Annotated in this window: 91 protein-coding genes (2 of these 91 cut by a window edge); 65 read left to right on the plus strand and 26 right to left on the minus strand. The window is 63.7% G+C overall.

What is annotated here, in order from left to right:
• On the minus strand, positions 1-361 hold the 5' portion of the coding sequence (locus CR152_RS16220; protein WP_099876036.1) for a hypothetical protein. 272 nt of this gene lie to the left of the window's left edge; the window shows 361 of its 633 coding nt (coding positions 1-361); the start codon lies at positions 359-361; its stop codon lies off the left edge, out of view.
• Between the two features lie 585 nt (positions 362-946).
• Between CR152_RS16220 and CR152_RS16225 the strand changes: the two genes are divergently transcribed.
• The 13 genes from CR152_RS16225 to CR152_RS16285 all read left to right on the plus strand — a co-directional run bounded on the left by CR152_RS16225 (position 947) and on the right by CR152_RS16285 (position 17,806).
• On the plus strand, positions 947-1,906 hold the full coding sequence (locus CR152_RS16225) for an ABC transporter substrate-binding protein (protein WP_099876038.1): 960 nt from the start codon (positions 947-949) through the stop codon (positions 1,904-1,906).
• A gap of 8 nt (positions 1,907-1,914) precedes the next feature.
• Positions 1,915-3,441: a sugar ABC transporter ATP-binding protein gene (locus CR152_RS16230; RefSeq protein WP_099876040.1), complete on the plus strand. Its 1,527-nt coding sequence runs from the start codon at positions 1,915-1,917 to the stop codon at positions 3,439-3,441.
• A 5-nt stretch (positions 3,442-3,446) separates the two neighbouring features.
• Complete coding sequence (locus tag CR152_RS16235) at positions 3,447-4,481, plus strand: ABC transporter permease (RefSeq protein WP_167399999.1); 1,035 nt, start codon at positions 3,447-3,449, stop codon at positions 4,479-4,481.
• Positions 4,478-5,440 (plus strand): galactofuranose ABC transporter, permease protein YjfF, encoded by a 963-nt coding sequence (gene yjfF, locus CR152_RS16240; RefSeq protein WP_099876044.1) that lies wholly within the window; start codon positions 4,478-4,480, stop codon positions 5,438-5,440. The genes CR152_RS16235 and yjfF overlap by 4 nt, the downstream gene beginning before the upstream one ends.
• 53 nt (positions 5,441-5,493) lie before the next feature.
• Positions 5,494-6,447, plus strand: coding sequence for a glycoside hydrolase family 43 protein (locus CR152_RS16245; protein ID WP_099876045.1), 954 nt, complete (start codon positions 5,494-5,496; stop codon positions 6,445-6,447).
• A 56-nt stretch (positions 6,448-6,503) separates the two neighbouring features.
• Positions 6,504-7,445 (plus strand): LysR family transcriptional regulator, encoded by a 942-nt coding sequence (locus tag CR152_RS16250; protein WP_099876047.1) that lies wholly within the window; start codon positions 6,504-6,506, stop codon positions 7,443-7,445.
• 125 nt (positions 7,446-7,570) lie between these two features.
• Positions 7,571-8,074, plus strand: coding sequence for an acyl-CoA thioesterase (locus CR152_RS16255; protein ID WP_099876049.1), 504 nt, complete (start codon positions 7,571-7,573; stop codon positions 8,072-8,074).
• 249 nt (positions 8,075-8,323) lie between these two features.
• The gene (locus CR152_RS35040; protein WP_370663859.1) at positions 8,324-9,418 is read left to right on the plus strand and encodes an OmpA family protein; all 1,095 of its coding nucleotides are present in this window, start codon (positions 8,324-8,326) and stop codon (positions 9,416-9,418) included.
• Positions 9,419-9,622: 204 nt separating this feature from the next.
• Complete coding sequence (locus CR152_RS16265) at positions 9,623-11,026, plus strand: ice-binding family protein (RefSeq protein WP_099876052.1); 1,404 nt, start codon at positions 9,623-9,625, stop codon at positions 11,024-11,026.
• Positions 11,027-11,076: 50 nt separating this feature from the next.
• On the plus strand, positions 11,077-12,222 hold the full coding sequence (locus tag CR152_RS16270; RefSeq protein WP_099876054.1) for an OmpA family protein: 1,146 nt from the start codon (positions 11,077-11,079) through the stop codon (positions 12,220-12,222).
• A gap of 282 nt (positions 12,223-12,504) precedes the next feature.
• On the plus strand, positions 12,505-13,917 hold the full coding sequence (locus CR152_RS16275; RefSeq protein ID WP_099876056.1) for an ice-binding family protein: 1,413 nt from the start codon (positions 12,505-12,507) through the stop codon (positions 13,915-13,917).
• A gap of 22 nt (positions 13,918-13,939) precedes the next feature.
• Positions 13,940-15,079, plus strand: coding sequence for an OmpA family protein (locus tag CR152_RS16280; RefSeq protein ID WP_099876058.1), 1,140 nt, complete (start codon positions 13,940-13,942; stop codon positions 15,077-15,079).
• Between the two features lie 171 nt (positions 15,080-15,250).
• Positions 15,251-17,806: an ATP-binding cassette domain-containing protein gene (locus CR152_RS16285; RefSeq protein ID WP_099876060.1), complete on the plus strand. Its 2,556-nt coding sequence runs from the start codon at positions 15,251-15,253 to the stop codon at positions 17,804-17,806.
• A gap of 227 nt (positions 17,807-18,033) precedes the next feature.
• On the opposite strand, the gene CR152_RS34680 is transcribed toward CR152_RS16285, so the two are convergent.
• Positions 18,034-18,156 (minus strand): hypothetical protein, encoded by a 123-nt coding sequence (locus CR152_RS34680; protein ID WP_267876243.1) that lies wholly within the window; start codon positions 18,154-18,156, stop codon positions 18,034-18,036.
• Positions 18,157-18,354: 198 nt separating this feature from the next.
• Here CR152_RS34680 and CR152_RS16290 point away from each other — a divergent pair, with 198 nt between their 5' ends.
• From CR152_RS16290 to CR152_RS16315, 6 genes are all read left to right on the plus strand, one after another.
• A complete protein-coding gene (locus CR152_RS16290) occupies positions 18,355-20,055 on the plus strand; it encodes a RecQ family ATP-dependent DNA helicase (protein ID WP_099876062.1) in 1,701 nt (566 codons plus the stop codon).
• Between the two features lie 61 nt (positions 20,056-20,116).
• Positions 20,117-21,184, plus strand: a complete 1,068-nt coding sequence (locus CR152_RS16295; RefSeq protein WP_099876064.1) for a ligase-associated DNA damage response exonuclease — start codon at positions 20,117-20,119, stop codon at positions 21,182-21,184.
• Positions 21,177-22,814: an ATP-dependent DNA ligase gene (locus tag CR152_RS16300; protein WP_099876065.1), complete on the plus strand. Its 1,638-nt coding sequence runs from the start codon at positions 21,177-21,179 to the stop codon at positions 22,812-22,814. The genes CR152_RS16295 and CR152_RS16300 overlap by 8 nt, the downstream gene beginning before the upstream one ends.
• Positions 22,811-25,285 carry a ligase-associated DNA damage response DEXH box helicase gene (locus tag CR152_RS16305; protein WP_099876067.1) on the plus strand — a complete coding sequence of 825 codons (2,475 nt, stop codon included), beginning with the start codon at positions 22,811-22,813 and terminating at the stop codon, positions 25,283-25,285. Before CR152_RS16300 ends, CR152_RS16305 begins: the two co-directional genes overlap by 4 nt.
• Positions 25,282-25,932 carry a ligase-associated DNA damage response endonuclease PdeM gene (gene pdeM, locus CR152_RS16310; protein ID WP_099876069.1) on the plus strand — a complete coding sequence of 217 codons (651 nt, stop codon included), beginning with the start codon at positions 25,282-25,284 and terminating at the stop codon, positions 25,930-25,932. The genes CR152_RS16305 and pdeM overlap by 4 nt, the downstream gene beginning before the upstream one ends.
• 141 nt (positions 25,933-26,073) lie before the next feature.
• Positions 26,074-27,126 carry an outer membrane lipoprotein gene (locus tag CR152_RS16315; RefSeq protein WP_099876071.1) on the plus strand — a complete coding sequence of 351 codons (1,053 nt, stop codon included), beginning with the start codon at positions 26,074-26,076 and terminating at the stop codon, positions 27,124-27,126.
• A gap of 61 nt (positions 27,127-27,187) precedes the next feature.
• Here the strand turns inward: CR152_RS16315 and CR152_RS16320 are convergent, their stop codons facing one another.
• The 3 genes from CR152_RS16320 to CR152_RS16330 form a co-directional block, all read right to left on the minus strand.
• Positions 27,188-27,997, minus strand: coding sequence for a Crp/Fnr family transcriptional regulator (locus CR152_RS16320; protein ID WP_099882400.1), 810 nt, complete (start codon positions 27,995-27,997; stop codon positions 27,188-27,190).
• Between the two features lie 469 nt (positions 27,998-28,466).
• The gene (locus CR152_RS16325) at positions 28,467-29,111 is read right to left on the minus strand and encodes a response regulator (RefSeq protein ID WP_054263975.1); all 645 of its coding nucleotides are present in this window, start codon (positions 29,109-29,111) and stop codon (positions 28,467-28,469) included.
• A 155-nt stretch (positions 29,112-29,266) separates the two neighbouring features.
• Positions 29,267-29,731: a universal stress protein gene (locus CR152_RS16330; RefSeq protein WP_099876073.1), complete on the minus strand. Its 465-nt coding sequence runs from the start codon at positions 29,729-29,731 to the stop codon at positions 29,267-29,269.
• A 419-nt stretch (positions 29,732-30,150) separates the two neighbouring features.
• Here CR152_RS16330 and CR152_RS16335 point away from each other — a divergent pair, with 419 nt between their 5' ends.
• From CR152_RS16335 to CR152_RS16415, 17 genes are all read left to right on the plus strand, one after another.
• Positions 30,151-30,993 carry a protein phosphatase CheZ gene (locus CR152_RS16335; RefSeq protein WP_099876075.1) on the plus strand — a complete coding sequence of 281 codons (843 nt, stop codon included), beginning with the start codon at positions 30,151-30,153 and terminating at the stop codon, positions 30,991-30,993.
• Positions 30,993-32,900: a chemotaxis protein CheA gene (locus tag CR152_RS16340; protein WP_099876077.1), complete on the plus strand. Its 1,908-nt coding sequence runs from the start codon at positions 30,993-30,995 to the stop codon at positions 32,898-32,900. The genes CR152_RS16335 and CR152_RS16340 overlap by 1 nt, the downstream gene beginning before the upstream one ends.
• 229 nt (positions 32,901-33,129) lie before the next feature.
• A complete protein-coding gene (locus CR152_RS16345) occupies positions 33,130-34,665 on the plus strand; it encodes a DUF805 domain-containing protein (RefSeq protein WP_157778538.1) in 1,536 nt (511 codons plus the stop codon).
• Between the two features lie 67 nt (positions 34,666-34,732).
• Positions 34,733-36,310: a DUF805 domain-containing protein gene (locus CR152_RS16350; RefSeq protein WP_099876081.1), complete on the plus strand. Its 1,578-nt coding sequence runs from the start codon at positions 34,733-34,735 to the stop codon at positions 36,308-36,310.
• 164 nt (positions 36,311-36,474) lie between these two features.
• Complete coding sequence (gene leuC, locus CR152_RS16355) at positions 36,475-37,878, plus strand: 3-isopropylmalate dehydratase large subunit (protein ID WP_099876083.1); 1,404 nt, start codon at positions 36,475-36,477, stop codon at positions 37,876-37,878.
• A 23-nt stretch (positions 37,879-37,901) separates the two neighbouring features.
• On the plus strand, positions 37,902-38,024 hold the full coding sequence (locus tag CR152_RS16360; RefSeq protein WP_099876085.1) for an entericidin A/B family lipoprotein: 123 nt from the start codon (positions 37,902-37,904) through the stop codon (positions 38,022-38,024).
• A 67-nt stretch (positions 38,025-38,091) separates the two neighbouring features.
• Positions 38,092-38,739 carry a 3-isopropylmalate dehydratase small subunit gene (leuD, locus tag CR152_RS16365; protein WP_099876087.1) on the plus strand — a complete coding sequence of 216 codons (648 nt, stop codon included), beginning with the start codon at positions 38,092-38,094 and terminating at the stop codon, positions 38,737-38,739.
• A 20-nt stretch (positions 38,740-38,759) separates the two neighbouring features.
• Positions 38,760-39,830: a 3-isopropylmalate dehydrogenase gene (leuB, locus tag CR152_RS16370; protein ID WP_099876089.1), complete on the plus strand. Its 1,071-nt coding sequence runs from the start codon at positions 38,760-38,762 to the stop codon at positions 39,828-39,830.
• Positions 39,831-39,860: 30 nt separating this feature from the next.
• The gene (gene asd / locus CR152_RS16375) at positions 39,861-40,988 is read left to right on the plus strand and encodes an aspartate-semialdehyde dehydrogenase (RefSeq protein WP_099876091.1); all 1,128 of its coding nucleotides are present in this window, start codon (positions 39,861-39,863) and stop codon (positions 40,986-40,988) included.
• Positions 40,989-41,312: 324 nt separating this feature from the next.
• The gene (locus CR152_RS16380) at positions 41,313-44,186 is read left to right on the plus strand and encodes a motility hub landmark protein FimV (RefSeq protein ID WP_099876093.1); all 2,874 of its coding nucleotides are present in this window, start codon (positions 41,313-41,315) and stop codon (positions 44,184-44,186) included.
• Between the two features lie 27 nt (positions 44,187-44,213).
• Positions 44,214-45,011, plus strand: coding sequence for a tRNA pseudouridine(38-40) synthase TruA (truA, locus tag CR152_RS16385; protein WP_099876095.1), 798 nt, complete (start codon positions 44,214-44,216; stop codon positions 45,009-45,011).
• Between the two features lie 10 nt (positions 45,012-45,021).
• Entirely contained in the window at positions 45,022-45,684 is a 663-nt protein-coding gene (locus CR152_RS16390; RefSeq protein ID WP_099876097.1) for a phosphoribosylanthranilate isomerase, read from the plus strand.
• 311 nt (positions 45,685-45,995) lie between these two features.
• Positions 45,996-47,243 (plus strand): tryptophan synthase subunit beta, encoded by a 1,248-nt coding sequence (gene trpB, locus CR152_RS16395; RefSeq protein WP_099876098.1) that lies wholly within the window; start codon positions 45,996-45,998, stop codon positions 47,241-47,243.
• Positions 47,244-47,305: 62 nt separating this feature from the next.
• Positions 47,306-48,103, plus strand: coding sequence for a tryptophan synthase subunit alpha (gene trpA, locus CR152_RS16400; RefSeq protein WP_099876100.1), 798 nt, complete (start codon positions 47,306-47,308; stop codon positions 48,101-48,103).
• Between the two features lie 95 nt (positions 48,104-48,198).
• Positions 48,199-48,585, plus strand: a complete 387-nt coding sequence (locus CR152_RS16405; RefSeq protein WP_157778539.1) for an addiction module antidote protein — start codon at positions 48,199-48,201, stop codon at positions 48,583-48,585.
• Positions 48,586-48,738: 153 nt separating this feature from the next.
• Positions 48,739-49,050, plus strand: coding sequence for an addiction module antidote protein (locus CR152_RS16410; RefSeq protein WP_099876104.1), 312 nt, complete (start codon positions 48,739-48,741; stop codon positions 49,048-49,050).
• Between the two features lie 340 nt (positions 49,051-49,390).
• Positions 49,391-51,928 (plus strand): cellulose-binding domain-containing protein, encoded by a 2,538-nt coding sequence (locus CR152_RS16415; RefSeq protein WP_157778540.1) that lies wholly within the window; start codon positions 49,391-49,393, stop codon positions 51,926-51,928.
• Between the two features lie 84 nt (positions 51,929-52,012).
• Here the strand turns inward: CR152_RS16415 and CR152_RS16420 are convergent, their stop codons facing one another.
• Positions 52,013-52,348, minus strand: coding sequence for a TIGR02450 family Trp-rich protein (locus CR152_RS16420; RefSeq protein ID WP_307718581.1), 336 nt, complete (start codon positions 52,346-52,348; stop codon positions 52,013-52,015).
• A gap of 72 nt (positions 52,349-52,420) precedes the next feature.
• Here CR152_RS16420 and accD point away from each other — a divergent pair, with 72 nt between their 5' ends.
• The 7 genes from accD to CR152_RS16455 all read left to right on the plus strand — a co-directional run bounded on the left by accD (position 52,421) and on the right by CR152_RS16455 (position 59,917).
• Positions 52,421-53,293, plus strand: coding sequence for an acetyl-CoA carboxylase, carboxyltransferase subunit beta (accD, locus tag CR152_RS16425; protein WP_054263957.1), 873 nt, complete (start codon positions 52,421-52,423; stop codon positions 53,291-53,293).
• 121 nt (positions 53,294-53,414) lie between these two features.
• Entirely contained in the window at positions 53,415-54,713 is a 1,299-nt protein-coding gene (gene folC / locus CR152_RS16430) for a bifunctional tetrahydrofolate synthase/dihydrofolate synthase (protein WP_099876108.1), read from the plus strand.
• A 10-nt stretch (positions 54,714-54,723) separates the two neighbouring features.
• Positions 54,724-55,782 (plus strand): SPOR domain-containing protein, encoded by a 1,059-nt coding sequence (locus CR152_RS16435; RefSeq protein WP_099876111.1) that lies wholly within the window; start codon positions 54,724-54,726, stop codon positions 55,780-55,782.
• A gap of 25 nt (positions 55,783-55,807) precedes the next feature.
• Positions 55,808-56,293 (plus strand): CvpA family protein, encoded by a 486-nt coding sequence (locus CR152_RS16440; protein WP_099882402.1) that lies wholly within the window; start codon positions 55,808-55,810, stop codon positions 56,291-56,293.
• 41 nt (positions 56,294-56,334) lie between these two features.
• Positions 56,335-57,855 (plus strand): amidophosphoribosyltransferase, encoded by a 1,521-nt coding sequence (gene purF, locus CR152_RS16445; protein WP_099876113.1) that lies wholly within the window; start codon positions 56,335-56,337, stop codon positions 57,853-57,855.
• Between the two features lie 3 nt (positions 57,856-57,858).
• Positions 57,859-59,097 (plus strand): cystathionine gamma-synthase family protein, encoded by a 1,239-nt coding sequence (locus CR152_RS16450; protein WP_099876115.1) that lies wholly within the window; start codon positions 57,859-57,861, stop codon positions 59,095-59,097.
• A gap of 94 nt (positions 59,098-59,191) precedes the next feature.
• Positions 59,192-59,917: a tetratricopeptide repeat protein gene (locus tag CR152_RS16455; protein WP_099876117.1), complete on the plus strand. Its 726-nt coding sequence runs from the start codon at positions 59,192-59,194 to the stop codon at positions 59,915-59,917.
• Between the two features lie 34 nt (positions 59,918-59,951).
• On the opposite strand, the gene lexA is transcribed toward CR152_RS16455, so the two are convergent.
• Positions 59,952-60,587, minus strand: a complete 636-nt coding sequence (gene lexA, locus CR152_RS16460) for a transcriptional repressor LexA (protein ID WP_054263951.1) — start codon at positions 60,585-60,587, stop codon at positions 59,952-59,954.
• A 132-nt stretch (positions 60,588-60,719) separates the two neighbouring features.
• Between lexA and CR152_RS16465 the strand changes: the two genes are divergently transcribed.
• From CR152_RS16465 to CR152_RS16505, 9 genes are all read left to right on the plus strand, one after another.
• Positions 60,720-61,190: a DUF29 domain-containing protein gene (locus tag CR152_RS16465; protein ID WP_099876119.1), complete on the plus strand. Its 471-nt coding sequence runs from the start codon at positions 60,720-60,722 to the stop codon at positions 61,188-61,190.
• Positions 61,191-61,216: 26 nt separating this feature from the next.
• Entirely contained in the window at positions 61,217-61,663 is a 447-nt protein-coding gene (locus CR152_RS16470; protein ID WP_099876121.1) for a DUF29 domain-containing protein, read from the plus strand.
• A 138-nt stretch (positions 61,664-61,801) separates the two neighbouring features.
• Positions 61,802-62,206: a 30S ribosomal protein S6 gene (gene rpsF / locus CR152_RS16475; RefSeq protein ID WP_054263949.1), complete on the plus strand. Its 405-nt coding sequence runs from the start codon at positions 61,802-61,804 to the stop codon at positions 62,204-62,206.
• A 41-nt stretch (positions 62,207-62,247) separates the two neighbouring features.
• Entirely contained in the window at positions 62,248-62,541 is a 294-nt protein-coding gene (gene priB, locus CR152_RS16480) for a primosomal replication protein N (RefSeq protein ID WP_054263948.1), read from the plus strand.
• A gap of 34 nt (positions 62,542-62,575) precedes the next feature.
• Positions 62,576-62,866 (plus strand): 30S ribosomal protein S18, encoded by a 291-nt coding sequence (gene rpsR, locus CR152_RS16485; protein ID WP_008450941.1) that lies wholly within the window; start codon positions 62,576-62,578, stop codon positions 62,864-62,866.
• 27 nt (positions 62,867-62,893) lie between these two features.
• Positions 62,894-63,346, plus strand: a complete 453-nt coding sequence (gene rplI / locus CR152_RS16490; RefSeq protein WP_099876123.1) for a 50S ribosomal protein L9 — start codon at positions 62,894-62,896, stop codon at positions 63,344-63,346.
• Between the two features lie 142 nt (positions 63,347-63,488).
• Complete coding sequence (locus CR152_RS16495; RefSeq protein WP_099876125.1) at positions 63,489-64,874, plus strand: replicative DNA helicase; 1,386 nt, start codon at positions 63,489-63,491, stop codon at positions 64,872-64,874.
• 73 nt (positions 64,875-64,947) lie between these two features.
• Positions 64,948-65,574: a DUF47 domain-containing protein gene (locus tag CR152_RS16500; protein WP_099876127.1), complete on the plus strand. Its 627-nt coding sequence runs from the start codon at positions 64,948-64,950 to the stop codon at positions 65,572-65,574.
• Positions 65,575-65,585: 11 nt separating this feature from the next.
• Positions 65,586-66,596 (plus strand): inorganic phosphate transporter, encoded by a 1,011-nt coding sequence (locus CR152_RS16505; RefSeq protein ID WP_099876129.1) that lies wholly within the window; start codon positions 65,586-65,588, stop codon positions 66,594-66,596.
• Positions 66,597-66,656: 60 nt separating this feature from the next.
• Here the strand turns inward: CR152_RS16505 and CR152_RS16510 are convergent, their stop codons facing one another.
• The gene (locus CR152_RS16510) at positions 66,657-68,444 is read right to left on the minus strand and encodes a GspE/PulE family protein (RefSeq protein ID WP_229413423.1); all 1,788 of its coding nucleotides are present in this window, start codon (positions 68,442-68,444) and stop codon (positions 66,657-66,659) included.
• A 109-nt stretch (positions 68,445-68,553) separates the two neighbouring features.
• Positions 68,554-68,778, minus strand: a complete 225-nt coding sequence (locus CR152_RS16515) for a hypothetical protein (RefSeq protein ID WP_099876132.1) — start codon at positions 68,776-68,778, stop codon at positions 68,554-68,556.
• Positions 68,779-69,490: 712 nt separating this feature from the next.
• On the opposite strand from CR152_RS16515, the gene CR152_RS16520 reads away from it, so the two are divergent.
• A complete protein-coding gene (locus CR152_RS16520; RefSeq protein WP_157778541.1) occupies positions 69,491-70,411 on the plus strand; it encodes a hypothetical protein in 921 nt (306 codons plus the stop codon).
• 492 nt (positions 70,412-70,903) lie between these two features.
• On the opposite strand, the gene CR152_RS16530 is transcribed toward CR152_RS16520, so the two are convergent.
• From CR152_RS16530 to CR152_RS16545, 4 genes are all read right to left on the minus strand, one after another.
• Entirely contained in the window at positions 70,904-71,311 is a 408-nt protein-coding gene (locus CR152_RS16530; protein WP_099876136.1) for a hypothetical protein, read from the minus strand.
• A gap of 252 nt (positions 71,312-71,563) precedes the next feature.
• The gene (locus tag CR152_RS33035; RefSeq protein ID WP_157778542.1) at positions 71,564-71,887 is read right to left on the minus strand and encodes a hypothetical protein; all 324 of its coding nucleotides are present in this window, start codon (positions 71,885-71,887) and stop codon (positions 71,564-71,566) included.
• 155 nt (positions 71,888-72,042) lie between these two features.
• Positions 72,043-72,612: a hypothetical protein gene (locus CR152_RS16540; RefSeq protein WP_157778543.1), complete on the minus strand. Its 570-nt coding sequence runs from the start codon at positions 72,610-72,612 to the stop codon at positions 72,043-72,045.
• A gap of 98 nt (positions 72,613-72,710) precedes the next feature.
• Positions 72,711-73,043, minus strand: a complete 333-nt coding sequence (locus CR152_RS16545; protein WP_099876141.1) for an antibiotic biosynthesis monooxygenase family protein — start codon at positions 73,041-73,043, stop codon at positions 72,711-72,713.
• A 108-nt stretch (positions 73,044-73,151) separates the two neighbouring features.
• On the opposite strand from CR152_RS16545, the gene lepB reads away from it, so the two are divergent.
• Positions 73,152-74,072: a signal peptidase I gene (gene lepB, locus CR152_RS16550; RefSeq protein ID WP_099876143.1), complete on the plus strand. Its 921-nt coding sequence runs from the start codon at positions 73,152-73,154 to the stop codon at positions 74,070-74,072.
• A 9-nt stretch (positions 74,073-74,081) separates the two neighbouring features.
• Here the strand turns inward: lepB and CR152_RS16555 are convergent, their stop codons facing one another.
• A complete protein-coding gene (locus CR152_RS16555) occupies positions 74,082-76,451 on the minus strand; it encodes a GspE/PulE family protein (RefSeq protein WP_099876145.1) in 2,370 nt (789 codons plus the stop codon).
• A gap of 32 nt (positions 76,452-76,483) precedes the next feature.
• On the minus strand, positions 76,484-77,374 hold the full coding sequence (locus CR152_RS16560) for an MBL fold metallo-hydrolase (RefSeq protein ID WP_099882404.1): 891 nt from the start codon (positions 77,372-77,374) through the stop codon (positions 76,484-76,486).
• Positions 77,375-77,623: 249 nt separating this feature from the next.
• On the opposite strand from CR152_RS16560, the gene CR152_RS16565 reads away from it, so the two are divergent.
• The 4 genes from CR152_RS16565 (at position 77,624) to CR152_RS16580 (ending at position 86,988) form a co-directional block, all read left to right on the plus strand.
• Positions 77,624-79,888: a CHASE2 domain-containing protein gene (locus CR152_RS16565; protein ID WP_099876147.1), complete on the plus strand. Its 2,265-nt coding sequence runs from the start codon at positions 77,624-77,626 to the stop codon at positions 79,886-79,888.
• A 221-nt stretch (positions 79,889-80,109) separates the two neighbouring features.
• Positions 80,110-81,693 (plus strand): ShlB/FhaC/HecB family hemolysin secretion/activation protein, encoded by a 1,584-nt coding sequence (locus tag CR152_RS16570; RefSeq protein WP_099876149.1) that lies wholly within the window; start codon positions 80,110-80,112, stop codon positions 81,691-81,693.
• Positions 81,694-81,704: 11 nt separating this feature from the next.
• Positions 81,705-86,270 (plus strand): two-partner secretion domain-containing protein, encoded by a 4,566-nt coding sequence (locus CR152_RS16575; RefSeq protein WP_099876151.1) that lies wholly within the window; start codon positions 81,705-81,707, stop codon positions 86,268-86,270.
• Entirely contained in the window at positions 86,239-86,988 is a 750-nt protein-coding gene (locus CR152_RS16580) for a FecR family protein (RefSeq protein ID WP_307718582.1), read from the plus strand. The genes CR152_RS16575 and CR152_RS16580 overlap by 32 nt, the downstream gene beginning before the upstream one ends.
• A gap of 11 nt (positions 86,989-86,999) precedes the next feature.
• Here CR152_RS16580 and CR152_RS16585 read toward each other — a convergent pair whose 3' ends face one another.
• The 3 genes from CR152_RS16585 to CR152_RS16595 are packed head-to-tail and all read right to left on the minus strand — an operon-like array spanning position 87,000 to position 89,482.
• Positions 87,000-87,923 carry a lipase secretion chaperone gene (locus CR152_RS16585; RefSeq protein WP_099876153.1) on the minus strand — a complete coding sequence of 308 codons (924 nt, stop codon included), beginning with the start codon at positions 87,921-87,923 and terminating at the stop codon, positions 87,000-87,002.
• Complete coding sequence (locus CR152_RS16590) at positions 87,920-88,810, minus strand: peptidylprolyl isomerase (RefSeq protein ID WP_099876155.1); 891 nt, start codon at positions 88,808-88,810, stop codon at positions 87,920-87,922. The genes CR152_RS16585 and CR152_RS16590 overlap by 4 nt, the downstream gene beginning before the upstream one ends.
• A gap of 27 nt (positions 88,811-88,837) precedes the next feature.
• The gene (locus tag CR152_RS16595; protein WP_157778544.1) at positions 88,838-89,482 is read right to left on the minus strand and encodes an esterase/lipase family protein; all 645 of its coding nucleotides are present in this window, start codon (positions 89,480-89,482) and stop codon (positions 88,838-88,840) included.
• 372 nt (positions 89,483-89,854) lie between these two features.
• Here CR152_RS16595 and CR152_RS16600 point away from each other — a divergent pair, with 372 nt between their 5' ends.
• A complete protein-coding gene (locus CR152_RS16600; protein ID WP_099876159.1) occupies positions 89,855-90,838 on the plus strand; it encodes an AraC family transcriptional regulator in 984 nt (327 codons plus the stop codon).
• Here CR152_RS16600 and CR152_RS16605 read toward each other — a convergent pair.
• The 4 genes from CR152_RS16605 to CR152_RS16620 form a co-directional block, all read right to left on the minus strand.
• Positions 90,835-94,131, minus strand: a complete 3,297-nt coding sequence (locus CR152_RS16605) for an ATP-binding protein (protein WP_099876161.1) — start codon at positions 94,129-94,131, stop codon at positions 90,835-90,837. The two genes, CR152_RS16600 and CR152_RS16605, sit on opposite strands and share 4 nt — an antisense overlap.
• Positions 94,132-94,231: 100 nt before the next feature.
• Positions 94,232-96,037, minus strand: coding sequence for a PhoH family protein (locus CR152_RS16610; RefSeq protein ID WP_099876163.1), 1,806 nt, complete (start codon positions 96,035-96,037; stop codon positions 94,232-94,234).
• 248 nt (positions 96,038-96,285) lie between these two features.
• A complete protein-coding gene (locus tag CR152_RS16615; protein ID WP_099876165.1) occupies positions 96,286-96,756 on the minus strand; it encodes a peroxiredoxin in 471 nt (156 codons plus the stop codon).
• Positions 96,757-96,946: 190 nt separating this feature from the next.
• Positions 96,947-97,327: an Mth938-like domain-containing protein gene (locus tag CR152_RS16620; protein ID WP_099876167.1), complete on the minus strand. Its 381-nt coding sequence runs from the start codon at positions 97,325-97,327 to the stop codon at positions 96,947-96,949.
• Between the two features lie 225 nt (positions 97,328-97,552).
• Here CR152_RS16620 and CR152_RS16625 point away from each other — a divergent pair, with 225 nt between their 5' ends.
• On the plus strand, positions 97,553-98,782 hold the full coding sequence (locus CR152_RS16625) for a pyridoxal phosphate-dependent aminotransferase (RefSeq protein ID WP_099876169.1): 1,230 nt from the start codon (positions 97,553-97,555) through the stop codon (positions 98,780-98,782).
• 22 nt (positions 98,783-98,804) lie between these two features.
• Positions 98,805-100,127 (plus strand): homoserine dehydrogenase, encoded by a 1,323-nt coding sequence (locus CR152_RS16630; RefSeq protein WP_099876171.1) that lies wholly within the window; start codon positions 98,805-98,807, stop codon positions 100,125-100,127.
• Between the two features lie 52 nt (positions 100,128-100,179).
• Here CR152_RS16630 and CR152_RS16635 read toward each other — a convergent pair whose 3' ends face one another.
• Positions 100,180-102,678, minus strand: a complete 2,499-nt coding sequence (locus tag CR152_RS16635; RefSeq protein ID WP_099876173.1) for a glycoside hydrolase family 9 protein — start codon at positions 102,676-102,678, stop codon at positions 100,180-100,182.
• A gap of 63 nt (positions 102,679-102,741) precedes the next feature.
• Positions 102,742-103,332, minus strand: a complete 591-nt coding sequence (locus tag CR152_RS16640) for a response regulator (RefSeq protein ID WP_157778545.1) — start codon at positions 103,330-103,332, stop codon at positions 102,742-102,744.
• Positions 103,333-103,437: 105 nt separating this feature from the next.
• On the opposite strand from CR152_RS16640, the gene CR152_RS16645 reads away from it, so the two are divergent.
• From CR152_RS16645 to CR152_RS16655, 3 genes are all read left to right on the plus strand, one after another.
• A complete protein-coding gene (locus CR152_RS16645) occupies positions 103,438-106,620 on the plus strand; it encodes an AfsR/SARP family transcriptional regulator (protein ID WP_157778546.1) in 3,183 nt (1,060 codons plus the stop codon).
• Positions 106,621-106,824: 204 nt separating this feature from the next.
• Entirely contained in the window at positions 106,825-108,666 is a 1,842-nt protein-coding gene (locus CR152_RS16650) for a DUF1800 domain-containing protein (RefSeq protein WP_167399902.1), read from the plus strand.
• 28 nt (positions 108,667-108,694) lie between these two features.
• On the plus strand, positions 108,695-110,071 hold the full coding sequence (locus CR152_RS16655; RefSeq protein ID WP_099876180.1) for a DUF1501 domain-containing protein: 1,377 nt from the start codon (positions 108,695-108,697) through the stop codon (positions 110,069-110,071).
• Between the two features lie 69 nt (positions 110,072-110,140).
• Here the strand turns inward: CR152_RS16655 and CR152_RS16660 are convergent, their stop codons facing one another.
• Positions 110,141-110,587, minus strand: coding sequence for an acyl-CoA thioesterase (locus tag CR152_RS16660; RefSeq protein ID WP_099876182.1), 447 nt, complete (start codon positions 110,585-110,587; stop codon positions 110,141-110,143).
• A gap of 301 nt (positions 110,588-110,888) precedes the next feature.
• Positions 110,889-112,340 (minus strand): hypothetical protein, encoded by a 1,452-nt coding sequence (locus CR152_RS33850; protein ID WP_208640136.1) that lies wholly within the window; start codon positions 112,338-112,340, stop codon positions 110,889-110,891.
• Between the two features lie 258 nt (positions 112,341-112,598).
• On the opposite strand from CR152_RS33850, the gene CR152_RS16670 reads away from it, so the two are divergent.
• On the plus strand, positions 112,599-115,343 hold the 5' portion of the coding sequence (locus CR152_RS16670) for a sensor histidine kinase (RefSeq protein ID WP_099876186.1). The gene runs 576 nt beyond the window's last position; the window shows 2,745 of its 3,321 coding nt (coding positions 1-2,745); the start codon lies at positions 112,599-112,601; its stop codon lies off the right edge, out of view.

A 115,343-nucleotide genomic window follows, 5' to 3' on the forward strand; every position in this document is an offset into this window, starting at 1 on the left:
TCAAACTTTTCAGCAGCGGAAATTCTTGTTCGCGGGTAATTCGGCCTATGCCCTTGCTAAACCAGGTCGGGTGGTCGGCAAGGCGCATGAAATCAAAATATTTAAATGCGTTTGCCAGGATGCTTTGGATCAGCCGGTTATAGATATAGTCCCCAAGGGGTGTGCCATCGGCCGGAAGCGAGGTATCCTGGGGTATCGGCAGGTTGTTGTGCCAATAGTCGAGCGCCGCGAACGCCATGCCGCCGCAGCGGCCGTAGGTAGTAATGTCGATGCCAAGTGCGGGAACCCTGACAACGTGGTTGACAAATTGATTGGCGAATTTAAAACCGTGGTGTGCCGGATGAAATGAAGTTATGCTCATTTTGTTCACCTTGGATTTCTGGTATTCTTCATAATTGCGTGGAACATGCTATGGGGCGGCGGGCCCGTGTATGTCAATCATCATTTAATCTCCTGTTTCCGCAGTTCGCGATTGCATCAAGTATGTGACAGGCATTATTTCGAATGTCTCTTGACGAGCGAATGAATGCAGTGTAGGCGGGGCGGTGCGCATCAGCTTTGAGTCGCCACAACGAATAAAGCCTGTTCGTTTCAACAATAATTCCACGCCTGCCATTACATTTCATCTCGATAAACATCCGGAATATTCCCGGCGTAATGCCGGGTATTTGAGGACGATTGGTTTTTATTTTCCCGATTAAATTATTCCGCATGAAGATGCCAGACTCGAGATTGCAGCGCGTCAACTGATGCTGGATATTTTTGCCTGCTCAGCCCGGAAGCCGGCCTGGCCAGGCGGCGGGCGTGGGACGTTGAAGGGTCTATCCGATATCGATTTCGATATCGGATACGTCAAAAAATTGATTGGATGACTATGTGACTTTCTCCTAATATAGGGTAATAAAAGGAGTCCCGAATTCCACCCCTACAAAAACAGGAGACACACATGAACACCACCCGCAGGGCCGTTCTGGCCACCGCATTGCTCGGCGCTTTCCCCACTATTCCCGCTCTTGCCGCTAAGCCGCTGACTATCGGCTTTTCCCAGGTCGGCGCCGAAAGCGAATGGCGCACCGCCAATACCCTGTCGATCAAGGATGCCGCCAAGAAGGAAGGCATCAACCTGAAATTTGCCGACGCCCAGCAGCGCCAGGAAAACCAGGTCAAGGCAATCCGCTCCTTCATTGCCCAGCGCGTCGATGTGATTGCGTTCTCCCCGGTCGTGGAATCGGGCTGGGAAACCGTGCTGCGCGAAGCCAAGGCCGCGAAAATCCCTGTTATCCTCACCGATCGTGCCGTCAACGTCACCGATCAATCGCTGTACGCCGCCTTCATCGGTTCCGACTTCGTTGAGGAAGGCCGCCGCGCCGGCCGCTGGCTGATCGAACGCGCCGCCAAAACCCCGGATCGCACCTTCAACATCGTGGAACTCCAGGGGACCGTCGGCTCGGCGCCAGCCATCGACCGCAAGAACGGCTTTGCCGAAGTCATCGCCGCCAATCCCAAGCTGAAGATCACGCGCTCCCAGACCGGCGACTTTACCCGCGCCAAGGGCAAGGAAGTGATGGAAGCTTTCCTCAAGGCGCAGGGCAAGAGCATCAATGTGCTCTACGCGCACAACGACGACATGGCCATCGGCGCCATCCAGGCGATTGAAGAGGCAGGCCTCAAGCCCGGCGTCGATATCCTGGTGATCTCGATCGACGGTGTGAAGGGGGCGTTCCAGGCCATGATCGCCGGCAAGATGAACGTCACGGTCGAGTGCAGCCCGCTGCTCGGGCCCCAGCTGATGTCGATCGCGCGCGATGTCGTGGCAGGCAAGCCCGTGCCGAAGCGCATCACAACGGTCGAGGGCGTGTTCCCGGCTGAAGTGGCTGCCAAGGAACTGCCAAACCGCAAATACTAGGCCGCGCCATGAGTGAGGCAATGCAAGCCGCCGCTCCGGTGCTGGAGCTGCGCGGCATCAGCAAGCAATTTCCCGGCGTGAAGGCTCTGAGCGATGTGGGCCTGAAACTCTACGCGGGCGAAGTCCACACCCTGATGGGCCAGAACGGGGCCGGCAAGTCCACCCTGATCAAGGTGCTGACGGGTGTGTATGCGCCCGACAGCGGCACCATCGTGATGGAAGGGCAGGAGATCCGCCCGGGCTCGACCCAGGATGCGCAGCGCCTCGGCATCAGCACGGTGTATCAGGAAGTGAACCTGTGCCCGAATTTGTCGGTGGCCGAGAACATTTTCATCGGGCGCTATCCGCGCAAGTTCGGCATGGTGGACTGGGCCGGCATGCGCGCGCAGGCCGCGGTCTTGCTGGAACAGCTCGAAGTGCGCATCGACGTGCGCGCCCTGTTGGCCAGCTTTCCGTTGGCGATCCAGCAGATGGTGGCCATTTCCCGCGCGCTTAACATTTCCGCGCGCGTACTCATTCTCGACGAACCGACCTCCAGCCTCGACGAAGCGGAAGTGCAACTGCTGTTCCGTGTGCTGCGCAAACTGCGCGACCAGGGCATGGCGATCCTGTTCGTCACCCACTTCCTCGACCAGACGTATGCGATCTCGGACCGCATCACTGTCATGCGCAACGGCGAACGCGAGGGCGAATACGCCTGCGCCGAACTGTCGCGCCTGGCGCTGGTGAACAAGATGGTCGGCGCGCCCGATGCCAGCGAGCATCCGGCCGAGATGGTCCATGCGAGCGCCGCACAGGCAGCGCCAGCGACCTTGCTGCAAGCCCGCGGCCTGGGACGCAAGGGCGCGCTGGCGCCGCTCGACCTCGACATCCGCGCCGGCGAAATGCTGGGCCTGTGCGGGCTGCTCGGTTCCGGCCGCACCGAGGTGGCGCGCTTGCTGTTCGGGGCCGACAAGGCCGACAGCGGCACGATCCGCATCGGTGAACGCAGCCACCCCTTCGGCTCGCCGCGCGACGCCATCGAAGCCGGTATCGGCTTTTGCTCGGAAGACCGCAAGCACGAGGGCGCGATTCTGGAGCTGTCGGTGCGCGAGAACATGATCCTGGCGCTGCAAGCGCGCGCCGGCATGCTGCGCGCGATTCCCTTGCGCCAGCAGCAGGCGCTGGCGCAAGACTATGTTAGGTGGCTGGGCATCAAGACGGCCGATATCGAAACACCGATTGGTTCGCTGTCCGGCGGGAATCAGCAGAAAGTGCTGCTGGCGCGCTGGCTGGTGACGGCGCCGGCGATGCTGATCCTCGACGAACCCACGCGCGGCATCGACGTGCGCGCCAAACAGGAAATCATGGATTACGTTAGTGGACTTTGTCGCAAAGGGATGGCAATTCTGTTCATCTCCTCCGAACTACCCGAAGTTCTGCGCTGCAGCGACCGCCTGGTCGTACTGCGCGACCGCAAGGCGTGCGGCGAATACCAGCGCGGCGAACTGGACGACACGTCGGTGCTGCAAGTCATTGCCGGAGAAACGGCGTGACGGCCGTGGCGGCACAGGCCGCATCGAAAGACGACGCGTCGGCACCGCCGGCGTCGCTGCTGCGCCACCCGCTGTTTCGTCCGCTGGCGGCGCTGGCGGTCCTGCTGCTGATCGACCTGATCGCCATCCCCGGCTTTTTTCATCTGTCGATCAAGGATGGCCATTTGTACGGCAGCCTGGTCGACATCGTCAACCGCGCCGCGCCGCTGATGCTGGCCGCGCTCGGCATGACCCTGGTGATCGCCACGCGCGGCATCGATATTTCGGTCGGCGCCGTGGTGGCGCTGTCGGGAACGGTGGCGGCGATGCTGATCGGCGGCGGTCCGCAGGCCGAGCTGCCGCTGATATGGGCGATGGCGGCCGCCATGGGCGCGGCCCTGCTGTGCGGACTGTGGAACGGGGTACTGGTCTCTGCGCTGGGTTTACAGCCGATCGTGGCCACCCTGATCCTGATGGTGGCGGGCAGGGGACTGGCGCAGTTGCTGACCGACGGGCAAATCGTCACCGTCTATTACGAACCCTTCTTTTTCCTTGGCGGCGGCTACTTTGCCGGCCTGCCGTTCTCGCTGACGGTGGTGGCGGTGGTGTTCGCGGTCATCGCGCTGATGATGCGCAAAACCGCGCTCGGCCTGTTTATCCAGGCGGTCGGCATCAATCCGGTGGCGGCGCGCCTGGCGGGCCTGAGGACGGCGTCGCTGATCATTTTTGTCTACGTGTTCTGCGCCGCCTGCGCCGGGCTGGCCGGATTGATGATCAGTTCCAACATCAAGAGCGCGGACGCGAACAATGCCGGCCTGCTGCTCGAACTCGACGCCATCCTGGCCGTCACCCTGGGCGGTACCTCGCTCGCGGGCGGCAAGTTCAGCCTGGTCGGCAGCGTGATCGGCGCGCTCATCATCCAGACCCTGACCTACACCATCTACTCGCTGGGCGTGCCGCCGGAAGTGAACATGGTGGTCAAGTCGGTTGTCGTATTTCTCGTGTGCCTGTCGCAATCGGCTGAGTTCAAACAATTGTTTTCGCGTGCGAGGGCTGCATGAAATCGCCTTACTTCACCCCGCTGGTCACGGTCGTCCTGCTGCTGGCCATGCTCGGCATCGGCGGCGCCGTGTATCCGGGCTTGCTGTCGGTCCAGGTCATCCTCAATTTGCTGATCGACAATGCGTTCCTGCTGGTGCTGGCCATCGGCATGAGCTTTGTGATTCTGTCGGGCGGCATCGACCTGTCGGTCGGCTCGGTGCTGGCGCTGGCGACCATGATGTCGGCCTGGCTGCTGCAGGTGGCGCACTGGCCGCCGCAGGCCGTGATCGCGCTCGTGCTGTTGCTGGGCGCGCTGTTCGGCGGCGGCATGGGCGCGATGATTCACTACTTCAAGCTGCAACCGTTCATCGTGACCCTGGCCGGCATGTTCCTGGCGCGCGGCCTGTGTTACCTGATCAGCATTAACTCGATCACCATCGAGGACCCGCTGTACCTGGCCATGTCGCAAACCCAGCTGGGCTTTTTGGGCGGCTTTGTCTCGCCGAGCGCGCTGATCGCGCTGCTGATGCTGGCGCTGGCCATTTTCCTGGCCCACTTTACCGCCTTCGGGCGCGGCGTGTACGCCATCGGCGGCAACGAGCAGTCGGCCCTGATGATGGGCTTGCCGGTGGCGCGCACCAAGGTGCTGGTGTACGCCTTCAGCGGCTTTTGCGCGGCGCTGGCGGGGGTGCTGTTCTCGTTCTACATGCTGTCGGGCTACGGCCTGCATGCCCAGGGCACCGAACTGGACGCCATCGCGGCGGTCGTCATCGGCGGCACCTTGCTCAGCGGCGGATATGGCTATGTGGCGGGCGCGCTGTCCGGCGTGCTGGTGCTGGGCACGATCCAGACCTTGATCGCCTTCGACGGCACGCTCAGCTCGTGGTGGACCAAGATCGTCATCGGCGCCTTGCTGTTCGTGTTCTGCGTGGTCCAGCGCCTGATGGCCATGGGCGCTGCACGGCGCGCGGCGGCTTGACGCGGCCTGGCCGGGCCTGGCCTCATTTTAACTAATTACAACGGGAGACAAGCATGATCAAATACGCACTGGGCGCACTCGCCCTCGGCATTGCCACGGGGCTTGCCTCGGCGGCCAACCCCATCGTCAGCAATATGTTCACGGCCGATCCGGCGGCGCTGGTCGACAAGGGCCGTGTCTACGTGTACGTCGGCCATGACGAAGCGAAAGCGGACGAAAAGAATTTCGTGATGAACGAATGGCGCGTCTATTCTTCGTGCGACATGAAAACCTGGAAAGACCACGGCTCGCCGCTGAAGTATTCGACCTTCAAGTGGGCCGGGCGCGATGCCTGGGCGGGCGACATCACCAAGCGCAACGGCAAATACTATTTCTATTCGACGGTCGACCACAAGACGATTCCCGGCAAGGCCATCGGCGTGGCCGTGTCCGACAGCCCGACCGGACCGTTCGTCGACGCGCGCGGCAACGCGCTGGTGAGCAATGACATGACCAAGCACACCGACATCTTGTGGGATGACATCGATCCGGCCGTGTTCATCGATACCAATGGGCAGGCCTGGCTGTATTGGGGCAACACCGTACTCAAATACGCTAAGCTGAAGAGCAACATGACCGAGCTGGACGGGCCCATCATGACCCATGCGATCGATGGCTTCACCGAGGCGCCTTACGTGCACAAGCGCGGCGCCACGTATTACCTGTCCTATTCGCGCCACTTCCCGGAAGAAATGGTCTACGCCACCAGCGCCAGCCCCGCCGGACCGTGGACCTTCCGAGGCGTGATCATGGAGAAGAACGAGAATGTCAATACCATCCACCAGGCCATCATCAAGTTCAACGGCAAGTCCTACGTGTTCTATCACAACGCCAAATTGCCCGGTGGCGGCGAATTCCGGCGCTCGGTGGCGGTGGAAGAGTTGCATTACAACTCAGGTGGCAGCATCCGGGTCGTGCCGCAGACAGCCTCCGGCCCGGCCGCCAATCCGTCTCCAGGCTGCCAATGATATCTAGATCGGTATGTTGCGCTGCGTACCGATATTATTAGGGGTATGATCCGATGATGGAGACACTCAACCCCAACTGGTTTTTAAAGGCGCGCCTCAAGACGCGGCAACTGCTGCTGCTGATCGCGCTCGACGACCACCGCAACATCCACCGCGCCGCCGAGGCGCTGCACATGACCCAGCCGGCGGCGTCGAAGCAGATCAAGGATCTGGAAGAGATGCTGGACGTCAAGCTGTTCGAGCGCTTGCCGCGTGGCATGGAGCCGACCATGTTCGGCGAAACCATGGTGCGCCACGCCCGCATGGCACTGACCAGCCTGGCGCTGGCGCACGACGACATCCTGGCGCTCAAGGCCGGGCTGGCGGGGCAGGTGGAGGTCGGCGTGATCATGACGCCCGCCATGGCGCTGCTGCCGCGTGCGATTGCGCGCATCAAGCAGCATGCGCCCATGCTGCGGATCGGTGCCCACGTGGAAGCGAGCAATATCCTGCTCGACAAGCTGCAGCACGGCACGCTCGACTTCATGATCGGGCGCATCCTCGAAAAAGAGAATTCCGCCGGCCTGATCTATGAAGAATTGAACGAGGAGCCGGCGTGCGCAGTCGTGCGCGTCGGCCATCCGCTGCTGGAGGTCGACAAGCTGGAACTGAAGCACATCGCCGACCAGCCCTGGATCCTGCCGCCGCACGGCAGCATTTTGCGCCACCGTTTCGACATGATGTTCCGCCGCGCCGGGCTCGATATTCCGGTCAACGTGGTCGACACCACCGCGCTGCTCCTCATTACGGCGCTGCTGCAGCAGACCGATTCGCTGCACGTGATGCCGGTCGACGTGGCGCATTATTACGCCTCGCTCAATGTGCTGAGCATCCTGCCGATCGAGTTGCCGTGCAAGATGGATGCCTTCGGTATCATTCGCCAGAAAGACCATTTGCTCTCGCCGGGCGCGGAACTGCTGCTGCAGGCGGTGCGTGATACAGCGCAGGAAATGGTTTGAACTGGTGGGTCTAGCTTCAGGCTGGCTGCTGCTGGCGTAACGACGAACTTGGGTTCCCGCCTGCGCGGGAAGTCATTTCTGCCAGTGGCAGGAATGACGAAAACACTACTTTTGCGAGTACCTTCATGAGCAACGATATCACCCCCGTGCGACCGCGCGAGATCACCCTGCGTTTCCTCGCTGAACCCACCGACGTCAATTTCGGCGGCAAGGTGCACGGCGGCGCCGTGATGAAATGGATCGACCAGGCCGGCTACGCCTGCGCGGTCGGCTGGAGCGGCTTTTACTGCGTCACCGTGTATATCGGCGGCATCCGCTTCTATAAGCCGATCTTCATCGGCCAGATCGTGGAAGTGAATGCGATGGTTGTCCATACAGGCAACTCCAGCATGCACATCGCCATCGATGTCTCGGCCACCGAACCGAAGACCGGCGCGCGCCAGCGCACCACGCGCTGCCTGATCGTGTTCGTGGCGGTCGACAATGCCGGCGACACCGTCAAGGTGCCGGCCTGGACCCCGGTCGGCGACGACGACAAGCGCTTCGAGCAGTACGCCATCCACATGGCCGCGTTGCGTAAAGAGCAAGAAGACGAGCTGCAGGCGACTGAAACCACCCCGCCTGTGTGACAAGAACGCCACAGTTTGTGGTTTTTCGGTGAAAACTTTTCAATTTCCAAACAGTTATGTTCGCTACCGAACCGAACCACTGTTGTGAATAAGGAATAGTGGATACCGAGCTAAGCACAAAAGCATTAGCGATACACCACATCAGCGATAAACCATCCGGGCAGCCAGTCTGTCCGACACATACATACGAGAGAATACAACATGACCCTGACTAAGAAAATCGGTACTCTGAGCGCAATCGGCTTCGCAATGCTGGCAGGACAAGCATCGGCACAAGACCAGTTCGTGAATCCAGAATGGGCAAACAGCGCCACCTACATCGGTGCCGGTATCGGCCAGTCGCGCAGCTACACCAAGGCGGCTCCAGTGATCAAGAACCTGAACGGTCAGGGCGGCATGGTCAATTCGTGGCGCACCGACGAAAAAGACATGGGTTACAAATTGTTTGTTGGTAAGCAACTGAGCCGCTACTTCGCAGTGGAAGCCGGTTTTTTTGACCTGGGCAACTTCAACGTCAAGACCACCAACAACCTGGGCGGCGTTGTCAACGCTGAGCAGAAGTACAAGGGCGTGAACCTGGACCTGATCGCGCAACTGCCGATGAGCGAGCGTTTCTCGGTGTACGGCCGCGCCGGTATGCATTACACCAAAGCAAAAACCCAATTCTCGGGTAACCGCGCAGTTGGCTTGTTCGCTGGCGAAAAGAGCGAGAAGAAGCTGAACCCGAAAATCGGCGTTGGCCTGGAATACAAGTTCACCGAAGCGCTGGCACTGCGCGCCGAAGCTGAAAACTATCGCATCGACGACGCGCTGCGCAGCAACGGCAACACCAAGCTGTACTCGATGAACCTGGTCTACAAACTGGGCCGTCCAGCAGCATCGAAGCCAATGCCGGCACCAGCACCAGCGCCAATGCCGGAAGCAACGCCAGCACCAGCGCCGGCACCAATGCCAGCACCAGCACCGGCACCAGTGCCAGTGTCGGAAAAAGTCTCGTTCGCTGCTGAAGCCCTGTTCGACTTCGACAAATCGGTTGTCAAGCCAGAAGGCAAAGCCGCTCTGGACGATCTGCTGAACAAGCTGCAAGGCATGAACACCGAAGTCATGGTTACCGTTGGCCACACCGACTCGGTCGGTTCGGACGCTTACAACCAGAAACTGTCGCTGCGCCGCGCTGAAGCCGTGAAAGCCTACATCGTGTCGAAAGGCGTGGAAACGTCGCGCGTCTACACCGAAGGCAAGGGCGAGTCCCAGCCAGTTGCTGACAACAAATCGGCAGAAGGCCGCGCTAAAAACCGTCGCGTGACGGTTGAAGTGGTCGGTACCCGTACCACCGCCAAGTAAGCTTCCGCTGTACTGAAAAGCCGCCGTGCCCGCAAGGGCCGGCGGCTTTTTAACGTTAACGCCTGAGTGTGTTGCTACGGTAATGATTATTTTTACGTTTAAAAGCCTATGTACGGTGGCGAACGGAGCTAGGGGTGACAAAAGGCAATAGTGAATGACGTTGCCGCTGTCCGGCCACAGGCCCCAACCCAAAGGAACTAAAAAATGAAAATCACGAAACACGCGAGGGCGTTGCTCTGCACCGCAGGCTTGCTCGCCGTTTCCCTCCTCGCCGCATGCGGCGGCGGCGGGGACCAGGGCCGCGACCCGATCCTTGGCCAGCCACCCGCCGCCTTGGTCAGCGTCGCCGTCACGCCAGCCAACGCCACGGTACTCACCACTGAAACGCGCCAGTTCACCGCCACCGCCACCTATGCAGATGGCACATCGCGCGACGTGACGTCGACCTCGGCCTGGCTGTCCGCCTCGCCCGGTATTGCCGGCGTGAGCGCCGCCAACGGCCTGGCCACCGGCGTGACTGCCGGCAGCGCCGCCATCACCGCCACCTTTTCCAGCAAGACCGGCGCCGCCACCCTGGTCGTGACGGCACCGGTGCCGCCGCCACCGCCCGTGGTGACCTTGTCGTCCATCGCGGTCACGCCGGCGACTGCGTCCATCATGGTGGGCTCGACCCAGCAATTCATTGCCATCGGCACCTATTCGGACAAGTCGACCGCCATCATCACCAATTCGGTGACGTGGAACTCGGCCACCAACGCCAGCGGCACGATCGCCGCATCCGGCATGGCTTCCGGCGTCGCCGCCGGCACCACCGCGATCAGCGCCAGCAGCAGCGGCCAAACCGCCAGCGCCCTCCTGACGGTCACCGCGGTGCCAGTCGTTCCACCAGTCGTGCCGCCAGTCGTACCACCAGTCGTTCCACCAGTTGTGCCGCCGGTCGTGCCACCAGTGGTGCCGCCAGTTGTTCCACCAGTCGTGCCACCGGTCGTGCCGCCAGTCGTACCGCCAGCCGCCGACATCAGCCTGGGCCGCGCAGCCAGCTTTGCCGTGCTCGCAGGTACGTCGATCACCAATAATTCCGGTGGTACCACCCTGGTCACCGGCGATGTCGGTGCGCCGTCGCAAACCACCGCGCCAACCCAGTCCGCCGGCTACGCCAACTACAGCTCCGGTCCGATCCTGGCGGGCGCACTGGAAGACTTGCAAGTTGCCGTGACCAGCGCCAACAGCCAAACCTGCACCGTCAGCTCCGCGTCGGGCGTCGATCTCGGCGGGCTGGTGCTCACCCCGGGCGTGTACTGCTATGCCGGCGCCATCAGCATCACCGGCACGCTGACCCTCAATGGTCCCGGCGTCTACATCTTCCGCACCGCGTCGACGCTCAACAGCACGGCGAATGCCATCGTGGCGCTGACCGGCGGCGCATCGGACGGCAGCCTGTACTGGATTCCGGCCGGACCGACCACCCTCGGTGCGAACGGTGTCTTCAAGGGATCGATCCTGAGCCAGTCCGCCGCCATTACCGTCGGCGACAACACGAGCCTGTTAAGCGGCCGTGCACTGAGCGGCGCCGCGGTCACCCTGCGCAATAACAAGATCAGCAAATAATTCACAAGCAAGCAGCCAACAAGCCGACTACTTTTTTCCGAAAGCACATCATGACATTAGCAAAACACATCGGCGCCCTGAGCGTCATCGGCTGCGCCCTTCTGGCGAGCCAGGCGGCACGGGCGGACGAGCCTTTCGTCAATCCGGAGTGGGCCAACAGCGCCTGGTACATCGGCGCCGGCATCGGCCAATCGCGCGCCAATATCGACAATGAGCGCCTGACGCGCAGCCTGACGGCCAATGGCGCCACCCTGAACTCGTTCAAGGTCGACGAGCGCGACCTGGCCTACAAGCTGTTCGTCGGCAAGCAGCTGAACCGCTACTTCGCGGTCGAGGCCGGCTTTTTCGATCTGGGCAAGTTCGGCTTCGATGCGAGCACGTCCCAGAATGGCCGCCTGATTGGCGAAGCGGGCTTTCGCGGCGTGAACATGGATCTGGTGGCGCAACTGCCGATGTCCGACCGTTTTTCGGTGCTGGGCCGGATTGGCATGAACTACGCGAAGGCCAGCACGCACTTCCGCGGCAACCGCCTGTTTGCGGTGACCAATCCCAACCCGAGCGAGCGCAAGCTCAATGCCAAGGCCGGACTGGGCCTGGAATTCAAGTTCAGCGAAGCGCTGGCCCTGCGCGGCGAAGTCGAGCGCTACCGCGTCAACGATGCCGTGGGCAACCGCGGCGATGTCGACATGGCGTCGCTCAGCCTGGTGTACAAGCTGGGGCGCCCTGCAGCGAGCCGTCCGGCACCGGTTGAGCCGATGCCGGCACCAGCGCCAGTGACGGCCGCCCCGGCGCCGGCACCGGCTGCGCCAGCGCCTGCCGCGCCGGTTGCCGTATCGGAAAAAGTATCGTTCGCCGCCGAAGCGCTGTTCGACTTCGACAAGTCGGTGGTCAAGCCGGAAGGCAAGGCCGCGCTCGATGACTTGCTGAACAAGCTGCAAGGCATGAACACCGAAGTGATGGTCACCGTCGGCCATACCGATTCGGTCGGCACCGACGCCTACAACCAGAAGCTGTCGATGCGCCGTGCCGAAGCGGTCAAGGCCTACATCGTCTCGAAAGGTGTCGAGGCGGGGCGCGTGTACACCGAAGGCAAGGGCGAAACGCAGCCGGTTGCCGACAACAAGACCGCCGAAGGCCGTGCCAAAAACCGCCGCGTGACGGTGGAAGTGGTCGGCACCCGCAGCGTCAACAAGTAACTGCTTCGCCAGCAACTGTTGCTTAACCGGGGTCAGACCCCTTCTATGTCGGTGGCAATAGTTGCAAGGGCGGCGTGAGCGCGACATGCGCCGCCGCCCCATTTTTTTGCCGGAACAAGGCAATAAAAGAGCCCTGCAGGACTTTCCCGTTGTGTTTTAGTACAATGTTGCCAATCTTTAAGCCGTTATGTTCGCCGGCGCACAGAACACCCTGATGCGCAGGAGAATAGTGTTGAATACACCTCGTAACGGCGAGAAATTATCTTTCCCAAGGACGCTTTAATGAACATTAAAAAATATACAACAACTCTGTTATGCGCGACCGGCCTGCTGGCCGTGTCCGTGCTGGCAGCTTGCGGCGGCAGCAGCGACCGCGGCCGCGATCCGATTCTGGGCCTGCCGGCCGCGGAACTGGTCAGCGTCACGGTCACGCCGCCCACGGCCACCGTGCTGACCGGCGCCAGCCAGCAATTCATCGCCACCGCCAGCTATGCCGACGGTACCTCGCGCAACGTGACCGATGTGTCGGTATGGGCCTCGGCCTCGCCCACCATCGCCCGCGTGACCCCGGCCGGCGGCCTGGCCACCGGCCTGACCCCTGGCAGCGCCGCCATCACCGCCGCCTTCGGCGCCAAAACCGGCGCGGCGACCCTGGTGGTCAACGCACAGGTTCCGGTCAACCCGCCCGCCGTCATCAGCGTGACCGGCCTGTCGGTGACCCCGGCCGCGGCCAGCGTGCGCGTGGGCGCCAGCCAGCAGTTCACCGCGATCGCCACGTATTCCGACAGCTCGACCGCCGTCATCACGAATGACGTGAAATGGACCTCGGGCAGCACCGCCACCGCTACCGTTGCCGCGTCGGGCAGCGCGACTGGCGTTACCGTCGGCAATACCGTGATCACTGCCACCTCGGGCGACAAGAGCGCCACCGGCGCCCTGACCGTCACGCCGGCACTGATCATCGATCCGCCGCCGGTCGTGCCGCCAGTCGTTCCGCCAGTGGTGCCACCAGTCGTTCCGCCAGTCGTGCCACCAGTGGTGCCGCCGGTGACCAACCCGCCAGTGGTGACGCCACCAGTCATTGAAGCACCTTCCGATGGCGGCATTGGCCTGGGCCGCGCACGCGAATTCGCCGTGCTGGCGGTCACCACCATCACCAACAACGCCGGCGGCACCACCCTGGTGACCGGTGACGTCGGTGCGCCGCTACAGAACGTCGAGCCGGAGCAGCCGCTGGGCTTCCGCAACGTCAAGTCCGGTTTCGAGCTGAGCGGTCCATATCAGGATCTGCAGGTTGCCGTGATCAATGCCAACAACCGTCCTTGCGCGATCCTGTCGGACGCCGGCATCGACCTCGGTGGACTGGTGCTCCAGCCTGGCGTGTACTGCTATTCCGGCGCGATCAGCCTGACCGGCAAGCTGACCCTGAGCGGCAACGGCCCGTACATTTTCCGCGCCAAGTCGACCCTGACCACGATGGCCAACTCCACCATTGAACTGATTAACGGTGCCCGCGCCGACAATGTGTTCTGGGTGCCGGTCGAGGCGACCACGCTGGGCGCGAACAGCGCGTTCAAGGGAACCGTTCTGAGCCGTGGCGAAGACATCACGCTGGGCGACGGCGCGACGGTGTTGAACGGTCGTTTGCTGAGCGGCAAAGCTGTAACGCTGCGCAACAACAAGATCACCAAATAAGAAAAATTTTTGAGAGAGAGCAATGACATTTACTAAAAAAGCGGGCCTCATGGGCGCCATCGGCTGCGCCCTGGTTGCAGGGCAGGCAGCGGCAGCGGACGACGTCTTCATCAACCCGGAGTGGGCCAACAGCGCCTGGTACGTGGGCGGCAATATCGGCCAGACGCGCGCCAACGTCGATGACGTGCGCCTGATCCGCAGCCTGACCGCCAATGGCGCCGGCCTGAACTCGTTCACGACCGACGAGAAAGATGTCGGCTACAAGCTGTATGTCGGCAAGCAGCTGAACCAGTACTTCGCGGTTGAAGCAGGCTTCTTCGATCTGGGCAAGTTCGGCTTCAAGTCGACCACTACCCAGAACGGCACGCTCAACGGCGAAGCCGGTTTCCGTGGCGTCAATCTGGACCTGGTGGCGCAAGTGCCGCTCTCGCAGCGCTTCTCGGTATTCGGCCGCGCCGGCATGAACTATGCCAAGGCGACCACGCGCTTCCATGGTAACCGCCTGTTCGCGGTGACCAATCCAAGCCCGAGCGAGCGCAAGCTCAACGCCAAGGCCGGCTTCGGCCTGGAATACAAGTTCAGCGAAGCGCTGGCCTTGCGCGGCGAAGTCGAGCGCTACCGTGTCAACGATGCCGTGGGCAACCGCGGCGATGTCGACCTGTTCTCGGTGGGCCTGGTCTACAAGATCGGACGTCCGGCTGCCAAGCCGGTCGCTCCGGTTGAGCCGGCGCCGGCGCCAGTGGTGCCGGTGGTGGCGCCAGCCGCGGCCCAGCCGCCGGCCGAGCCAGCCAAGCCGATGACTCCGGTCGCGGAAAAATCGACTTTCTCGGCCGAAGCCGTGTTTGCCTTCGACAGCGCCGTGCTGCGCCCGGAGGGCAAGGCATCGCTCGACGAGCTGCTGACCAAGCTGCAAGGCATGGATGCGGACGTCATGATCACGGTCGGCCACACCGACTCGATCGGCCGCGCCGCGTACAACGAGAAGCTGTCGCTGCGCCGCGCCGCGTCGGTCAAGGCGTACCTGGTATCCAAGGGCGTCGACGCCGCGCGCGTCTACACCGAAGGCAAGGGCGAAACCCAGCCGGTAGCCGACAACAAGACGGCGGAAGGCCGCGCCAAGAACCGCCGCGTGACGGTGGAAGTGGTCGGCACGCGCCGCTAAGCCGATCCGGCTTGCCGCACAAAAAAAACCGCAGGGCTGCGTGCCCCGCGGTTTTTTTTCGTCGATCGCCTGCGCTTGCGCGTGCCATCGATCAATTTTTGTGTGGCAGCGTACGGTCGGCGCAGGCGGACGGGCGTGTAATGGCGGCTGATCAATCATCGGCAGCTCCCCATGCGCAAGAAAAACGACGACGCCCCCGCCATCGCACCGCTGGCCCGGCCCGGCTTCGTCCAGGTGCGCGGCGCGCGCGAGCATAATCTGAAAGACGTCGACGTCGACATTCCGCGCGACGCGCTGGTGGTGTTTACCGGCGTGTCCGGCTCGGGCAAGTCCTCGCTTGCTTTCGGTACCCTGTACGCCGAGGCCCAGCGGCGTTACCTCGAATCGGTCTCGCCCTACGCGCGCCGCCTGTTCCACCAGATGCCGGTGCCGGAAGTGGACGATATCGACGGCCTGCCGCCCGCCGTCGCCCTGCAGCAGCAGCGCGGCTCGCCCACCACCCGCTCGTCGGTCGGCAGCGTGAGCACCTTGTCCAATTCCCTGCGCATGCTCTATTCGCGCGCCGGCGACTATCCGGCGCGCCAGCCGCTCCTGTACGCCGAATCGTTTTCGCCGAATACCCCGGAAGGGGCGTGCACCGAGTGCCATGGCCTGGGGCGCGTGTATCAGGTCACGGAACAATCGATGGTCCCCGACGACAGCCTGACCATCCGCCAGCGCGCCGTCGCCGCCTGGCCCACCGCCTGGCACGGCCAGAACCTGCGCGATATTCTCGTCACGCTCGGCTACGACGTGGACACGCCCTGGCGCGACCTGCCCAAGAAAGTGCGCAACTGGATCCTGTTCACCGACGAGCAGCCGACCGCGCCGGTGTACGCGGGCTTCACGCCCGACGCGGTGCGCGCGGCGCTCAAGCGCAAGGAAACGCCGAGCTACCAGGGTACTTTTACCGGCGCGCGCCGCTACGTGCTGCACACCTTCGCCACCACCGAAAGCGCTTCGATGAAAAAGCGCGTGGCGCGCTACATGGTCAGTGCCGAATGTCCGCTGTGCGGCGGCAAGCGCTTGCGCCAGGACTCGCTCTCGGTGACGTTTGGGGGCATGGACATCGCCGACTTATCGCGCCTGCCGCTCGAGCGCCTGTCAACGCTGCTGCGGCCCTTCGCCGACGGCAGCGCGCCGCGCAATGCCAGGGCGGCCGCGCTGCATCCCGAAAAAACCATCGTCACGCGCCGCATCGCCGAAGATCTGGTTGCACGCCTCGACGTGCTGCTGGCGCTCGGCCTGGGCTACCTGTCGCTCGAACGCAGCACGCCGACCCTGTCGCCGGGCGAGCTGCAGCGCCTGCGGCTGGCGACCCAGGTGCGCTCGAACCTGTTCGGCGTGGTGTATGTGCTCGACGAGCCGTCCGCAGGCCTGCATCCGGCCGATACCGAAGCCTTGCTCACCGCGCTGGCCCAGCTCAAGGCGGCCGGTAATTCGCTGTTCGTGGTCGAGCATGCCCTCGACGTGATCCGTCACGCGGACTGGATTGTCGACGTCGGCCCCGAGGCGGGCGAGCAGGGCGGCCATATCCTGTACAGCGGTCCTCCGGACGGCCTGCGCCACATCGAGGCGTCGCACACGCGCCGCTATCTGTTCGCGGCCGATCCGCCGGCGCCGCGCACTCCGCGCACGCCAAGCGCCTGGCTGCGTCTCGAAGGCGTCACCCGCAATAACCTCGACCGCCTCGATATCGAGCTGCCGCTCGGCGTGCTGGCCAGCGTGACCGGCGTGTCCGGCTCGGGCAAATCGACCCTGGTCAGCCAGGTGCTGGTGGAGCTGGTTGGCGCCGCGCTCGGCCAGCCGCAGGTGGCGCAGGCCGACGAAGGCGACGAGCCGGAACACGAAGAAGTCATTCCTACCGAAGGCCGCATCGTCGCGGGCATGGAGCACATCAAGCGCCTGGTGCGGGTCGACCAGAAGCCGATCGGGCGCACACCGCGTTCCAACCTGGCCACCTACACCGGCCTGTTCGACCATGTGCGCAAGCTCTTCGCCGCCACCAAGACCGCGCGCGCCCGGCGCTACGACGCGGGCCGCTTTTCGTTCAACGTGGCCAAGGGGCGCTGCGAGCATTGCGAGGGCGAGGGCCAGGTCATGGTCGAACTTCTGTTCCTGCCCAGCGTGTACGCGCCATGCCCGACCTGCAACGGCGCGCGCTACAACACCAAGACGCTGGAAGTGACGTACAACGACAAGAATATCGCCGAGGTGCTGGGCATGACGGTCGATTCCGCCGCCGCGTTCTTCGCCGATGAAGCGCCGGTGGCGCGTTCGCTCGAGGTGCTGCGCGATGTCGGCCTGGGCTACCTGCGCCTCGGCCAGCCGGCCACCGAGCTATCGGGCGGCGAGGCGCAGCGCATCAAGCTGGCCACGGAGCTGCAGCGCGCCGCGCGCGGGAGCATGCTGTACATACTCGATGAACCCAGCACCGGCTTGCATCCGTCGGACGTCGACAAGCTGCTGGTGCAGCTGGAACGGCTGGTCGAAGCGGGGAACAGCGTCATCGCGGTCGAACACAATATGCGGGTCGTCGCCGCCAGCGACTGGGTGACCGATATCGGACCGGGCGCCGGCGAAGCGGGCGGCAAGGTGGTGTTTTCCGGGCCGCCGGCCTTGCTGGCGCGCGAAAAAGGCAGCCGCACCGCGCCTTATCTCGGCAAATTCATGGCCGCGAAAAGCTGATGCATGCTGGTGCGCGTACGCGCGACGGAAGTGAAACGAAGTGAAGATTGCGCCGCAGGCGCGACGCGATCAAGCGCGCAGCGTGGGCACGCAGGCTTGGGCGGCGTCGCCACACGGGCGACGCGCCGGTAAAATGATTGTCGAAGCGGCGCCATCGCCGTGGTTGCGGCGATACGTCATTCGGCCAGGCAACTGGTTACCGCAGGAAATGCTGGACATCCGTGCGCTTAGTGGAAAAACAGCGCCGCAGCGGTACCGCTTAACACATCGGTCGAGCACAACAGGTACGTTGCAGCGCCAGCCAGGGTGACGTGCAGGGCGGCCCAAGTCAGTGGAAATAAGCGCATCATGATGTCCTCCGGTCGTGCGTTAGGGGAATTGCTTTCGGTATGTGATCATCTTAACTAAGGTTCTCTGTAGAAACTATCGGCAAAACGTCCGACGCAATGTAGGACGTTGGCTCGCCAGTTTTGCTGTTGCCATTCTCCTACGAAAAATGTAGGCGACGTCCTATGGTGAACCATTCGTGTGCGCCATAAAGTTGTGACATGACTACTCACAACCAACAACTCCTCCACAACGGCGCCCGCGCCGCCCGCCGCCATACCATCAATAAACTGCTGCGCTCAATTTTCGGGGTGGAGAGATTGCGGGATGGCCAGCAACAAGTGATCGACAGCGTCCTTGACGGCAAGGATACGCTCGCGATCATGCCGACCGGCAGCGGTAAATCACTGTGCTATCAGATTCCTGCGCGCATCCTCGACGGGACCACGATAGTCGTCTCGCCTTTGATTTCTCTCATGAAAGACCAGCTCGAAAAGCTCGATGCGCTCGGCGTACGCGCCGTGCAGGTCAACAGCAGCCTGACGCGCGAGGAAGAAGACGCCGCGATGGCGGGCATTCGCGGCAGCTTTCACGAAATCGTGTTCTGCACGCCGGAGCGTTTGTCGACACCATCGTTCCTTGAAGCGCTCAAGGAGATCAAGGTCGCCCTGGTGGTGATCGATGAGGCACACTGCATTTCGCAGTGGGGCCACGATTTCCGGCCCGCGTACCTCGAGATGGCGGCCGCCATCGACGCGTTGAAACGCCCGCCGGTGCTGGCGCTGACCGCCACCGCGACCGACGACGTAGTGGCCGATATCGCCCGCCAGCTTGGCCGCGCGCGCATGAACGTCGTCAATACGGGCATCTACCGTCCCAACCTGCACTACCGCGTGGCCCAGGTCACCAACAACGGCGAGCGCTATGCGCGCGCGCTCGAATACGTGCAGGCGTCCGAGGGCGTGGGCATTGTCTACGCGGCCACCGTCAAGGCGGCCGAAGAGGTGCTCGACATTCTGGTGAACGCCGGCGAAAGCGCGACGCTCTATCACGGCAAGCTGCCCGCTGCGGAACGCAAGCGCAACCAGGATGAATTCATGTCCGGCGAAAAGCGCGTGATGGTCGCCACCAACGCCTTCGGCATGGGCATCGACAAGCCGGACACGCGTTTCGTGCTGCACCTGCAGCTGCCCGCCAATCTCGAAGCCTACTACCAGGAGTCCGGCCGTGCTGGGCGCGATGGGCTGGACGCCGAGTGCACCCTGCTGTACTTCCAGGACGACAAGCGCCTGCAGCAGTTCTTCCTCGTGAAGCACTACCCGACCGCGAACGACCTGAAAGCGGTCTACGATGCGGTATGCGGGATGGCGCAGGAAGAGAAGGTCAGTTTCGACCGCTTGAATGAAGAGCTGGACGAACTGGCATCGGGCAAGCTGAAAATCTGCCTCAAGCTGCTCAAGGACGGCAAGCTGCTGCGCCAGAACCGCAAGCTCGAATACATCGTGACGCCAAAGGAGGCCAGCGCCGATCTGTTCGAGGAGCTGTCCGCCATCTACGCACGCAAGCAGGAGCGTGACCGCGAATCGCTGGAACAGATGGTATCGTATTCAGTCAGCGGTTTTTGCCGCTGGAAGGTGCTGCTCGACTACTTCAAGGATGAAGTCGAGGGCTTCGACAAATGCTGCCGCTGCGATAACTGCCTCAATCCCCCGGTGGTGGCGGAGATCGAGATCCGTGACGATGAATTCGAGCGCGATCCCGAGCCAGCACCGGCGGCGCCGCACTTCGAGCCCGGCACCCAGGTACGCGTACCCAAGTTCGATGTCGGCACCGTGGTCTCGATGGCCGGCGACCAGGTGACCATTGAATTTCCCGAACACGGCGAAAAGACCTTCCTGGCCGATTACGTGGAAGTGGCTTGACCAGCAGTCTGACTGTCAGCGCCATCCAGCGGCGCGAGGAGAAAAACATAGGAGAGAACACATGTCGGACATGGTAGTGGTACGCAAGGAGGGACTGTTCTGCGTCCCCGGGCAGTTCTACATCGACCCGTGGCGGCCGGTGGACCGTGCCGTGATCACCCACGCGCACGGCGACCACGCGCGCGTCGGCCATGGCCACTACCTGTCGGCCGCCAGCGGCGTGAACGTGCTGCGTTCGCGCCTGGGCGAGATCCACATCGACGGTCTCGAATACGGCGAGCGCATCGTGCACAACGGCGTGACGGTGTCGCTGCATCCGGCCGGCCACGTGCTCGGCTCGGCCCAGGTGCGCATGGAGCACCGCGGCGAAGTGTGGGTCGCTTCCGGCGACTACAAGGTCGAACCGGACCGCACCTGCGTGCCGTTCGAACCGGTGCGCTGCGACACCTTCATTACCGAATCGACCTTCGGCCTGCCGATCTACCGTTGGCAGCCGGAGCAGGAGATTTTCGATGACATCAACAGCTGGTGGCGCAAGAACGCCGACGAGGGCCGCGCCAGCGTGGTCTTCGCCTACTCGTTCGGCAAGGCGCAGCGCATCCTGTCCGGCCTCGATCCATCGATCGGCACCATCATCTGCCACGGCGCGGCCGAACCGATCAACCGGGTCTACCGCGAAGGCGGCGTGGCGTTGCCGCCCACCGTGCTGGTGACCCAGGTCGAAAAGGCGGCCATCAGGCGCTCGATCGTCATCGCGCCACCGTCGGCGGGCAATTCCACCTGGATGAAGCGCTTCGGCGACTACAGCGATTCGTTTGCCAGCGGCTGGATGCAGCTGCGCGGCGCACGCCGCCGGCGCGGGGTGGACCGTGGTTTCGTATTGTCCGACCACGCCGACTGGCCCGGCCTGATGACGGCGATTCGCGCCACCGAAGCGCCGCGCGTGATCGTCACCCACGGCTCGATTCCCATCATGGTGCGCTGGCTGCGCCAGGTGGGCCTGGACGCCTCGGGTTTCGACACCGAATACGGCGACGAGGATGAAGCCGTGGAAGCGGCAGGCGACCCTGCTGTGGCTCCGGTCACCGAACCAGTGCCCGAGGGGACGTCCGAGGTGACGGATGCGTGAGTTTGCCCGCCTGTACACTGAGCTCGACGAGACTACCGCCACCAACCGCAAGCTCGAAGCGCTGCAAGCCTATTTCGGCAGCGCCGCCCCCGACAACGCCGCCTGGGCGGTCTACTTCCTGGCCGGCGGCAAGCCGCGCCAGGCCGTGCCGACCAAGCTGCTGCGCCAGTACGCCATCGAATACGCGCAGCTCGACGAGTGGCTGTTCGACGAGTCGTACAACGCCGTCGGCGACATGGCCGAAACCATCGCCCACATCCTGCCGCCGCCCGAACAGCAAAGCGACATCGGCCTGGCCGAGTGGATGCAGGAGCGCATTGGTCCCTTGCGCGGCGCCGATCCGGCCACCATCCGCACCGCCTTGTTCGGGTTCTGGAACGAACTCGATTGGCGCGAACGCTTTTTGCTGACCAAATTGATCGGCGGCGGCTTTCGCGTCGGCGTGTCGAAACTGCTGGTCACGCGCGCGCTGTCGTCGCTCGCGGCGGTCGACAGCAAGCTGATTGCCCAGCGCCTGATGGGCTGGACCGACGGCAGCGTGCGTCCCACCGCCGCCGGCTTTCTGCAGCTAATCGCCGCCCAATCGGACGACGAGCACAAACTGCGCGGCGGCCAGCCCTATCCCTTTTTCCTCGCGCACCAGTTGCAGGGCGAGCCGGAAGGGCTGGGGGAGGTGGGCGACTGGCAGGTGGAATGGAAGTACGACGGCATCCGCGCGCAGCTGGTGCGGCGCGGCGCGCAAAACTATCTGTGGTCGCGCGGCGAAGACTTGATCACCGAACGCTTTCCCGAACTGGCGGCGCTGCATCTGCCGGAAGGCACCGTGGTCGATGGCGAAGTGCTGATCTGGACCGAGGAAGACACGCCGGCCGCGTTCGCGGACCTGCAAAAACGCATCGGCCGCAAGACCTTGTCCGCCAAGCTGCTGGCCGAACTGCCGGCGGTGCTGGTGGCCTACGACTTGCTGGAGCAGGACGGGGTGGACCTGCGCGCGCTGCCCCAGCATGAGCGGCGCGCCCTGCTGGAGGTGCTGGTGCGCGAGACGGCCAGGCCGCAGCTCAGATTGTCGCCCCTGATCCACGCCGCCAGCTGGAACGAACTGGCGAGCGTGCGCACCGAATCGCGCGCGCGTGGCGTCGAGGGTATGATGGTCAAGGCGCGCGAGGCCCAGTATGGCGTGGGCCGCACCAAGAATGTGGGCACGTGGTGGAAGTGGAAGGTCGACCCGCACACCATCGACGCGGTGCTGATCTACGCGCAGGCGGGCCATGGGCGGCGTGCCTCGCTCTACACCGACTACACCTTCGCGGTGTGGGACGCGGACGGCGAAGGCGGGGAGCGCAAGCTGGTGCCCTTTGCCAATGCATACTCCGGCCTGACGGACGCCGAAATCGCGGTGGTCGACAATGCGATTCGCAAGACCACCATCGAAAAATTCGGGCCGGTGCGTTCGGTGCGCCCGACCATGGTGTTCGAGATCGGCTTCGAGGGCATTGCGCTGTCGAGCCGCCACAAGGCCGGCATCGCGGTGCGCTTTCCGCGGATCTTGCGCAAGCGCGACGACAAGACCATCGACGACGCCGATTCGCTCGATACCCTCAAGGGCCTGCTGGCCGCAGCCGGTACATGAGCAAGAGCCAGATGGCGCGCGCCATCGACGACTGGTTCGTCCAGCGCAAATGGAAGGTGTTCCCGTTCCAGCGCGCGGTGTGGCGCGCCGCGCTGGCCGGCGAATCGGGCCTGCTGCACGCGAACACGGGCGCGGGCAAGACCTATGCGGTGTGGCTGGCGGCGCTGCTGCGCGGCGCGCTGGCCGGCAAGCGCAAGGCGTCCGGCCTGCGCGTGCTGTGGATTACGCCGATGCGCGCGCTGGCCGCCGATACCCAGCGCGCACTGGAGGAGGCGAAGGCGGTGCTGGCGCCCGGCTGGACGGTCGGCGCGCGCACCGGCGACACCAGCTCAAGCGAGCGCGCGCGCCAGTCGCGCGCGATGCCGTCGGCGCTCATCACCACGCCCGAAAGCCTGTCGCTGCTGCTCAGCCACGCGGCGGCGCAGACCCAGTTCGCCAGCCTGGACATGATCATCATCGACGAGTGGCATGAACTCATGGGCAGCAAGCGCGGGGTGCAGGTGCAGCTGGCGCTGGCCCGCCTGCGCCACTGGAACCCGCAACTGGTGGTGTGGGGCTTGTCGGCCACGATGGGCAACCTGGCGCAGGCGCAGGACGTGCTGCTCGGCGAAGGGAAGGGCACGCTGGTCGAAGGCGACCTGAAAAAGGAGATCCGGGTCGATACCCTGATCCCCGCCAACGTGTCGCGCTTTCCGTGGGGCGGGCACCTTGGCATCGCCATGCTGCAGCCGGTGATCAACGAGATCGAGGCATACAACGCCACGCTGGTATTTACCAATACCCGCTCGCAGTCGGAGCTGTGGTACCAGAATATCCTGGAGGCGCGCCCGGACTGGGCCGGCGTGATCGCGCTGCATCACGGCTCGCTCGACCGCGAAGTGCGGGAGTGGGTCGAAAATGGGCTGAAAAAAGGTGAGCTCAAAGCGGTGATCTGCACCGCCAGCCTCGATCTGGGAGTGGACTTCCTGCCGGTCGAACGGGTGCTGCAGATCGGGAGCGCCAAGGGCATCGCGCGCTTGCTTCAACGGGCGGGGCGCAGCGGCCACGCGCCGGGGCGCGTCTCGCGCGTGACGCTGGTGCCCACCAACAGCCTGGAATTGCTGGAAGCGGCCGGCGCCAAGCACGCCGTCGCGGCGCGCCGCATCGAAGGGCGCCTGGTGCCCAACAAGCCGTTCGACGTGCTGGTGCAGCATCTGGTGACGGTGGCGCTGGGCGGCGGTTTTCGCTCCGAACAGCTGTACGAAGAAGTGCGCAGCGCCTGGTCGTACCGCGCGCTCTCGCCCGAAGAGTGGCAGTGGGCGCTCGATTTCGTGGCGCGCGGCGGGCAAAGCCTGATCGCGTATCCGGAATACCAGCGCGTCATTGCCGACGACGAGGGCGTGAACCGCGTGCCGAGCGTGGCGCTGGGGCGGCGCCACCGTATGGGCATCGGCACCATCGTGTCCGATTCGACGATGCAGGTGAAGTACATGAGCGGGGGGCGCATCGGCAGCGTCGAGGAATCGTTCATCTCGCGCCTGAAGGCGGGCGATCATTTCCTGTTCGGCGGGCGCATCCTGGAATTCGTGCGAGTGCACGAGATGACCGCGTTTGTGAAGCGCGCGACCGGTGCGCGCGGGGCGGTGACGCGCTGGCAGGGCGCCAAGATGCCGATGTCGTCGGAACTGGCGCACGCCGCGCTGGAAGAATTGCGCCACGCGGCGCAGAGCGAATTCCGCGGCCCGGAAATGGAGGCGATCCGCCCGCTGCTGGAAATCCAGCAGCGCTGGTCCGCGCTGCCGACCATCGATACCCTGGTGGTGGAGGCCATGACCAGCCGCGAGGGCTATCACCTGTTCATGTATCCGTTCGCGGGACGCTCGGTGCACATGGGACTGGCCTCGCTGTTCGCGTACCGGATCGCGCGCGTGCAGCCGATTACGTTTTCGATTGCGATCAACGATTATGGCTTCGAGCTGCTGGCGGCCGAACCGGTGGACTGGGCGCGCGCCTTTTTGGCCGCGTCCGAGAACGTGACGGGGCTTGAGGTGCCGCTGTTCTCGACCGAACTGCTGCTCGAAGACGTGCTGGCGAGCCTGAACGCGACCCAGCTCTCGCAGCAGCGCTTCCGCGAAGTGGCGCGCATCGCCGGGCTGGTGTTCCAGGGGTATCCGGGCCAGCCGAAAAGCACGCGCCAGATCCAGGCCTCGTCGTCGCTGTTTTTCGAGGTGTTCCGCAAGCACGATGCGGCTAACCTGCTGCTCACGCAGGCGCAGCGCGAAGTGATGGAGCAGGAGCTGGAATTGACGCGCCTGCGCGATACCTTGATCGAGCTGCACGGGCGCGGCGTGGCCTTCCGCGAAGTCAAACGCGCCACGCCGTTCGGCTTTGCGCTGATGGTCGAGCGCTTCCGCGAAAAACTCAGTACTGAAAAACTGTCGGACCGCGTCGGGCGCATGCTGCGCGAACTGGAGAAAGCGGCCGTGCCATGACATACCGCGAGATGCAGCTGGCCGGTGAAACGGTCCTGCTGCTGCCTGAAAAAGCGCTGTACTGGCCGGCGCGCGCGATGCTGGTCATCGCCGATATCCACTTCGGCAAGGCGGCCTCGTTCCGCGCCCAGGGCGTGCCGGTGCCGCGCGGGACCACCACCGAGAACCTCGACGCTTTAGATGCGCTGATGGCTGCGCATACAACCCGCGAGATCGTCTTCCTGGGCGATTTTCTGCACGCGCGCGCGGCCCATGCCTCGGCCACGCTGACCGCCATGCTGGCGTGGCGTGCGCGCCATCCGGACCTGATCCTGACGCTGGTGCGCGGGAACCACGACAAGCACGCGGGCGATCCGGCCGCTTCGCTGGCGATCGGCATGGTCGACGAGCCGCATTCGGTGGCGCCGTTCTCGTTCTGCCACCATCCCGACATCGCCGCGCCGGGCTACGTACTGGCCGGGCACGTGCATCCGGTGTACCGGCTCTCGACCCGGCTCGATTCGCTGCGCCTGCCGTGTTTTCTGATCGGGCCCACGCGCATGGTGCTGCCGTCGTTTGGCGCCTTTACGGGCGGTTTCGTGGTCGCGCCGGGGGCGGGGGAGCATGTGTGCGTCAGCTCGGGAGAGGCTGTGCATTGCGTACGCTAGCGCACCGACGCGCGTATGCGAGCAGCGTAACTTGACGTGACTGCTGGAAATATCCGGCTTCGCTGTACAACCTCCGAGGAGATCATCATCAAAACGACAACAATATTTCGCGCCGCAACGCGCGCCGCGGTCCTGGCTGCGATGCCGCTCTTTTCCATGACCCTGGCCGCGCCTGTACAGGCGCAGCAATACAACAACAATGCCGCCGCCTACGCCCCGGTGATCCGCGGTTTCGACGTGGAAGAGGTGCGCCGCTTGAGGCCCGGCGTGGAACTGAACTTCAACCTGTACGGCACCCCGGGCGGCCGCGCCACCCTCAGCATCGCCGGCGCCAACCGCAACCTGAACCTGACCGAAACCGAACCGGGCCAGTACGAAGGCACCTACACCCTCGGCGGGCGCGACAACATCACGGGCAGCAGCGCCGTAACCGCCAATCTGCGCGTCGGCAACCAAGTGACTAGCGGCGTGCTCAGCGAATCGCTGCTGCGCGACGTCGGCCGCCATCCGCGCGACAATCAGGGCCGCGAGCGCGCCGCCGATGTACCGCGGATCGAGCGCTTCGACGTACAGGGCAGCGACGACTTGTCGCCGGGTAACGAGCTGACGTTTTCGGTGTACGGTACGCCGGGCGCCAAGGTCGACATGGTCATCGCCGGCACCCGCGGCGTGTTCTTCTTGCCGGAAGTCAAACCAGGCGAGTACAGCGGCGACTACACGATCCGCCGCGCCGACCGGATTGCACCGAACAGCGCCGTGACGGCTACCATGCGTATCGGTGGCCGCGTGTCGGCCGCCGTCCTCGGCAAGCCATTGCGTGTCGCGGCGGCCACGCCGACGCCGCGCGAGGTGCGTTATTGCACCAATTGCGCCACGGTCGACGCGATCAACGTGATCGAAGTCAATGGTGACGGTAACTATCTCGGCACCATCGGTGGCGGCGTGGTTGGCGCCGTGCTGGGCAGCCAGGTGGGCAAGGGCAGCGGCCGCACCGCGGCGCAGATCGCCGGCGCCGTGGGCGGCGCTTACGTGGGCCGCAATATCGAACGCCGGGCCCGCAAAACCCAGCATTACGAAGTGGTGATCCGCTTTAACAATGGCGGCACCCAGACCGTGACGTACGAAAACGATCCAGGTCTGCGTGTGGGCGAGAAGGTCCGGATCACCGACGGCGTGCTGTCGCGCGATCAGTAAGCTGGTGTGATGGAATGAAAAAAGGCGCCCCGCGGGGCGCCTTTTTTCATGGGGCAACTGCTCAGACGGTGGTGGTGGCCAGCACCTTGGCGTCGGCGGCCTGTTGTTCGGCTTCGGCCTTGGCCTTGGCTGCGCTGTTCTGCTTGGCGCGTGAACGCGATGGCGGCAGGCGGCGCAGGGTCTTGAGCGCATCGGCGTCCTTGATGCCGATGGTGCGCTGGTCGACCGTGATGAGCCCGATTTCGTTAAAAGCCGACAAGGTGCGGCTGACGGTTTCCAGAGTCAGGCCCAGGTAGCTGCCGATTTCATGGCGCGTCATGCGCAGGTTGAACAGCTTGCTCGAGTAACCCATGGCGGCAAAGCGGTCGGCCAGGGACACCAGGAAGCGCGCCACGCGGGCTTCCGCGCTGAGGGCGCCGAGCATGCCGATCATGGCTTGTTCGCGCACCAGTTCGCGGCTCATCACGCCGTACATGACGTTTTCCAGTTCCAGGTGCACGCGGCCCAGGGCCGTGAGCTTCTTGAACGGCAGCAAGATCAGGTCGCAGTCGGACAGGGCCACCGCTTCGGAGGCGTAGTGGCGGGTGTGGATGCCGTCGACGCCGAGCATGTCGCCCTTCATGGGGAAGCTGAGGACCTGTTCGTTGCCGAATTCGTCGATGAGCACGGTCTTGAGGAAGCCGGAATTGACGATGTAGAGGGTGTCGAAGGCCTGGCCGATGGTGTGAACGCGCTGGCCGGTCTTGAATTGCACGTGCTGGAACAGCAATTCTTCGCTGTTGATCGAGACTGCCGCGCTGATGTGCAGCAGGTCGCAGACTTCCTTGAGATTGGACCAGAGGCGGCCCTGACGCTGCCGCCCTGCTTCCATTGGAGAGGAATGCATGGTCGACGTGGTGGTGGTGCGGGTGTCTTGCGGTGGCGTGGTCAGCATGCTCATCTCCAGGGTAAGGAAAATTCGAAGTTTCAGGCTGCGGGTATCAGGCTTGAACAACGATCTGAACAACCTGCGACCGGAGCTTCAAAAGTGATGTACAGCACGGCTGGCTAGCTTGCGTAAGAACAATTTATGAACCGCAGGAAAGCCGAATCGCTGGATTTAAGTATGCCAACACGAGTCCGGCATTGATATCAGCGAACGCTGAATCTGGGAGTAGGATAGGGCGCGCCTTTGTAGGACTATTCCTATTGGAGAAGCTGTTCTACAGAGTGAAAACATGGTCTTGGCGGGGGTGTCGAGCGGGTGCTACTGATGGGTACAGAATCCGACTACTTGAGGTTTCTCGGCACGAAACCATCGCGCCGGTGTCTAAAACTTTTCGCCGTCAGTCAGGCGTGCTTCAGGTCTTGAACGGTGACAGCAGGCGATGGGCCACGGCATATTGCACCATTTCCGACAGCGACGTCATGCCCATCTTTTGCATGATGCGTGTTTTGTGGGTGCTGACCGTCTTCACGCTCAGGTGCAGGCTGTTGGCGATTTCGGTAATCGACTTGCCACCCACCAACAAGGAAAACACTTCGAATTCGCGGTCCGACAATTGCTTGTGCAGCAGCTGCTCGTTGGGCGTCATGATGTTCAGCGCAAGCTGCTCGGCCACTTCGGTGCTGATGTAGGGCCGGCCCGAGGCCACCTTGCGGATCGCCCCCACCAGCTGGGTGCCCGCGCTTTCCTTGGTCAGGTAGCCCTGGGCGCCGGCGCGGATGGCGCGCACCGCGTACTGCTCTTCCTCGTGCATGGTGAGGATCAGGATGGCCAGCTTGGGCGCCTCGCTGCGGATCTGGCGGATCAGGTCGACGCCGCTGCGGCCCGGCATCGACAAGTCGAGCAGCAGCAGGTCGAAGCCGCCCTGGCGCACATGCGACAGCACTTCAAAGCCGTTGATGGCTTCCCCGACAATATCGATGTCGAGTGCGCCGTCGAGGATGCGCTTGAGGCCCTCGCGCATGATCGTGTGGTCGTCGGCAACAACAATGCGTATCATAAAATTGCAATCAGGTAAGTAAGCATGAACGGCGCTTGCGCCGCTGAAAAAAGACTACCAAAAAGCAAGACGGCGCCAGCGCCGATGCCCCGCGGCCCGGCACAGGGTACGGCAAAATTGTCGCTCGCGCCATATTCAGCACTGCTAGGTAAGTGCTAGGTTCCGGGCTCCGTGATCAGGCGGTGAACCAGCACCGGCTTGCTGGTGTGCGACAGCACCTTGTTCGTCACACTGCCCAGCAATAGCTGGCCCCAGCCGCTGCGCCCGTGCGAACCCATGAAGATCAGGTCGCACTGGCGCTGCTCCGCCACCTCGACGATTTTCAGCGCGGCGGCGTCGGCAAACGCCGTCAGCCCCTCGCAGCGCAGCCCTGCATCCTGCGCCGCCCGCAGGACCGAACCGAGGTGTTCCTGGCCGACGCGCCGCATCTGCGCCAGGTATTCCTCTTCGCTGGGGTAGGAGGGCGGAATGATTTCCACGTACACCGGGTACTGGTACTCCGGTGCGACATACAGGACCAGCACATCGGCCCCCATCTGTTTGGCGAAGTTCACGCCGGCGCAGGCCGTGTGCTTCGATACCGCCGAGCCATCGGTCGTAATCAGAATTTTCCGATACATGATGAGTTCTCCCACGCAGCAGGTCGTATTTTGTATTGTAGTGCGCGATCTGACGATTGATAGAACGCCATCCTTTGATCTTGATCAAACTGACAAGCAAGCTGGACTAGAAACGTGACATCGTTTTTTACCTGGATCAGGCGATTCGCCTCCCCGCGCAGAGCTCCCCTTACGAAATACAACACTCCACAGTATCAATTGCACATCAAAGTCACGTTTTAATTATCGATGGCACAAGTTTCGCGTGCCATTTTGCCGCGACCCATGCACAGTGATTTACCAAGGGCACTTCACGCTGCTAAACTCGCGTAAACCCGGCGATGTTGCCGCGCATCATGCTCTGCCCCAAACTTGCATGGCACTACCAGACACCAGCAGATTGATTGCGAACACTTTACAAACATGGAGAAGCAGGGACTATGACCGACGCCGCTGATGATTTCGACGCATTATTCGAGGAAGTGTCCGCGCAGCGCAGCAGCGAACCGGCGCCCGCAGTTGCGCCGGCGCCCGCCGCCGCTGCCGAAGACGATATGGAAGCATTGTTCGACCAGGTCGCTTCGACCCGTCCGCCCGAGTCCGCGCCTGTCGCCGCGGCTGCGCCAGCGGCTCCTGCCTTGGCTGCCGCCCCCGCCGCGGAAGGTGCCGCCGTCGAAACCGATGAGCACGGTAAGCCCATGTTCGAGCGCCTCGGCGGCATCGTGCGCCTGCTGCACGACTCGCTGCGCGAACTGGGCTACGACAAGGCCTTGTCGGAAGCGTCGACCCAGATCGTCGATGCCCAGGACCGCCTGGAATACGTCGCCAGCCTGACCGAGCAGGCCGCCAACAAGGTTCTCAACACGCTCGACGAAGGCATGCCGGCACAGGACGTGCTGTCGAAGAAAGCCAAGGTCATGGACACGCGCTGGGCCGACCTGTTCGCGGGCAAGCTGAGCATCGACGAATTCAAGACCCTGGCCGGCGACTCGCGTGCCTTTGCCCAGGCCGTGACCGACGCCACCGAAGCCGAAAAAGCGCGCCTGCTCGACATCATGATGGCCCAGGATTTCCAGGACATCACGGGCCAGCTGATCAAGAAAGTGGTGATCATCACCAAGACCGTGGAACACGAACTGGCCGAGCTGCTGCGCGACAACGCGCCGCCGGCGGTGCGCGAAAAACTGCTGCAAAAGCCAGCGCTGATGTCGGGACCGTCGTTCCCGTCCGTCGCACTCGATCAAGACAATGTTGACGACCTACTTGCCGATCTGGGATTCTAATGGACGATATGCTCAAGGATTTCGTCGTCGAGGCGATGGATCTTGCAGTCAACGTAGAAGAACACCTGCTCGCCCTCGAGCGCGACCCGAACAATAAGGAAACGCTCAACGCGGTGTTTCGCTCGTTCCACACGATCAAGGGTGGCGCAGGCTTCATGAACCTGCCGGCCCTGGTGGCGGCCTGCCACCTGACCGAGAACCTGTTCGACGCGCTGCGCACCGGCGCCGCGCCGGTCACGCCGATCGCCATCGAAGCGGCGCTGCAGGCATCGGGCTTCGTGGCCGACCAGCTGACCGACCTGTCGAACGGCGCCAGGCCCGAACAACTGGCCTCGATGCCCGACTCGCTCGAACGCATCCTGGTCAACGCCATCGAAGGCAAGGGCGATGCTCCGCCGAAGGCAGCTCCCGTGACCGCCCCGGCGCCCGCACCGGTAGCCGCCGCGCCGGCCGCAGCCGCTCCTGCTGCCGCCGCCTCCACCAGCGCTCCCGGCGCCGATGGCCTCGACTGGGAAGCCATGTTCGTCGCGGTCACGCCGGCCGGCACCTACACCCCGGCCGAGAAGCCTGCCGTCGCCGTCGCCGCCGCCGCTCCCGAACCGGCCGCCGCTCCCGTGGCTGCCGCCGCGCACGCACCGGCCGCCGCCAAGCCGGCCGCCGCCGATGCCGGCGCCGACCGCCGCGAAGAAAAGGTGCAGGAATTTCGCGCCGCCTCCGCGCCCGCCAAGGAAGACAGCATCCGCGTCGACGCCGTCAAGCTCGACGCCCTGCTCGAAGTGGCCGGCGAGTCGGTGCAGGCCGCCAACCAGGCTGCCGTGCTGCTCGAACGCCTGCTGCAATTCAAATTCGAAGGCCCCGCCGCGACCCTCATGGCGACCCTGACCGAAACGCTGGAACGCGCCTCGCGCTATTCGGCCGAACTGCAGCGCGCCACGCTGGCCACGCGCATGCAGCCGGTCGGACGCCTGTTCCAGAAATTCCCGCGCCTGGTGCGCGAACTGGCCAAGGACCTGGGCAAGGACGTCGAACTGACCATCGAAGGGGCCGAGACGGAAGTCGACCGCGTGGTCGTCGACAGCCTGTACGACCCGCTGGTGCACATGCTCAGGAATGCGCTCGACCACGGCGTCGAGTCGCCCGAAGACCGGCTCGCGGCCGGCAAGCCATCGAAGGCGTTCATCTCGCTCAAGGCCTGGCAGGAAGCGAACAGCGTCATGATCGTGCTGCAGGACGACGGCAAGGGCATGGACCCGAACGCGCTGCGCCGCAAGGCCGTGCAAAAAGGCCTGATCAACGAAAACGGCGCCCCGAGCGACGAAGAAGCCTACCAGCTGGTGTTCCTGCCGGGCTTTTCGACCAAGGAAGTGGCGTCCTCGGTATCCGGGCGCGGCGTCGGCATGGACGTGGTCAAGACCGCGGTGGAAAAGAACCGCGGCGCGATTCACATCGATTCCTCGCTCGGCCACGGCACCAAGTTCGCGATCCGCCTGCCGATCGAACTGTCGATCGTGCCGACCATGCTGGTGTCGACATCCGGCGCCGCCCTGGCGCTGCCGATGGCGGTGGTCCAGCGCGTGGTCGAACTGCCCGACAACTTCATGAACGTCGGCGGCGCGCCGGTGCTCAAGGACCAGGGACGCCCGCTGCCGGTACGCTCGCTGGCAAGCTCGCTCGGTTACGAAGCCTGCTCCGAAAAAGTCGGCATCGTGATCGCCGCGCCCCAGCCTTACATCCTCGCCGTGGAAGCGGTGGACGGCACCGCCGACCTGGTGATCAAGCCGATGACCGCCATCAGTGTCGACGGCATCACCGGCACCGCGCGCTCGGCCGAGGGCGAGCTGGTTCTGGTGGTCGGTCTGTCGTTCCTGATGGATGGCTGCCGCAGCACCCTCAAAGTCGCTGCCTGATTGTCCCAAAGCGCTGCCGCCGGACCCGTTCCCCGGCAGCGCGTCTGCTCTTCCCCCATATTGATGACGTTGACGTTGCCTTGCATCTAAATGCATGGCAATATGGCATCTTTTATTTTTCTTAAAAAACTTAATTGAAAGTCGTTCATTGATGGTGTCGGAAACTTTTGAGCAGGTGCTGAGCGCTGCACAGGCGGATGGATCCTTGAATCCGGCCTGGAAAAAATTGGTGAACACGCGTTTTTTCGTTCCCGTCAGATCCGCTTCCGGTAGCGCCGCCAGCAGCGCCGAATTGCATCTGACCGACGCCGCGGGCGACGGCAAGCGCTCGATCCTGGTGGCGGAAGTGCGCGAGCAGGCCGAGCCGCAGCAAGGCAGCGTGCTGACTTCGCTGCGGGGACATGATCTGGTGCGCATGCTGCAGCCCGGCGCCGGCATCCGCATCGCCTTGAGCGATCGCGTCTTCGAGATCGCCAGCGACCGGGTCGAGTGGCTCCGGAAGGGTATCGACGCATCGCTGGCCAAGGCCGCCGCCAAGGCGAGTGCCGCCGCATCGGCAGCCGCACCCGCGCCAACGCCAGCAGCGGCACCCGTGCCTGTTCGCGCAGCTGAACCGGTTCGCGCGCCGGCACCGGTCATCCCCGACAAGGCCGCGCCGGCCCGGACCAGCGTTCGCCGCCCGGCCGCCGCTACCCTCGATGTCGCCGCGCTCGAGCCGCGCAGCGTCGTCATGCCCAACATCGGTCTCGCCTTGTTCGTGCCGGCCGCCTGGGGCGAGAGCAGCACGCCCGGCGGCCTGCGCTTCCAGGACAAGCAGAGCGGCACGCTGCTGGAACTGACCGGGTCACTGCGTCCCAACGTCTCGCTGACTCAGTGGATGAGCAACCGCATCGGCATGGTGCAGCAGCAGATGCCCTGCCTGACGCAGGACGGCGTGGCAGTTGACATCAACGGCGAAGGCTGGGGCGAACGGATCGAAGGCAAGGCCGCCGAATTTAGCGGCACGTTCCCCGGCGACAAAGCCCCAAGCCGCTTCCTGCTGGCATGTTTGCGTATCGAGGGCACGGTGGTGGCGATCACGATCCGCGCCCCGGCCGCCGCATTCGAGCAACACCGCGCCGTGTACCAGTGGCTTCTCGGCCGCGTCAACATCAAACCGGTGGCGGCGGAGCTGTACAGCATGGCCGCGGCGTCCGGCGGCGCCAGCATCAATGCCCTGGAGGCCGGGGTGTATAGCGTGTCGGCGGCCTCCATGGGGGGCGAGGCGGTGGCGCAGCGCGAAGCGGACGGGGAGCCGGGCATGGTCGGCTTGTCGATGAAAGGCCGCATGGGCCGGCTGCGGGCAATGGCCTACTCGATACCACTCTTCATTGCGACGTTCGTCGGAGGGATCGCGGCCGCATTGGTCGGTTTCAGTGCCGGGGTGGCCGTGTATGTCGTTGGCGGCCTGGTTGCCATTGCGATCTTGTATCTGTCCATACGGCTGATGGTGCTGCGCATGCACGACGTGAACCTGAGCGGCAAATGGCTGATCGGATTGTTCGCGGCCATGATGCTCATGGGCGCCTTTGACAAGAAGGAGTTCATGGCTGTGGCACTGGCTCTTTTCTCGTTCGGAACCATGCTTGTTTACTGCCTGGTTCCAGGCACAGACGGCGAGAACGGCTATGGCGACGCGACCGGGCCCGATTCCACCCTGGTCAAGGTGGGTGCGGGACTGTTCATCCTCATGTATGGCGTTACCTTGCTGGGTCAGCTGACGTAGGCAAGCCGCGCGCCATCGCGCCGCGGCGGCGCGGTCCGGCTATCCTTACATTGAAAGTTGTTATTAGATGTCGCAAGATTTCGAGCAGGTGCTCAGTGCCGCGCAGGCGGACGGATCGTTGAATCCGGCATGGAAAAAATTCGTTCATACCCAGTTTTTTGTTCCAGTCATCCGGCCGCCCGGCAGCGATGCCAGCAGCATCACGCCGCACCTGTCCGGTAGCGCCGGCGCCACCGGGCAATCGATCCTGATCTCTGAAGTGCGCGAGCGGGTCGAGCGGCATCATGGCGGCGCCATTGCGACGCTGTCGGGCGTGGAGGTGGTGCGCATGCTGCATGCCGACGCTAGCATCCTGGTCGCTTTGAGCGACCGTACCTTCGATATCGCCGGCGACCGCGTGGCGTGGATCAGGAAGAGTATCGACGCCACTCTGGCCAAAGCGGCCCAGGCGCGCGCCGCCGCCGTTCCGGCCCCTGTTTCCGTTCCCGCTCCCGCTCCCGCTTCCGCGGCACCGCGCGCCCCGGTCGCCCTGGAAAAAACAGAGCCCGCCGCAGCGCAGCGCCGCGCGCGCGAAGCGGAAAGCATGCGCGTCCACGCGGAATCTGCGGAATCGGTTCACATGGACCCCGAACCGTCGCTGTTCGCCTTGTCGATGCACGGCCGCGTAGGCCGTATGCGCGTGCTGGCCTGCAGCCTGCCGCTGTTTGTCGCGGTGGGCGCGCTGGCCGCGGTTGGCCTGCGGCTTTCGGCGCAATTCCAGTGGGTGGCGCTCACTCCGGTCGTTGCGGCGGGCCTCATGGTACTGTATTGGATGATGCGCTTGATGGTGCTGCGCCTGCACGACGTGAACCTGAGCGGCGCCTGGCTGGCCGGCGTCGTCCTGCTCATCTTTATCGGCGGCTTCGTGGGAGGCGAGCACCTCGTGGAGCTGATGTGGACCATGTTCTGGCTCGGCACGACAATCGTCTGCTGCCTGATTCCAGGCACTGACGGCGCTAACGACCACGGCCCCGCGACGGGTCCGAATTCCACCCTGGTCAAAGTGGGCGCCTGGCTGTTCATCCTTGGGTATCTGGTCTCGCAGGGAACAAAATCGACGCTGCGCGATGAGGCCGGGCGTGCACATTCCGCGCCGCAGCCCGAGCGCGCCGGCGATGCCGGGACGTGGCATGCCGCGCCTGCCGGCAGTGCAGGCAAAGCCGGCGCGCCGCTCGCCGGCCAGTTCTGGACGTCGCCCGACAGCGCCATGACGATCGCGTTTCCCGTCAAGCCGGACGAAGATGCCGTCCGCGCCGACGTGCTGCAACGTATGGGTGCGGTCCGTATGCGCCAGTTCAGTGCATTCGCACACAGCGAAAACTACCGGGTCCAGGTGCTCGACCTGGGCGCGGCGCCCGCCGATCCCGAGACGGTCATGCTCCAATTGCAGGCAACCCTGCTCGGACTGAACGACGTCATGACCGTGCCGCCGAGGGAGTTGATATTCAAGGGCTACCCCGGACGCGACATCAAGGCTGGGCAGCGCCTGATCCGAATGGTCGTGGTGGGCTCCACGGTGTATATCGTAACGGCCGACGCCGACCCCGCCCCGGCATCGATGGCGCGCGCCGGCGCCTTCATCGGATCACTGGCGCTGACCCAGTGACAAGCGGTTCGTTTGTCAATGCGATACATTAAGTGAATAAACTTCAGTAAAGGCGTATCAAAAACTCCAAAAGTATCAAAATTGGGCAAGGACTACTGCGGTGCACAAATATGGCATAATCAAATGCAGTACTCGATTCATGCAGTCGCCTAAGACCAACCATCATGATAAAAACGCTCTACGACAAACTCTGGGAATCGCACGTCGTGCGTTCCGACGACGACGGTACGACGGTGCTGTACATCGACCGCCACCTGCTGCATGAAGTGACCAGCCCGCAGGCCTTCGATGGCCTGCGCGCCGCCAACCGCAAGCTATGGCGCAATTCCGCCAACCTGGCGGTGGCAGACCACAACGTGCCAACCACCGACCGCAAGGACGGCATCGCCGACCCCACCTCGCGCCTGCAGGTCGAAACGCTCGACGCCAACTCCAAGAGTTACGGCCTGACGTACTTCAACATGAACGACAAGCGCCAGGGCATCGTGCACGTGATCGGTCCCGAGCAGGGCGCGACGCTGCCCGGCATGACGGTGGTGTGCGGCGACTCGCACACGTCGACCCACGGCGCCTTCGGGTGCCTGGCGCACGGCATCGGTACGTCCGAAGTCGAGCACGTGCTGGCGACGCAAACGCTGCTGGCCAAGAAATCCAAATCCATGCTGGTGCAGGTCGACGGCGCGCTGCAGGCCGGGGTGACCGCCAAGGATATCGTGCTGGCCGTGATCGGCAAGATCGGCACCGCCGGCGGCACCGGCTACGCCATCGAATTCGGCGGCTCGGCGATCCGCGCGCTGTCGATGGAAGGGCGCATGACGGTCTGTAACATGGCGATCGAAGCGGGCGCGCGCGCCGGCATGATCGGCGTGGACGACACCACCATCAATTACGTCAAGGGCCGCCCGTACGCTCCAAGCGGTCCGCACTGGGACCGCGCGGTCGATTACTGGCGCACCTTGCATTCGGACCAGGGCGCCCAGTTCGACATGGTCGTGCTGCTCAATGCCGCCGACGTCAAGCCGCAGGTCACCTGGGGCACCTCGCCCGAAATGGTCACTTCGATCGATGGCCGCGTGCCCGATCCCGACCAGGAAAAAGACGCCGTGCGGCGCGACGCCATGGAAAAGGCGCTGGTCTACATGAACCTCAAGCCGAACACGCCGATCGCCGACATCCGCATCGACAAGGTGTTCATCGGCTCGTGCACCAATTCGCGCATCGAAGACTTGCGCGCGGCCGCGGCCGTGGTGCGCGGCAAGCACCGCGCATCCAACGTGCGCCTGGCGCTGGTGGTGCCGGGCTCCGGGCTGGTGAAAGACCAGGCCGAGCGCGAAGGACTGGACAAGATTTTCAAGGACGCGGGCTTCGAATGGCGTGAGCCAGGCTGCTCGATGTGCCTTGCCATGAATGCCGACCGGCTCGAGCCGGGCGAGCGCTGCGCCTCAACCTCGAACCGCAATTTCGAAGGTCGCCAGGGGCAGGGCGGGCGTACCCACCTGGTATCGCCTGCCATGGCGGCGGCGGCCGGCATCACCGGCCATTTCGTCGACGTGCGCGCACTGCGCTAACATCCATCGTCTGTGAGTTTGTAATGAAAAAGCTGTTTGCCCTGTTTGCCATCGCACTGCTGCTCGCCGGTTGCAATACCGTATCGGGCTTTGGCAGGGACATTCAAAAAGTCGGCCAGAAGATAGACGGCGCCGGCAAAAAATAACAGGCGGATCCGCGGACCGCCGCGTCGCTCCCGCCCCGGCGGGGGCGCGCCCACACTGCTAAAGACCATGGATAAATTTACGATATACGAAGGCCTGGTGGCCCCGCTCGACCGCGCCAACGTCGACACGGATGCGATCATTCCCAAGCAGTTCCTCAAGTCGATCCTGCGCACCGGCTTCGGTCCCAATCTGTTCGACGAATGGCGCTATCTCGATCACGGCGAGCCGGGCAAGGATAACAGCGGCCGTCCGCTCAATCCCGACTTCGTACTCAACGAGGCGCGCTACCAGGGCGCTTCGATTCTGCTCACGCGCAAGAACTTCGGCTGCGGCTCCTCGCGCGAACACGCGCCATGGGCGCTCGACCAGTACGGTTTTCGCGCCATCATCGCCCCCAGTTTTGCCGACATCTTCTTCAACAACTGCTACAAGAGCGGCCTGCTGCCGATTGTCCTGACCGAGTCGCAGGTCGAGCATCTGTTCAACGAAGTGAAAGCCTTCCCCGGTTTTCGCCTGGTGGTGGACCTGGAGCAGCAGCGCATCTCCACCTCGAACGGCGCGGTGAGCTACGACTTCCAGATCGACCCGTTCCGCAAATACTGCCTGATGAATGGCCTGGACGACATCGGCCTGACCCTGCGCCACGCGGACGAGATCCGCGCCTTCGAAGAGCGCCACCTGGCGGCCCAGCCCTGGCTGGCCAACGTCATCTGAACACAAGAAAAAGAGATCACATGAAGATTGCAATCCTGCCCGGCGACGGCATCGGCCCTGAAATCATGGCGCAAGCGGTCAAGGTACTGAACGTCCTTGGCGAACAATTCGAGATGGAGACCGCCGACGTCGGCGGCGCCGGCTACGCCGCCCACGGCCATCCGCTGCCGCCGGCCACGCTGGCGCTGGCCAAGAGCGCCGACGCGGTGCTGTTCGGCGCCGTCGGCGACTTCAAGTACGACACCCTGGAGCGCTCGCTGCGCCCGGAGCAGGCCATCCTCGGGTTGCGCCGCGAGCTGGCGCTGTTCGCCAACCTGCGTCCGGCGATCCTGTATCCGGAACTGGCCGGGGCCTCGACCCTGAAGCCGGAAGTGGTGTCGGGCCTGGACATCCTGATCATCCGCGAACTGACCGGCGACATCTACTTCGGCAAGCCGCGCGGCGTGCGCGAATGCCCGGACGGCCCGTTCAAGGGCGAGCGCGAAGGCTTCGACACCATGCGCTACGCCGAAACGGAAATCCGCCGCATCGCGCACGTGGCATTCCAGGCCGCGCAAAAGCGCAGCAAGCGCGTTACCAGCGTGGACAAGGCCAATGTGCTGGAGACGTTCCAGTTCTGGCGCGATATCGTCACCGACGTGCACAAGGAGTATCCCGACATCGAGCTCGATCACATGTACGTCGATAACGCGGCGATGCAGCTGGTGCGCGCGCCGAAGAAATTCGACGTCATGGTCACCGGGAATATGTTCGGCGACATTTTGTCCGACTGCGCGGCCATGCTCACCGGTTCGATCGGCATGCTGCCATCGGCCTCGCTCGACGCCAGCAACAAGGGCTTGTACGAGCCGTCGCACGGTTCGGCGCCCGACATCGCCGGCAAGGGCATCGCCAATCCGCTGGCGACGATTCTGTCGGCCGCGATGATGCTGCGCTTTTCGCTCAACAAGGTCGAGCAGGCCGACCGCATCGAGAACGCAGTGAAGAAAGTGCTGGCGCAAGGCTTGCGCACGGCGGATATTTTTGAAGCCGGTACCACCAAAGTCGGTACCGAGGAAATGGGCAATGCAGTGGTCAAGTCGCTTGGGTAAAGCGGTCTTTAACAATAACGAGGAAAGAAGATGAAATTAGTAGGCTTGGTAGGTTGGCGCGGTATGGTTGGTTCGGTCCTGATGCAGCGCATGCAGGACGAGGGCGATTTCGCCCACATCGAACCGGTGTTCTTCACTACGTCGAACGCGGGCGGTAAAGCACCTGCGATGGCGAAGAACGAGACTACCCTGAAAGACGCAACCGACATTACCGAGCTGTCGAAATGCGAGATCATCATTTCCTGCCAGGGCGGCGACTATACCAGCGAGGTATTCCCGAAGCTGCGCGCGTCCGGCTGGAACGGCTACTGGATCGACGCCGCTTCGACCCTGCGCATGAATGACGACGCCGTCATCGTGCTCGACCCGGTCAACCTCGACGTCATCAAGAACGCGATGACCAAGGGCGTGAAGAACTACATTGGCGGCAATTGCACCGTGTCGTGCATGCTGATGGGCCTGGGCGGGCTGTTCCAGCACAACCTGGTCGACTGGATGAGTTCCATGACCTACCAGGCCGCGTCCGGCGGCGGCGCGCAGCACATGCGCGAGCTGCTGACCCAGTTCGGCACCATCAATCAATCGGTGAAAGCGCTGCTGGACAACCCGGCTGCCGCCATCCTCGAAATCGACCGCACCGTGCTGGCGACCCAGCATGGCATGCCGGCCGAGGAGATCAAGCAGTTCGGCGCGCCGCTGGCCGGCAACCTGATTCCGTGGATCGACAAGGACCTGGGCAACGGCCAATCGAAGGAAGAGTGGAAGGCCGGCGCCGAGACCAACAAGATCCTGGGCCTGGGCGCGGCCTTCGGCAGCACCGAGATTCCGGTCGATGGCCTGTGCGTGCGCGTGGGCGCGATGCGCTGCCACTCGCAGGCGCTGACCATCAAGCTGAAAAAGGATGTGCCGCTCGACGAGATCAACGACATCATCGCCGCCAACAACCAGTGGGTGAAGGTAGTGCCGAACACGCGCGAGGCGTCGGTGCGCGACCTGTCGCCGGCCGCGGTCACGGGCAGCCTGACCATTCCGGTCGGCCGCCTGCGCAAGATGTCGATGGGCGGCGAGTACCTGTCCGCCTTCACCGTGGGCGACCAGTTGCTGTGGGGCGCCGCCGAACCGTTGCGCCGCATGCTGCGGATTATTCTGGACAAGTAAATACGTGTAGAATTGCGTGTTGTGCATGCAATCAGTGCACAACACGGCAGCGGTGGCCGGCGCGAGACTTGCGTTTTTAGCCACCGTTACCACGGTTTTTCGTATCCTTCTTGATAATTCAGTTGTTAAATCTTGCAAGGTACTTGACATAACGGCATGAATGCGGTTCTGAGTGAGCTGTTACAGAAAGCGCGAAATTGCGTATTTAGTGAGCAACTGCCCGACATAGTTGCTCCAAAAACTTGCATGCTCTAGTGCATGATGATATGTTGAGACCTCCGGGAAACCAGCCTTCTCCCCCGTCAACTCATGATGCCGCCAACTATGCATTTAAACACTCGCTCCAAGCTCACTTCGTTCGCGTTGAAAACCCTCACAGGCGCTGTCGCCAGTGCGGTGTTTCTGTCCACCTCGGCATACGCGGCAGGTCTCGGTAAACTGACCGTACTGTCCTCACTCGGCCAGCCCCTGAACGCAGAGATCGAACTGACCTCGGTTGCCAATGACGAAGCGAGCGGTCTGACCGCCAAGCTGGCCCCGGCAGAAGCCTTCCGTCAAGCCAATATCGATTTCAATCCTGCCCTGCTGTCGCTGCGTTTCAGCGTCGAGCAGCGCGGCGGCCGCCAGTTCATCAAAGTCACTTCTTCGCAGCCTGTCAACGAACCGTTCGTCGATATGTTGCTCGAATTGAACTGGGGTTCGTCGGGCCGACTGGTACGCGAATACACCTTCCTGCTCGATCCTGTCGAAATGCGTTCGACCCAGACCGCGCAAGTATCCGCGCCGGTCGACGTGCTCTCGCAGGGTAACCGCAACGGCGCCAAGGCCGGTGCCAAGGCCGGCGCCAAGACTGGACCGGCAAGCGCCGCCAAGCCGCCTGCCGAAGCGCCTGCGGAACCGAAGGCAGCCGAGCCGAAGGCCGCTCCATCGCAAGAGCCGCAGCGTGCTGCCGGCAGGGGCGAGGGCGACAGCGAGTACAAGGTCAAGCGTGGCGATACGCTGGGCAAGATCGCGGCGCAAATCAAGCCGGCCGATATTTCGCTCGACATGATGCTGGTCGCGCTGTACCGCGCCAATCCGGACGCCTTTGCAGGCAACAACATGAACCGCCTGAAATCGGGCCAGATCCTGGCGGTGCCCGAGGCGGCATCGATCAAGAGTTCCGAAGGCGAAGCGCGCGGCGTCGTTGTGGCCCATGCCACCGACTTCAACGCGTACCGCAACAAGCTCGCCGGCCAGGTCGCCAGCGGTTCGGCCGACAAGGAGCCTGAAAAAACCCAGAGCGCCGCCGGCAAGATCACCGCCAAGGTGGCCGAGCGTCCAACCGCCGCCAACGAATCGAAAGACCAGCTCAAGCTGTCGAAAGCGACCGGCGCGACCGACGCCGCCGGCAAAACCGGCGCGCTGACGCCGGAAGACAAGATCGCCAAAGAAAAAGCCATGGCCGACGCCACCAAGCGCGTCAAGGAACTGGAAAAGAACGTCGGCGATCTCGAAAAGATCATGACGGTCAAGAGCAAGACCGCCGCCGGCGCGACCGCGCCGAAGACGCCGATCACGGAAGTGGTCAGCGCCAAGCCGCCGGCCGCCGCGCCTGCCATCCCGCCAGCGGTCGTCACACCGCCGCCAGCGGCCGTGCCAGTGCCGCCGCCTGCCGCCGCCGTGACGCCGCCTGTCACACCGCCGGCAGCGACCCCGCCGGCAGTGACGCCAGCGCCAGTGGTTGCCGATGCGCCCGTGCCGGCACCGGCCGTCGTGCCCGCACCGCCGCCAGTGGCCAAGCCGGCAGCGCCGGCACCGGAGCCAAGCTTCTTCGACATGCTGATGGAAAACATCGTCCTCGTGGTCGCTGCCATCGTTGCCTTGCTGGCCGGCCTGTTCGGCCTGTCGAAATGGCGCGAACGCAAGCAGGTCGAGCGCAATCCGTCGGAGCCGTCGATCCTCGGCGCGCCGACCGACCAGGCGCACTCCCTGTTCGCCGAAACCGGCGGCCAGAGCGTGGACACCAACAACAGCGTGTTCAACTCCAGCTTCGCCCCATCGGCCAGCCAGCTCGACACCAATGAAGTCGATCCGGTCGCCGAAGCCGACGTCTACATCGCCTACGGCCGCGATGCCCAGGCTGAAGAGATCCTCAAGGAAGCGCTGCGCACCCATCCTGACCGCTACCCGGTCCGCCTGAAACTGCTGGAAATCTACGCCGCCCGCAAGGATCAGCGCGCGTTCGAGAGCCAGGCAAGCGAACTGTACGGCATGACCAAGGGCCAGGGCGACGAGTGGGCACAAGCGGCTGCACTGGGCCTGTCGATCGATGCGATGAACCCGCTGTACGCCAGCGCCGGCAGCAATGCCGCAGCCGCTGAAAGCAATCAGCGCGTCGATCTGGCCGACCAGTTCGATGCTTCGGCAATCGACAACGGTCCGCACAGCGCGCTGATGGACCTCGACCTCGACCTGAGCAAGGACGCCACCGCCACGCCGGTTGCACCGGCACCGGTAGCACCGGCAGCACCAGCGGCCAAGGCAGCCGAAGAGCACACCCTCGACTTCGACCTGGGCGGCATGAGCTTCGAGCCAGTTCCCGACACCAAACCGGTGGTGACGCCGCCGGCGGAAGTCATGGACGAGCATCACCTGTCGTTCGACACGCCAGCGGCAGCGCCGGTCCACGTCGAGCCAGTGAAGGCAGACACGCCGGACATGGATTTCGACATGGACTTCAATGCTCCGGCGACCAGCGCACCAGCGCCGGCGGCCAGCACGGTCAGCCTGTCGAAGCCGCAAGCGGACGACGATTTCAACCTCGATGGCATGAACTTCGACCTGCCGCAATCGACCACGCCGGGCGCCGTACCTAGCCTGGCCAACGACGATCCGTTTGCTGCCGACACCAAGACCGCCAAGGCTGACGCCGCGCCGGACTTCGACATGCACTCGCTCGATCTCGACCTGCCTGCAGGCAGCAGCGCCGACACCACCGCACTGCCGGACTTCAACGACATCGGCAGCGCCAGCGACGTGCCGGTCGGCGAACTGACGGCGGTCCAGATGGAGATGGAGACCAAGCTTGACCTGGCCATCGCCTATCAGGAAATCGGCGACAAGGAAGGTGCACGCGAACTGCTCGACGAAGTCATCAAGGGCGGCAGCGCTTCCCAGGTGGCGAAGGCGAACGAGATGCGCATCAAGCTGGCTTGATGAACCACGGCTGTTACTGGATCTAGATTGAAGCGGATAGCACTGGGAGTCCAGTACGACGGTACCGCCTTCAACGGGTACCAGAAACAGCCAGACCGCAACACGGTGCAGGACCGGCTCGAAATCGCGCTCGAAAAATTCGCGCGCGTCGAGCTGGGTACCACCTGCGCCGGCCGTACCGATACCGGCGTTCACGCGCTCGAACAGGTGGTCCACTTCGACACCGATCTGTCGCGCAGCATGCAATCCTGGGTGCGCGGCGTGAACGCTTTTTTGCCCGACGCGATTGCCGTGCGCTGGGCCACCGAAGTGCCCGAGCATCCGGGGCAGGAATTCCACGCCCGCTTCGCCGCCTTTGCGCGCACCTATCACTACGTCCTGTACAACAATCCGATCCGCTCGCCGCTGCTGGTGGGCCGCGCCGGCTGGGTATTTCGCCCGCTCGACGTGGACCTGATGCGCGCCGCCGCGCAGTGCCTGGTTGGCACGCATGATTTTTCCGCTTTCCGTTCCTCGCAATGCCAGGCCAAGTCGCCGGTCAAGCAGATGCACGCGGTCCATATCGAGCGGCATGGCGAAGTGGTCGTGTTCACCTTGCGCGCCAGCGCGTTCCTGCATCACATGGTGCGCAACCTGATCGGCTCCCTGATCTACGTCGGGCAGGGCCGTCATTCGCCCGCATGGCTGCAGGACGTGCTCGAAGGGCGCGACCGCAACGACGCCGCGCCCACCTTCATGCCCGATGGCCTGTACCTGGCCAAGATCGACTACGATCCCAAATGGGGCTTGCCGCACGAGGCGGCCCGTCCACTGCCCTGGTTTTAAAAGGCCATTCATGCAACGCACACGCATCAAGATTTGCGGGCTGACCCGCCCTGAAGACGTCCAGGCCGCAGTCAGCGCGGGCGCCGACGCACTCGGCTTCGTGTTCTATCCGAAAAGCCCGCGCCATGTCACCCCCGCGCAGGCGGGCGCGTTGATGTCGGCGGTGCCGCCGTTCGTCTCCACGGTGGCGCTGTTCGTCAACGCCAGCATCGACGAGGTGAGGGCGGTTGCCGCCGCGGCGCCGTTTGCGCAGCTGCAGTTCCATGGCGACGAAACGGTGGACGAGTGTGCCGCGATTGCCGCCGCGGTCGGGCGTCCGTTCATGCGCGTGTTCCGCGTGCGTCCCGAAACCACGGGCGCCGACCTGCTGGCCGAAGAGGCGCTGTGCCGCGCCGCCAGCCCGCTGTTCTCAAGCCTGCTGCTCGATACCTTCGTGGACGCCTACGGCGGCGCCGGCAAGGTCTTCGACTGGGCCGTCATTCCGGCCGAACTGGCCCCACGTGTGGTGCTGAGCGGCGGCCTGACGGTCGACACCGTGGCCGGCGCGGTGCGCCAGGTGCGTCCGTACGCGGTCGACATCAGCAGCGGCGTCGAACAGGCCAAGGGCGTCAAGGATCCCGCCAAGATCGATGCTTTCACCGGGGCCGTACGGTTGGCCGATCACGGGGCCTGAAGCGCCTGATGCGTCGGCGCCACCACAAGCGGCGCCGATTTGCTAGAATACGTTCAACAATACCGCACTACCAGTTGCCCGCATCCGGCGTCCGCCCGGAGCGCGTGACCTCCACGGTGGTGCAGGAAAGGCTGCGATTTGGTTACTCATTCCAAAAGAACGCGCGCCTCGGGTCGTTTTGTGTGGTGGCTCGGGCGTACTAAACGCGATTGACGCGGGGCTGCTCACGCCCCCTGTTTTTCCAGCCATGGACCGCCGCCTTCGCGGCTGCGGCCGGCCTGCCGATATCACCTTCGAAAGCGAGCATACTCATGAAAGACGCACCTGCGCGCGGCCCTGCCGCCCCGATTTTCCAGACTTCCGATTACCAGCTGCCCGATGCGCGCGGCCACTTTGGCCCGTACGGCGGCTCCTTCGTCGCCGAAACGCTCACCCACGCGCTGGCTGAGCTGAAAGAGGCGTACGCCAAATATCGTCACGACCCCGAGTTCCTCGACGAATTCCGCTATGAGCTCAAGCACTTCGTCGGCCGCCCGTCGCCGATTTACCACGCCAAGCGCTGGTCCGAGCAGCAGGGCGGGGCGCAGATTTTCTTCAAGCGCGAAGACCTGAACCACACCGGCGCGCACAAGATCAATAACGTGATCGGCCAGGCATTGCTGGCCAAGCGCATGGGCAAGCCGCGCATCATCGCCGAAACCGGCGCCGGCCAGCACGGCGTGGCCACGGCCACCATCTGCGCCCGTTTCGGGCTCGAATGCGTGGTCTACATGGGCAGCGAAGACGTCAAGCGCCAGGCCCAGAACGTGTACCGCATGAAGCTCCTGGGCGCGACCGTGGTGCCGGTGGAATCGGGCTCCAAGACGCTCAAGGACGCGCTCAACGAAGCGATGCGCGACTGGGTCACCAACATCGAAAACACTTTCTACATCATCGGAACGGTGGCAGGTCCGCACCCGTATCCGATGATGGTGCGCGACTTCCAGTCGGTGATCGGCGAGGAATGCCTGGTGCAGATGCCGGAACTGGCCGGACGCCAGCCCGACTACGTGCTGGCCTGTATCGGCGGCGGCTCGAACGCGATGGGGATTTTTTATCCTTACATCGACGAGAAGAACGTCAAGCTGATCGGCGTGGAAGCGGCCGGCGAAGGGCTCGATTCGGGCAAGCATTCGGCGTCGCTCACGGCCGGCATTCCGGGCGTGTTGCACGGTAACCGCACCTATTTGCTGCAGGACGAGAACGGCCAGATCATCGAGACGCATTCGGTGTCGGCGGGCCTCGATTATCCGGGCGTGGGGCCGGAGCACGCGTGGTTGAAGGATCTGGGACGCGCGCAGTACGTGTCGGTGACCGATGACGAAGCGCTGCAGGCGTTTCATGACTGCTGCCATATCGAAGGCATCATCCCGGCGCTGGAGTCGTCGCACGCGCTGGCGTATGCGGCCAAGCTGGCGGCCACGCTGCCCAAGGACCAGCTGATCCTGGTGAACCTGTCGGGCCGGGGCGACAAGGACATGCACACGGTGGCGGAGCGGATGGGGCTCGATTTCAGCTGATTTTTTAGTTCAGTTGTTTCTGAAGTCCGACCTTTTCGACCACCCTACAAGAAAGCATCGCCATGTCCAGAATCGCACCAACCTTTGCCGCTTTGGCGGCCAGTAAAAAAACCGCGCTCGTCACCTTTATCACGGCGGGCGACCCGGGTCCGGAAATGACCGTGCCGCTGATGCACGCCCTCGTTGCCGGCGGCGCCGACATCCTCGAACTGGGAGTGCCGTTTTCCGATCCGATGGCCGAAGGGCCGGTCATCCAGCGCGCCTGCGAGCGCGCGCTCAAGTTCAATGTCGGCATCGGCGACGTGTTCGGCTATGTGCGCGAGTTCCGCAAGACCAACCAGACCACGCCGGTGGTTCTGATGGGCTATGCCAATCCGATCGAGCGGATCGGGCCCGATGCGTTCATCGCGCGGGCGAAAGAGGTGGGGGCCGATGGCGCCATCGTGGTCGATTATCCGCCGGAGGAGTGCGAGGAATTTGCCACGGCGATGCGCGCCAGCGAGCTCGATCTGATCTTCCTGCTGGCGCCGACGTCGACTCCGGAGCGCATCGCGCAGGTTGCCAAATTCGGCAGCGGCTTTAGCTACTACGTGTCGCTCAAGGGCGTCACGGGAGCGGGCAATATCGACGTTGAGGATGTCGCGCGCCGCCTGGCGCCGATTCGCGAACATGTGAAGCTGCCGATTGGCGTGGGCTTCGGGATTCGCGATGGCGAGACCGCCAGGGCGGTGGCGCAGGTGGCCGACGCGGTGGTGATCGGCAGCCGGATTATCCAGGAGATCGAGGCGACCCCGAAGGACCAGGCGGTCGAGGCGGTGCAGCGTTTCGTAGCGGGAATTCGTAGCGCGCTCGATAGCTGAGAAGCTTGACGCAGGTCGACTCGTGCGCGGTGGTGCTGTCGGTAGAATGGGTCTTGGATTTCCTCCTTGACCCGTCTCACCATAGGATGTCGAGAATGAAAACGACACACACTGTCAGTTCTGCAGGAGACGACTTCGACACGAATGCTATTCGTGCTTTCCCCCGCTTCGAGCCTGCGGATTATCTTGATTCGGAGGAGGCGATTGTCGGGTTTGTGAACATTTTCTCGGAGGAGGGCGACGCAACGATGCTTGCGCACGCCCTGGCAACGGTAGCGCGCGCTCCTGGAGTGGCAGAGATTGCCCAATCATCCGCATCCACGCGCGAAGGCTTATGTACAGCGCTCTGCGCAGAGAGCCGTCCCCACCTCGACACCATCATGCGCGTCATGACATCGTTAGGACTGCGTCTGGTCGTTGAACCAATCAACAGACCGGTTGAGGCTGAAGTCCCCGGATCACCGCCCGGCGATCAGGTATAGCCCGGTTATCGCGGCGCCTTCGCCACTGCGTTCGTAGGTAACCAAATCATTCGTCTGTTGGGTGGCGGTACCAAACACGGTCAGCAAGCGGATATCCGTGCTGCCAGGGAACGCGCCAAGGCATTTGAGCAGTGAAATTCGGGAGCTGCGGTGATGAAAACTGGTGAAAAAGCGATTGCGGCGCCGGTCGCATTTGACATGGATGCGATCAATGCCTTGCCACGGTTCGATGCCGCCGACCATCTCGATTCCGACGAAGAGATCACCGCTTACCTGAACGTGTACCTGGATGAGGAAGATGTGACAATGTTCGTCCACGGCCTCAGTACGGTTGCGCGCGCCCGTGCCAAGACCAGCATCGCACCGAGTGCCGGCGTCAATTACGATGCGCTGTACAACACACTTCGCGAAGAAAGTGCCCCGCGCCTCGCTACCGTGATGCAGGTGATGAAGTCGTTAGGATAGCAGCTGGTTGTCGAGCCTATCGGGACTTCCAGCGATCCCGCAATGTCGAGCGAAACGCCAGACAATCCTTAATACGCTGAAGATGAATGGCTGAACCGGCCTCGTCACCGATGGCGGTTCAGCACACGCTTCATTCCGGGCGAAAACCCTTCTTCAACTCACATCATCGCCTCTTGCTTACGGCTTGCAAATTTTGCCCGTAAACCATGCTAATTCGTCCACTTTCCGCCATTTTTCTCGCAAAATAAAGATTAGACGCGCATACATACGCGGCATAGCATGGCTTCGCCAATGTTTGAAAACGGTTTCATTTCCAACGCCACCAAGAAAAGCGAATCCCATGACTCTCGTGCATCGACTCTCGACGATTGCAGCCGCCTGCGCCTTGTGCGCCGCCGCCTCCGCACCGGCCTCGGCCGCATCCGAAACTTACCAGTGGAACAGTGTCGCCATGGGCGGCGGCGGTTTCGTCTCGGCGGTGATTCCGAGCAAGACGCAAAAAGGCCTGGCCTACGCCCGCACCGACGTCGGCGGCGCATATCGCTGGGACAACACCGCCGCGCGCTGGGTGCCGCTGATCGACTGGGCGTCGGAAGATGAAACCGGCCTGCTGGGCATCGAATCGATCGCCCTCGACCCGAAAAATGCCGCCAAGGTATACATGCTGGCCGGTATCAGCTACTTCAACAACGGCAAGACCATGATCTTGCGTTCCTCGGATTACGGCAAAACCTTCATCAAGACCGATGTGACGGCCCTGTTCAAGGCGCACGGCAACGGCATGGGCCGCCAGACCGGCGAACGCCTGCAGGTCGATCCCGGTTCGAGCAACATCCTGTACGTGGGCACCCGCGCCAACGGTCTGTTCAAGAGCGTCGACAGCGGCGCCACCTGGGCCCGCGTGGCTAGCCTGAACGTGACCACCACGCCGAACGAAAACGGGATCAACTTCGTCTCGCTCGACCCGTCCAGCGTGGTGGGTGGCGCGGCCCAGCGCATCGTGGTGGGCGTGTCGCGCTTCGGCTACGTGGCCCCCAATCTGTACCGCAGCAACGATGGCGGCAAGACCTTCGCACCTGTCGCCGGCGCCCCGACCGACCTGATGCCGCAACGCGTGGCGCGCGCCAGCGACGGCAACCTGTACGTCACCTACGCCAACGGCGCCGGTCCGCACGGCCACTGGGCCCAGCCGGAACCGATGGACCGCGGCCAGATCTGGAAGTACAACGTGGGCACCGGCGCCTGGACCAACGTCACGCCGGCCGGCATCAGCTCGGCGTTCAGCGGCATCAGCGTGGCGCCAGACAATCCGAACAACCTGGTGGCGTCAACCGTCAACACCTACCAGCAGCAGGGCAACGCCTGGGGCGACCGCATCTACACCTCGGCCAACGGCGGCGCCAGCTGGACCGACGTGATCGCCCGCGGCTTCGCGAAGGATAGCGCGGGCGTGTCCTGGGTCGGCGACAAGGCGATCCACTGGGCTGGCACGGTCGAGCTCGATCCTTTCGATACCAAGGCGGCGTGGGTGTCGTCCGGTAATGGCATCTTCAAGACCGCCAATATCAACGCGACCCCGGCCACCTGGACCTTCAACGTCGCAGGGCTGGAAGAAACCGTGCCGCTTAACCTGGTCAGCATCCCGGGCGGACCGCTGATGTCGGTGATCGGCGACTACGATGGCTTCCGCCACACCGATCCGACCCGCTATGCGCCGATCCACACGCCATCGATCGGCAGCACCACCGGCCTCGATTTTGCTGCGCGCAAAACCTCGGTGCTGGCGCGCGTGGGCGGCAACGATAATCCAGGCATGTACTACTCGACCGACACCGGCGCCACCTGGAAGAAGAGTGCGCTGATGAACGGCAAGAACGGCCAGGTCGCGCTCTCGTCCGACGGCACCGTGTTGCTGCACAGCCCGGACAATTCGGCCACCAGCTACCGCTCGACCGACTTTGGATCGAGCTGGACTGCCGTGAATGGCTTGAACGTGACCAGTGCCCGTCCGGTGGCCGATGCCGTCAACCCGCGCAAGTTTTACGCCTATGACAACGGTCGCATGTTCGTCAGTACCGATGGCGGCGTGTCGTTCGCGCCGAAAGCGAGCCTGCAGTCGGGCGGATCGAAGGTGATCCGCGCGGTGCCGAACCGCGAAGGCGAGCTGTGGGTGCCGCTGTATGGTGCGGGTCTTGCGCGCTCGACCGATTCAGGCGCGAGCTTCAGCAGCATCGGCAGCGTGAGCTATGCCGCCGCGGTCGGCTTTGGCGCCGCGGCGCCGGGCGCCAGCTTCCCGACGGTGTTTATCTGGGGTACGGTCGGCGGCGTGAAAGGCGTGCACCGCTCGGTTGATACCGGCGCCACCTGGGTGCGCGTCAACGATGATGCTCACCAGTACGGCGGACCGGGCAACGGCCAGTTCGTCATCGGCGACATGAACCGTTACGGCGTTGTGTACATGAGTACCGCCGGACGCGGCATCGCCATAGGCGTGCCGGGCGGAACCACGACCCCGCCGATCGATCCGCCGCCACCGGTGGAACCGCCGCCAACGCCGACGCCCACCAACCAGTGCGTGTACCAGGTGCGCAGCCAGTGGCCGGGCGGATTCAACGCGGCGGTGCAGATCACCAACCGCGGCACCAGTGCCATGAACGGCTGGAGCGTGAGCTGGACCTACTCGGATGGCTCGAAAGTGGCCAGCATGTGGAATGCGGTCCTGAGCGGCACCAACCGCTACACGGCGACCAACGTGGGCTGGAACGGGGTGATCCAGCCGGGCCAAACCGTCGAGTTCGGTTTCCAGGGCACCAGCGGCAGCGCGGGCACCCAGGTACCGGTGCTGGGCGGAACCACTTGCGCCAAGGCGGCCAAGTAAGCGTTCACTCCGAACCAGGCGGGCGCCGAGTGAGTATTCACTAGCGCCGCATGCAGCCGGGTCGTCGACCCGGCTGCGCTTTCCTTACAGCCAGCCCTGGCGCCACTGCGTTTCGTCGCGCAGCGTTTTCCACGCGATGCGCCGCGTCTGCCGGCTGTGAACGGCATCGATATCGACCCACTCCACGGCCTCGCCGGGCTGCTCGGGCTCGATCACCTTGATCACGATAAAATGCTTCTCCTTGTTCACGGGAGCGAGCGCCGTCCATTTTGAAAGCAGTAATTTTTTAGGATGCAAGGGATTCATGCGTGGAGCATAGCGCATCGCACGCCTTCGCGCCGCACGCGGAACCCCGCTGATGAGTTGACGATCCAACACCCGTGCCACGACCGAAAAGAATATCAAATGAGCAATTTTCATTCCGTTGTGTTCGACAAGCAGGGTCTTAACGGCTAAACTACCGACCACTAAGATGCCGCAGAAGGAAAATGTATGAGTTGGTTAGAGAAACTACTGCCCCCACGAATCCAGCGTTCCGACGCTGCCGCGCGCAAGACCATGCCCGAAGGCCTGTGGGTCAAGTGCCCCTCCTGCGAAGCCGTCCTGTACCGTACCGACCTCGAATCGAATCTCCACGTCTGCCCGAAGTGCAGCCACCACATGCGCATCCGCGCCCGCGAGCGCCTCGACGGCCTGCTCGACGAAGGCGGCCGCTATGAAATCGGCCAGGAAACCCTGCCGGTCGATACGCTCAAGTTCAAAGACAGCAAAAAATACCCCGACCGCCTGAAAGCGGCGATGGAAGCGACCGGCGAGACCGATGCGCTGATCGTCATGGGCGGCGCCATCATGAGCCTGCCGGTGGTGGTGGCCTGCTTCGAATTCGAATTCATGGGCGGCTCCATGGGTTCCGTGGTCGGCGAGCGCTTCGTGCGCGGCGCCCAGATCGCGCTCGAACAAAAAGTACCGTTCATCTGCATCACCGCCACCGGCGGCGCGCGCATGCAGGAAGGCTTGCTGTCGCTGATGCAAATGGCAAAAACCACGGCCATGCTGACCAAGCTGTCCGAGAAAAAGCTGCCGTTCATCAGTGTGCTGACCGACCCGACCATGGGCGGCGTATCGGCGTCGTTCGCTTTCATGGGCGACGTGGTCATCGCCGAGCCGAAGGCACTGATCGGCTTTGCCGGCCCGCGCGTGATCGAGAACACCGTGCGCGAGAAGCTGCCTGAAGGTTTCCAGCGCGCCGAATTCCTGGTCACCAAGGGCGCTGTCGACATGATCGTCGACCGCCGCAAGATGCGCGAAGAAATCGCGCGCCTGCTCGCGCTGCTGCAAGACCAGGCGGTTGAAGTCCTGGCCTGATCGCCTCTCCTGGCTGGGACTATTCTGACTGGTTCACACCGGTTGTTTCATCGCGGTTCATGGCGGACGGGCATGCGTGCCCGGCTTCCATGAGCCGCCGTTGTTTTTACAGGTTCATTCCATGTCCACTCTCCCCACCACTTTGCCCGACTGGCTGGCTCTGCTCGAATCGCGTCACGCCGAAGTCCACATCAACATGGGCCTCGAGCGCGTGCGCCAGGTCAAGGAGCGCCTCAATCTGGCCTTCAGCTGCCCGGTCATCATGGTGGCCGGCACCAACGGCAAGGGCTCGACCTGCTCGATGCTCGAAGCGATCCTGCTGCGCGCCGGCTACAAGGTGGGCCTGTACATCAAGCCGCACTTCCTCGACTTTAACGAGCGAGCCCGCATCAACGGCGACATGGCGTCCGATGGAGCGCTCATCGCCAGCTTCAACGCCGTCGAAGCGCAGCGCGGCGACATCGATCTGACGTACTTCGAATTCACCACCCTGGCCATCATGCACCTGCTGGCCGGCGCGAAGCTCGACGTGGCGATCCTGGAAGTGGGTTTGGGCGGGCGCCTGGACGCGGTCAACGTGATCGACGCCGACGTGGCCATCGTCACCTCGATCGATATCGACCACACCGATTTCCTCGGCACCACGCGCGACGAAATCGGGTTCGAGAAAGCGGGCATTTTCCGCCCCGGCAAAGCGGCTATCTGCAGCGACCCGGTGCCGCCGCCGACCCTCATCGCCCACGCCGAAGCGATCGGCGCCGACCTGTGGCTGCTGGGGCGCGACTTCAATTATTCGGGCGACAAGCAGCAGTGGAACTACGGCGGGCGCGAACAGCGCCGCAATTCGCTGGCCTACCCGAGCCTGCGCGGCGCCAATCAGCTGCTCAACGCCTCGGCCGCGCTGGCCGCGCTCGAAGTGCTGCGCTTCGAACTGCCGGTGGGCGCGCAGGAAGTGCGCACCGGGCTGGTGGTGGTCGAGCTGCCGGGGCGCTTCCAGGTGCTGCCGGGACGCCCGACCGTCATCCTCGACGTCGCCCATAATCCGCACGCGGCGTCGGCGCTGGCCCAGAATCTGGGCAACATGGGCTTTCATCCCTACACCTATGCCGTATTCGGCATCATGCAGGACAAGGATATCGATGGCGTTGTTGCCCCGATGGCGCAATATGTCGACCACTGGTGCGTGGCCAACCTGCCATCGCCACGCGCGGCCGACCCGGAAACGCTGGCCGCTACCCTGGCGGCGCTGCCGCTTGGTGACGCCAAACCGGGCGAGCGCAGCGTCACAACCTTCGCCGATCCGGCCCAGGCTTTTGCAAATGCAATGAGTCGAGCCGGGGAGAATGATAGAATTGTGGTCTTTGGCTCCTTCTACACCGTCGCCGGTGTCATGGCTGCCCGAAAATCCTCACATCACTGAAGAAAAACGCATGGGCTTGTTCTCGTTCCTCAATAAAAACAAGCAAGAATCCACGGAAGATAGTGGCTATTATTCCAAGTCGGACGACGACACCGTCGCCGCCCGTGCCCGTTCCAAACGCGCATCTTCCGCCGGCGAACCCGCAGCCCGCCGCGGCAAGGATGCGCGCGCCGCCGCCGATCCCGTTCTGCCCGAGAAAAAGCGTGCGCGCCGCCGGCTGGTTGGCGCCGTCGCGCTGGCGCTGGGCGTGGCGGTCGGCTTGCCGATGGTGCTCGATTCCGAACCCAAGCCGCTGGCCGGCGACATCGATATCCGTATTCCCTCCAAGGACAAGGTCGCGCCGCAGGCGCAGCCGCGCGCCGTGGCTGCCGCCGATGCGCTCGACAAGCGCGAAGAAATCGTCGACGTGCCGCCGGTGCCGATGGTGACGCTGCCGAAAGAAAGACCGGTACCGAGGGAGGAGATCAAACCCGAGGCCAAGCCCGAGGTCAAGACCGTGGCCAAGCCCGAAGTCAAGCCGGCGGTGAAACCCGACGTCAAACCGGTAGCCAAGCCGGAACCGAAACCGGTCGTCAAGCCCGAGCCCAAAGTCGTGGCCAAGCCCGAAGTCAAACCCGACAAGCCGAAGCCGGAGCCGAAAGTCGCCGAGGTCAAGCACGTCGAGAAAGTGCCCGAAAAGCACGTCGAAAAAACGGTCGAGAAGCCGGTTGATAAACCGCTTGCCAAGGCACCGCCCAAGGTAGAGGAAAAGGAAAAACCGGCCGTCAAGCCGCCGGTGCCGGACGCCCAGCGCGCCATATCCATCCTCGAAGGCAAGGCGCCCGAGAAAGCCGTCGATGAGAACCAGCGCTTCGTGGTGCAGGTCGCGGCGCTCGCCACCCAGGAAAAAGTCAACGAATTGCAGGCCAAATTGAGCGGCGCGGGCATCCGCTCGTTCACGCACAAGATACCGACCCAGTCGGGCGACCGGATTCGCGTGCAGGTGGGCCCGTTCAGCAAGGATGAAGCCGAAAAAGTGCGCGCCAAGTTAAGCAAGATGGGACTGTCGGGCATCATGGTCCCGGGCTGATGACACACGTTTGGGCGGACGCACGGTGACAGAGTTCGATTATGTGGTGCTGGTGATCCTGATTTCCTCGGTCATCATCGGCACGCTGCGCGGCCTGGTCAAGGAAATCCTGTCGCTGATCAGCTGGGTGGTGGCCTTCGTCGTCGCCAACGCCTACGGCGCCCAGCTCGCGCCCATGTTGTCGGTGATCCCCGGCGAAACGGTACGCCTGATGGTCGCCTTCGTGGCGCTGTTCCTCGGCACCCGCATCCTGATGGGACTGGTCATGATGGCGGTCGACCTGATGGTCAAGGCCACGGGATTGAGTCCGGCGAACCGCCTGCTGGGAGCGACGTTCGGCCTCGCGCGCGGGGTTGTGATCGTGCTGGCCGCCGTCATCTCGTGCGGCATGACCGACCTGCCCAAGCAGGCCTTTTGGACCAAGGCGGTATCGAGCCCCATGGCGGAAGAGGGCGCGCGGATGGTAAAGACATTGTTGCCCGCTGATTTGGCGCGGCATGTTCAGTTTTGATATTTTTTAAAATCAGTAGGTCCAGTCTCTAGGAGCGCACCATGTGTGGCATCGTCGGCGTCGTCTCGAATAACCCCGTCAATCAAGTGCTGTATGACGCTTTGCTGCTGTTGCAGCACCGCGGTCAGGATGCGGCGGGGATCGCAACCAGTCATTCCAATATGTTTTCCATGCACAAGGCCAATGGCCTCGTGCGCGACGTTTTCCGCACGCGCAATATGCGTTCGCTGCAGGGGAACTCGGGCATCGGCCACTGCCGCTATCCGACCGCCGGTTCGTCCAGCGAGGAAGAAGCGCAGCCGTTCTACGTGAATGCGCCGTTCGGCATCACGCTCGCGCACAACGGCAACCTGACCAATCAGGAACAGCTCAAGTCCGAGATGTTCCGCAACGACCGCCGCCACATCAACACCGATTCCGACTCGGAAGTGCTGCTCAACGTGCTGGCGCATGAAATCCAGGAATCGACCACCGGCTTTACGCTCGATCCCGATTCCATCTTCAAGGCGGTGCAAGCGGTGCACCGGCGCGTGCGCGGCGCCTACGCCGTCGTCGCCCAGATCGCCGGCCACGGCCTGCTGGCCTTCCGCGATCCGTTCGGCATCCGTCCGCTGTGCATCGGCACCAACGAAACCGACAACGGCACCGAATACCTGGTGGCCAGCGAATCGGTGGCGCTGGAAGGCATGGGCTTTCGCTTCCTGCGCGATATCGCGCCGGGCGAAGCGGTGTTCATCGACATGGACATGAAGCTGCACGAACGCCAGTGCGCCGACAACCCGTCGTTGAATCCCTGCGCATTCGAGTACGTGTACCTGGCCCGCCCCGATTCGATCCTCGACGGTGCTTCGGTCTATGCCACGCGCCTGAAAATGGGCGAGTACCTGGCCGACAAGGTGCGCCAGGAGTTCAAGTCGGGCGAAATCGACGTGGTCATGCCGATTCCCGATTCCTCGCGTCCTGCCGCGATCCAGCTGGCGTTGAAGCTGGGCGTCGAGTACCGCGAAGGCTTCATCAAGAACCGCTACATCGGCCGCACCTTCCTGATGCCGGGCCAGGCGATTCGCCGCAAGTCGGTACGCCAGAAACTGAACGCCATCGGTTCCGAATTCAAGGGCAAGAACGTGCTGCTGGTCGACGACTCGATCGTGCGCGGCACCACCAGCCAGGAAATCGTGCAGATGGCGCGTGAAGCGGGCGCCCGCAATGTGTTCTTCGCGTCGGCCGCGCCTCCGGTACTGTTCCCGAACGTGTATGGCATCGACATGCCGACCCGCGATGAACTGATCGCCTACGGCCGCAGCACCGAGGAAGTCTGCCGCGAGATCACGGCCGATGCCCTGGTGTACCAGGACGTCGATGCGCTCAAGCGCGCGATCTCGGACGTCAATCCGGCGTTGACCAGCTTCGAGGCGTCCTGCTTCGACGGCGTGTACGTCACTGGCGACGTCACGCCCGCATATCTGGACCGGCTGGAATTCGCGCGCCACAATCCGAAAGCCGCTCCGGCCGAAGATGCGGCGCGCACCCAGTTGAACCTGAACCTGGCGACCGCCGAGTAACTGATGAGCGAGAAGAAAAGCTACGGCTTCACCACGACCATCCTGCACAACGACCGGCAAAAGCCGATCGAGCACGGGTCGCTGCACAAGCCGATTCACACGTCGGTCACCTTCGGCTACAACGACGCGCGCCAGCTGGCGTCGGTGTTCCAGGGGAAGGAGCCGGGCTTTCGCTACGGCCGCCAGGGCAATCCGACCATCTCCGCGCTCGAAGACAAGATCACGAAGATGGAAGACGGCGTATCGACCTTGTGCTTTGCGACCGGGATGGGGGCCATTGGCGCCGTGTTCCAGGCGCTGCTGCGCGCCGGCGACCACATCGTGTCGTCGTCGTTCTTGTTCGGGAATACCAACAGCCTGTGGCAAACGGCGGCCGGGCAGGGCGTCGAGGTGGCGTTTGCCGATGCGACCGACGTGGCCAACGTCGAAGCCGCGCTCACGCCGGCCACGCGCCTGGTGTTCGTCGAAACCATCGCCAACCCGCGCACGCAGGTGGCGGACCTGGCGCGCATCGGCCGGCTGTGCAAGGAACGCGGCATTCTGTTCGTGGTCGATAACACCATGACGTCGCCCTACCTGTTCCGGCCTAAAACGGTCGGTGCCGGGCTGGTGGTGAACGCGCTGACCAAGTCGATCGGAGGCCACGGCAATGCGCTCGGCGGCAGCCTGACCGACACCGGCGAGTACGACTGGAGCGCTTTCCCGAACATTGCGGCCAACTACAAGCGCAATCCGCCGGCGCAGTGGGGCATGGCGCAGTTGCGCGCCAAGGCCCTGCGCGACTTCGGCGCCTCGCTGGCACCGGAAGCGGCTCACCATATCGCGGTGGGGGCGGAAACGCTGGCGCTGCGCATGGAGCGCGCTTCGGCCAGCGCACTGGCGGTCACGCGCATGCTCGAAGCCGACGAGCGCGTGGCGGCGGTGTATTACCCGGGCCTGGCATCGCACCCGCAGCATGCGCTGGCGAGCGATCTGTTCAAGGCGTACGGTTCGCTGTTCAGCTTTGAACTGAAAGATGGCATCGATTGCTTCGATTACCTCAATCGCCTCAAGCTCGGTATCTCCGCCAGTAACCTGGGCGATACGCGCACCTTGGTGATTCCGGTGTCGCACACCATCTTCTTCGAGATGGGTGCCGAGCGGCGCGCCAGCATGGGTATCGCCGAATCGCTGATCCGGGTTTCGGTCGGCATCGAAGACACCGCCGATTTGCTCGACGACTTCCGCTGCGCGCTGGATTGAACGGGGCAGGGCGGCACGCGCCGCCCTGCCATGTCATCTGGTGACGATGCGGGTTCGACCACATGGTTCGTACAAATACAAGGTCCTACACGCGATGAAGAAATACCTGTTTTGCCTGGGCTTGATGCTCGCCGGCGTGGCGCACGCGGACGAACTGGCCGACGCCAACGCCCTGTTTGCGAAAAAGGCCTATCCGCAAGCGCTGCAGCTGTACACCAAGCTGGCCAACGCCGGCAACGCCGAAGCGCAGCTGCACATGGGCGAGATGTATTTTTACGGCGAGGCCGGCACGGTCGACCTGGCCAAGGCCGAAGCCTGGTTCAAGAAGTCCGCAGCCAAGGGCAACAAGACCGCCGCCGGCTCGCTGGAGATGATCAAAAAGCGCGAGGCGCGCCGTGCCGACCTGGATTACTGGATCGGCAAATACGATGGCGCCGACCTGACAACGGGCCAGTTCCGTTGCCCGGCGCCGCGCATTCCCGCCATGTCGAAGCAGAACGAAGAAATCGAGAGCGTGTCGGCCAAGGTCGCGGCTTGGCAGGATTGCTACAACGGCTTCGTGCGCAACCTCAACGAGGCCAGCCCGCTGACCAAGCGCATTCCCAAGGATGTGGCTGACTTGCTGACCAAGGAAGAAACCGAGCAGTCGCGCGTGTATCTGGAAGGCGTGTATGCGGGCATCGCCGAAAACGCCAAGGTGTCGGCCAAGCTGGTGCTGGCCGACTTCGGCGCGTGGCGCAGTGCCACCGACGCCTATATCAAGGAACACAACCGCATCGTCACCGAAGCGGCGACGACAGCGCCGCGCAAGGGCGACTAGACGGCAAGGGCGCGGTGGAGCCGCGCCCGCACGCTCAGTTCCAGCTGCGCATCAACCCTACCGCCAGGCCTTCCAGCGCGAACTCGTCGGTTGCGGGATCGACGTGGATCACCTTGAAGTCCGGGTTCTCCGGCAGCAGTTCGATCAGCGAGCCGGTCTTTTTGTAGCGCTTGACGGTGACATCGTCACCGATCCGGGCCACCACGATCTGGCCATTCTTGGCGCTGTCGACCTTTTTGACGGCCAGCAGGTCGCCATCCATGATGCCGGCGTCGCGCATCGACCACCCACGCACCTTGAGCAGGAAATCGGGACGCGACGAAAACATCGCCGGGTCCACGCTGTAGGTCGCTTCCACATGTTCCTGCGCGAGGATGGGCGAACCGGCGGCCACGCGCCCGACCAGCGGCAGCGACATCATCAGGTTCGGCGGCGGCATGGGAATGGCGTCGACGCTGGCGCCGATCAGGCGGATGCCGCGCGAGGTCCCCGGCGAAATTTCGATGGCGCCCTTGCGCGCGAGCGCCTGCAGGTGCTCTTCGGCCGCGTTGGCCGACTTGAAGCCCAGTTCATTGGCGATTTCGGCACGGGTAGGAGGAAAGCCCGTGTTCTCGATCGCATCCTTGATCAGGTTGAGGATTTGTTCTTGCCTTGGAGTGAGCTTGATCATCGGTATGCGGGACTGTGTATATGGACAGACTGTATTTTTGTACAGTATTTCGCCTAATGCAAGGGTTAATTAGCCGAACAGGCGAATTATTTGCGATGGAGGCTGTCCAACACATAGCAGAGGAGGTGCGCCATGGATCGCATTGAGGTTCCGCGGGGGGATTATCAGGAAGATTTTGTGCTGTGGCTTGAGCGGCAGGCTGAGTTGCTGCGGGCGGGAAAGTTCGAGCTACTTGATGTCGACCACCTCATCGACGAGCTTGAAGGCGCAGTGCGTGCGGACCGCAGGGAGCTTGAGGGGTACCTCGAAAACATCACTGCGTATTTGCTCAGTTTGCAGTACCGCCCACGGTACAAACCACGACACTGGCGCATCAAGCTGGGCAACGCCCGTTTTGGCATGGGATTGCTGATTGATGATAGTCCCAGTCTGGTTTTCGACATTGCGGAACTGGCCGCGCTGAACTACGACGATGCGCGCCGCCGCGCCGCTTGGGAGACGCGCCTGCCGGAGTCCATCTTTCCGGCAGCGCTACCTTACAGTGCTGCGGAACTGCTTGACGACGACTTCGACCCGTCGTATCCGCCGGATGAGGGGTCGTGAACTGAAACAGAGGGTAGGGGGGGGGCATGGACCGACTCGAGGTTCCACTTGCTGACTACAACGATGATCTTATCCATTGGATCGAGCAACAGGTGAGTCTGTTGCGGGTCAGGGACTTTAAGCACCTTGACGTCGAACATCTGATAGAGGGGTTTGAGGAAATGGTCGGCCGCAATCAACGGGAATTGTGTAGCCGGCTGCACGTGCTGATCATGCACCTGCTCAAGTGCCAGTATCAGCCGAGGCGCAAGTCGACGAGCTGGCTGGCGACCATCAACGAGCAGCGCCGCGCCATTGCTCGGCTGCTGGAGCGCAGTCCCAGCCTGAGCAGCGCGGTCGAGCGCATGGCACGACAAGAGTATGCGCACGCCGTGCGTAGCGCGGTCATCGAAACCCGGCTACCGAAAAGCGCTTTCCCGCCGGAGCCACCCTTCACCCCGGCCCAACTGCACGACGACGACTTCGTGCCATGAACGGCGCGCAATCGCACAACTTTCTCAATGCGCCCTTGATTGTTGCTCTATTTCACGCTATAATCGCCGGCTTTCCCTTCCCACACTCGTCTTGACGCCGAGGTGGGCATTTGTTTAAACGTCCCTAAGGAGTTATGCATGCGTCATTATGAAATCGTTTTTATCGTCCACCCGGACCAAAGCGAGCAAGTCCCGGCGATGATCGAACGCTACAAAGCCAGCGTAACCACGCGCGGCGGTTCGGTTCACCGTGTTGAAGACTGGGGCCGTCGTCAGATGGCTTACTCGATCCAGAAGCTGCCAAAAGCGCACTACATCTGCCTGAACATCGAATGCGACAACGAGACCCTCGTGGAACTCGAAACCGCGTTCAAATTCAATGATGCCGTGCTGCGTCACCTCACCGTTAAGATGAAGAAGGCTGAAACCGCGCCGTCGCCGATGATGAAATCGGTACAACGTGAAGACGCAGCCAAGAGCCACCGCACTGAAGCCCCTGCTCCTGCAGCCGCTCCAGCGCCAGCTCCAGCCGCAGCAGCGTAATTGTTGACCGGGATCCCTGAACCTGACTTGACCTCACCTCGGTGAATCAACTCCAGTTCGTAGCCCTGATTTGCGAGCGCGACGTATTGCGCTACACCCCGGCCGGCGTGCCGATCGTGACCGCCACACTGATGCACAGTTCGCAGCAGATGGAAGCAGGGGTAGCCAGGTTGGTCGAGTTTGAAATCACCGCGCTTGCCGCGGGCGAGATTTCAGGTCGATTCAGCCAGGCCGAATTGGGCGCCGTGCATCAGTTCACGGGATTTTTGGCCAAGAAGAACCGCAGCAGCAAAAGCCTGGTGTTTCACATCATTGATTTCTGTGCCGCCGCCTGACGCGACAGCACATTTTTAGATACAGGAGCCTCAAATGGCATTCGGTAAAAAATTCGACAAGAACAAGCTCAAGCTTAAAGAAAAGCGCAAACAACAGAACCCACTGTTCAAGCGTAAGAAATTCTGCCGCTTCACCGCAGCAAACGTTGAACAGGTCGACTACAAAGACGTAGACACCCTGAAAGACTTCGTCCAGGAAAACGGCAAGATCATGCCAGCACGCCTGACCGGTACCAAAGCGCACTACCAGCGCCAGGTTGACACCGCAATCAAGCGCGCCCGCTACCTCGCGCTGCTGCCATACACCGATCTGCACCACGCTTAATCGCTGCGGATAAACTGGAGAAACTCTATGCAAATCATTCTGTTGGAAAAAGTTGTTAACGTCGGCAACCTGGGCGATGTTGTTAAAGTCAAAGACGGTTACGCACGTAACTTCCTGATCCCGCAACGCATGGCTCGCCGTGCTACCGCATCGGCCGTCGCTGAATTCGAAGTCAAGCGCGCCGAACTGGAAAAAGCAGCAGCTGAAAAGCTGGCCGCTTCCCAGGCTCAAGGCGAGAAGCTGGGCGGCATGACCATCTCGATCGCTCAAAAAGCGGGCGTCGATGGCCGTCTGTTCGGTTCCGTGACCAACTTCGACATCGCTGAAGCGCTGACGAAAGCTGGCTTCGCTGTAGAAAAAGCGCAAGTGCGCATGCCTACCGGCCCGCTGAAAACGACTGGCGAACACGCTGTTGCAGTAGCCCTGCACACCGACGTCGTTGTCGAGATCACCATCGCTGTTGTTGGCGAAGCTGCCTAAGTTATACTGCCTCATCTAGTTGCCTTGCAAGCATCATGCTTGCATAACAACTACAAAAAAGCCGGGTCTTCCCGGCTTTTTTTACGTCCAGATCTCCCCAATTATGTCAGCCAGTTGACCCGAAGCAGGTATAATTCGCGCCATGAACGCACCATCCGATCCGCAGCTCGACGCACTCCGCATCCCGCCCCATTCCATCGAAGCAGAACAATCTGTGATCGGTGGTTTGCTGCGCGATAACGCCGCGTTCGACCGCATTGCCGACATGATGCATGCGGACGACTTCTACCGCTACGATCACCGCATCATCTTCGAACAGATCGTCAAGCTGATCAACCAGTCGAAACCGGCCGACGTGATCACCGTGTTCGAGGCGCTGACCAACATCGCCAAGGCCGAAGACGTGGGCGGCCTGCAGTACCTGAACGCGATGGCGCAGAACACGCCGTCGGCGGCCAACATCCGGCGCTACGCCGAGATCGTGCGCGACCGCGGCGTGCTGCGCAAACTGATCACCGTGGCCGACGAAATTTCGGGCAATGCGTTCAACCCGCAGGGCAAGGAAGTCAAGCAGATGCTCGACGAAGCCGAATCGAAGATCTTCGCCATCGCCGAACAGGGCGCGCGCGGCTCGCAAGGCTGGATCGCGGTGCAGCCGCTGCTCACCCAAGTGGTCGAGCGCATCGATGAACTCTACAGCCGCGACAACCAGAGCGAAATCACGGGTGTGCCGACCGGCTTCATCGACCTTGACCGCATGACGTCCGGCCTGCAGCCGGGCGACCTGGTGATCGTGGCCGGCCGTCCGTCGATGGGCAAGACCGCGTTTTCGGTCAACATCGGCGAGAACGTGGCCATCGAAGCGGGCCTGCCGGTCGCGATCTTTTCGATGGAGATGGGCGGCGCCCAGCTGGCCATGCGTATGCTCGGTTCGGTCGGCCAGCTCGACCAGCACCGCCTGCGCACCGGCCGCCTGAACGACGAAGACTGGCCGCGCTTGACGCACGCGATCCAGAAAATGAACGACGCCCAGCTGTACATCGACGAGACCCCGGCCTTGAATCCGATCGAGCTGCGCGCGCGCTCGCGGCGCCTGTCGCGCCAGTGCGGCAAGCTGGGCCTGATCATCATCGACTACATCCAGCTCATGACCGGCAGCCAGCCGGGCGACAACCGCGCCTCGGAGATTTCCGAAATTTCGCGAAGCCTCAAGGGCTTGGCGAAAGAGCTGCACTGTCCCGTGATCGCCCTGTCGCAGTTGAACCGGTCGCTGGAACAACGCCCCAACAAACGCCCCATCATGTCCGACTTGCGCGAATCGGGCGCTATCGAGCAGGATGCGGACGTCATCATCTTCCTGTATCGCGATGAGGTCTACAACCCGGATTCGCCCGACAAGGGCACCGCGGAGATCATCATCGGCAAGCAGCGTAACGGCCCGATCGGCTCGATACGACTGACCTGGATCGGCCAGTACACCAAGTTCGGTAACTACAGCGGTAACCTGGCGGTCTACCAGGGCGACTAAATCACGATGCCGCCGCCATGAGCGGTGGCCTTCTGCAGTATCAATAACGCTTTAACGCTTTAACGGAGAAACCATGTTTGGACGCCTGATGCCCACCGAGGGCAAATTTTTTGAGCTCTTCAACCAGCACGCCGCATTGTGCGTGAAGGGCGCGCATGAAATGGTCGGCCTGATGACCAACTTCGACGACCTCGAAAACCGCGTCCATGCAATCGAAAGCATCGAGAAGCAAGCCGACAAGATCACCTACGCCACGGTCGACATGCTGCACAAGACCTTCATCACGCCGATCGACCGCGACGACATCCACAAGCTGATCACGCGCATGGACGACATCCTCGACCTGATGGAAGACGCGGCCCAGACGGTCTCGCTGTACGACCTGAAAGCGGTGACCCCGGAAGCGAAGCGCCTGGCCGAACTGTGCCTGGCCTGCTGCGAAAAAGTCGAGGCGGCCGTCGGCCTGCTGCACAACATGGACAACTCGCAAAAAATCGTCGCCATCTGCGAAGAGATCGACCGCCTCGAATCGGACGCCGATCATGTCATGCGCGCCGCCATGTCGAAGCTGTTCCGCGATGAACCGGACGTGCGCAACCTGATCAAGCTCAAGGCCATCTACGAGATCCTCGAAACCGTGACCGACCGCTGCGAAGATGTTGCCAACATCATCGAAGGCATCATCGTCGAAAACGCGTAAGCGGCACGAGCATGGAACATATTCAAATCAGCATTTACGTGCTCGGCATGTTGATCGCCCTGGCATTGGTGTTCGACTTCATGAACGGCTTCCACGACGCGGCCAACGCCATTGCCACCGTGGTCTCGACGGGCGTGCTCAAGCCGCAGACCGCGGTGGCGATGGCCGCCGTGTTCAACTTCATGGCCATCGGCGTGGTCGGGCTGCACGTGGCCACGACCCTGAGCAAGGGCACCATCGACCCCAAGGTGGTGGACCATTACGTCATTTTCGGGGCCCTGGTCGGGGCCATCATCTGGAACCTGATCACCTGGTACTACGGCATTCCATCGTCCTCCTCGCACGCGCTGATCGGCGGCCTGGTGGGCGCCGCGGTGGCCAAGTCGGGTACCGGGGCGCTGATCGGCGCGGGCTTGCTCAAGACCGTCATCTTCATCGTGGTCGCGCCGCTGCTCGGTTTCGCACTGGGCTCGATCATCATGCTCATTGTGGCGTGGGTGTTCGTCAAATCGACGCCGCGCAAGGTCGATACGTGGTTTCGCCGCCTGCAGCTGGCATCGGCGGCGGCGTATAGCCTGGGCCACGGCGGCAACGACGCGCAAAAGACGATGGGCATCATCTGGATGCTGCTCATCGCCAGCGGCTACACCGACGCGGCGGACAAGGCGCCGCCGAGCTGGGTCATCATTTCGTGCTATGCGGCGATCAGTTTCGGTACGCTGTTCGGCGGCTGGCGCATCGTCAAGACCATGGGCCAGAAGATCACCAAGCTCAAACCGGTAGGCGGCTTTTGCGCCGAAACCGGCGGCGCGATCACCCTGATCCTGTCGAGCTATTTCGGTATTCCCGTCTCGACCACGCACACCATCACCGGCGCCATCGTCGGCGTGGGCTCGTCGCAGAAGATGTCGGCGGTGCGCTGGGGCGTGGCCGGAAATATCGTGTGGGCCTGGGTTTTCACCATTCCGGCGTCGGCCTTCATGGCTGCGGTGGCGTGGTGGATCGGTACCCACATCATGTAAGGCAGGCATGCGCCTGACAAGGAATGCCGGTTGCGACCGGCGTTTTTTTTCGCGTGCGCGCTATCGAATGCAGACCTGGCGTACGGTGCGCAGGTCGGTGATGCCCAGCAGGACCTTCTCGATACCATCCATTTTCAGGGTCAGCATGCCGTCGTCCAGGGCGGCGGCGAGTAGCGTGGCGACCCGGCCGCGCTCCTGCAGCAGGCGCTTGATGTTGTCGGTGCCGATCATCAGTTCGTGCAGGCCGACCCGGCCCCGGTAGCCCTTGTTGCACTCGGCGCAGCCGCGCGCGCGGAACAAGGTGAAGTGGCCATCGCTGCCGGCATGGCGCGTGCGCCAGCCGTCCAGTAGCGCACTGCGCGCCTGCGCGGCCGCGCTGCCGGCGCCCTGGGCGTGGGGCAGGTCGGCGCAGTACTCGGCGAGCAGCTGCGCCATCTCGGCGCCGTCCGGCCGGTAGGGCTCCTTGCATGCGCCGCACAGGCGCCTGGCCAGGCGCTGCGCCAGCACCCCGAGCAGCGCGTCGGCGAAGTTGAACGGGTCCATGCCCATGTCGAGCAGGCGCACGATCGATTCCGGCGCGCTGTTGGTGTGCAGCGTGGCCAGCACCAGGTGCCCGGTCAGCGACGCCTCGATGCCGATGCCGACAGTTTCGCGGTCGCGCATCTCTCCGACCATGATCACGTCCGGATCGGCCCGCAGGAAGGCCCGCATCACGGTCGCGAAATCGAGCCCCGCCTTGCGGTTGACCTGCACCTGGCGCAGGCCTTTCTGCGTGATTTCGACCGGGTCTTCGGCGGTCCAGATCTTGGTGTCGGGCGTGTTCAGGTAAGCGAGCAGGGAGTGCAGGGTAGTGGTCTTGCCCGAGCCGGTGGGCCCGCACACGAAGAACAGGCCGTGCGGCTTGTCGACCGCCGAGCGCAGGCGCGCCAGGTTGTGCGGCAGCACGCCCAGCTGGTCGAGCGCCATGGCGTCGCCGGCCGGCAGGATGCGCATGACGATATCCTCCACCCCGCCGGCGGAGGGAATCGTGGCCACGCGCAGTTCGATGTCGAGCGGGCCGTATTTTTTGAACTTGATCTTGCCGTCCTGCGGTTTGCGCCGCTCCGACGTATCGAGGTCGCACATGATCTTCACGCGGGCCACCAGCGCATTGCGGTAGCTGGCCGGGATGTCGATGTAGGGCACCAGCGCACCATCCTTGCGAAAGCGGATTGCGGTGCGCCCGTTGCCGGGCAGCGGCTCGATGTGGATGTCGGACACGCCCTGGCGGCTTGCATCCATGATCACCTTGTTGACCAGCTTGACCAGTTCATTCTCGACCGCCTGCGACACCGGCTGCACGGCTTCGCCGTCGCTGTCGTCGTGCGCCATGCCGGACAAGACCTCGCGCAGTGAGCTGCCGTCGCTGCGAGCGGTGGTGCCGAAGAACTGGTCCACCGTCTGCCGGAACTCGGCGCGCGTGGTGACGCACCAGGCTAGGGTCGACTTGGGGAACACCTGATTGACGATGCGGCTGGCGCGCACCCGCTCCGGATCGAGCGCGAGCACCAGCAGCCCGTCCTTATCTTCGTCGAGCGGCAGCCACTGGTTTTCTTCGACGTACTGGGCCTTGAGGTTGCGCAGCAGGAAGCCGGGCTTCATGCGGCCCGGCGCAAACGGCTCGTACGGCACCTTGAAGTGGCGCGCCAGTGCCTGTCCGATGGCCGCCAGCGGCACCTGAAAGTCCATGACCAGCACTTCCTCGATGTCGAGCAGTTGAGCGTGCGCCGCGTGGTGCGCGCGTTCGAGCTCGGCGGCGGACAGCAGCGCGTCCGTTACCAGCGCCTCGTACTTGGTATGCGATTGCATGCGGTTCCCGTCATCGCCTTCTGCGAAAACCATCATCATGTAGATTTTTTGACAATGCCAGCTTGATCCCCCTCACGCGTGCCGGCGGAACCGGCTGGGCGGCGCCGTGTCAGTCAGGGCCGAGCAAGTCGTGTGCGTCGAGGATGGCGTAGATGATTTCCGGATGCCGGTCGAGGCAGCGCCGAATGGCGGTCGGGACCGCCTGGCGGGTCTTGCGGCACAGGCCCGGCCGTTCGGCGAGCACGATGCTCAGGCCGTCCTTGCCGGAAAGCACGCCGGACCAGATATCCCGGCGTCTTTTGCACTGCTGCTCATGAGCGAATCGGAGGGGCAACGTTGTTCCAGTAGCCCTCTTCGGTAGCCAGCCCAGGCGTGCCTTCGTGAAGCGAAGCTTTTTGAAAAGCAGCGTAATTGCTGCTTCGATAGCTTTAAGCTTCGCTGGGATTGTGTCGCCGTTATCAACTCGGCCAGAAGTTTACCGACAAAAAACCGCGCACTTACGCATTGGATACATAGAAAGCTACACAGTTTCTCGTACGCTAGGCACCTCGCCCTTAGCCAATCTCAGCGGTTTTGGCAGTTCAGCCCGTGCAAAATAATTCGCGAAAAAATTCAGATTGCGAACCCAATTAAATACGGGAAGCCGCGCCCGTGGCCACTAATTTCTCGATATAAATTTACTAGAAAAAATTCTGCCGTTAATTAAGGCTAGCTCAAGTTAAGTAAACAAAAAAATCCTCATTTTTGAGGTTCTTTGTCCTTGGTTCTATTGGACAGGCTTACATTCAGCTAGTAGCATAAACTTCGTCGCACAAAAAAACCATCAATTGCATATAGGTAAGGCATCGAGAGATTGGAGGTGCATGTATTCCAAGAATCCTACACTTTAAATATATTATATTTGCGCATGAGGAATGTTTTTCCGATGCGGGCGTAACAGGTATTTTTCGAAAAGAAATTTTACCAATTAACTTCTATTAGAGTCGCGTAGCAGGCATTACCCATGTCGGTGAAGTGCAAATCCAGCGATGAAAGAGTTTATATTTATGAAAACTTTAATTTTGGCAAAGATTGTTGTCTTGCTATCGATGTTCGGATGCTGTTCGCTCAGTTATGCGGGAGTTCCTACGTCACAGCGGCTACAAAGTTTTATCGCGAAAACCGATGCGATTTCAACAAGCGGCAAGCCGACTGCGGAAAGAGCCAAATTAGTCTATGCGGAGTACATGAAAAATTTCGAAGCTGATGCGACGGCCATAGGTGATGACGAACTAGCCGAATTTTTCGAGGCAACGCAGCATATGATGTTTTATACTCTAGACAAGTCCCAATTGCCTTCATTTGAAAGGATGTTTGCTCGCTTAGCTGACGCGGGCAAGGCAACATCGGAACAATACGGAAAGTTATTGCAGATGTATTACGCACTTCGCGAGTTCGAAAAAGCAAATACTTTTTTAAATCGATATGGCCAAAAGCCCTCATCGGGGGGGATAATCAAGATAAACGACTTGGCAAGCCCGTCGGCGCCGCGAACCGGCTGGTTTTTGCGGGATAACCGCAGTTTAACTCGGCTAGATTTGGATTTGAATACAGGGAGGCATCTTGTTATTATTACCTCCCCTTATTGCCCTTTCGCACTCAAGGCACTGTCGGCAATTGAGAGTGATTCAACGCTGGCACCTTTGCTACGTCGGCGAGTTACGGTTATGGTAATGCAGGATTTCAATTTCTTTTACGATAAATATGCTCATTGGAACCAAATGCATCCACTACTTCCTCTTGTCTTAACGCATAGTCGCGAGGAATGGCCTGAAGTGTCCCATTGGGTATCGCCTCTGTTTTTGTTTTTCCGCGATGGTAAGCTGGAGTCTAAATTTTCAGGATGGCCATCCGATGAAGATTTGGATAAGGTGTATAGAGGGTTGGGACTCACTTTTTCTTCCGCGAAAGCTATCACACAGGAATAGCTCATTCAGGACCCCGTCCGCAACTCAACATATCACTTTAGATGTTTGCCTGAAGGGCCATGCCAGCATCGCAATGGCTATGACCCGAATCCACCCAAGTCAAGGATTTCGTCCGTGCTCAACATGGCTTTTGAGCCAGGTGTTTATGAGGTTTCGGTTTGGGTTTCTGCGGTTTTGACAGGTTCTCGATGGAGGTAGGTCTGTTTCGCAAGCAGGTTCAGCACCTCGCGCAAGCGCCTGGCGACCATTTTCCCGAGCAGCAGGGCCGGCATCACAGGTTTGAACGCAGTGTCCGCTTAGGGATGGTTGATGTGGTCGATTTCGCGCAGGGTCGCCTGCTCATGGGCGGTCAACGACCAGAGTCTGCAAGTTGTCGCACATGATTTTGGCGGTGACATCCTGTACCACGGCCTGCTGGGACACGCCGGAAACATGCTTAAGATTGAGGCGGTGCTTGAGCTGGCGGAACCGGCAGGGCAGGGCAGTGCTGTGTCAGTCAGGACCAAGCAAGTCGTGAGCGTCTAGGATGGCGTAGATAATTTCCGGATGCCGGTCGAGGCAGCGCCGGATGGCGGTCGGGACCGCCTGGCGGGTCTTGCGGCACAGGCCCGGCCGTTCGGCGAGCACGATGCTCAGGCCGCGCGCGCTGCGTACCTCATTGTTGCTGGGCGTGATATGCAGCACCACGCCCAGATGGCTGTGCAAGCGCTCGGCCAGTTTGTTCAGGTCCTCGTAGGTGGCGATATTGTCGATGTGCGCGAGCAGCTTCTTTTCTTCTTCGCGCGTCAGGCGCAGGATGCGCGTGTCGCTGTCGGCATCGGCCAGCAAGGTCTCGCGCTGGCACACGCAGGCACCAGGCGGACATTCTGTTCGGATGGGGAAGGGAAATGCCTGGAGCATCGTCATCAATCGCGGCAGCGGTGGGGCACGGCGGAATCACAGGGTAGCGCTGGAGCGGTGGGGCTGTCAATCGCTGCCCGCGATCGCGACTTTAGCTGGTGCGCATGTCTGGTCCGGCAACCTGCCGGACAAAACGCATCAGTTTCGGCCAGAACCGGGCATCGATGACGCTCTCTTTGTCCAGGTTGAGTGCCTATCCAGGCACGCCATACACAGCGAGTTTTTCGCTCGACTGGAGTGTTCCGATCGCGATCAGTTCGAGGAACAGCCCAATGTAATCTTTTTCGCAGTTATGGCGATGCAGCCATCAGTCAAATAAATGTAAGTTGCCATTCCGCCGTCATTGGGGCGCCAATAATTTACATTGCCGGCAAAAGCATTCTTTTGAAGTTGGTCTAAATCGGAAATTTGAGATATTGATTCGACGCCCTCGAATACGATTACTATTTCCTTGCGTTTAGAGTCATCAGGATTCGCATAATATCCCACTGTGATTTTTACGGTTTTAGCTAAAAAATCCGTCTCCATCGATTTTAGGAGTGCATCGTGCAGCTCAATTTCATCCACATCATTCATGGTATTGCAGTCTCCTTTATGATCCTATCCGGAATGGCCAATTCTGCAAGCCGCAAGACTTCCAGTTGCTTTAACCTTGATGCCAAGCCCTATCCATATCCTTGAAAGAGGGCCTGTATATTTTAGTGTCCTTGCGTTAGGCAGTTCCCCTGTTTTTAGTCGTAGTGGATGAACGAATTTTTTGCGGTGACTTTTCCATCAGGGCTGAGGGAGACATCACAGTATGCTTTTTCAAACATGAAGCCGTTGAATAGGAAGGTGTGTTGCCCCATCGGAAAACGTTCTTGAGGAAACCCATAGTGTCGAACAGAAACCTTGCCGCCAGGTTCCTTTTCGAAACCAATATTTTTTTCAAATTTTTCGATCTCCACTGAGATATCAGAGCCCAACTGGATTCCGTCACAATAGACCCGTGCCGACCTTTCAGCGGACCAGTTCGAATACCATACGAAAGCCAGGACGGCACCCGGAACGACAATAATTCCGATGGCGACTTTCAAAAGTGAATTGACGACGTCCTTCTTGGACTCCGATAAAGAAAGCATATTTAAGTTGATAATTCCGTAAAATATTCCGAGGTACTTGCAATATTTCTGGCGGTGGTGGTGGCGAGCAGAGATGAACGCCTGATTAGGCATTTTTTGCCAAGAATTTGCCCGATCTGAGTTTGTCAGTGCCAGCAGGCAAAACATCGAATGCGACATCATCTTGTCGGGCATGGTCATGACAGACATCCTGCATGCGCGCCGGATTCGTCGCGACTCAAGGAATCGGATCCCCTATTGTGCTGGCTGAACTCAAGTCGTCCCGCCATGTCCTGACTTCAAATATTGATAGCTGGTACGTTGATGCGGTGTCCAAGTTCCGCATTCCCGTACGTGCGCACCACCTCCGAAATTACCACGTGATACCCATCGAGCCATCTGGCTTGCGCCGCCTTGGCTTGCAGATGCGCCGGGTGCTGCATCAACGCCTGCAGCGCTTCCAGGCTCTCCCAGTAATACACGTTCGAAAACAGGCCGGTCGCGCGATTTTCCCACGCCTCTTCACCCAGATAGCCGGGCAGCGCCTTGGCGGCGTCGGCGATGAGTTTGTCGAGCTGATGGAATTCTTCGTCGAGATGTTTGGTGCCGAAGATAAAAGTGGAGGAGTACATGGCCTTGATGGGGAATGAGTGAGCTGCGATTGTGCCATGTTGGTATCGATATTGCTGGCCAATCATAATTGCATGAGAGAATGCCGCACATTATCATGAAGGAATGCCGTGAACTGGAAGCCGAACAAGTGGATCGCCACTGCCCTGAACATCTTTTTCTCCCCGCTCGGCTTGGTGTACGCCGGCGCGCCGCGCCTGGCCGCGCTGGTGTTCGGCGGTGCCCTGCTGCTGATGTGCGCTATTTTCTTCCTGCTGCCGGGACCCCTTTCCGCTACCGTCATGGTGGCGTTCCAGGTGGCGCTGGCGGTGGTATGCATGAGCGCCGCCTATCGGATTGCCGCGCGCGCGCCGGTGCGCGCGGTCAGGCCCGTGTCCACGCGCTGGCATGCCCTGCTGGCGATCATGCTGACGTATTTCACCACTGTCGTCGGCCTGCGTGCCTTCTTTTACGAGACCTTTCGCGCGCCGTCCACGTCGATGGCGCCGGCCATTGAATCGGGCGCCCATCTGCTCGTGCAGAAATGGGGCTACGGGCATGCCAGCTCCTTCGGGATCACCTTCGCATCGCGTCCGATTTCCGCGCCAATGACACGGGGCGATCTGATCGTGTTCGAGTTTCCGCGTGATCCGAGCCAGCAATACATCAAGCGGCTGGTGGGTCTGCCGGGCGACAAAGTCGCATACCGCGACCGCCAGCTCTTCGTCAATGGCGCTGCCGCGCGGCTGCGCGAGCTCGAAGCATACGTGGAACCGGAACAGCAGGTGACCTTCCGGCGCTTCGAAGAGCAACTCGGCAACGTGCGCTTTCAAACCTTGCTGCGCACGGGCGAGGCCCGCGGCATCAACGAGCCCGATGATTTCGCGTTCAAAGAAAACTGCGTCCACGAAACCATGGCGATGCAATGCGAGGTCCCGCCCGGTCACTACTTCGTCATGGGCGACAATCGCGATAACAGTTACGACAGCCGCTATTGGGGCTTTGTCCGCGCCAACCAGGTGGTCGGCAAGGTGGTGCGCATCATGCAGTAAGGTGCCGACTTACTTGATGCACACCTGGCGCACCATCTTGATATCGGTGATCCCGGAGAGCACCTTTTCGATGCCATCCATTTTCAGCGTCATCATGCCGTCTTCCAGCGCCGCGGCGAGCAGGGCGGCCACGCGGCTGTGCTCCTGCAGCAGCTTCTTGACCTTGTCGGTGCCGATCATCAGTTCGTGCAAACCGACTCGCCCGCGGTAGCCCTTGTTGCATTCAGCGCAGCCGACCGCCCGGTACAAGGTAAATTTGCCGTCCGCGTTGGCATAGCGCTGGCGCCAGCCGGCCAGCACCTGCGCGCGTCCCGCGTCCGGGTCGGTGATGAAGGCCTCGGTCGAGAGCAGTTCGGTGCAAAATTCGGTAAGCATCAGCTCCACCTCGGCCGCATCGGGATGGTAGGCCACCTTGCAAGAGGAGCACAGGCGCTTGGCCAGGCGCTGCGCCAGGATGCCGAGCAGCGCATCGGCAAAATTGAATGGGTCCATCCCCATGTCGAGCAGGCGCACGATCGATTCCGGCGCGCTGTTGGTGTGCAGGGTCGCCAGTACCAGGTGGCCGGTGAGCGAGGCTTCAATGCCCATGCTGACCGTTTCCTTGTCGCGCATTTCGCCGACCATGATCACGTCCGGGTCGGCCCGCAGGAACGCCCGCATCACGGTGGCGAAGTCCAGCCCCGCCTTGCGGTTGACCTGCACCTGGCGCAGCCCCTTTTGCGTGATTTCGACGGGGTCTTCGGCGGTCCAGATCTTGGTGTCGGGCGTGTTGAGGTGGCTGAGCACCGAGTGCAGCGTGGTGGTCTTGCCCGAACCGGTCGGCCCGCACACGAAAAACAGGCCGTACGGCTTCTCGATGGCGGCGCGCAGGCGCTCCAGGTTAAACGGCAGCACGCCCAGCTTGTCGAGCGGGATCGGCTCACCGGCGGCCAGGATGCGCATCACGATGTCCTCGACCCCGCCCGACGAGGGAATGGTCGCCACGCGCAGCTCGATGTCGAGCGGGCCGTATTTCCTGAATTTGATCTTGCCGTCCTGCGGTTTGCGCCGCTCCGAAATATCGAGGTCGCACATGATCTTCACGCGGGCGACCAGCGCATTGCGGTAGCTGGCCGGAATTTCGATGTAGGGCACCAGCGAGCCATCCTTGCGAAAGCGGATGCCGGTCTTGCCCTTGCCCGGCAGCGGCTCGATGTGGATGTCCGACACGCCCTGGCGGTAGGCATCCATGATCACCTTGTTGAGCAGCTTGACCAGCTCATTTTCGACGGCGGCCGAGACGTCGAGCGTGCCCTCGCCATCCACGTCGTCCTGGTCCATCCCGGACAGCAGTTCGCCCACCGAGCCACCTTCGGCATCGACGGCGGCGCCGAAGAACTGTTCGGCGGTGCGCCGGAAGTCCTCGCGCGTGGTCACGCGGTAGACCACTTTGGCCTTGGGGAAGATCTGGTTGACGATCTTGCTGGTGTTGATGCGTTCCGGATCGAGCGCCATCACCACCAGGCCCTCGGTGGTTTCTTCGAGCGGCAGCCACTGGTTTTCCTCAACGTACTGCGCCTTGAGGTTGCGCAGCAGCTCGCCCGGCTTGATCCGGTCCGGCTTGTACGGCTCGTACGGCGTGGCGAAAAACTTCGCCAGCGATTCGCCGATCGCCTGCGCGCGCACCTGGAACTCCTTGATCAGCACTTCTTCGATATCGAGGTTCTTCTTGCGCGCCGAGCGCGTGGCCAGTTCCAGCTCGGGCGCCGACAGCACCGCCTCGTGCACCAGCCCCACGTACTTGGTGCGCACCGTCTGCGGCGGTTTGAGGCGCTGGCTGAAGGCCACCGACAAGGTTTCGCACAGATCGCGCACGCCTTCCTCGCACACTTTGGAGAACGGCCCGCCCTTGCGGTTGTTGATGAACTGGATCACGCCGAGCAGTTCGTTCGACTGCACCGTCAGCAGCGGCGCGACCAGCATTTCGCGCGTGCGGTAGCCGGTGCGCTGGTCCACCCCGCTCTGGAAGTGCAGGCCGGGCGCGAGGCGCCGCAATTCTTCCTCGTCGTAGGCGTCGCGGATGTTCAGGGCCTTGCGGCTCATGGCCACGAAGCCGGCGATACTGCTCGGCGAGATCGACAGGCGCAGCTCGCGGAAGGTCGTCAGGCCGGTCTTGACCTTGGAGACGATATGGTCGTTCTCGGGCGTGACCGCGTACAGGGTGAAGCGGTCGCAATCGAACAGGTCGCAAAAATCCATGCCCAGGTCGAGCATGATTTCATCGAGATTGGCGGTCGCGTGAATCTTGTTCGTGACCGCCTGCAGCCGTCTGGAGAAGTCCAGGCGCGCGCCCGTGTCTTCGTCGTTACCACCTTGCTTGCCGCTTGCCGCTTCGTTCATGAGTGTTTTCGCTTTCGACAGGTGAGCCAGGTTCAGTTCAGTGCGACTTCGAGGCCTTCGTAGGCCAGCACCACCCGCAGGCCGGCGGGCAGCGGCCCGTGGCGCTCCAGCGCATCGGCGAAGACGGCTTCGAGTTCGTCGTCGCCGCGGGTCGGTTCATGGTGGGTGCAGTACAGCGTGCGCGCTCCGACCCGCACCGCGGCCGCCAGCGCGGCGTCGAAGGTGCCGTGCCCCCAGCCGCGCTTGGACGGGTACTCGCCCTGCGTGTACGAGCAGTCGAAAATGAGCGCATCGACGCCCTGCATGGCGTGGTCGATGTCGCGCTGGCGCTGTTCCATCTGCAGCTGGTACGGCGCATGGCGCGCGTCTTCCTCCGGATACAGGTTGTAGAAGGGTTCATGGTCGCCCGTGAAAAACAGCGACTTGCCGTTGCAGCTGATGCGGTAGCCCAGATTGGCCACCGGGTGGTTCATGACCACGTTCTCGACCACCGCGTCGCCCACCGCGACGGCCACGCCCACGTCGAGCGTGCGGTATTCGATGGTGGCCGCCATCTGCGCTTCGCCGACGGGGAAATAACTGTTCTGGAGCTGCACGCCCATGATGTGTTCGATGCCCTGGCCGGTCGCTTCGTCGCGCGCGCCGTGCAGGCGCACCCGGCTCGTGGGGATGAACAATGGCGTGAAGAAGGGCAGGCCGTGGATATGGTCCCAGTGGCTGTGGGTGATGAAAATGTTCGCGTTCACCGGCAGGCGCGTGAGCAGGTCCTGGGCCAGCGCGAAAATGCCGGTACCGCCGTCGAGGATGATCAGGGTGCCGTCGTCGGTGCCCACTTCAATGCAGGTGGTGTTGCCGCCATAGCGGGCGGTGCGCGGTCCCGGCGATGGAATCGAGCCGCGCACGCCCCAGAAGCGCAATTTCATGTCGTCACTCTCATGGCCGAAATCGTCGATGTTGCAATTACGGTCGATCATAGCGGTTTTGCCTCCGCATGGCTGCAAAATTTACCTGCGGAATCGGCCGCGCCCGCTTTCGTGCCGTTTTGCCCACGTTTTTCGCGCGGCGGTGTACAGGGCCGGCGGGCGGCGCTACACTCGTCCGTATTACCATGAAGTAATGGTATGGCGGCATACTGAGACGGGCGGGACCATCCTCATGCAAGCGACTGACCGATGACAAAGCGTGTGCGCATGCTGCGCAAGTACGGCCCGCGCTGGCTGCTCGGGCTGGCCCTGACCGTGCTGGCGGCGCTGTCCACGCTCGGCTTTTTTCACAGCGATTCGATCGAGCGCATGGATGGCTTCGTGGCCGGCCTGCGCATGCGCATCGAGGCGCCCGTGCTGGACGCGCGCGTGGTGATCGTCGATATCGATGAAAAGAGCCTGGCCGCGATCGGGCGCTTTCCGTGGAGCCGCAATATCCAGGCCAACCTGGTCACGCAGCTCACGCGCCACTACGGGGCCGGCGCGGTCGGTTTCGATATCTCCTTTCCCGAGCCGGATACCTCGTCCGGCTACGCCGTGCTCGAACGCCTCGCCAACGACCAACTGGCCGGGGTGGCGGGCCTGAAGGCGCAGCTGGCGGACCTGAAAGCGGGCATGGATTACGACGGCCTGCTGGCCGAGGCCCTGCGCGGCCAGAACGTGGTCCTCGGCTACAACGTGTCGGACAAGCTGCGCAAGGGCGTGCTGCCGGCCCCCGCGTTCACCCTGGAGAGCCTGAACGGGCGCGAGCTGCTGGCCTACACCTCAAGCGGGTACGAGGCCAATATCGCGCGCTTGCAGCAGGCCGCCGCCGGCGCCGGCATCTTTACCGCGTCGACCGATGCCGATGGCGTGATCCGCTCCTCTATTCTGCTGCAGCGCATTGGCGACGCCTATTACCCGTCGCTGTCGCTGGCCACGGCGGCCGTGTATCTCAAGGCGCGCGCCATCGCGCCGTATTTCGACACCACCGTCGAACAGATGTCGGACGCCCAAAAGGATAGCGGCGGCGCCGCCTTCATCTCGCTGTTCCTGCCGCGCGGCCAGCTGCGTATTCCGGTGGGCGAGGGGCTGACCACCTACGTGCAGTTTCGCGGGCGCGGCGGGCCTGGCGGCGGCGCGTTCCGCTATGTGTCGGCGGCCGACGTGCTCACCGGCGCGGTGCCGCCCGCACAGTTAAGGGGCGCGCTGGTGCTGGTCGGCTCCACCGCGCCGGGCATCAACGACCTGCGCGTCACACCCGTCAATCCGGAATACCCGGGCGTGGAGGTGCACGCCAACCTGCTCAAGTCCATCCTCGACAACGACTTCAAGGCGCGCCCGTCCGAGGCCTACCTGTTCGAGTGCCTGCAAGTGCTGGTCTTCGGCCTGGTGCTGGCGCTGGTGCCGGCGCTGCTCTCGCCCCTGCGCGCCGTGCTGCTGACGACGGCGGCGCTGGCGGCGGCCATCGGCATCAATTTCTATCTTTATTATGATGCCGACATGGTGCTCAACGCCGCCGTGCTGGTGTTGCTGATCCTGGCGCTGTTTGTGCTCAATCTCGGCTTCGGCTACTTTGTCGAGGTGCGCAAGAGCCAGGCGCTGGTGTCGCGCTTTCGCGAGTACGTCGCGCCCGAACTGGTGGCCGAAATGGCTGAAAATCCCGAGCAGTACACCATGGATGGCGAAAGCCGCGAACTGACCGTGCTGTTCATCGACGTGCGCGGCTTTACCACCATCTCGGAGCAGCTCACGCCCAAGGCCCTGCGCGAATATATTAATCTGTACCTGACGGCCATGTCGGAAGATATCCGCGACAGCCACTGCGGCACGCTCGATAAATACATCGGCGACGCCGTCATGGCCTTCTGGGGCGCGCCGGTGGCCTTTGCCGACCATGCCCGGCGCGCGGTCGCCACGGCGCTCCTGATGCAGGCCGGCGCCGCGCGCCTCGATCTTGAATTCCAGGCGCGCGGCTGGCCGCCCCTGAAGGTGGGGATCGGCATCAACAGCGGCTTGATGCACGTGGGTGACATGGGCTCGAAAATCCGCCGCGCCTATACGGTGATGGGCGACGCCGTCAATCTCGGCGCGCGCCTGGAGGGCATCACCAAGGTGTACGGCGTGGGCATCGCGGCGGGGGAGGCGAGCCGCCACGCCGCGCCGCAATTCGTCTGGCGCGAACTGGACCTGGTGCGGGTCAAGGGCAAGCACGAACCGGTCGCCATCTTCGAGCCGCTCGGACCGGCGGGCTCGCTGGACGACGCGGCCAGCGCTCGCCTGGCCACCTGGCACGCCGCGCTGGCACTGGTGCGCGCGCAGCAGTGGGACGCCGCCGAGGTGATCCTCCGCCAGCTTCTTGCAGACGAGCCTGCTTGCATCCTGTACCGGCTTTACCTCGACCGCATCACCTTTTACCGTGCCCACCCGCCGGCCCCGGGCTGGGATGGTGTTACCACTTTCGAAACGAAATAGCGCGCCGGGCGTGGTCGTTTTTGCTTGCATTTGTCATTCTCTCAACGCCGGCTGACTCCGCCATACAACGCTTCGCAGAAATCGGCCGGATCGGGCAGGAATTTCTCACTCGCACGAGGCAGCACGATTACACTCGACAGACAAACGCAAGCTGTGTTGCCAATGCTTTCCTCCGGGGTTGAACCTATGTCAACGATAAAAACACACCGTAGAGCTCATTCATGAAACGACCTTTTGCCCGCCTCGCCGCCGGCGCCGTGCTGGCCGCCGCCGTGGGAGCGGCCTGGGCGAACGAGCCCGCCGCGACCGATCCCATCCGCTTCGACATCAGCCGCTTCGACGTGGCCGGCAACACCTTGCTCGCCTCGTCCGAGATCGACGCCGCGCTGCGACCGTTCGCCGGCAGCGGGCGCGATTTCGGCGACGTCCAGCGCGCGCTCGAAGCGCTCGAAGCGCTGTACCACGCGCGCGGCTACCAGGTCGTCACGGTGCGCCTGCCCGAGCAGGAACTGAACCGCGGCGTGGTGCGCCTGGACGTGGTGCAGACCAACATCGGCCGCATTCTCGTCAGTGGCAACAAGGTGGTCGATGAAGCCAACGTGCGGCGTGCCCTGCCGGCCCTGCAGCCTGGCCGCACGCCCAACCTGGACCAGGTCTCGGCCAACCTGCGCATGGCCAACCAGAACCCGGCCCGCAAGATCAGCCTGAACCTGCAGAACGGCTCCGCCGACGACGAACTCGACGCCCGGCTGGCGGTCGTCGACGACAAGCCGTGGACGGTCATGGTCAATCTCGACAATACCGGCACCGGGCAAACCGGCAAGACCCACGCCGGCGTGGTCTTGCAGCACGCCAACCTGTGGGGGCGCGACCATGTGGGCAGCGTGCAGTACACCACCACGGTCGAGGAACCGGGCAAGGTCAGCGTGTACGGCGCGGGATATCACATTCCTTTATATGTGCTGGGCGATTCGGTCGACCTGTACGCCAGCTACTCGGACATCGATTCGGGCGCGGTCACGGCCGGCATCTTCAACCTGGCCGTCAGCGGCAAGGGCACGGTGGCCGGGGTGCGCTACAACCAGACCCTGGCGCGGCGCGGCAGCCTCGATCCACGCCTGGTGTACGGGTTCGATCACAAGGCGTACAAGAACAGCGTACTGCTTGCAGGCCAGAATTTCGGCAATGACATCACCGTCCATCCGCTCAGCGTGACCTACCTGGCCAGCACGCCGCTGGCCGGGGGCGACGTCAATTTTTCGGCCGGACTGGTGCGCAACCTGCCCGGCGGCAGCCGTGGCGGCAGCGCCGATTTCGCGCGCACCCGCGCCGGCGCCAAGGCGGGCTACACCGTGGCGCGCTTGGCGGCCGGCTTGAACCGCGCCTTCGGTGCCGACTGGCAGCTGCGCGCATTGCTCAACGGCCAGATCACGGGCGACGCCCTGGTTCCGGGCGAGCAGTTCGGCGCCGGCGGCGCCTCGTCGGTGCGCGGCTTCGACGAGCGTGCCGTGTCCACCGATTCGGGCATCTTGGCCAACCTGGAAGTCTACACCCCCAATTTCTGCGCCGCGCGCCAGCGCTGGCAGTGCCGCGTGCTGGGCTTTGTCGACGCCGCCCACGGCCGCCGCAACGAGGCGCTGCCGGGCGAAGCGGCGCGCGCCACCGTGTCCAGCGTCGGCCTGGGCTGGCGTTTTTCGATGGGCAATTCGCTCAACATGCAGATCGATTACGGCCACGTGCTGCGCCGGGATGCCGGCGTGAGCGACAAGAATAAAGTGCATGTGCGCGTAGGCCTGGCCTATTAAAGGTGAAACAAATGACGATCCAGAACCATTTCCCGCGCTTGTTGAAGCGTCTTTGCCTGCCGCTGCTGCTGGCTTTCGGCGGCGCTCCCGCATCCCACGCCGCGCCCGGCTCGCCGCAGGTGGTGGCTGGCCAGGCGACGTTCGGGCAGCAGGGTAATGTATTTTCAATTACCAATACGCCCAACACCATCATTAACTGGCAGAGCTTTTCGGTGGGCGCCGGCGACATCACGCGGTTTATCCAGCAGGATGCCAATAGCGCCGTGCTCAATCGCATCACCGGCCAGGACCCGAGCCGCATCCTCGGCGCGCTGCAATCGAACGGCCAGGTGTTCCTGATCAATCCGAACGGCATTCTGTTCGGGCGCGACGCGCGCATCGACGTGGGCGGCATGACCGCCTCGACCCTGAACCTCAGCAATGCGGATTTTCTGGCCGGCAAGCGCAACTTCAACGGAACGCCAGCGGCCGGCGCCATCGTCAACCAGGGTGCGATCACCACGCCTGGTGGCGGCAAGGTATTCCTGATCGCGCCCAATGTCGAGAACAGCGGCATCATCACCTCGCCGCAGGGCGACGTGGTGCTGGCGGCCGGCCACAGCGTGCAACTGGTCGATTCAGGCAATCCCGACCTGCACGTGGTGGTGTCGGCCCCGGCCAGCGCCGCGCTCAACCTGGGGCAGGTGATTGCCCAGGGCGGCAAGATCGGCATCTATGGCGCGCTCGTCAAGCAGCGCGGGCTGGTCAGCGCCAACAGCGCCCAGGTCGGCGCCAACGGCAAGATCGTATTCAAGGCGAGCGCCGATGCGCTGCTCGAAGCGGGCAGCGTCACCAGCGCGACCGGGGCCGGCAAAGGCGGCGAGATCAGCGTGCAGGGCGAGCGGGTCGGCATGACGGGCGACGCCCGCATCGATGCCAGCGGCGCGGCCGGCGGCGGCACCGTGCTGGTCGGCGGCGGCTACCAGGGCGGCAATACGCTGGTGCGCAACGCGCGGCAGACGGTGATGGGCAAGGCGGCCTCGATCCGGGCCGACGCCACCGGCAGCGGCGACGGCGGCACCGTGGTGCTGTGGTCCGATGGCGCCACGCGCGCCTTCGGCAGCATTTCGGCCGCGGGCGGCAAGGGCGGGCTGGTGGAAACCTCGGGCTACTATCTCGACGTGAACGGCATCCGGGTCAAGACCGGCGCGCGCGGCACCTGGCTGCTGGACCCGTACGACGTGACCATCGGCGCCAACGGCAGCACCGACCTGCTGGACACGGTCGATGAATTTGTCGACACCCCGGCCAACACGATGACGCTGATCGATTCGTCCAAGCTCGACGGGGCAGGGGGCGCGGACAATATCGTGATCCAGGCCCGCCACGATGTGCTGATCAACGGCGCCATCACGCGGCCAGGCGGCACCACGGGCAGCCTGACGGTCGATGCGGGCAATAACATTTCCGTCGATGCCGGCATCACCACCTCGGGCGGGGCGCTGACCTTGAACGCGAATGTCGCGCCGTACGCGAGCGGCACCGGCACCGTGTCCATCAATGGCGCGCTCAATACCGGCGGCGGCAACCTGTCGTTCAGCGGCCATACCATCAGGCTTGGCAACAGCGCCAGCGCCCCGGTCAACAGCGGCAGCGGCTACATGGCCTTCGTCGCCAACGACACGTTCCAGCTATTCTCCATCGCGCCCTTGCAGGGCGGCGGCAACATCGATATCGTGGCCGACAACGTGCAGCTCATGGGCGGCATGATCGGACCAGCGCAGTCGCAACGTCCTATCGTGAGCATTGCCCCATACACCAGTAGCCGCGACATCGTCGTCGCCACGGGCGGCCCGACGGCATCGCTGATGCGCCTGTCGCCATTCGACCTGAACCCGATCCACGCGCAGGAACTGATCATCGGCTCCTCTGCGCATGCGGGCAAGATCCTGGTCGCCGCGCCTCTGGGCGGCCAGGCCACCCCGGCCGAGATGACCGTGCTGCGCCTGCGCACCCAGGGCAACATCGAGGTGAACGCGCCCATCGCCCTGGCGGCCGGCGGCGGCACCAAGCTGGCGCTGGAGCGCGCCGGCGTGACGGCGGGGCTGATCAATACCGGTTCCACCGGTACCCTCAGCGCCGACCACGTGGTGCTCATGTCGGACAATATCAACATCGGCGCCAACATCACCGGCAGCGCCGGCGGCCAGGTGGTGCTCAGCCCGGGCAATCCCAATACCAATATCCACCTCGGCAACAACGCCCTCGATGCGACCGGACGGCTGGGCTTGAATACCAGCGAGCTGACCAAGATTTTCGCGAACCAGTTGAGCATCGGCGGCGAACTGGCGCAGACCGGCGCGGTCGACATCAACGGCGAGCTCAATCTGGCCAACCTGACGCCCGCAAGCAAGCTGAAAATCGACGCCGGCAATGGCGCCATCAACCTGCTCAATTCGCTCATCACGCCAGGCGCCTTGCTGCTCACCGGTGCGAGCGTCGGCAACAGCACCACGGCGCCGGCCCGGGCCGGTGCGATCGCGATCCTGACCAGGCAGCAGACCGGCTCCGCGTCCACGCCGTTTTATACGCAGACGGCGTTCCTGACTGCCACGAACATCGCGGAGACGGGCAACGGGCCGATCAATATCAGCAATACCGGCACGCTCGACCTGGGCAGCGTGGTCCAGAGCGGCGGCAACAACACGGGTGCCATCACGATCGCCAACAAGGGCGGCATGACGGTACTCAAGGATCAGCCAGGGACGACCAGTCCGGTCATCGTCAGCAGCCTCGGCGGTCCGATCAATCTGTCGACCCAGAGCCCGCTGACCATCAACGGCAGCGTGGCGTCGAGTGGCGGCGCGATTGGCTTACAAGCCGGTAATGGCGGCGTCCTGACCATCGGCACCAGCGGCAGCGTGGCATCGGGCGCGGGCAACATTTCCATGGTGGCCGGATCGATCGTGAACGATGGCAGCGTCAGCGCCACCACCGGCAATATTTCGGTGAGCGCCGCCTCGCTCAGCGGCAGCGGCACGATTGCCAGCTCCAGCGGCGCGGTGACCGGTGTGCCGGCGGCCGTGCCCACCATCGACGCCTGCATCGCCACGCCCACTCTGGCTGGCTGCGGCCCGGTGCTGGCCGACGCGGTGAGCGCCTGTACCGCCGATCCGGCGCTGCGCTACTGCGCGGCCGTGCTGCCTAGCATTGACACCTGTACCGCCAATCCCGCCACGCCGGGCTGCAGCGTGGTGCTGCCGTCGCTCAGCGCCTGTATCGCCAAGCCCACCACGACCGGTTGCAGCGCAGTGCTGCCGAGCCTGGCCGTGTGCACCAGCGCGCCATCGACCCCGGGCTGCAGCGTGGTGCTGCCGACCCTGGCCCAGTGCGTCGTCAATCCTGCCCAGCCCGGCTGCGCGCAGGTGCTGCCCAGCCTGAACACCTGTATCGCCGCGCCGGCCACCAATGGCTGCACTGCGGTGTTGCCGACCCTCAGCGCCTGCCTGGCGACGCCATCGCGCGCCGGTTGCGTGGCGGTGCTCCCGACCCTGGCCGCCTGCGTGGCCAGCCCGACCCAGGCCGGCTGCAGCGTGGTGCTGCCGTCGCTGGCGGCCTGCAGCGCCAGTCCCGGCTTGCCCGGCTGCTCGGTGGTGCTGCCGAGCGTGGCACAGTGCGTGGCCGCGCCGACCCAGGCTGGCTGCGCGGTGGTGCTGCCGACCCTGACCCAGTGCATTTCCGCCACCAGCCTGCCCGGTTGCAGCGTGGTGCTGCCGTCGCTATCGCGCTGCGTGGCCAATCCGGCCACCCCGGGCTGCGCGGTGGTGCTGCCATCGCTGAGCCAGTGCGTGGCCAATCCGGGCGCCAGCGGCTGCACGGTGGTGCTGCCGACCCTGGCGCAGTGCGCGGCGAATGCGGCCGTGCCGGGTTGTAACGTGGTACTGCCGACCCTGAACCAGTGCGTCGGCAACGTCGGCCTGCCGGGTTGCGGCGCGGTGCTGCCGAGCTTGCAGAATTGCGTGGCCAATCCGGGCACGCCGGGTTGTTCGGCGGTGTTGCCGACCCTGGCGCAGTGCAGCGTGACGCCATCGCTGGCGGCCTGCAACGTGGTCTTGCCGACCGTGGCGCAGTGCACGGCCGCGCCTGGCCTGGCCGGGTGCGTGGCGGTCTTGCCGCCGATTGCGCAGTGCGTCGCCACGCCATCGGCGCCGGGCTGCGCGGTCGTGCTGCCGGGCCTGAGCCAGTGCGTGGCCACCCCAAGCGCCGCCGGTTGCAGCGTGGTGCTGCCGACCGTGGCCCAGTGCGTGGGCAGTCCCGGCCTGCAAGGCTGCAGCGTGGTGCTGCCGCCGATCAATAGCTGCGTGGCCAATCCGGCGCTGGCGGGGTGCGCCGTGGTGGCGCCGCCGCAGCAGCTCGCCGACGGCGTGGTCAAGGAAGTCATCGTCAACACGGTCAACGCCATCAACAGCGTGACGCCATCCGGCGACAGCACGGCGCCGGAAAAAGTGGCTGCCAAGGAAGACGGCGCGCAAACCGCCGATACGAGCAACATTAAAGGAGACGCCAGTGAACTGCGCAAAAAGACGTACTGCAACTAAGGCGCTCGCGGGTCTCCTGCTGGCCGGGTCCTTCGGGCTGGCGTGGGGGGCGCAGGTGGCCGGTACCATCGTCAACCTGAGCGGTCCGCTGATGGTCAAGAAGGCCGATGGCAGCGTCAAGGTGCTGGCCTTGAAGTCGGAAGTGGAGCAGGGCGATACCCTGGTGTCGGAAAAGAACACCTATGCCCAGATCCGCTTCATCGACAACAGCGAAATCACCTTGCAGCCGGGGACCACGTTCAAGGTGGAGGCGTTCGCCTACGAGGCCGGCAAGCCGGACGCCGACAGCGCCAGCTTCAGCCTGATCAAGGGCGGGCTGCGCTCGCTGACCGGCTTGCTGGGCAAGCGTAACAAGGAAAAGTTTTCGCTCAAGACGCCGAGCGCCACCATCGGCATTCGCGGCACCACCTTTATCGCGCAATATGTGCCGATGGGGGCCGGGTCAACCGGGCTGGCGCGGCCGGGATCGCTGCAGCCCGGCTTGTATGTGTCGGTGATCGATGGGATGATTTCGATGTCGAATGCCGGCGGCAGCATGAATTTTTCGGCCGGACAGTTCGGCTACACCCCGAATACGCTCAAGCCGCCGGTCATGGTGCCGGTCAATCCGGGCATCAGGTTCACCCCGCCGCCGATGTTCAGCATGCAGACGGGGCCGGGTGCGCAAAATACCAGCGCGTCGGGCAAGGCGGCAGCGGTCGACTGCGAAGTGAGGTAGCAGGCTGCGGCTTATTGCTTGTTCTGCGCGGCGCCGGCTTGCTGGCTGCGCAGGCGCTCCAGGTTATAGGCGCGCGCGGCCGGCATTTCCTGTTCCGAGTACAGCCCGCGCAGCAGGGCTTCCATGTCGGCGCCCGGCTGCGCGGCGGCGAGGAAGGTCCGGCTGCGCTGCTCCCAGTCGGACTGCACCAGTTCCGTGTCGTGCAGCTGCTGCGCGCGGTCCGTTCCGAGCACCTGTGTGCGCAGGGCGGCGACCCGCACCTCGGGCGCGCCCGCCTTGCGCAGCGCGGCAACGTCGTCGCGCAAGCGGTCGAGCGCAGGATCGGCGGCCACGCCGCGTTCCTGCGTGTGCGCGGTGCGCGGCGCGCCCGGGCGCGTGGCCGCCAGGTCGGCGCGTATCTGTTTTTCTTCTTCCCGATACAGCGACCCGGCAAGCTGCTCGCCGAAGTGCGCCACGCGCAGGGCATGCAGCTGGTTTAGCGCCAGCTCGGGCGTGAGGGCGGCGTCGGCGCGCTGGCGCTCGCTTAGTTCCGTTTCCGCGTCGCGGTAGGCGACGTAGGTGCGCAGCAGCCGCGCAAGCTGCTGCGCTGCCTGCGCCGGCAGTCCTGCTGTCATGTGCTGCTCGATCTGGTCCACTTCCACCCGCCCAGGATGGTGCGGCAGCCCCGCCAGCAAGACGTCGAGCAGGGTACTGGTGCGTTCGTTGATGGCCAGGCTGCCATCGGCCGCAAGCGGGAACGATGGCGGATTGGCGCGCTGTTCCGGCACGGCGCCGAACACCGGGCTGGCCTCGGCCAGGACGGTGAAGCTGCGCTCGACCGCCTGGTCGGTGCGCTCGCGCGCCGCGGCGGGCGGTTCGATGTCGGGCTCGCGGTACAGCATCAATCCGGCGGCCAGCAGGGCTGCGGTGCAGGCAAGCGGGCCCTTGATGCTCATTGCGCAGCTTCCTTTTGCGGCGCGCGTTCGGCAGTCAGACGGATGTCGGCGCGCGTCTTGAGTGCCTCGATCCGCTGGCCGAGGCGTTCCTGCATGATCTGCATGCGCAGGCCGGCACGCAACTCGTCGAGCGGCGGCTTGGGCAGTTCCTTGGTGGCGATCAGTTGCACGATCTGCCAACCGCCTTGCGGCAATGCCCGCTCGATGGCCTGGCCGTTCGCCATGCCGGCTATCTGCGGCGCCAGATCGGTGTCCATTTGGGATGCCAGCACCCAGGCCGGCGCAGCCGGCCGCGCATTGTTCGACCAGCGCCTGGCGACCTGCGCAAAGCGCTTGCCTTGCCGCAGTGCCGCCAGCGCGGCGTGCGCTGCCGCTGGCGTGGCCACATCGACGCTGGCGATCTGAAACTGGCGCTCCGCCGGTACGCCCTGGTAGCGCTGCGCAATGTCCTCGTCCGTGACGGGAATGGTGGACAGCATGTGGCGCACCAGGTCGCGCTGCAACAGGGTTTTGTAAGCGAGTTCCGCCTCCGCCACGATGTCCGCTGACTGATGCAAGCCAAGTTTCACCGCTTCCTGCGCCATCAGTTCCAGGGTCACCAGTTCGCCCAGCACCGCCTTGCGGTCGAGCGCCGCGCGGGCGCTGGCGCGCTCCTGGCGGTCCTGCGCGTTTTCCTCATCGAAGGGGTTGGGACGGCCGGCGTTGGCATCCATGAGCGCGTCGAGCAAGGCCTTGCGTACGGGCTGGTCGCCGACCTGCGCGACCGTTTCCTGTGCCGGCGGCGCGGCCGGGGTAGCGGCCGGTGTAGCGGCATATGCACCCGGCAACGCCAGCAGCAGGACCAGACAGTGGCGGCCCACGCTGGCCGAGGTGAAATGAAAATCCATGGCTGATCCTTGTGCTGGTCGATCGTGTTACGGCAGTTGCGCGCGAACCTGGTTGTACACGCTGGCGTCGGTCAACATCGAAATATGGCCGACACTGGCCGTCTGCACGCTCACGCCGCACTGTGCATTGCGGGCCGGCAGGATGACGCCGTCGTTGGCGGACCACAGCGAGCGGTCGCAACCGGCGCCGGCGAGCTGGGTGATGAACGACGAGCCAGGCCGCATGTCGTAGCAGGCGGGGGAATAGCAACCGTAGGCGCTGGTGGTGCCCTTGTGCGGCGTGCCCAGGGTGATGAAGCGGCGCATGCCGGCCGCTCCGCCCAGCTTGGCGCGCTGCCAGCGCACCACCAGGCCGCCGTTCGAGTGCGCGATCACGCTCACAGGCTGGTTGCCGTTGTTGGCGCGTACGGAGTTGATGAAGCTGTTGAGCGAGGCGGCGCTGGTCCGGTCGCTGCTCATCATGGAGTTGTAGTTAAAACCGTACAGCTTGGAGCGCGGATAGCCGCTGGCGGCAAAGCGCGCGGCCATGGCGTCGAAGTTCGAGGACGAGCCGCTGTAGCCGTGCACGAAAATCACCGGTTCCTGGGCCATGGCCGCACCGGACAGTACGACGCCTGCTGCGAATAAACCAAGTGCGAGCGCCGATGTGGCGGCTCGGAATGAATGTCGCATGTATATCTCCGTTTGTTGTGGATCAGTAAATGGGGCTTGTCGCGCTTGCGAAGACCAGTGCGCGCTTTCACCCGGGGATGAGCCTGGCTGACTTTGCGCTGTTCTTCCGACAACGTTGTTGCTCACTATAAGCGGCGTGGTCAGACCACGCATACTCCGGGCAGGCCAATTCGCTCGCTTTGGCGGCCATGCGGCGCGGGTGTGGTACCGATGACAACAAACCAAAAGAGTTGTTTTGGTAGCAATTCATTTGTAGTATCATGATGGCAAGGCGGCAGAGCGCCAAGGCGCGCCGCAGCCGTTTCCGCAGGCCAGAAAGACGAGGTTCCCATTACCGTGACGATATCCAGACCGACCGTGTCAGCAGCATGGGTGAAAGGGATCGTCGAGCTGATCGGCGAGCTCGGTCTTGAGCCGCTGGCCCTGCTCGAGGAAGCCGGCATGCCGCTGGACGAACTCGACGACGCCGACGGCCGCTTCGACAGCGCCGCCGTCTCGGCCTTGTGGTCGCTGGCGGCGCAGCAGTCCGGCCACCCGCATCTGGGCGTGGCGCTCGGAGGCGCCGCCAAGCCGGCGTGCTTCGGCGTGGTGCTGCACGTGATGATGTCCAGTCCCGACCTGGGCACCGCGCTGCGCCGCATGGCGCAGTACGTCCCCATCATCAGCGGCGCCGCCCGCTTCATCCTGACGCAAGACAGCCAGGGCTGCGGCCTGACGCTCACGCTGGGCGACGGCGCGCCGGGCGACCGCCATGATTTCGCGTTGCTGATGATCGCCAACCTGTGCCGCTGGCTGACCGGGCGCGATCTGCGGCCGCAGTCGGTGGAACTGGCCCACGCGCGGCCGGCCAACCTGCTGCCCTACCTGGCGGCCTTCGGCTGTCCCTGCCATTTCGGCGCCAAGCGGTATCGCCTGAGTTTTTCGCCGGCCGACCTGGGATTGCCGCTCATGACCGGCAACCCACTGCTGACCGAACTGCACGAGCGCTTCGCCAACGAGCGCCTGGCGCGCCTGGGCGACGCGCGCACCACCCGGCGCGTGCGCGAACTGGTACTCGATTGCCTGGCGGACGGCGAACCGGCGCGCGGCGATGTCGCCCGGGCGCTGTGCATGAGCGAACGGACCTTGCAGCGCCGCCTGCAGGACGAGGGCACGTCGTACGTGCAGCTAGTGGACGCGGTGCGGCGCGAGCAGGCCGCGCATTATCTGGATCAGACCAGTTTGTGCTTCACCGAAATCAGCTACCGGCTCGGTTTCGCCAACCAGGGCACCTTGTTCCGGGCATGCAAACGCTGGTTCAACGTGTCGCCGGGGCGTTATCGCGAACGTCACCGGGCCGGGGTGGAGACCGGTTAATCTCTTGCGTCGCCGAGGTTGAGCAGCGAGATGGTCAACTGGCCGGCGATCAGCATCACCGTCTCGACGCGGTTGGCGGTAAAAGCGTTGCGGGTGGCGCTGTTCTCGAGCAGCAGCACGGCGTGCAGCAGGTGGTGCGTGAATATCGGCACCGCCAGCAGCGAACATTGACTCCAGCCTGAAAAATACAGATCTCGCGCAAAGCGGTCATCCTGCAGCGCGTCGTCGAGCAGCAGTACGTCGCGCGCGCGTTCGATGTGGCGCAATACCGACAGGGGCAGGGCAGGGGCGTGCTCCGCCTGCCCGATCGGCACGATCAGCAGCTTGACGGCGGTGGCACCCGCGAGCGAACAAAGCAGCTCGCAGGTGCGGGTCTGCAAGCGCGCCAGCGTGGTTTCCGCACTCAGGGCTTGGGACGCCATCAGTACGGCCAGCAGGTCGACCTTGTCCAGCGGGGTATCGGCGGCATCGGCCGCGCGCCGCGCCGGGGCGGTGGCGGTGCGCAGGAAGGCGTGGTTCGCGCGCATGGCGCTGGCCTTGGCCGGGGCGCCCCACGCTTCGTAATGGCGCAGCGCTTCGGCGAGCAGCGACGAGCCCACGTAATGCAAGCCCTGCGCCAGATAACACAGGCCGGCGCGCTCGGTCATCAGTGCGCGGTGCCATGGCCGCCGGTGCGCGCGCATGGCCAGCAGGCCCTGGTCGAACAAGCTGGCCGCGGCGGCGCCGTCGCCTGTGGCCCAGGCGCGTTCGGCGTCGATCCAGCTCACCAGATGGGCGAAATTGCGCGGCGCGTCGGCTGCGCGCAGCGCCATCCAGTCGCGGCAGGCATCCAGTTCGGGCAGGACGCCGGCGGCGGCATGCGCACCGCGTGCCAGCGCAAGGGCCCGGAACAGATAGCCCAGCGCGGCCGGATAGATGCCGGCAAAGGAGGCCAGCAAGGGCATGGCGGCCGCGGAGTGGCGCAGGAGCGCGTCATCGTCGCCGAACAGCAGGGCGGCATGGGCGCGCGCCAGGCGTGCGGTCAGCGTGTCCGGGTCCCCCGCCAGCGCCGGGAAATGGATATCGATATCCCCGCGCACCACGTCGAGCAGGTAGCGATAGCTGCGCTGAATGCGGCTTGCGGTGACATTGCCGCCACGCGGCGTGCCCGCTTGCGCCTCCGTCAGGATCGCGGCGACGATGGCCAGGGTCGGCGCGCATTCGAGCTGCGCCACGATCTCGACGTGATAGGTGTGGGCCGCATATTGCAGGTCGCCGCTTTGCAGTAGCACCTGGCGCGCCTGGCGCGCGTGGGCGATAGCGTTTTCCAGCGGCTCGACCCAGTGCAGCGACGCCAGCGCAAACACGTGCTGCAGCCACGCCGCCTCGTAGTCGTAGCCGCGCGCCTTGCCGATCGCCTGGGCCTTGATCAGCACCGCGTGGCCGGTGCGGTAGTCGCCGCGCTGCTTGAACAGGATCGGCAGGGTACCGAAGGTCTTGAGCAGCGCCGCGCAGGGGCCATGCTCGATCCACATCTGCTGGTAGCGCACCAGCAGCCCGACCAGGCGCCTGTCGTTGGCGTAGTAGGTCGCCATGGTGGTCAGGTGCAGCAGGGTGCCGACCGCGAGCACGTGTGGATCGGTCGGCGCGGGGCGCTGCAGATCGGCGTCCAGCGCGCCGCTGTAGGCCCATGCGGTGATGGCGTCGAGCCCGGGCGCGCCGTTGTCGGGCGCACTGTCCGCGAACACGATGCCGGCCCGGACCAGCAGGGCGATGCCGAGATCGATCGCCTGGGGCAGCAGGCGGCGGCCGGTCAGGCTGTTTATCTGCACCGAACTCGCTTCGATCAGGCTTGTCAAGTCGCTTTCCTGCGCGGCGATGCGCGCGTAGACGTCATCGGCCTCGGCATGGCGCCCGAGGCTGCACAGGCAGGCGTGCCAGGCGCGCATGAGCGCGGGCAGGGCGCCATCGCTGCCCATCAGGCGCACGGCGGCGCCCAGGAAGCGCTCTTCCAGGGTGTAGTCGGCCTGGCTTCTCGCACCGGCTGCCGCTCGCCCGAACAGCGTGGCGACGCGCAGGCGCTCTTGCGGGTCCGGCACGCTGTCGCCGAGCGCAAGATATTGTTCGGATGCGCCGGCTTCCTGGCCCGCGCGCCCCAGCAGGCGGCGGCCGATTGCCAGGTGCAGCGCCTGGCGCTCGTCCGGCGGCATGCTTTCGTAAATCACTTCCTGCACGCGGTCGTGGCATAAACGCAGGCTGCGTTGCGTCTCCAGCACCAGGCCATCGGCGAGTGCCGGTGCCAGGCTGCGCGCATCGAGACCGGCGGCAAGCGCCAGCACCTGCGCATCGACCGCGCCGCCCAGGCAGGCAAGCACTTGCAGCATCCGGCGCGCGTCCGCTGGCAGGCTGTCGATCCGCAGCGCGAGCAGGTCGGTCACGTCGCGCGCGGCGATGAAGGCACGGATGGGGACCGTGTCATCAGGGGCGCCAAGCAACCCTTGCTTGCGCAAGGCCTCGACCAGCTCGATCGTTTCGAAGGGGTTGCCGTGCGTGCGCTCGCCGATCAGCGCGGCCAGGCCCGCGCAGCGCGCCGGCTCCATGTGCAGCAGGGCGCCGAGGAAGGCCGCCAGGCCCGTCGCCGCCAGGTTGTTCACCTCCAGCGTGGCGCACGCGCGCCAGCGCACCAGCATGGGATGCAGCGGGTGTGCGTCGCCGACTTCGTCGTTGCGGTAGGCGCCCACGAGGAACAGGCCTTGCAGGGTCGCGTCCCGCAGCAGGACGTCGAATGCGGCCAGCGCGGCGGGACCGGCCCACTGCAGGTCGTCGATCACCATCACCAGCGGGCGTGCGGGCGACACCACGGCGCGCAGCAGGTCGAGGACGGCATTGCGCATCCTGGCCTGATGCAGGGCCGGGTCGGTGCAGGTGGCGTCGTGGCAGCCGAGCAGCAGGGAGAATTCGGGCAGGGCGGCGGCGATCAGGCCGGCGTTGCTGTCGAGCGCCGCCAGGATGCGCTCGCGCTGCTGGACCAGCGCCGCTTCGGGTTCGGCGAGAAGCAGGCGGCCGAGCGCGCGCATGGCTTGCACGATGGCCGATGGGGCATCGTGCCGGTACTGGTCGAACTTGCCGCTGACGAACCAGCCGCCCCGCTCGGCCGCCATGGTGGCCAACTGCGCGAGCAGGGCGGACTTGCCGGCACCGGCCGCACCGGCAACGAGCAAGCCGCCGCCTGCGGCAAAGGCGCCGCGCAGCGCGCTGATCTCGGCGGCGCGGCCGATCAGCGGCGCGGAGTGGCCATGCGGCAGTGTGTCCATCGTGTCCTTCTCGAAGCGGGCGGCAAAAAGAAAACGGCCTCTGTCCAGATGACTGGAGAGAGGCCGTTTCGACTGTACTAGTCTGTGGGAACGCGGCGTGTTACAGCACTTCGCTCGCGTGGTCGGCCAGGCGCGAACGCTCGCCGCGCGCCAGGGTCACGTGGCCGCTGTGCGACCAGCCCTTGAAGCGGTCCACCACGTAGGTCAGACCGCTCGAACCTTCGGTCAGGTAAGGCGTGTCGATCTGCGCGATATTACCCAGGCACAGAATCTTGGTGCCGGGACCGGCGCGCGTGACCAGGGTCTTGATCTGTTTCGGCGTCAGATTCTGCGCTTCATCGATGATCAGGAACTTGTTCACGAAGGTGCGGCCGCGCATGAAGTTGAGCGACTTGATCTTGATGCGCGAGCGGATCAGGTCTTGCGTTGCCGCGCGACCCCACTCGCCGCCATCCGAATCGGACTTGTTGAGCACTTCGAGGTTGTCGTCGAAGGCGCCCATCCACGGCCCCATCTTCTCTTCCTCGGTACCCGGCAGGAAGCCGATGTCTTCACCCACCGGCACCGTGACGCGGGTGACGATGATTTCGTTATACAGCTTGGTCTCGAGCACCTGCGCCAGACCGGCCGCCAGGGCCAGCAGGGTCTTGCCGGTACCGGCCTGGCCGAGCAGGGTGACGAAGTCGCATTCCGGATTCATCAGCAGGTTCAGCGCAAAGTTCTGCTCGCGGTTGCGCGCGGTGACGCCCCACACATTGTTCTTGTTGTGGCTGAAGTCGCGCAGGGTCTGGATCACTGCGGTTTTGCCGTTGAGCTGCTTGACCTGGCCGTAGAACGGCGCTTCGCCATTCTTCGGTTCCAGGTACACGAACTGGTTCACCAGCAAGGTCAGCATGGTCGGGCCGGTGACGCGGTAGAAGGTCGACGAGACGCCGTTCTTGTTTTCCTGCCAGGACTCCATGTCCTTGCCGTTCTTGTTCCAGAAGTCGTCCGGCAACTGCACGATGCCCGAGTACAGCAGGTCGCTGTCTTCCAGCACGTGGTCGTTGAAGTAGTCTTCGGCAGGCAAGCCCAGCGCGCGCGCCTTGATGCGCATGTTGATGTCCTTCGACACCAGCACGATGGCACGGCCCGGCTGCTCCGCTTCCAGGTTGCGCACGACGCCCAGGATCTGGTTGTCGGCTTTGCCGACCGGCAGGCCTTCAGGCAGGGTCGGGCCGTTTTGCAGGCGCGTCTGGAAGAACAGGCGGCCCTTGGCATCCTTGTTGCCCAGCTTGGCCAGCGGGATGCCGTTTTCGATCGCGCCATCGTCGATGCTGCCGACCAGCGCGTCGAGCGTGCGCGAGACCTGGCGTGCATTGCGCGCCACTTCCGACATGCCCTTTTTGTGGTCGTCCAGCTCTTCCAAGGTCATCATCGGCAGGTAGACATCGTGCTCTTCGAAGCGGAACAGCGACGACGGGTCATGCATCAGTACGTTGGTGTCGAGCACGAACATCTTGGTCTTGCCGGTCTGGTCGGCGTTGCGGCTGGTGGACGACTTGACCGTCATCTCGACCGCCTTGTGCTTGGCCGGGTGCGGCGCTTCCAGGTCGATCGGCTGTTTTTCCTTGCCGCGGCCGGAAGGTTTGGCGACCGGGGTTTCCATCACCAGGGGCGAGGAGACCAGTGGCGCGGGGGCGGGCGACGCGGCGACCAGGGCGGCCTGCTTGGCTGGCGCCTTGGCGCGCGTGGTTTTGGCCGGCGCTTTGGCGACCGGTTCGGCCGCGATCTCGGCTACCGCGCTCAGTTTTGGTTTGGTGACCGGCACGGCCTGCACGGAGGCAGGCTTGGTGCGGTCGGCTTTTGGATAATCTTCGGCCAGCAGCAGGGTGGCTGGCTTGGTGGGGATTTTTGGCAGTGGCATCAGAGTCTCAATCTAAAAAGGTGCAGGAGGATAGCCCGGTGGCGTCGGCGCAGGCGGCGCTTGTGGCGGCGGGCTCGATGCGGCTGTGCGAACTAAGGGGGTGGTGGTCGGGCCCGGCATAGTGGCCGGGCCGGCAGGCCGCCAGATTGGGATGATGCGGAATACGGAAGGTGTGACTCAAAATGGCTGGTGCAATCGGTTCTGCTGCGGGTTGATCGACAGGGTCCCCTGGCTTCGAGCCGTCCTGCTCAAGGTTGGCTCTTTACAAATTCCAGCACGTCCTCGGCGTGATTAGGGACTTTCACGCCTCTCCATTCTTTCATCAATTTACCATCAGCGTCAATTACAAACGTGCTGCGTTCGACCCCGCGCACTTGCTTACCGTACATATTCTTCATTTTCATCACACCGAACTGGAGGCACATGGCTTCCTCGGGGTCGGAAATGAGTTCGAACGGCAGGCCGAGCTTGGATTTGAAGCCTTCGTGCGAGCGCAGCGAATCGCGGCTGATGCCGTAGATTTCGGTACCGGCCTGCTGGAACTGCTCGTGCAGGTCGCGGAAAGCGATGCTTTCGGTGGTGCAGCCCGGCGTGTTATCTTTTGGATAAAAGTACAGCACGGTGTAGCGGGCAGGGCGGCCGGACAGCTGGAACGGCTTGTCGCCCGTCATGACGGCGGAGAAGTCGGTATAAGGTGCTGCAGTTTGGCTATCAGCCACAGGTTCTCTCCTGAAGGTGAGTCAGCGCTGATTTTATACCCCGCAGCGCAACAGGGGAGGGGGAAACGTGTTTGGGCGGAGCAGATATGGGGGCGGGGTGCTCGATTGCAAGTGCCATCGTCGGTCCTGCCACTGCGAGGGCCGCCTTGGCGCGGGAACGACGGAGCATGCGACAGCAGTGCTACACAGATTATCTAGCGTTGCCCAAAATCAGCGCCAAGGTCACCCTGCGCCCCTCGCCCATCAGAATGTTGTAGGTCCGGCACGCCGCCTTGTTATCCATGCACTCGCAGCCGATGCGCCGCTCCAGCAGTGCGGCGATCAGCTTCGGATGGACGAACCGTTGGCGGTCGCCGGTGCCGAGAATGACCACATCCGGCTTGTCCTGTTCGATTTTCTCGAAATGCTCGGCCGTCAGGGCCTCGAAATTGGGGACGTCCCAGGCGCGCGGTGGCGTTTCGGGCATCACAACCAGGCTGTAGTCGAAGCGCTGGGCGTTGATTTCGACCCCGGTTTCGTCGTAACCGGTCACGGTCTGGTATTGTTGGGTGGTGCTGGAATGGAGCTTCATGGCATAGGCACTGAAAAGGTGATGCAGGGCACTTTGGCACTGCGCGTGGCGTTAGCATGCCACAAAGTCCAGTAAACCGCGAATTTTCGCGAAACGGACGTCAAAGCGATACCATTTCGCGTGTTTTTACCGAATTGTGACGAAACCGCAGGTTGATTAAATCGCCTCCTTTCGGCAGAATGGGTATTTTTCGCATGCAACAAAGCCACTGAACAGGGAAATATTTTGCGACCGATTCTGAAATCGAACAAGCTCGACGACGTCTGCTACGAAATCCGCGGCCCCGCGCTGGAAAAATCCAAGCAGATGGAGGAAGAAGGCCACAAGATCATCAAACTCAATATCGGCAACCTGGCCGTGTTCGGTTTCGACCCGCCCGACGAGATCGTGCAAGACATGATCCTCAACATGCACGGCGCCGCCGGCTACACCGACTCGAAAGGCATGTTCGCGCCGCGCAAGGCCGTCATGCACTACACGCAGAGCAAGCACATCAGCGGCGTGACCATTGAAGACATTTACCTCGGCAATGGCGCGTCGGAACTGATCGTCATGGCCATGAACGGCCTGTTGAACAACGGCGACGAAGTGCTCGTTCCAGCCCCGGATTACCCGCTGTGGACCGCGGCCGTGAGCCTGTCGGGCGGTAATCCCGTGCACTACGTCTGCGACGAGCAGGCCGGCTGGTATCCCGACATCGACGACATGCGCCGCAAGATCACCAGCAACACCAAGGCGATCGTGGTGATCAACCCGAACAACCCAACCGGCGCGCTGTATCCGCGTGAAATCCTGCTCGAGATCATCGAACTGGCGCGCCAGCACCAGCTGATCATCCTGGCCGACGAAATCTACGACAAGGTCCTGTACGACGGCGAGCAGCACGACTCGATCGCGTCGCTGGCCGACGATGTGCTGTTCATTACCCTGAACGGCCTGTCGAAAAACTACCGTTCGTGCGGCTACCGTGCCGGCTGGATGGTGGTGTCGGGCGAAAAACGCCACGCCAAGGATTACATCGATGGCCTGAACATGCTGGCCTCGATGCGCCTGTGCGCCAATGCGCCGGGCCAGTTCGCGATCCAGACCGCGCTGGGCGGCTACCAGAGCATCAACGACCTGGTAGGTCCCGGCGGGCGCCTGCTGCGCCAGCGCGACATGGCGCACAAACTCTTAACCGATATTCCGGGCGTGACCTGCGTCAAGCCAAAAGCTGCGCTGTACATGTTCCCGCGCCTCGACCCCGTGATGTACCCGATCGCGGATGATCAGCAGTTTGCCTACGACCTGCTGGCCGAAGAAAAAGTCCTGGTGGTCCAGGGAACGGGCTTCAACTGGATCGCGCCGGATCACTTCCGTCTCGTGTTCCTGCCCAATTCCGACGACCTGACCGACGCTTGCGGCCGCATTGCGCGCTTCCTTGACGGCTACCGACGCCGCCACGGGCGCGGCTGATACCTCTTCCAGATAAAGAACTATGAAACCCATCAAAATCGGCCTGATCGGCCTCGGCGTAGTTGGTGCCGGCACCTTTAACGTCCTCAAACGCAACCAGGAAGAAATCCGGCGCCGCGCCGGCCGCGGCATCGAGATTGCGATGGTCGCGGTGCGCAACGTGGAACGCGCGCGCGGCATCGTGGGCACCGACTGCGAAGTGGTGAACGACCCTGAACTGGTGGTCAACCATCCCGACATCGACATCGTGGTCGAACTGATCGGCGGCTACGACACGGCCAAGAACCTGGTGCTCAAGGCGATCAACAACGGCAAGCACGTCGTCACCGCCAACAAGGCGCTGCTGGCGCTGCACGGTAACGAGATCTTCGCCGCGGCCCAGGCCAAGGGCGTGATGGTGGCGTTCGAGGCGGCGGTAGCCGGCGGCATCCCGATCATCAAGGCGCTGCGCGAAGGCTTGACCGCGAACCGCATCGAATCGGTGGCCGGCATTATCAACGGCACCACCAACTTCATTTTGTCCGAGATGCGCGACAAGGGGCTGGACTTCGCCACCGTGCTGAAACAGGCGCAGGAACTGGGCTACGCCGAAGCCGATCCGACCTTCGACATCGAAGGCGTGGACGCCGCGCACAAGGCAACCATCATCGCCGCGATCGCATTCGGCATTCCGGTGCAGTTCGACAAGGCGCACGTGGAAGGCATCAGCAGCCTGCAGGCGATCGATATCCGCTACGCCGAGCAGCTGGGCTACCGTATCAAGCTGCTGGGGATCACCAAGCGCACCGTGGTCGATGGCGTGGAAGGAATCGAGCTGCGCGTGCACCCGACCCTGATTCCCGCCAAGCGCCTGATCGCCAACGTGGAAGGGGCGATGAACGCGGTGCTGGTGCAGGCCGACGCGGTTGGCGCCACGCTTTACTACGGCAAGGGAGCGGGCGCGGAGCCGACGGCGTCGTCGGTGATTGCCGATCTGGTCGACATCACCCGCCTGGCGACGGCCGATCCGGAATACCGCGTGCCGCATCTGGCGTTCCAGCCGAACCAGATGACCAACGTGGCGATTTTGCCGATGTCCGAGATCACCACCAGCTACTACCTGCGGGTGTATGTGAAGGATCAACTGGGCGTGATGGCCGACCTGACGCGCATCCTGGCGGACGCCAGGATCTCGATCGACGCGGTGCTGCAGAAGGAGCCGGGTGAAGGCGAAACGCGCACCGACATCATCATGCTGACGCACCAGACGCAGGAAAAGAACATCGATGCGGCGATCGGCAAGATCGAAGCACTTGGTGCGGTAGTGGGCAAGGTCGTCAAGATCCGCCTTGAAAACCTGAGCTAGCCGCCGTCGCCCCCGCGCAGGCGGGGGCCCAAGTTCGACGAGGCGACGGGTATTACGGCAACTTGCAGGTCAACTGCGCCACTTTGGTGGTGCATGCCCCATAGCTGTTTACTGCGCTGAAGCCATATACCCCGGTTCCCGCCGTCGCGCGTGGGGTCGCAAACCTCGCCTTCCCGTTCACCACACGCTGCTGCGCCCAGTTATCGGTACGCTGCACGCACACGATATTGCTCGCCAATCCACTCAACGCCAGCGCACCGGTCGTCGGTTCGATCACGCAGGCATTCGGCTTGGTTTCCGCGCAGGTCGGGCCATCGCACTCGGCCGGCATGCTGGTCGCGTCCGGGTCCTGGCTGGCGTTGTACAGGAAACCGTGCATCGCCGTATTCCAGACCATGGTTTCCCAGGTGCTGAACTCACTGCTGTTAATCAGTGACCAGCCGTCGCCCCAGCGCCGCAGGACAGGCAGCTTGTCCCACGCCGGATACAGCTTGTTGCTCACCGCCGTCTGATAGGCCGCACCGCTGCGGCCCTCGGTCGGTCCGTACACCACGATCCCCGGCACATTGCCGATCGCCTTGACGTGCGGATCGGTGCCAGTGCCGTCACTGAGTCCGTGCTTGGTGAAGTATGAGTCCAGATGCGCCGGACTTTGCGGCGTGTCCGTTCCCAGGCCGGTCACGAACGACCGTCCCAAGGGATTCAGCCCCAGCGAAAAGTCGGCATACTGGCTGACCGCGTTGATGTATGCCTGCTTCTTGGCGTCGTTGGCCGCGAACAGCGATGCGAACGCATACACGTCGGCATATTTGCCCTGCGTCGTGGTCGCGCCCCACGACAGGAATTTGCTTGCGCCCTGAGGGTATGCCTGGCTTTCCGGTGCCGGCCCGATATAGCCGCCGCTGTCGGCGAAGGAGACGATGCGGTTTTTGAGCGCCTGCGTCAACACCGGATCGACGGCGCGGCCATGCGCCGTCAGGTAGCTGACGAAATGCACGCTCTGCACGGCGGCGCTGGCGTTGCCCGGTAAATACTGCTCGGGCCAGGTGCCGTTCTTGACGACGATCGCTTGCGCCGCGTTCTTGAACAGCGTGTGGTAGCGCTCCTCGCCGGTGGCCAGGTACAGCTGCAGCGCCGGATACATGAAGCGTGCTTTTGCCGCTCCCGGGGCCGCGGTCTTTTCCAGATACCTCCAGGCCAGCCTGGCGCGTTGCACCAGGGCGTTGGCGCGCGCGGCGTCGTGCGGGCGGATCACGCGCGCGGCGTGGGCGAAGATCCCGGCCGACAGCGCCGTGACTTCTTCGCTGACCGCCCAGGTGCCGTAACGCCCCGGATCGCTGGCCGCGCTGTGCACCCCGTAGGCCGGATGGCGGTTCATTTCGGTTCCGGCGCGCACGCCGCCCAACTGCGGATCGTGGGTATCGGTCACCTGCAGGTTCTCCCACGACAGCACCGCCCACAAGGCTTCGTCGACGAAATCGGGAATGCCGTTGCCGGACTCCGGAATATTGTATTGACGATCGACGAAGTGGGTCGGGAAGGCATCGAAGTAGGACAGCATCAGGATCGGAATAATGGTGTGCATCGGGCGGCGGTCGAAGTCGCCGGCATCGTGATGGCCGCCGATCAGCGGCTTCATGACCGCGTTCGCCGGAACCGAAAGTACTGGCGTCGCCACCCACGGCGTGCGCGTATCGGCCACGGTGGCGTGGCACATCTCGCGTGTGAAGCGCGTGTAAGGCTGCTTGAGCGCCGTGCCGCAGCGCTGGTGATACATGCCGCGCGCGGAAACATAAGCGATCTTGCGGCTGGCGTCATCGCCGACGGCGAACGAGCGCGAACGCCCGCAACCGGGCACCGACACGAAATACGGGCCGCCCTCGCCCAACTGGTCGAGCCGCAGGCGGTAGACATGCTCGCCGGAGCTGGCGCCGGCGATGGCGGTATCGTCCTTGATGTATTGGGCTTCGCCGCCGAGCACTACTTTCCCGCTGCGTTCTTCGATCACCTCGTAGCGCGACCCGGCCGGCAGTTTGAGCGAGCCGGCGTCACCCAGGTAGGCGCCGAAATTGGCGAAGCGCGAGCTGGCCAGCTTGCTGTAGCCGGTCTGGTTGACCTTGATCGATTCGCACCAGGTGGAGCGGTTGTCGAAGGGCAGCCGCGTGGCGCCGTAGGGCGTGACGATGGTGTACGGCTGGCCCTGGACCAGCGGTTTGTCCAGCCGCAGATAGATCTTGTGGCGCACCGTCACGGGGAACAGGTTGGGACTGGCATTGGTCAGCGCCTTCTGCTCGTCGTACGGTGTCGACATGCGGCTGATCCCAAGCGCCACCCGGCTGTTGACAAGCCACTTGGACAGGGTCAGGTCGAGTACGTCGGGCTTGGTGGCCGTGCCGCCGGCTTCGTTGGTGGTGGCGGTCTGCACTTCGACCACGATGACCTGCGGCGCTGCCGCATGCACGCTGACGATGGCGGTTGCCGCATGGGCGAAAGACGCGCCCAGAACGGACGCGCCAATGCCGGCCGCGATTGATAAAGTAAAGGTATTCATCGGTCTCCTCTTGTTGTGCGCAGATTCTAGGCCGCCAGGAGTTACCGATCGATTACCGATATGTTATGTGGGCAGCGCGGCCTTCGCGCGCTCTTCCAGCGCCGTCAGGCTTGTCCGGGCTGCGCGGGCCTGCTCGCGTAGCGCCGCTGCCGCCGCCGGCAGCACCGGCAGCGTATCTTCCAGCGCTCGATGATAAGCACCCAGCAGGCGGCGATGCTCGAAAGCGGCCACCGCGCACTGCACCGCCAGCAGGAAACCCCCGGCATCGAACGGCTTGGCGATGAAGCGGTAAATATGGCCGGCATTGACCGCGTCGACGATGGCGTCGAGATCGAGGTAGGCGGTCACCAGAATGCGCAGCGTATCGGGCAGCATGACCGAGGTGCGCTCGAACAGCTGCACCCCGCTCATGCGCGGCATGCGGTGGTCACTCACGATGCACGCCAGCTCCTGCGACGGCGGCAGTTCGCCGATCAGGCGCAGGGCTTCCTGGCCGTCGCGCGCTTCGACCAGATGAAAGTGCGGGCGCAGGATTGCGGCCATGACGGAAACGTTGGCGTCCATGTCATCGACCAGCATGACGGTGTGGCGCGCGTCCGACAAAGCTTGCTGCCGATCGAACAGGGCCAGGTTTTCTGTTTTGAAAATTGCCATAGTTTTGAGAGAATAGTCATCCGGTCCGGCCGGCCGGGCGATAAGGCGTGGCGCTGTGCGCTCGTGTATTGTATACGCCTTCGGGCCCTGAACGACAGAGAGACCATGGCTACACGCGCAATCAGAACACGCACTCACCCACGGCCGCATGCTGTTCCGGCCTACGCCAAGCTGACGCTTCCCCGCCTTTTCGAGCCGCTCCAGCGCACGCGCCTGTTCTCGCTGATCGACCGCTTGCGCGGCCGGCATGCGGTGCTGTGGATTTCCTCCCCTCCCGGCGCCGGCAAGACCACGCTCGCCGCCAGCTATGCGCTCCAGTGCGAGGCGCCGGTGTTGTGGTGCCAGCTCGATCAGGGCGACGCCGATCCGGCCACGCTGCTGTTCTTCCTGGCCGACGCCCTGCGCACCCTCGACGGCGCCTTGCCGTGGCACGCGCCGCAAGGGGCAGGCGATGCGGCACAACACGCGCGTCTGTTCTTCCGCCAGTTCTATGCCCACCTGCCGCCAGCCGCCCTTGTCGTACTCGACAACGCGCACGACGTCGACTGGGATAACGCCGGCTACCTGCTCGAAGCGGCATGCGCGGAAGTGCCGGCCGGGGTGACGCTGCTGGCCGCCAGCCGCGAAGCGCCGCCCACGTGCCTGGCGCGCATGGAGCTGGACGGGCGGCTGGGCATGATCGGTTGGGACGCGCTGCGCCTGGACGCGGCCGAGACGCGCGCGCTGACGCAAGCAGACGACCTGGCCGATCCGGAGGTGGCGCAGTGGCTCTATCTGGTCGATGGCTGGGCGGCGGGCGTTGCGCTGCTGCGCAGTGTCCCTGGACAGCCCCGCGCCGCCCTGGCGGAAGGGCGCGAAGCGCTGTTCCGCTATTTCGCAGGCGAGATTGTCGGGCGCCTGCCCGCCCAAGCGCAGCACCTGCTGCTGATGCTGGCCTGTTTGCCGGCCATGTCCGGCGCCGATGCGCACACGCTCACGGGCGACCCTGGCGCGCCGCTGCTGCTCGAACGCTTGTACCGGCGCCGCCTGTTCGTCGAGCGGCGCGGCGACAGCTACGCTTTCCACGGACTGTTCGGCGCGTTTCTGCGCCAGCAGGCGCGCGAACTGCTCGATCCCGCGCAGCGCCTGGCGTTGACCGCCCAGGCCGCAGCCATCGCCGATGCGCACGGCCGCATCGATGAAGCGGCAAGCCTGTACATCGAGGCGCAGGCGCATCAGGGGCTGGCAGGCTTGCTGCTGCGCCGCGCGGCCGGCATGGTGGCCAGTGGCCGTGGCCAGTCATTGCGGCTCTGGATGAGCTGTCTGCCGGCCGACATGGCCGACACGCAGCCCTGGCTCGCCTACTGGCATGGCGTTTCGCTGGCCGATGTGCAGCCGCTGCACGCGCGGCGCATCCTGATCCGCGCCGAACGCGCTTTCGAGCAGGCCGGCGACCTGCCGGCGCGACTGCAGGCGGTGAGCGCCATCATCGACACCTACGACGCCGAATGGGCCGACTTCAGCGCTTTGCCGCGCTGGCTGGCGGTACTGACCGAGGGCGTGCAGGCGCTCGACCCGGTGGCGCTCGATCCCGCGCTCGACCTGCGGCTGCATTCGCGCATGGCCTGCGCGCTGCTGTACGTGGCGCCGCAATCGCCTTCGCTGGCGGCGTGCGTACAGCGCGCGCGGCTGGCGCTCGACCAGGTCGACGATCCGCTGGCACGGCTGGAAGCGGGCGCCTGCCTGCTGCGCTACTTCGACTCGATGGACAACGCCGGCCGCGCCAACGCGCTGGTGGCGCAGCTTGGCGCGTGCGCCGACGATGCCGCTGTCGGCGCCTCGCACCGGGTGCGCTGGTACGGCCGGGTGGCGCGCTGGTATAGCAAGGAGGGCGACCTGGGGCAGGCGCAGCGCATCACGGGCGAGGCCCGCCGCATCGTCATCGATGCCGGCCTCGATCCTGTGCTGTTCCAGTCGCTCGAAGTGCATCATCTGCTCGGCACCGGCGCGGTGGATGCGGCGCGCAGCCTGCTGGACCGGATGCGCGCGGCGCTGCCGGCGTCGCGTCCCTTGCAACTGGTCGAGCTGAACGACCTCGATGCGCACTGCCTGGCGCTGGCTGGCGACCTGGCCGGCGCGCTGCACGCCGCGCAGGAGACGCTGCGCCTGGCCGCCGACGCCGGCGTGCCGGCGCGCGAGCGGGCCCGTTTCGACGCTTTCCTTGGCGCCTGCCACGCGTGGGCCGGCGCGTATGCCCCGGCGCTGGCGTGCTATGGCCAGGCGGTGGCCGCCGCCTACGGCGTGCAAGCGCTGCTGCTGGGCGAAGAACGCGACTTCATCGACGCCTGTGCCAGCGCGGCGAGCGGCGAGCGCGTGCGCGCGGCAGCGCTGATGGACGCGGCGATGGCCAGCCACCGGCGGCGCCAGGCCACCACCCTGTTTGCGACGGTGCCGGCGCTGGCCGCGCGGGTGGCGGCGCTGGCGCTGGAAAACGGCATCGATGCGGGCCATGTCGGCGCCATCGTCATGCGTCAGCGGCTGGCGGCGCCGACCCGCTGCGTGCAAGGCTGGCCATGGCCGGTCGCGGTACGCACGCTCGGGAAATTCGAGCTGACCTTGCACGGCGCCCCGGTGGTCGCCACCGGCAAGGCGCAGCAGCGCCCACTGGCCCTGCTCAGAAGCCTGGTGGCGGCCGGCGAGGGCGGCAAGGCGCAGGCGGCGCTGGTCGCGCAGCTGTGGGGCAGCACCGACGTCGCCAAATCGGCGCTGAACGTGACGGTGCACCGCCTGCGCAAGCTGCTGCTCAGCGACGAGGCGGTGGTCGTTTCCGGCGGCAGAACCCACCTGGCCGAAGCGCGCGTCTGGACCGACGTGTGCGCGCTGGCCGACCTGTGCGCGTCCATTGCCGGCTTGCCGGCGCACGCCGAGGTGGCGGAAGTGGGGCGCTGCAGCGCCGCGCTGCTCGATTTGTACCGTGGCCCGTTCTGCGACGGCGCCGACGACACCTGGATCCTGCCGGTACGCGAGCGCGCGCGCAACCTGTTCCTCGGCGCGGTCGGCCAGCTTGGGCGGCTGCTCGAAGCGATGCAGGAATGGGGCTGCGCCCTGAGCCTGTACCAGCGCGCGCTGGCGGCCGAGCCGCTGTCGGAGGCGAACTACCGCGGCTGGATGCGCTGCGCCCACGCGCAGGATGGCGCGGCGGCCGCCTTCGGCGCCTACCGGCGCTGCCGCGACACCCTCTCGATCGTACTTGGCGTATCGCCCTCGTACGACACCGAAAAGCTGGCCGTCGCACTTGGCCTCAGATAAAAATTCACTTCCAGTCGACAATATTTCCCAACCGGGTCAGACCTCGGTTAGGAAACGTTGCTGTGTGATTCTTGTCAAAAATGCAGTAAATTGGTCTTCTGTAATCCATCTGTAATTCGCTCTCCCTGATGATGTTCGCTGTTCGGCCTGTCTTTGTCGCTTCGACCAAGGCGCGGATACGACAACGACAACAGGGAGGTTGAAATGCAAGGTAGCAGAGTGTGGATGTGGGCGCCCGTGTGCCTGATGGTGGCCGCGCCGGCGTTTGCGGCGACAGTGACGGTCGAATACAGCGGCAGGGCGCCGTTTGCGCTGGGCAGTACGGTATGGCTGCTCGGCAAGCTCGACGGCGTGGGACGCAGCATGGAATTTTCCGTCAACGGCGTTCCGGGCGGTAACGCCGCCGTGGGCACCGTCAATTCGCAAAACGGCAAGTACGTTGCACCGATGGTGATGCCGGCCAACAAGGCGGTCACCATTTCCGCAAAGACGTACGGGACAGCGCCCGTGTCCGGATCGATCGTGCTGCCGTTGCGTACCGCTGTCGCGACGCCGACGCCAACACCGACGCCGACGCCAACGCCAACGCCAACGCCAACGCCAACGCCAACGCCGATCCCGGTTCCAGACGCAGCCAAGGTAGCCGCGGTACGCTTCCTGGAACAGGCCAGCTTCGGTGCCACCGCGGCCGAGGTAGCCCAGTTGCAAACCATCGGCCAGAACGCATGGCTGACCCAGCAGTTTGCCACGCCGGCCAGCCCGATGCCGGTTGCAAGCAGCCTGAACCAGCAGGCCACCAATTGGTACCGCAACATGGCGACAGGCAAGGACCAGCTGCGCCAGCGCATGATCTTTGCGCTGTCGCAAATCTTCGTCGTTTCAGCCGACAAGAATCCCTACCCGAACGAAATGCAACCCTGGCTGATGACCTTGCAGAAGCACGCCTTCGGCAACTTCAACAGCCTGCTGCGCGAGATGACCTTGAACCCGGCCATGGGCAAGTATCTCGACCTGGGCAACAGCGTCATGCCGTCGCCCAACGAAAACTACGCGCGCGAAGTGATGCAGCTGTTTACCATCGGCACAACCATGCTGAACCAGGATGGCAGCGCCCAGCTCGACCGCAACGGCGAGACCATTTCCGCCTACACCCAGGCCGACATCGGCGAATTCTCGCGCGCGCTGAGCGGCTGGACCTACGCCGGCACCAACGCTACCGGCATCAACTGGGAAAACTTCACCGGCCCCTTGCAGCCGCGCGACGCCTATCACGACAAGGGCGCCAAGACCTTGCTCAACGGTACGCAGTTGCCAGCCGGGCAAAACACGGTGCAGGATTACGACGCGGTGATGCAGAACCTGTTCCAGCATCCGAACCTGCCGCCATTCATCGCCACGCGCCTGATCCGTGCGTTTGTGACGAGTAATCCGAGCCCGGCCTACATCAAGCGCGTGGCCGATGTGTTCGCCCAAGGCCCGGCGGGCCGCGGCGATCTGGCCGCCACCCTGCGCGCGGTGCTGACCGACGTCGAAGCGCGTCCGGCCACGCCCGGCGCAACCCATGGCCAGCTCAAGGATCCGATCATGCACACGCTCGGCTTGGTGCGCGCGCTCAATGGGCAGGTGCTGGACCCGACCAATCTGTTCTGGAGTTACCACGGCGTCGGCCAGGAGCTGCTCAAGTCGCCGAGCGTGTTCAATTTCTACTCGCCGATGACCCGTCTGCCGGGTTCGCCGGCCTTGTACGGACCGGAGTTCCAGATCTATTCGCCGAGCCTGGCGGTAACGCGCGCCAACCTGGCCTATAACCTGATCGCGGGCAACCTGAGCAGCATGGTGAAGATCGACATCACGCCGTACGTGAACGCGGCGGGCGATCCGGCCAAGCTCATCAATCTGGTGGACACGAACTTGCTGTCCGGCCGCATGCGTCCGGCAACCCGTACCCAGCTCGGCGTGACGATCCAGGCCATCAGCGATCCGCGCCAGCGCGCGATCACGGCACTGTATCTGAGCGCGGTTTCCGATTTCGCCGTGCACCTGTAAGCGGCCTTTACCCTACAAAGGATTCAAGATGGATACAGTTTCGACCTCGCGCCGGGGATTTTTGCGCGGTAGCGCCCAGGCCAGCCTGCTGGGCACCCTGTCGGGCATGGGCCTGCTGGGGGCGGCACCCGCACAGGCCGCCGTCACCGATTACAAGGCCCTCGTGTGCCTGTACATGTTCGGCGGCAATGACGGCAACAATATGATCGTGCCGCTCGACGCGGCGCACTACGCCAAATATTCCGCGGCACGCAGCGCGGCCGGGCTGGCCTTGTCGACCTCGGCCAAGACCCTGCTGGCGCCGCGCACGGCCACCCTGCAGGCGGTGCCCGATGCGCTGGCGCAATCGTTCGGATTTCACTACGGCATGCCGGAAATCGACGCACTGTTCGGCCAGGGCGAAGTGGCGGCCGTACTCAACGTCGGCAGTTTGCGCCAGCCGCTGACCAAGGCCCAGTACGTGGCCGGTACGGCGAATCCGTCGCAGCTGTTTTCGCATCCCGACCAGACCTTGCAGAACCAGGCCGGCACGCCGGCCGGCGCAGGCACGGGCTGGGGCGGGCGCCTGCTCGATGTGCTGGGCAGCACGGGGCGGCTTGACGCGGTCTCGGTCGGCGCCGGCGGCCTGTTCGTGGAAGGCGCCAGCGTGCACGGCAACCGTCTGCCGGAGTCCGGTGAACTGGGCCTGGCCGGCATGAACTTCTGGCCGCAGGCCCAGGCCGATACGCGGCGCGATGCCTTGCGCCAGATCCTGAGCAGCGAAAATCCGAACCTGATGGCCAACGCCGCCAACAAGGCGCTGCTGCAGGGGATGGCCCTGGTGGATGACCTGGCCAAGGCGAATGCGGCCACGCCGTTGAATACGGTGTTCCCCGGTTTTGCGCTGGCCACGCAGCTGCACACGGTGGCGCAACTGATTCGCCAGCGCGCCGCGCAGGGACCCGGACGGCAAGTGTTTTTTGTGTCGATCGGCGGCTTCGATACGCACGGCGGGCAGGTGTACCAGCAGTGGAACGTGCTGCGCCAGGTATCGCAGTCGGTGGCCGCATTTCAGCAGGCGCTCGGCGAAATCGGCCACAAGCAGAGCGTGACGACCTTCACGATGTCGGATTTCGGACGTACGCTCACGGCCAATTCCGGCGGAACCGATCATGGTTGGGGCAACCACCATCTGGTGATCGGGGCGGCGGTCAAGGGCGGCGTGTACGGCAAATTCCCCGACTTTACCTTGGGTGGGCCGGATGACGCGACCGGACGGGGGGTGTGGATTCCGCAGTTCTCGAACCAGCAGGTGGGCGCGACGCTGGGCAGGTGGTTCGGGGCCAATCCGGAGATGCTCGCCAGTAAAGTATTCAAGGACGAGTTGGCGAAATTTGCGGTCAGCGATCTGGGTTTCATGGGCTGATCGCAGGGGTTGATATCAGTACCGGCTCTGTCTTTGCCGCGCGGATGTTCGCGCGGTTTTTTTATGCGCTCAGCCCTGCGAACGGCTGTCGGGCAGGTCGACGAAATCGTCGCAGCGGTCCAGGCCCTGCATCACCTGCAACAGCGCGTCGGGTGGACGCACCAGCTTGCGCGATGCCAGGTCGAGCCAGCCGACAGTTGAACTGACCCGGGCCGCCAGCGTCCCTTTGCGGAAGAACTCGTTGCGGATGATCATGCGGCTGCCATCGTCCGACAGGCCGGCCAGCGCCATCGTCACGCCGACCTCGTCGAGCAGGTGGAACTCGCGGAAGTAGGTGACTTCATCCTTCATCACCACCGGGCCGATTTTCAGGCGCATGAACTCGGCCATGGGAAAGCCGTGATCGGCGAAGAACATCATGCGCACATCGGCCGATTTGTCCAGGTAGGCCGTGTTGCGCATGTGGGCGTTGAAGTCCATGTCGCCCCATCCGGCGACCAGCGTTTTTTGGTACATGCGATGCTCCTTGTGTGAGTCTGGGTTGCAGGGCCGGCCCGCTTGGGCGCCAGCCGGCCAGCGCCGCGTTTTTCGGGCCGGTGCTTGCCTTCTGATTTGCCATCTTCACAGCCGCGCCGGGAAAACGGGAGGTTTCGGCGTCTTTGCATGCGCGTGATTAGCAACGGGCCAACAGTGCGTGCGTCATCATACTGGATTTCCTGTTGCCGGATCAGTCGCAAAACCTGGCCCATGTTGAACTTTCGTGGAGCGGTGCGGCCGCTTGGTGGCGCGCAGCCCCGGCGTGGCCGGGGCGGCATCCTTACCAGCTGGCCTGGAAGGAGTTGACGTTGAACTTCGGGTTGCCGGTGATGGTGCGGGTGTCGACGAATTCGAAGGAACCCATTTGAATGCGCTGCAGCTGCGAAATGGTGTCCGGGCTCCAGTTGGCGCTTGGCTCACCGGTGACGAAGGCATTGCTGCCGATGTCGGCCACGTACACGCCGTAACGCTTCATCGCCGTGGCGATCGCACGCGCCTGGGTGTTCCAGCTGGCCGGAATTACGAAGTCGCTGCGCAGGCGCATCACCGCGCCGAACGGAATGCCGTTCGCGGTCGCGCCACCGGCGTAGTGGGTGGCTGGCCAGACGAATGATCTGGCCAGCACGCGGTCGGCGAAGGTGACGCGCAGCGCGTGGCGCACTTCGCCGCTCGACGCTTCATCGGCGCGCATCAACAGCGGCAGGATCGGCAGGCCGGCGGCATCGGCCGAGGTCCAGGTTGTCGGGCGCATCTGGTTCGACTTGAGGTTCCACGCCGCGGTCGAGTAGGCGTGCCACTGGCCCTTGACCTTGTAGGTGAAGTAGCTCTCCCACAGGCGGCAGGCGTTCTTTTCGACCACCAGCACGTGGCGGTCGCCGCACTGCTGCGGATCGTTGCAGTTGCCGTATTCGGCCTTGACGACGTTGTCGTTCGGGTAGGGGAAGCGCTGGCTCGCGGTGGGCAGCGCGCTGCAGCCGCGCGTGAGCGTGTGGGCGGCGTCGGGCGCGGCGCAGTCGCTTTCGTCCGGCACGCCGTCGCCGTTGCCCGAGTTCGGATCGGTGATCGCAAACGAGACGCGCGGCCAGGTGGTGGTGCTGGCGTCGACCACGTTGTAGGGAATGCCGTAGTAGGTGGAATAGTCGGCCTGGTTGACGTTGCGGCCGAAGTCCATGTGCAGCGCGCGCGTGTTGCCGACGCTGTTGATCCAGGCGTTGCTGCTGGCGTGGGCGGGGAAGCGCACCAGGTCGTCGATGCGGGTGTTGAAGACGGCGGTGGCGGGAAACATCTCGCAGCCGGCGATGGACGGGCCGGCCGTTGGTGTCGGCGTCGGTGTTGGCGGTGGGGTCGGTGTGGGTGTCGGGGTCGGAGTCGGCGTCGGGGTTGGCGTGGTGCTGCTGCGGAAGGTCAGCATGGTGCTCGCCGATGCCGGTGGATCGCTGCGGTAGGTGGCCGTGACGGTCACCGCGTTGTTCGGCGGCGTTGCCAGCGGGGCGAGGTATTCGCCGTTCTGAGAGTTGATGGTGCCGACCGTCGCGTTACCGCGGGGGATGCCGTTGACCGAAAAGGCCATCGACTTGCCGACGCCATCGAGCTTACCGACGAACCAGACCTTGCCGCCCAGTGGGAAGGGGTTTTTGCCATTGTGTTCAATGGTGACCGTGGAAGCGAAGCCGGGTGCGGCCAGCAGCATGCTGCAAAGACCGCCCCAGGCGAGTGTGTGAGTTAATTGCATGGATTCTCCAGTTAAAAGTAGAGGCACAAGGTCCTTGTGCCGAATCTCGCTATTCCGGCCACCACGTTCGTCGTGCCGCGCAGGCGGGAATGAGGACGGTGCAGGAACGGCGAGGGCGCGCCCACGATAGTTCACGCGTCATTACGTATCGATTACCGATACCTGTTTCGTTGTTGTTTTGGCACGCCCCTTGACTGCCTGTACAGAACAGGGCAAGGCTGCGATACTGGCGCGCTAGCCCCTCTTGCCGGTCCCCTTATGTCTTCGTTGCGCTTGTCGCTCGCAGCCTTCCTGCTTTGCCTGCTGTGCCCCGTTGCATGGGCGGCGGCGCCGGAGCGGCTGCGCTTCGAGCAGCTCAACCCCGCGCTCGGCTTGCCGCAATCGTCGGTCACCGCCATGTTGCAAGACCGCGACGGCTTCATGTGGTTTGCCGGGCAGGGCGGCCTGACCCGCTACGACGGCTACCGTTTTCTCACCTTCCGTCACGACCCGACCGATGCGACCAGCATCTCGGATAATTCGGTGCAGGCGCTGCACGAGGACCATGCCGGCCAGCTGTGGGTTGGCACGCGCAACGGCCTGCAGCGCTTCAATCCGCGCAGCGAAAACTTCAGCGCCTACCCGCCGCGCGACAGCAAAGCCGATTATCTCGACGTGCGCACCATCGCCAGCGATGGCAAGGGCACCCTGTGGATCACCACGCGCTCGGGCCTGGTGCGGCTGGACGGCGCCACTGGCCAGCTTGCGACCGAGCGTCACGATCCGGCCAATCCGCGCTCGCTGGGCGCGGACGATGTCACCGGCCTGGCGTTCGACGCCGCCGGCGGCCTGTGGATCGGCACCCAGCAAGGCGTCGATTATCTGGCGCCGGGTACGCGCCATTTCACCCACTTCCGCATCGACGACAGCGCCGTGGATGCACTCAAGCGCAACGCGGTGCGTACGCTGAGAATCGACCGCGCCGGCACGCTGTGGGTCGGCACCGCCCTCGGCCTGGAAGCCTGGAAGATCGCGGCCGGTGCCCCCACCGCGCGGCGCCGCTTCGGCAGTGCCGAGGGCATCAACCCGGGCGCCGTCACCGCCCTGTTCGAGGATAGCCACGGAACCTTGTGGGCGGGGACCCAGACCGACGGCCTGAAACGCTGGGATGCCGGGGCCGGACGCTTCGCCGCGTTTGTCCACCAGAGCGGCGACCCGGCCAGCCTGGCGGATAACAACGTCGCCAGCCTGTTCGAAGACCGCGCCGGCATCCTGTGGGTCGGCACCTGGTTCGGCGGCACCAGCCGGGTCGACCTGAACGCGGGCGGCTTTCGCCATGTGCTCTCGGGCGCTTTAAGCAGTAACAAGATCAGCGCCATCCTCGGCGACGGCCCGCGCTCGCTGTGGCTGGCCACGTACGGCGGCGGCGTCAATCGCTACGATCTGCAAAGCGGCCAGACCACGGTGTATCGTCACGATGCGCGCGTGCCGCACAGCCTGAACGACAATCTGGTCACCGCGCTGGGACGCGATCGGCAGGGCCAGTTATGGGTCGGTACCCGCAACGGTGGCTTGAGCCGTTTCGATCCCGCCAGCGGGCGCTTTACGCCGCGCGCGTTCGCGACCGGGGACGCCTTGAGCGACTTCATTCAGGCGATCGTGCCGGACCGCGCGGGCATGCTGTGGATCGCATCGCGCGGCGGCCTGCACCGGCTTGACCCGCGCACCAACCGGGCCACGACCTTCCGCCACGATGCCGCCATCGAGACCAGTGTGTCGGATAACTTCATCTGGGCGATCCTCGAAGACACGCGTGGCCACCTGTGGGTGGGAACGTCGAACGGACTTGACCTGTTCGATCCGGCAAGCGGACGTTTTCGCCATGCGCGCCACGACAGCCGTGACGCGGCCAGCCTGATTCACAATCGGGTCTCCTTCCTGCACGAAGCGGCCGACGGCACGCTGTGGGTCGGCACCGGCGGTGGCCTGAGCCGGCTGGTGGCGGACAGCGGCGGCAAGCTGCAGTTCAAATCCTACGCGCGGCAGCAAGGGCTGGCCAATCCGGCGGTGGACGGAATTCTCGAAGACGACAATGGCCATCTGTGGATCAGCAGCGACGGCGGCATCGCCGACTTCGATCCGCGCAAGGAGACCTTCCGCAACTACACCAGCCGCGACGGCATGGCCGAGGGCGACTATTTCGTCGGCGCGGCCTGGCGCCAGCCGGATGGCGCCATGTTCTTCGGCAGCTTCAATAACGGTTTCACGATGTTCGATCCGCGCGAGGTACGCGGCAACGACCGCGCGCCGCCGGTTGTGATTACCGATATCCAGATCTATAACCAGTCGGTGCGCAGCGGCCCGGCACCAAACGGCTTTGTGCTCGATGCGCCCATCCACCGTGCGCGCCGGGTGGTGCTGTCGCACACGCAGTCGGTGTTTTCGTTCGAGTTCGCGGCCCTGCATTTCGCCGACCCCCAGAGCAACCAGTACGCTTATCAGCTTGAAGGCGTCGACCGTTCCTGGGTGGCGACGGACGCGGGCAAGCGCTTTGCCACCTACACCAATCTGGATCCGGGCAATTACGTTTTCCGGGTCAAGGCCAGCAACAAGGACGGCGTATGGAACGACGCCGGCGTGGCGCTGGCGATCACGATCACGCCGCCGTTCTGGAAAACCTGGTGGTTCCGGCTCGCGGCGGGCCTGTTCGTGCTGGCGGGCGTCTACGCGGTGCACCGCATCCGGGTACGGGTTCTGCTCGGACAAAAGCGCGAACTGGCGCGCCAGGTGGCTGCATCGCTGCAGGGTTTGCAGAACGCGCAGCAGCAGTTGGTGCTGCATGAAAAAATGGCGTCGCTCGGCACCCTGAGTGCCGGCATCGCGCACGAAATCAATAACCCCAGCAACTTCGCCCATGCCGGTGCGCAGGTGCTGGCGACGGAGCTGGAGCGCTTCCGCGCGTTTTTGCTGGCGCTGGCCGGCACCGACGCCGACGCCGCGGTGACCGATAGCCTGAATGCCCGC

The sequence above is a fragment of the Massilia violaceinigra genome (assembly GCF_002752675.1).
In the GTDB taxonomy this organism is placed as follows: Bacteria; Pseudomonadota; Gammaproteobacteria; order Burkholderiales; family Burkholderiaceae_D; genus Telluria_A; species Telluria_A violaceinigra.

Bases quoted from the DNA above. Each gene is read 5' to 3' on its own strand.
- CR152_RS16225 (WP_099876038.1), top strand. From the start codon at position 947: ATGAACACCACCCGCAGGGCCGTTCTGGCCACCGCATTGCTCGGCGCT.
- CR152_RS16230 (WP_099876040.1), top strand. From the start codon at position 1,915: ATGAGTGAGGCAATGCAAGCCGCCGCTCCGGTGCTGGAGCTGCGCGGC.
- yjfF (WP_099876044.1), top strand. From the start codon at position 4,478: ATGAAATCGCCTTACTTCACCCCGCTGGTCACGGTCGTCCTGCTGCTG.
- CR152_RS16245 (WP_099876045.1), top strand. From the start codon at position 5,494: ATGATCAAATACGCACTGGGCGCACTCGCCCTCGGCATTGCCACGGGG.
- CR152_RS16250 (WP_099876047.1), top strand. From the start codon at position 6,504: ATGGAGACACTCAACCCCAACTGGTTTTTAAAGGCGCGCCTCAAGACG.
- CR152_RS16255 (WP_099876049.1), top strand. From the start codon at position 7,571: ATGAGCAACGATATCACCCCCGTGCGACCGCGCGAGATCACCCTGCGT.
- CR152_RS35040 (WP_370663859.1), top strand. From the start codon at position 8,324: ATGCTGGCAGGACAAGCATCGGCACAAGACCAGTTCGTGAATCCAGAA.
- CR152_RS16265 (WP_099876052.1), top strand. From the start codon at position 9,623: ATGAAAATCACGAAACACGCGAGGGCGTTGCTCTGCACCGCAGGCTTG.
- CR152_RS16270 (WP_099876054.1), top strand. From the start codon at position 11,077: ATGACATTAGCAAAACACATCGGCGCCCTGAGCGTCATCGGCTGCGCC.
- CR152_RS16275 (WP_099876056.1), top strand. From the start codon at position 12,505: ATGAACATTAAAAAATATACAACAACTCTGTTATGCGCGACCGGCCTG.
- CR152_RS16280 (WP_099876058.1), top strand. From the start codon at position 13,940: ATGACATTTACTAAAAAAGCGGGCCTCATGGGCGCCATCGGCTGCGCC.
- CR152_RS16285 (WP_099876060.1), top strand. From the start codon at position 15,251: ATGCGCAAGAAAAACGACGACGCCCCCGCCATCGCACCGCTGGCCCGG.
- CR152_RS34680 (WP_267876243.1), bottom strand. From the start codon at position 18,156: ATGATGCGCTTATTTCCACTGACTTGGGCCGCCCTGCACGTCACCCTG.
- CR152_RS16290 (WP_099876062.1), top strand. From the start codon at position 18,355: ATGACTACTCACAACCAACAACTCCTCCACAACGGCGCCCGCGCCGCC.
- CR152_RS16295 (WP_099876064.1), top strand. From the start codon at position 20,117: ATGTCGGACATGGTAGTGGTACGCAAGGAGGGACTGTTCTGCGTCCCC.
- CR152_RS16300 (WP_099876065.1), top strand. From the start codon at position 21,177: ATGCGTGAGTTTGCCCGCCTGTACACTGAGCTCGACGAGACTACCGCC.
- CR152_RS16305 (WP_099876067.1), top strand. From the start codon at position 22,811: ATGAGCAAGAGCCAGATGGCGCGCGCCATCGACGACTGGTTCGTCCAG.
- pdeM (WP_099876069.1), top strand. From the start codon at position 25,282: ATGACATACCGCGAGATGCAGCTGGCCGGTGAAACGGTCCTGCTGCTG.
- CR152_RS16315 (WP_099876071.1), top strand. From the start codon at position 26,074: ATGCCGCTCTTTTCCATGACCCTGGCCGCGCCTGTACAGGCGCAGCAA.
- CR152_RS16320 (WP_099882400.1), bottom strand. From the start codon at position 27,997: ATGGAAGCAGGGCGGCAGCGTCAGGGCCGCCTCTGGTCCAATCTCAAG.
- CR152_RS16325 (WP_054263975.1), bottom strand. From the start codon at position 29,111: ATGATACGCATTGTTGTTGCCGACGACCACACGATCATGCGCGAGGGC.
- CR152_RS16330 (WP_099876073.1), bottom strand. From the start codon at position 29,731: ATGTATCGGAAAATTCTGATTACGACCGATGGCTCGGCGGTATCGAAG.
- CR152_RS16335 (WP_099876075.1), top strand. From the start codon at position 30,151: ATGACCGACGCCGCTGATGATTTCGACGCATTATTCGAGGAAGTGTCC.
- CR152_RS16340 (WP_099876077.1), top strand. From the start codon at position 30,993: ATGGACGATATGCTCAAGGATTTCGTCGTCGAGGCGATGGATCTTGCA.
- CR152_RS16350 (WP_099876081.1), top strand. From the start codon at position 34,733: ATGTCGCAAGATTTCGAGCAGGTGCTCAGTGCCGCGCAGGCGGACGGA.
- leuC (WP_099876083.1), top strand. From the start codon at position 36,475: ATGATAAAAACGCTCTACGACAAACTCTGGGAATCGCACGTCGTGCGT.
- CR152_RS16360 (WP_099876085.1), top strand. From the start codon at position 37,902: ATGAAAAAGCTGTTTGCCCTGTTTGCCATCGCACTGCTGCTCGCCGGT.
- leuD (WP_099876087.1), top strand. From the start codon at position 38,092: ATGGATAAATTTACGATATACGAAGGCCTGGTGGCCCCGCTCGACCGC.
- leuB (WP_099876089.1), top strand. From the start codon at position 38,760: ATGAAGATTGCAATCCTGCCCGGCGACGGCATCGGCCCTGAAATCATG.
- asd (WP_099876091.1), top strand. From the start codon at position 39,861: ATGAAATTAGTAGGCTTGGTAGGTTGGCGCGGTATGGTTGGTTCGGTC.
- CR152_RS16380 (WP_099876093.1), top strand. From the start codon at position 41,313: ATGCATTTAAACACTCGCTCCAAGCTCACTTCGTTCGCGTTGAAAACC.
- CR152_RS16390 (WP_099876097.1), top strand. From the start codon at position 45,022: ATGCAACGCACACGCATCAAGATTTGCGGGCTGACCCGCCCTGAAGAC.
- trpB (WP_099876098.1), top strand. From the start codon at position 45,996: ATGAAAGACGCACCTGCGCGCGGCCCTGCCGCCCCGATTTTCCAGACT.
- trpA (WP_099876100.1), top strand. From the start codon at position 47,306: ATGTCCAGAATCGCACCAACCTTTGCCGCTTTGGCGGCCAGTAAAAAA.
- CR152_RS16405 (WP_157778539.1), top strand. From the start codon at position 48,199: ATGAAAACGACACACACTGTCAGTTCTGCAGGAGACGACTTCGACACG.
- CR152_RS16410 (WP_099876104.1), top strand. From the start codon at position 48,739: ATGAAAACTGGTGAAAAAGCGATTGCGGCGCCGGTCGCATTTGACATG.
- CR152_RS16415 (WP_157778540.1), top strand. From the start codon at position 49,391: ATGACTCTCGTGCATCGACTCTCGACGATTGCAGCCGCCTGCGCCTTG.
- CR152_RS16420 (WP_307718581.1), bottom strand. From the start codon at position 52,348: ATGAAAATTGCTCATTTGATATTCTTTTCGGTCGTGGCACGGGTGTTG.
- accD (WP_054263957.1), top strand. From the start codon at position 52,421: ATGAGTTGGTTAGAGAAACTACTGCCCCCACGAATCCAGCGTTCCGAC.
- folC (WP_099876108.1), top strand. From the start codon at position 53,415: ATGTCCACTCTCCCCACCACTTTGCCCGACTGGCTGGCTCTGCTCGAA.
- CR152_RS16435 (WP_099876111.1), top strand. From the start codon at position 54,724: ATGGGCTTGTTCTCGTTCCTCAATAAAAACAAGCAAGAATCCACGGAA.
- purF (WP_099876113.1), top strand. From the start codon at position 56,335: ATGTGTGGCATCGTCGGCGTCGTCTCGAATAACCCCGTCAATCAAGTG.
- CR152_RS16450 (WP_099876115.1), top strand. From the start codon at position 57,859: ATGAGCGAGAAGAAAAGCTACGGCTTCACCACGACCATCCTGCACAAC.
- CR152_RS16455 (WP_099876117.1), top strand. From the start codon at position 59,192: ATGAAGAAATACCTGTTTTGCCTGGGCTTGATGCTCGCCGGCGTGGCG.
- lexA (WP_054263951.1), bottom strand. From the start codon at position 60,587: ATGATCAAGCTCACTCCAAGGCAAGAACAAATCCTCAACCTGATCAAG.
- CR152_RS16465 (WP_099876119.1), top strand. From the start codon at position 60,720: ATGGATCGCATTGAGGTTCCGCGGGGGGATTATCAGGAAGATTTTGTG.
- CR152_RS16470 (WP_099876121.1), top strand. From the start codon at position 61,217: ATGGACCGACTCGAGGTTCCACTTGCTGACTACAACGATGATCTTATC.
- rpsF (WP_054263949.1), top strand. From the start codon at position 61,802: ATGCGTCATTATGAAATCGTTTTTATCGTCCACCCGGACCAAAGCGAG.
- rpsR (WP_008450941.1), top strand. From the start codon at position 62,576: ATGGCATTCGGTAAAAAATTCGACAAGAACAAGCTCAAGCTTAAAGAA.
- rplI (WP_099876123.1), top strand. From the start codon at position 62,894: ATGCAAATCATTCTGTTGGAAAAAGTTGTTAACGTCGGCAACCTGGGC.
- CR152_RS16495 (WP_099876125.1), top strand. From the start codon at position 63,489: ATGAACGCACCATCCGATCCGCAGCTCGACGCACTCCGCATCCCGCCC.
- CR152_RS16500 (WP_099876127.1), top strand. From the start codon at position 64,948: ATGTTTGGACGCCTGATGCCCACCGAGGGCAAATTTTTTGAGCTCTTC.
- CR152_RS16505 (WP_099876129.1), top strand. From the start codon at position 65,586: ATGGAACATATTCAAATCAGCATTTACGTGCTCGGCATGTTGATCGCC.
- CR152_RS16510 (WP_229413423.1), bottom strand. From the start codon at position 68,444: ATGCAATCGCATACCAAGTACGAGGCGCTGGTAACGGACGCGCTGCTG.
- CR152_RS16520 (WP_157778541.1), top strand. From the start codon at position 69,491: ATGAAAACTTTAATTTTGGCAAAGATTGTTGTCTTGCTATCGATGTTC.
- CR152_RS16530 (WP_099876136.1), bottom strand. From the start codon at position 71,311: ATGCTCCAGGCATTTCCCTTCCCCATCCGAACAGAATGTCCGCCTGGT.
- CR152_RS33035 (WP_157778542.1), bottom strand. From the start codon at position 71,887: ATGAATGATGTGGATGAAATTGAGCTGCACGATGCACTCCTAAAATCG.
- CR152_RS16540 (WP_157778543.1), bottom strand. From the start codon at position 72,612: ATGACCATGCCCGACAAGATGATGTCGCATTCGATGTTTTGCCTGCTG.
- CR152_RS16545 (WP_099876141.1), bottom strand. From the start codon at position 73,043: ATGTACTCCTCCACTTTTATCTTCGGCACCAAACATCTCGACGAAGAA.
- CR152_RS16555 (WP_099876145.1), bottom strand. From the start codon at position 76,451: ATGAACGAAGCGGCAAGCGGCAAGCAAGGTGGTAACGACGAAGACACG.
- CR152_RS16560 (WP_099882404.1), bottom strand. From the start codon at position 77,374: ATGAAATTGCGCTTCTGGGGCGTGCGCGGCTCGATTCCATCGCCGGGA.
- CR152_RS16565 (WP_099876147.1), top strand. From the start codon at position 77,624: ATGACAAAGCGTGTGCGCATGCTGCGCAAGTACGGCCCGCGCTGGCTG.
- CR152_RS16570 (WP_099876149.1), top strand. From the start codon at position 80,110: ATGAAACGACCTTTTGCCCGCCTCGCCGCCGGCGCCGTGCTGGCCGCC.
- CR152_RS16575 (WP_099876151.1), top strand. From the start codon at position 81,705: ATGACGATCCAGAACCATTTCCCGCGCTTGTTGAAGCGTCTTTGCCTG.
- CR152_RS16585 (WP_099876153.1), bottom strand. From the start codon at position 87,923: ATGAGCATCAAGGGCCCGCTTGCCTGCACCGCAGCCCTGCTGGCCGCC.
- CR152_RS16590 (WP_099876155.1), bottom strand. From the start codon at position 88,810: ATGGATTTTCATTTCACCTCGGCCAGCGTGGGCCGCCACTGTCTGGTC.
- CR152_RS16595 (WP_157778544.1), bottom strand. From the start codon at position 89,482: ATGCGACATTCATTCCGAGCCGCCACATCGGCGCTCGCACTTGGTTTA.
- CR152_RS16605 (WP_099876161.1), bottom strand. From the start codon at position 94,131: ATGGACACACTGCCGCATGGCCACTCCGCGCCGCTGATCGGCCGCGCC.
- CR152_RS16610 (WP_099876163.1), bottom strand. From the start codon at position 96,037: ATGCCACTGCCAAAAATCCCCACCAAGCCAGCCACCCTGCTGCTGGCC.
- CR152_RS16620 (WP_099876167.1), bottom strand. From the start codon at position 97,327: ATGAAGCTCCATTCCAGCACCACCCAACAATACCAGACCGTGACCGGT.
- CR152_RS16630 (WP_099876171.1), top strand. From the start codon at position 98,805: ATGAAACCCATCAAAATCGGCCTGATCGGCCTCGGCGTAGTTGGTGCC.
- CR152_RS16635 (WP_099876173.1), bottom strand. From the start codon at position 102,678: ATGAATACCTTTACTTTATCAATCGCGGCCGGCATTGGCGCGTCCGTT.
- CR152_RS16640 (WP_157778545.1), bottom strand. From the start codon at position 103,332: ATGGCAATTTTCAAAACAGAAAACCTGGCCCTGTTCGATCGGCAGCAA.
- CR152_RS16645 (WP_157778546.1), top strand. From the start codon at position 103,438: ATGGCTACACGCGCAATCAGAACACGCACTCACCCACGGCCGCATGCT.
- CR152_RS16650 (WP_167399902.1), top strand. From the start codon at position 106,825: ATGCAAGGTAGCAGAGTGTGGATGTGGGCGCCCGTGTGCCTGATGGTG.
- CR152_RS16655 (WP_099876180.1), top strand. From the start codon at position 108,695: ATGGATACAGTTTCGACCTCGCGCCGGGGATTTTTGCGCGGTAGCGCC.
- CR152_RS16660 (WP_099876182.1), bottom strand. From the start codon at position 110,587: ATGTACCAAAAAACGCTGGTCGCCGGATGGGGCGACATGGACTTCAAC.
- CR152_RS33850 (WP_208640136.1), bottom strand. From the start codon at position 112,340: ATGCAATTAACTCACACACTCGCCTGGGGCGGTCTTTGCAGCATGCTG.